Source organism: Weizmannia agrestimuris, from assembly GCF_943193165.1.
Classification (GTDB): domain Bacteria; phylum Bacillota; class Bacilli; order Bacillales; family Bacillaceae_C; genus Weizmannia; species Weizmannia faecalis.
Map to the genome: position 1 here is coordinate 57672 of NZ_CALPDC010000004.1, position 84671 is coordinate 142342.

Annotated in this window: 85 protein-coding genes, 1 tRNA gene, 2 pseudogenes and 2 other annotated features (1 of these 90 only partly in view); of the genes and pseudogenes, 79 read left to right on the top strand and 9 right to left on the bottom strand. The window is 48.9% G+C overall.

What is annotated here, in order from left to right; all coding sequences use genetic code 11:
• The 13 genes from sdhA to NFR98_RS03580 form a co-directional block, all read left to right on the top strand.
• Window positions 1–439 carry the end of a succinate dehydrogenase flavoprotein subunit gene (gene sdhA, locus NFR98_RS03520; protein ID WP_017553821.1) on the top strand. Its footprint begins 1313 nt before the window's first position, so only the last 439 of its 1752 coding nucleotides appear in the window; its start codon lies off the left edge, out of view; the stop codon is at window positions 437–439.
• A gap of 72 nt (window positions 440–511) precedes the next feature.
• On the top strand, window positions 512–1279 hold the full coding sequence (gene sdhB, locus NFR98_RS03525; protein ID WP_014097814.1) for a succinate dehydrogenase iron-sulfur subunit: 768 nt from the start codon (window positions 512–514) through the stop codon (window positions 1277–1279).
• A gap of 97 nt (window positions 1280–1376) precedes the next feature.
• Window positions 1377–1853, top strand: a complete 477-nt coding sequence (locus NFR98_RS03530; protein WP_014097815.1) for an acyl-CoA thioesterase — start codon at window positions 1377–1379, stop codon at window positions 1851–1853.
• Between the two features lie 359 nt (window positions 1854–2212).
• Complete coding sequence (locus NFR98_RS03535) at window positions 2213–2437, top strand: helix-turn-helix domain-containing protein (RefSeq protein ID WP_014097816.1); 225 nt, start codon at window positions 2213–2215, stop codon at window positions 2435–2437.
• 285 nt (window positions 2438–2722) lie between these two features.
• On the top strand, window positions 2723–2908 hold the full coding sequence (locus NFR98_RS03540) for a hypothetical protein (protein ID WP_035184465.1): 186 nt from the start codon (window positions 2723–2725) through the stop codon (window positions 2906–2908).
• A 266-nt stretch (window positions 2909–3174) separates the two neighbouring features.
• A complete protein-coding gene (locus NFR98_RS03545) occupies window positions 3175–3474 on the top strand; it encodes a DUF1648 domain-containing protein (RefSeq protein ID WP_026684041.1) in 300 nt (99 codons plus the stop codon).
• A gap of 12 nt (window positions 3475–3486) precedes the next feature.
• Window positions 3487–4575, top strand: coding sequence for a DUF2157 domain-containing protein (locus NFR98_RS03550; RefSeq protein ID WP_014097818.1), 1089 nt, complete (start codon window positions 3487–3489; stop codon window positions 4573–4575).
• Window positions 4568–5092 (top strand): GDYXXLXY domain-containing protein, encoded by a 525-nt coding sequence (locus tag NFR98_RS03555; protein ID WP_035184467.1) that lies wholly within the window; start codon window positions 4568–4570, stop codon window positions 5090–5092. The genes NFR98_RS03550 and NFR98_RS03555 overlap by 8 nt, the downstream gene beginning before the upstream one ends.
• Before the next feature lie 441 nt (window positions 5093–5533).
• Entirely contained in the window at window positions 5534–5986 is a 453-nt protein-coding gene (locus NFR98_RS03560) for a MarR family winged helix-turn-helix transcriptional regulator (RefSeq protein WP_035184469.1), read from the top strand.
• A gap of 10 nt (window positions 5987–5996) precedes the next feature.
• Window positions 5997–6806: a glutamate racemase gene (racE, locus tag NFR98_RS03565; protein WP_017551093.1), complete on the top strand. Its 810-nt coding sequence runs from the start codon at window positions 5997–5999 to the stop codon at window positions 6804–6806.
• 91 nt (window positions 6807–6897) lie between these two features.
• A complete protein-coding gene (locus NFR98_RS03570; protein ID WP_014097822.1) occupies window positions 6898–7113 on the top strand; it encodes a hypothetical protein in 216 nt (71 codons plus the stop codon).
• Window positions 7110–7478, top strand: a complete 369-nt coding sequence (locus tag NFR98_RS03575) for a spore coat protein (RefSeq protein ID WP_014097823.1) — start codon at window positions 7110–7112, stop codon at window positions 7476–7478. The genes NFR98_RS03570 and NFR98_RS03575 overlap by 4 nt, the downstream gene beginning before the upstream one ends.
• Window positions 7479–7487: 9 nt before the next feature.
• Window positions 7488–8624, top strand: coding sequence for a zinc-dependent alcohol dehydrogenase (locus tag NFR98_RS03580; RefSeq protein ID WP_017551092.1), 1137 nt, complete (start codon window positions 7488–7490; stop codon window positions 8622–8624).
• Between the two features lie 146 nt (window positions 8625–8770).
• Here the strand turns inward: NFR98_RS03580 and NFR98_RS03585 are convergent, their stop codons facing one another.
• Both NFR98_RS03585 and NFR98_RS03590 read right to left on the bottom strand, forming a co-directional pair.
• Window positions 8771–9073: a spore coat protein gene (locus tag NFR98_RS03585; protein WP_014097825.1), complete on the bottom strand. Its 303-nt coding sequence runs from the start codon at window positions 9071–9073 to the stop codon at window positions 8771–8773.
• Window positions 9070–9270: a hypothetical protein gene (locus NFR98_RS03590; protein ID WP_014097826.1), complete on the bottom strand. Its 201-nt coding sequence runs from the start codon at window positions 9268–9270 to the stop codon at window positions 9070–9072. The genes NFR98_RS03585 and NFR98_RS03590 overlap by 4 nt, the downstream gene beginning before the upstream one ends.
• A 143-nt stretch (window positions 9271–9413) precedes the next feature.
• Here NFR98_RS03590 and NFR98_RS03595 point away from each other — a divergent pair, with 143 nt between their 5' ends.
• From NFR98_RS03595 to NFR98_RS03610, 4 genes are all read left to right on the top strand, one after another.
• Window positions 9414–10454: a GerMN domain-containing protein gene (locus tag NFR98_RS03595; RefSeq protein ID WP_014097827.1), complete on the top strand. Its 1041-nt coding sequence runs from the start codon at window positions 9414–9416 to the stop codon at window positions 10452–10454.
• Window positions 10455–10561: 107 nt separating this feature from the next.
• The gene (locus NFR98_RS03600) at window positions 10562–11170 is read left to right on the top strand and encodes an XTP/dITP diphosphatase (RefSeq protein WP_014097828.1); all 609 of its coding nucleotides are present in this window, start codon (window positions 10562–10564) and stop codon (window positions 11168–11170) included.
• The gene (locus tag NFR98_RS03605) at window positions 11167–11676 is read left to right on the top strand and encodes a metallophosphoesterase (RefSeq protein WP_014097829.1); all 510 of its coding nucleotides are present in this window, start codon (window positions 11167–11169) and stop codon (window positions 11674–11676) included. The genes NFR98_RS03600 and NFR98_RS03605 overlap by 4 nt, the downstream gene beginning before the upstream one ends.
• Before the next feature lie 243 nt (window positions 11677–11919).
• A tRNA-Arg gene (locus tag NFR98_RS03610) sits at window positions 11920–11993 on the top strand.
• 221 nt (window positions 11994–12214) lie between these two features.
• Here the strand turns inward: NFR98_RS03610 and NFR98_RS03615 are convergent.
• The gene (locus tag NFR98_RS03615) at window positions 12215–12511 is read right to left on the bottom strand and encodes a hypothetical protein (RefSeq protein WP_251459706.1); all 297 of its coding nucleotides are present in this window, start codon (window positions 12509–12511) and stop codon (window positions 12215–12217) included.
• Window positions 12512–12645: 134 nt separating this feature from the next.
• Between NFR98_RS03615 and NFR98_RS03620 the strand changes: the two genes are divergently transcribed.
• The 7 genes from NFR98_RS03620 (at window position 12646) to yihA (ending at window position 22186) form a co-directional block, all read left to right on the top strand.
• Window positions 12646–13089: a YndM family protein gene (locus tag NFR98_RS03620; protein ID WP_014097832.1), complete on the top strand. Its 444-nt coding sequence runs from the start codon at window positions 12646–12648 to the stop codon at window positions 13087–13089.
• Between the two features lie 139 nt (window positions 13090–13228).
• On the top strand, window positions 13229–14221 hold the full coding sequence (locus tag NFR98_RS03625) for a tetratricopeptide repeat protein (protein ID WP_014097833.1): 993 nt from the start codon (window positions 13229–13231) through the stop codon (window positions 14219–14221).
• Window positions 14222–14384: 163 nt separating this feature from the next.
• Window positions 14385–15671, top strand: a complete 1287-nt coding sequence (gene tig, locus NFR98_RS03630) for a trigger factor (RefSeq protein WP_014097834.1) — start codon at window positions 14385–14387, stop codon at window positions 15669–15671.
• A gap of 368 nt (window positions 15672–16039) precedes the next feature.
• The gene (gene clpX / locus NFR98_RS03635) at window positions 16040–17308 is read left to right on the top strand and encodes an ATP-dependent protease ATP-binding subunit ClpX (protein WP_014097835.1); all 1269 of its coding nucleotides are present in this window, start codon (window positions 16040–16042) and stop codon (window positions 17306–17308) included.
• Window positions 17309–17599: 291 nt separating this feature from the next.
• Complete coding sequence (gene lonB / locus NFR98_RS03640; RefSeq protein ID WP_061565531.1) at window positions 17600–19237, top strand: ATP-dependent protease LonB; 1638 nt, start codon at window positions 17600–17602, stop codon at window positions 19235–19237.
• A 43-nt stretch (window positions 19238–19280) separates the two neighbouring features.
• Entirely contained in the window at window positions 19281–21605 is a 2325-nt protein-coding gene (lon, locus tag NFR98_RS03645) for an endopeptidase La (RefSeq protein WP_061565532.1), read from the top strand.
• Window positions 21602–22186 (top strand): ribosome biogenesis GTP-binding protein YihA/YsxC, encoded by a 585-nt coding sequence (yihA, locus tag NFR98_RS03650; protein ID WP_014097838.1) that lies wholly within the window; start codon window positions 21602–21604, stop codon window positions 22184–22186. Before lon ends, yihA begins: the two co-directional genes overlap by 4 nt.
• Window positions 22187–22362: 176 nt before the next feature.
• Here yihA and NFR98_RS03655 read toward each other — a convergent pair whose 3' ends face one another.
• Window positions 22363–22857 (bottom strand): LiaI-LiaF-like domain-containing protein, encoded by a 495-nt coding sequence (locus tag NFR98_RS03655; protein ID WP_014097839.1) that lies wholly within the window; start codon window positions 22855–22857, stop codon window positions 22363–22365.
• Between the two features lie 185 nt (window positions 22858–23042).
• On the opposite strand from NFR98_RS03655, the gene hemA reads away from it, so the two are divergent.
• The 8 genes from hemA (at window position 23043) to ysxE (ending at window position 32955) form a co-directional block, all read left to right on the top strand.
• The gene (gene hemA / locus NFR98_RS03660; RefSeq protein WP_014097840.1) at window positions 23043–24374 is read left to right on the top strand and encodes a glutamyl-tRNA reductase; all 1332 of its coding nucleotides are present in this window, start codon (window positions 23043–23045) and stop codon (window positions 24372–24374) included.
• A 15-nt stretch (window positions 24375–24389) separates the two neighbouring features.
• A complete protein-coding gene (gene ccsA, locus NFR98_RS03665) occupies window positions 24390–25214 on the top strand; it encodes a cytochrome c biogenesis protein CcsA (protein WP_014097841.1) in 825 nt (274 codons plus the stop codon).
• A gap of 12 nt (window positions 25215–25226) precedes the next feature.
• Complete coding sequence (gene hemC, locus NFR98_RS03670; RefSeq protein WP_014097842.1) at window positions 25227–26159, top strand: hydroxymethylbilane synthase; 933 nt, start codon at window positions 25227–25229, stop codon at window positions 26157–26159.
• Window positions 26156–26944, top strand: coding sequence for a uroporphyrinogen-III synthase (locus tag NFR98_RS03675; protein ID WP_017551081.1), 789 nt, complete (start codon window positions 26156–26158; stop codon window positions 26942–26944). The genes hemC and NFR98_RS03675 overlap by 4 nt, the downstream gene beginning before the upstream one ends.
• A gap of 236 nt (window positions 26945–27180) precedes the next feature.
• Window positions 27181–28158: a porphobilinogen synthase gene (hemB, locus tag NFR98_RS03680; RefSeq protein WP_014097844.1), complete on the top strand. Its 978-nt coding sequence runs from the start codon at window positions 27181–27183 to the stop codon at window positions 28156–28158.
• A 15-nt stretch (window positions 28159–28173) separates the two neighbouring features.
• On the top strand, window positions 28174–29463 hold the full coding sequence (hemL, locus tag NFR98_RS03685; RefSeq protein WP_014097845.1) for a glutamate-1-semialdehyde 2,1-aminomutase: 1290 nt from the start codon (window positions 28174–28176) through the stop codon (window positions 29461–29463).
• Window positions 29464–29847: 384 nt separating this feature from the next.
• A complete protein-coding gene (locus NFR98_RS03690) occupies window positions 29848–31740 on the top strand; it encodes a LysM peptidoglycan-binding domain-containing protein (RefSeq protein ID WP_251459708.1) in 1893 nt (630 codons plus the stop codon).
• A 198-nt stretch (window positions 31741–31938) separates the two neighbouring features.
• Window positions 31939–32955: a spore coat protein YsxE gene (ysxE, locus tag NFR98_RS03695; protein WP_251459710.1), complete on the top strand. Its 1017-nt coding sequence runs from the start codon at window positions 31939–31941 to the stop codon at window positions 32953–32955.
• A 16-nt stretch (window positions 32956–32971) separates the two neighbouring features.
• Here the strand turns inward: ysxE and NFR98_RS03700 are convergent, their stop codons facing one another.
• On the bottom strand, window positions 32972–33163 hold the full coding sequence (locus tag NFR98_RS03700; RefSeq protein WP_014097848.1) for a YszA family small membrane protein: 192 nt from the start codon (window positions 33161–33163) through the stop codon (window positions 32972–32974).
• 142 nt (window positions 33164–33305) lie between these two features.
• Window positions 33306–33534 (top strand) — a binding site (T-box leader).
• 55 nt (window positions 33535–33589) lie between these two features.
• Here NFR98_RS03700 and NFR98_RS03705 point away from each other — a divergent pair.
• The 33 genes from NFR98_RS03705 to pheA all read left to right on the top strand — a co-directional run bounded on the left by NFR98_RS03705 (window position 33590) and on the right by pheA (window position 66765).
• Window positions 33590–36235, top strand: coding sequence for a valine--tRNA ligase (locus NFR98_RS03705; RefSeq protein ID WP_251459712.1), 2646 nt, complete (start codon window positions 33590–33592; stop codon window positions 36233–36235).
• 62 nt (window positions 36236–36297) lie between these two features.
• Window positions 36298–37620: a bifunctional folylpolyglutamate synthase/dihydrofolate synthase gene (locus NFR98_RS03710; RefSeq protein ID WP_251459714.1), complete on the top strand. Its 1323-nt coding sequence runs from the start codon at window positions 36298–36300 to the stop codon at window positions 37618–37620.
• Window positions 37621–37737: 117 nt separating this feature from the next.
• Window positions 37738–38157 carry a prepilin-type N-terminal cleavage/methylation domain-containing protein gene (locus tag NFR98_RS03715; protein ID WP_013859827.1) on the top strand — a complete coding sequence of 140 codons (420 nt, stop codon included), beginning with the start codon at window positions 37738–37740 and terminating at the stop codon, window positions 38155–38157.
• Window positions 38154–38663 carry a type II secretion system protein gene (locus NFR98_RS03720; protein ID WP_251459716.1) on the top strand — a complete coding sequence of 170 codons (510 nt, stop codon included), beginning with the start codon at window positions 38154–38156 and terminating at the stop codon, window positions 38661–38663. The genes NFR98_RS03715 and NFR98_RS03720 overlap by 4 nt, the downstream gene beginning before the upstream one ends.
• Window positions 38663–40324, top strand: coding sequence for a bactofilin family protein (locus NFR98_RS03725; RefSeq protein ID WP_251459718.1), 1662 nt, complete (start codon window positions 38663–38665; stop codon window positions 40322–40324). The genes NFR98_RS03720 and NFR98_RS03725 overlap by 1 nt, the downstream gene beginning before the upstream one ends.
• Before the next feature lie 127 nt (window positions 40325–40451).
• Window positions 40452–42305: a hypothetical protein gene (locus NFR98_RS03730; RefSeq protein ID WP_251459720.1), complete on the top strand. Its 1854-nt coding sequence runs from the start codon at window positions 40452–40454 to the stop codon at window positions 42303–42305.
• Between the two features lie 26 nt (window positions 42306–42331).
• Window positions 42332–43060 (top strand): PRC-barrel domain-containing protein, encoded by a 729-nt coding sequence (locus tag NFR98_RS03735; protein ID WP_251459722.1) that lies wholly within the window; start codon window positions 42332–42334, stop codon window positions 43058–43060.
• Between the two features lie 16 nt (window positions 43061–43076).
• Entirely contained in the window at window positions 43077–44531 is a 1455-nt protein-coding gene (locus tag NFR98_RS03740) for a VanW family protein (protein ID WP_251459724.1), read from the top strand.
• Between the two features lie 45 nt (window positions 44532–44576).
• Window positions 44577–46238 carry a GspE/PulE family protein gene (locus tag NFR98_RS03745; protein WP_251459726.1) on the top strand — a complete coding sequence of 554 codons (1662 nt, stop codon included), beginning with the start codon at window positions 44577–44579 and terminating at the stop codon, window positions 46236–46238.
• A gap of 9 nt (window positions 46239–46247) precedes the next feature.
• A complete protein-coding gene (locus NFR98_RS03750; protein ID WP_251459728.1) occupies window positions 46248–47300 on the top strand; it encodes a type IV pilus twitching motility protein PilT in 1053 nt (350 codons plus the stop codon).
• Window positions 47287–48492, top strand: a complete 1206-nt coding sequence (locus NFR98_RS03755; RefSeq protein WP_251459730.1) for a type II secretion system F family protein — start codon at window positions 47287–47289, stop codon at window positions 48490–48492. The genes NFR98_RS03750 and NFR98_RS03755 overlap by 14 nt, the downstream gene beginning before the upstream one ends.
• Before the next feature lie 82 nt (window positions 48493–48574).
• Window positions 48575–49018, top strand: coding sequence for a prepilin-type N-terminal cleavage/methylation domain-containing protein (locus NFR98_RS03760; RefSeq protein WP_277613365.1), 444 nt, complete (start codon window positions 48575–48577; stop codon window positions 49016–49018).
• 117 nt (window positions 49019–49135) lie between these two features.
• Window positions 49136–50134, top strand: a complete 999-nt coding sequence (gene pilM, locus NFR98_RS03765; protein WP_251459732.1) for a type IV pilus biogenesis protein PilM — start codon at window positions 49136–49138, stop codon at window positions 50132–50134.
• Window positions 50135–51010 (top strand): PilN domain-containing protein, encoded by an 876-nt coding sequence (locus tag NFR98_RS03770; protein ID WP_251459734.1) that lies wholly within the window; start codon window positions 50135–50137, stop codon window positions 51008–51010.
• Window positions 51007–51711, top strand: a complete 705-nt coding sequence (locus NFR98_RS03775; RefSeq protein WP_251459736.1) for a type 4a pilus biogenesis protein PilO — start codon at window positions 51007–51009, stop codon at window positions 51709–51711. Before NFR98_RS03770 ends, NFR98_RS03775 begins: the two co-directional genes overlap by 4 nt.
• 105 nt (window positions 51712–51816) lie before the next feature.
• Window positions 51817–52578 (top strand): prepilin peptidase, encoded by a 762-nt coding sequence (locus NFR98_RS03780; protein WP_251459738.1) that lies wholly within the window; start codon window positions 51817–51819, stop codon window positions 52576–52578.
• Between the two features lie 109 nt (window positions 52579–52687).
• Entirely contained in the window at window positions 52688–53680 is a 993-nt protein-coding gene (locus NFR98_RS03785) for a hypothetical protein (protein ID WP_251459740.1), read from the top strand.
• A 199-nt stretch (window positions 53681–53879) separates the two neighbouring features.
• Window positions 53880–54563 carry a RadC family protein gene (radC, locus tag NFR98_RS03790; protein ID WP_277613366.1) on the top strand — a complete coding sequence of 228 codons (684 nt, stop codon included), beginning with the start codon at window positions 53880–53882 and terminating at the stop codon, window positions 54561–54563.
• Between the two features lie 173 nt (window positions 54564–54736).
• On the top strand, window positions 54737–55753 hold the full coding sequence (locus NFR98_RS03795; protein WP_017551063.1) for a rod shape-determining protein: 1017 nt from the start codon (window positions 54737–54739) through the stop codon (window positions 55751–55753).
• Window positions 55754–55859: 106 nt separating this feature from the next.
• On the top strand, window positions 55860–56726 hold the full coding sequence (gene mreC / locus NFR98_RS03800) for a rod shape-determining protein MreC (protein ID WP_014097865.1): 867 nt from the start codon (window positions 55860–55862) through the stop codon (window positions 56724–56726).
• Window positions 56726–57244, top strand: a complete 519-nt coding sequence (gene mreD, locus NFR98_RS03805; protein ID WP_017551061.1) for a rod shape-determining protein MreD — start codon at window positions 56726–56728, stop codon at window positions 57242–57244. Before mreC ends, mreD begins: the two co-directional genes overlap by 1 nt.
• A 224-nt stretch (window positions 57245–57468) precedes the next feature.
• Window positions 57469–58161 carry a septum site-determining protein MinC gene (minC, locus tag NFR98_RS03810; protein WP_014097867.1) on the top strand — a complete coding sequence of 231 codons (693 nt, stop codon included), beginning with the start codon at window positions 57469–57471 and terminating at the stop codon, window positions 58159–58161.
• Window positions 58154–58963: a septum site-determining protein MinD gene (gene minD, locus NFR98_RS03815; RefSeq protein WP_013859807.1), complete on the top strand. Its 810-nt coding sequence runs from the start codon at window positions 58154–58156 to the stop codon at window positions 58961–58963. The genes minC and minD overlap by 8 nt, the downstream gene beginning before the upstream one ends.
• Before the next feature lie 126 nt (window positions 58964–59089).
• On the top strand, window positions 59090–59842 hold the full coding sequence (locus NFR98_RS03820) for a M23 family metallopeptidase (RefSeq protein ID WP_017551058.1): 753 nt from the start codon (window positions 59090–59092) through the stop codon (window positions 59840–59842).
• Window positions 59835–60701 (top strand): M50 family metallopeptidase, encoded by an 867-nt coding sequence (locus tag NFR98_RS03825; RefSeq protein ID WP_014097868.1) that lies wholly within the window; start codon window positions 59835–59837, stop codon window positions 60699–60701. The genes NFR98_RS03820 and NFR98_RS03825 overlap by 8 nt, the downstream gene beginning before the upstream one ends.
• 51 nt (window positions 60702–60752) lie before the next feature.
• A complete protein-coding gene (locus tag NFR98_RS03830) occupies window positions 60753–62231 on the top strand; it encodes an Rne/Rng family ribonuclease (RefSeq protein ID WP_251459742.1) in 1479 nt (492 codons plus the stop codon).
• A 47-nt stretch (window positions 62232–62278) separates the two neighbouring features.
• Window positions 62279–62362 (top strand) — a sequence feature (ribosomal protein L21 leader region).
• Window positions 62363–62373: 11 nt separating this feature from the next.
• Window positions 62374–62682: a 50S ribosomal protein L21 gene (gene rplU / locus NFR98_RS03835; protein WP_013859803.1), complete on the top strand. Its 309-nt coding sequence runs from the start codon at window positions 62374–62376 to the stop codon at window positions 62680–62682.
• Between the two features lie 12 nt (window positions 62683–62694).
• Entirely contained in the window at window positions 62695–63024 is a 330-nt protein-coding gene (locus NFR98_RS03840) for a ribosomal-processing cysteine protease Prp (RefSeq protein ID WP_251459744.1), read from the top strand.
• A gap of 12 nt (window positions 63025–63036) precedes the next feature.
• A complete protein-coding gene (gene rpmA / locus NFR98_RS03845) occupies window positions 63037–63327 on the top strand; it encodes a 50S ribosomal protein L27 (RefSeq protein ID WP_013859801.1) in 291 nt (96 codons plus the stop codon).
• A 208-nt stretch (window positions 63328–63535) separates the two neighbouring features.
• Entirely contained in the window at window positions 63536–64066 is a 531-nt protein-coding gene (locus NFR98_RS03850; RefSeq protein ID WP_251459746.1) for a Spo0B C-terminal domain-containing protein, read from the top strand.
• A 34-nt stretch (window positions 64067–64100) separates the two neighbouring features.
• Window positions 64101–65393, top strand: a complete 1293-nt coding sequence (gene obgE, locus NFR98_RS03855) for a GTPase ObgE (protein ID WP_017551053.1) — start codon at window positions 64101–64103, stop codon at window positions 65391–65393.
• Window positions 65394–65441: 48 nt separating this feature from the next.
• Window positions 65442–65894: an ACT domain-containing protein gene (locus tag NFR98_RS03860; protein ID WP_014097873.1), complete on the top strand. Its 453-nt coding sequence runs from the start codon at window positions 65442–65444 to the stop codon at window positions 65892–65894.
• 25 nt (window positions 65895–65919) lie between these two features.
• Window positions 65920–66765 (top strand): prephenate dehydratase, encoded by an 846-nt coding sequence (gene pheA, locus NFR98_RS03865; protein WP_014097874.1) that lies wholly within the window; start codon window positions 65920–65922, stop codon window positions 66763–66765.
• Between the two features lie 127 nt (window positions 66766–66892).
• Here the strand turns inward: pheA and NFR98_RS03870 are convergent, their stop codons facing one another.
• Window positions 66893–67450: a transcription repressor NadR gene (locus tag NFR98_RS03870; protein ID WP_104851464.1), complete on the bottom strand. Its 558-nt coding sequence runs from the start codon at window positions 67448–67450 to the stop codon at window positions 66893–66895.
• Window positions 67451–67636: 186 nt separating this feature from the next.
• On the opposite strand from NFR98_RS03870, the pseudogene safA reads away from it, so the two are divergent.
• The 9 genes and pseudogenes from safA to yajC all read left to right on the top strand — a co-directional run.
• A pseudogene (gene safA, locus NFR98_RS15875) lies at window positions 67637–67784 on the top strand (SafA/ExsA family spore coat assembly protein); the annotation flags it as partial.
• Between the two features lie 1123 nt (window positions 67785–68907).
• Window positions 68908–69876 (top strand): aminoglycoside phosphotransferase family protein, encoded by a 969-nt coding sequence (locus NFR98_RS03880; protein ID WP_014097877.1) that lies wholly within the window; start codon window positions 68908–68910, stop codon window positions 69874–69876.
• 111 nt (window positions 69877–69987) lie between these two features.
• Entirely contained in the window at window positions 69988–70707 is a 720-nt protein-coding gene (locus NFR98_RS03885; RefSeq protein WP_035188238.1) for a YebC/PmpR family DNA-binding transcriptional regulator, read from the top strand.
• Between the two features lie 498 nt (window positions 70708–71205).
• Entirely contained in the window at window positions 71206–71808 is a 603-nt protein-coding gene (gene ruvA, locus NFR98_RS03890; RefSeq protein ID WP_046720699.1) for a Holliday junction branch migration protein RuvA, read from the top strand.
• 16 nt (window positions 71809–71824) lie between these two features.
• Window positions 71825–72823, top strand: a complete 999-nt coding sequence (gene ruvB / locus NFR98_RS03895; protein ID WP_014097880.1) for a Holliday junction branch migration DNA helicase RuvB — start codon at window positions 71825–71827, stop codon at window positions 72821–72823.
• The gene (locus NFR98_RS03900) at window positions 72820–73026 is read left to right on the top strand and encodes a DUF2905 domain-containing protein (protein ID WP_014097881.1); all 207 of its coding nucleotides are present in this window, start codon (window positions 72820–72822) and stop codon (window positions 73024–73026) included. Before ruvB ends, NFR98_RS03900 begins: the two co-directional genes overlap by 4 nt.
• Window positions 73027–73061: 35 nt before the next feature.
• Window positions 73062–74090 (top strand): tRNA preQ1(34) S-adenosylmethionine ribosyltransferase-isomerase QueA, encoded by a 1029-nt coding sequence (gene queA / locus NFR98_RS03905; protein ID WP_014097882.1) that lies wholly within the window; start codon window positions 73062–73064, stop codon window positions 74088–74090.
• Between the two features lie 17 nt (window positions 74091–74107).
• The gene (tgt, locus tag NFR98_RS03910) at window positions 74108–75247 is read left to right on the top strand and encodes a tRNA guanosine(34) transglycosylase Tgt (protein ID WP_014097883.1); all 1140 of its coding nucleotides are present in this window, start codon (window positions 74108–74110) and stop codon (window positions 75245–75247) included.
• A gap of 29 nt (window positions 75248–75276) precedes the next feature.
• Window positions 75277–75612, top strand: coding sequence for a preprotein translocase subunit YajC (gene yajC / locus NFR98_RS03915; RefSeq protein ID WP_014097884.1), 336 nt, complete (start codon window positions 75277–75279; stop codon window positions 75610–75612).
• Between the two features lie 30 nt (window positions 75613–75642).
• On the opposite strand, the gene NFR98_RS03920 is transcribed toward yajC, so the two are convergent.
• Window positions 75643–76038 (bottom strand): TIGR04086 family membrane protein, encoded by a 396-nt coding sequence (locus tag NFR98_RS03920; RefSeq protein WP_014097885.1) that lies wholly within the window; start codon window positions 76036–76038, stop codon window positions 75643–75645.
• A 146-nt stretch (window positions 76039–76184) separates the two neighbouring features.
• Here NFR98_RS03920 and NFR98_RS03925 point away from each other — a divergent pair, with 146 nt between their 5' ends.
• Window positions 76185–76838 (top strand): DUF421 domain-containing protein, encoded by a 654-nt coding sequence (locus tag NFR98_RS03925; RefSeq protein WP_014097886.1) that lies wholly within the window; start codon window positions 76185–76187, stop codon window positions 76836–76838.
• 33 nt (window positions 76839–76871) lie between these two features.
• Here NFR98_RS03925 and spoVB read toward each other — a convergent pair whose 3' ends face one another.
• The gene (gene spoVB, locus NFR98_RS03930) at window positions 76872–78416 is read right to left on the bottom strand and encodes a stage V sporulation protein B (protein ID WP_017551049.1); all 1545 of its coding nucleotides are present in this window, start codon (window positions 78414–78416) and stop codon (window positions 76872–76874) included.
• 103 nt (window positions 78417–78519) lie between these two features.
• On the opposite strand from spoVB, the gene NFR98_RS03935 reads away from it, so the two are divergent.
• The 4 genes from NFR98_RS03935 to NFR98_RS03950 all read left to right on the top strand — a co-directional run bounded on the left by NFR98_RS03935 (window position 78520) and on the right by NFR98_RS03950 (window position 84214).
• Complete coding sequence (locus NFR98_RS03935; RefSeq protein WP_017551048.1) at window positions 78520–78840, top strand: post-transcriptional regulator; 321 nt, start codon at window positions 78520–78522, stop codon at window positions 78838–78840.
• Window positions 78841–78985: 145 nt separating this feature from the next.
• Window positions 78986–81250 carry a protein translocase subunit SecDF gene (gene secDF, locus NFR98_RS03940; RefSeq protein WP_104851462.1) on the top strand — a complete coding sequence of 755 codons (2265 nt, stop codon included), beginning with the start codon at window positions 78986–78988 and terminating at the stop codon, window positions 81248–81250.
• Between the two features lie 88 nt (window positions 81251–81338).
• On the top strand, window positions 81339–83702 hold the full coding sequence (gene recJ, locus NFR98_RS03945; RefSeq protein WP_071451949.1) for a single-stranded-DNA-specific exonuclease RecJ: 2364 nt from the start codon (window positions 81339–81341) through the stop codon (window positions 83700–83702).
• Window positions 83693–84214, top strand: a complete 522-nt coding sequence (locus NFR98_RS03950) for an adenine phosphoribosyltransferase (RefSeq protein WP_014097892.1) — start codon at window positions 83693–83695, stop codon at window positions 84212–84214. The genes recJ and NFR98_RS03950 overlap by 10 nt, the downstream gene beginning before the upstream one ends.
• Window positions 84215–84387: 173 nt before the next feature.
• Here NFR98_RS03950 and NFR98_RS03955 read toward each other — a convergent pair.
• A pseudogene (locus tag NFR98_RS03955) lies at window positions 84388–84671 on the bottom strand (IS4 family transposase); the annotation flags it as partial.

An 84671-nucleotide genomic window follows, 5' to 3' on the forward strand; every position in this document is an offset into this window, starting at 1 on the left:
TATTTTGTCGCTTGACGGAACCGAAAATGCCTATGTGCTGCATAAAGAACTGGGCGAATGGATGACAGACAATGTGACGGTTGTCCGTTACAATGACCGTCTGAAGAAAACGGACGAAAAGATTCAGGAATTAATGGAAAGATGGAAAAATATTAATGTTGTAGATACATCGAAATGGAGCAACCAGGCGGCTTCGTTTACACGGCAGCTGTATAACATGCTGCAGCTGGCGCGCGTCATCACGATCGGCGCTCTGAACCGCAATGAAAGCCGCGGTGCCCACTATAAACCTGATTTTCCGGACCGCAACGACGAAGAATGGCTGAAAACGACGATGGCAAATTATGACCCTGTGAACAATGAACCGGTCTTCAGCTATGAAGATGTAGATGTATCGCTGATCAAACCGCGCGTACGCGACTACACGAAGAAGCACTGATTCGGATCGGGCAAAAACGGATTTTTTCCGGCTTTTGCCCGGGTGATTTCATAAGGAAAGAGGAGAATAAGGATGGGTGAACAAAAAACCGTTACATTTATCATACAACGCCAGGATAATCCGGAATCAGAACCATATGACGAAACGTTTGAAGTTCCGTACCGGCCGAATATGAATGTCATTTCGGCCCTGATGGAAATCCGCCGGAATCCGGTCAATGCCAAAGGGGAAAAAACAACACCTGTTGTTTGGGAAATGAACTGTTTGGAAGAAGTTTGCGGTGCCTGTTCCATGGTGATTAACGGCAAACCACGCCAGGCTTGTTCAGCGCTTGTGGACAAACTGCAGCAGCCGATCCGCCTTGCCCCAATGCGGACATTCCCGGTTGTCAGAGATTTGCAAATTGACCGCGGCCGCATGTTTGACTCGCTGAAAAAAGTGAAAGCTTGGATTCCGATTGACGGCACTTACGACTTAGGGGAAGGGCCGCGCATGCCGGAGAAAAAAAGGCAGTGGGCTTATGAACTGGCAAAATGCATGACTTGCGGCGTATGTTTGGAAGCCTGCCCGAATGTCAACAGCCGTTCAAACTTTATCGGGCCAGCGCCGCTTTCGCAAGTACGGTTATTTAATGCGCACCCGACCGGCCATATGAACCGCGATGAACGACTTGAAGCGATCATGGGTGACGGCGGTCTTGCCAATTGCGGCAACTCGCAAAACTGTGTACAAGCCTGCCCGAAAGGTATCCCGCTGACAACATCCATCGCAGCATTAAACCGTGAAACAACCATCTATATGTTTAAAAAATTCTTTGGCAGTGACCATACGGTTGACTAATGCCAAAAGTGCCACATCAAAGCGGAAACAGTAGATGTGGCACTTCTTTTCAAATAAAAAATGAATGGTTGTTCACTCATTAAAAGGAGGTATCCCATTGAAAAAGCACATCTCTTATATTGATGACTGGAACGCCTGGGAAGAAGGATTTTCCTATTATCTCCCGGTCACGGTCCGTTTTTCTGAAACCGATATGTTTGGTCACATGAACAATACGGTTCCGTTTATTTATTTTGAACAAGCGCGGATTGAATTTCTCCAGCAACTCGGGTTTATGGGCGACTGGGCAAAAAAAGGCACCGGCTCCATCCCGGTCGTGGCGGATTTGCAGTGTGATTTTTTACAACAGGTTTTTTTCAATGACAAACTCCGCATTTATGTAAAAGTTTCAAAAATCGGCAACTCGTCCGTCGACTTGCACTACATGGCGAAAAATGAAGCGAATGAAATCTGTTTTACCGGGCGCGGGACAATGGTGCAGATCTCGGTCACAACCGGAAAAGGAATACCGTGGACTGCGGAAGAAAGAGCGAGGTTCGCCGACCCGCAAGCCGCCGTCTCATCCGTCAACTGAATGAAAGTAACCCGCCATAAAAAATAAGCTTAAGTGTTTACGTTGAGGACTGTTTTTTAGCGGAGAAAAGAGCGGCAATACTTGGTATATTTTATTGCTTTTACAACACTTGTTTGCCTGTTTTGCCATCTCCGGCCAGGACATAAATAGAATCTATATCTGCCAGTTTACAATGCCGGATAATGTTTCGTTTGCCTTTCATACAGAAAGGGTTCCGGCATCCGCCCTTTTTTTCGGATTTGTGCTGTTCCTTGCCTCGTCAAGTCACTCCCGGCCGCGCAAGAACATAAGATATCGTGACAACCAAAATACCCATCCCCGCGGTTTAGAGCTGGCGAAGGCAAGGAGGGTTATCATAGTTGAAGGACAACGATTTCACACATAAACCGCTGCTGACAAAAAGAGAAAAAGAAGTATTCGAGCTGTTAGTACAAGACAAGACAACAAAAGAAATCGCGAGCGAATTGTTTATCAGCGAAAAAACAGTTCGAAATCATATTTCCAACGCCATGCAGAAATTGGGAGTCAAGGGGCGCTCGCAAGCTGTTGTTGAATTACTCCGCATGGGGGAATTAAAGCTTTGAAACAAAATCGGCTGCAATGTTGCAGTCGATTTTGTGGTTTAAAGAAGGGATAGAAACGGGATGATTTTTGGACAAAGCGTTTACCCTTTCTGATTCCGTTTTTTACATTGATTGCATATTTTTAGATGAACCTGGAAATCTGCCGGCGGTTTTAGTAAAATGACCACAAGTGCACGTAGCGGAATCGTTTTCAATGGACGTTTGAATGAAGTTCCGATCGAAAATGGATCATGTTAAAAAGGCGGGCCGTTTAAACGCTGGATACCGTATAAGGAAATCACGAGGATGGAGAAACAAATGATGTTTTTACAGGTTTCCGGATGTTATCTTTTTTACAAGCCCGCCTCAATGAGACAGTGTGAAGATTTCTCCAAAGATGCCGGACGATTTGGGCTAAAATCAAACGCCGCTGTGCCCAATTTGCAAATAGACGCCCATACCGCAATGGATGCGCCACAAGCAGAAGAATGAAAGCCAGCCGGCACATATTTTCAGGATATATAGTTGAACTAAACATTACTACTTCTTTATACGTTGCCAGAAGCAATGTCTGTCCTGAACGTCATTGATTTTGGCACGTTTTATGTAGATTAATAAATTTATAGCTGCAAGCATCGCAATTTAACATACGGGCGAATGATATTTTGCCGGCATTTTGTTTCCGGCTTTTCCCGCCTGGAAAAATGATATGAACATTCGCCAAAATACAGTACAATAGCATGAAAGGATGTGAGTTTATGCGGTTTTTTCTCAAAGTGACGGATCCGGCATTTTTGCTTATTTTGATACTGGTTGCCGCGCTTGTATCCCTGATCGGGTTTGCATTTGCACCGGCGATCATTCCGTTCCATTTTAACGGATATTTACGGCCGGACGGATTTATAAATAAGTGGGCCGGTTTTTCCATTTTGCCTGTCGTGATGTGGCTTATCTGGCTACTCTCAAGGAAAGGAGTGTCATACAAAGCGTCACTGTGCATTCTATTTTTATTTATCATCCATGTCTTGCTTGTTCTGTATGCGCTTTTTTCAAAATGAGGGGGAGTCAAAATGAAAAGAAAGATTGGCAGAAAAAACTATGCATGGATGAAAAGCGAGCTTGCTTTTTTTGAAGAAGAAGGGACCATTACGCATACGCAAAAAGACGAGATGCTTGCACAGTATGAGGTTTCCCGGGGGGTGAGCCTTGTCCGCATTCTTGTCATGGTCGGGGCCCTTTTGCTTGGGGCGGGCATTTTCAGCTTTATTGCCAGCAATTGGGTCTATCTTGGCAAAACGGTCAAATTTCTCATCATCCTTGCTGCGATTGCAGGCGTGAACGGAGCGGCTATCAAACTGGAGAACAGCCATCCGAAAACAGCACGCGGCTTGTACTTTCTTGGTGTCCTGTTTTTCGGGGCGGGCATTTTTCTCACCGGGCAAATTTTTAACCTTGGCGGCTCATTCGGCCAGGCATTTTTATGGTGGGGGATTGGATCGCTGCCAATGGCCTATGTGCTGAAAGACAAATGGCTCTCCATTTTTGCCACAGTGCTTTTCCTTTTGTATTTGGATGCTGAAAATACCGGCATCGGGTACTTCGCTGTTCTCATTACCGCACTTTTAGCAGGATTACTTTACTGGATAAATGAAAAAACGGTTGCTTCCCGCCTGCTTCTGTTTTTCGTAAACGCGCTTTCGATTGCCGTGCTGTCCGTATTTCTGTTTAAACTCAGTGCATTCTTTCCCGCATACGGACATTTGGCTGCCTTTCTGCTTCTCTTTGTTGCCGGCTTCGTGATGCTGCGATTGCCGGTTCAGGAAGCGTACAGAGAAGTGATGCGGCTGGAAGGCCATTTACTTCACGGTTTGATGGGCATCCTGCTTACTTTTTCGTCTGTTTGGGAAGGTACGGTTTTTGGCAGCCACTTCAATTTAGCATTTTCAGTTGTGTACTTTCTGCTTGTCCTGTATTTTATCAAAACCGGCAGCCTTACCAATATCTTCATTCTCTGCATTTTTGTGCTGCGTTTTTACCTTGACTTTTCCTACGACTTTTTGCCGAAATCCATTGTTTTCATCATTGGCGGCCTAATTTTTATCGGTTTTGGCTTTTATTTTGAAAAGCAGCGGAAAGAAGGGGGAAACGGCCATGCATGATCTGGTGAAAAGAGGGCTTGCTGCGTTTGTTCCGATTGCCATTTTACTCGGGATGATTGTTTTGCCGTTATATACGGTTGCGGTGGGGGAACCGGTCAAACTGCAAATGGAACCGGTGGACCCGACGGATGCCTTCAGGGGCGATTATATACAGGTGAATCTTGAAGCGGAAACGGTACCGGCCAGCCGTCTGGACCGCAGTGCCATCGAGTATTTTGCGGGCCATAAAGGCGGGGAACTGACCGTGTATGCCCTGCTTAAAAAAGATGAAAAGGGCATTTGCCATGTGAAAAGTGTATCCGCCGAAAATCCGCGGGGCGGAATATATTTAAAAGGGAAGGCTTACGAGTGGGAAGACGATGAGCAAAAAGTGTATATTGATTATCATCTTGATAAATTTTTTGTGCCTCAACATAGCGGGAAAGAAATCGAGCAGGCGGCAACAAAAGGGCGCGCTGCAGCAGTGGTAAAAATTTACCGCGGCCGTGCCGTTATCACGAATCTCGTAACTGAGTGACGGCCTACCCGACCGAATTTCTCTTGCACGTTTTTTCACGCATATAGAAATCCGGTTGGGAAATGCCGGGCAAAAAATCCCCCTGCATCCCGCACCCGGTGCACGTTCGCAACAGCGCCATATGGTTTGAAACGGTGTTGCTTATGCAAGTCTACACCCACATAAATGTCGTTCGCAACAGCGCCATATGGTTTGAAACCGCACCGGGCCGTTTTCTTTTTCAAAAAATAGCGGACCGGAAGCTTGTTCAATATGCAAATTTTACCCGGACAGTGTTTTCACAACCCTATACCGGGCCGCTTTTCCTTCCACAGCTTTACTTGGAAAGCAATGGAACGAAACTATGTAAAAATCTGTCTTGAAATTTCGGGTGAAAAGGGTCAAAATAGCTTATAGTAAAACAGTCATCACCGTATTTTTGAGAGAGGGGCCGCTTTGGACATGGAACAGCAACCATACATACATGATCCGGAAGTTGTAGCACAAATTGAAAAAGATTTGCGTTACATATCCGGCATTGTCAAGCAAAAGGGCCGTGAATTATTAAGCGATTATAAAATCACGCCGCCACAGTTTCTGGCGCTTCAATGGCTTTTTGAGGAAGGCGATATGACGATCGGGGAACTGTCGAACCGAATGTACCTGGCTTTCAGTACAACGACAGACCTGATTGACCGGATGGAAAAAAATGAACTCGTCAGGCGCGTAAAAGATCCGCATGACAGGCGGGTTGTCCGCATCCATTTACTGGAAAAGGGACGAGTATTGATCGACGAAGTGATCCGAAAACGGCAAGCTTACTTGCAGGGTGTGCTGAGCCATTTTTCACCGGATGAACTGGTCAAATTAAAAAACAACTTACTGCAATTGCATCAGGAAATGAAGACAGAATGAGGCGAGAAGTTTGAATGCACCAATTGGCGTGATTGATTCGGGGGTTGGCGGCCTGACCGTCGCAAAGGAAATGATGCGCCAGCTTCCGAATGAGACCATTTATTATGTGGGCGATACAGCACGATGCCCGTATGGACCGCGGCCGGTGGAAGAAGTCAAAAAATTCACTTGGCAGATGATCCGATTTCTGATGGACAAACAAATAAAAATGCTGGTCATCGCCTGCAATACGGCTACGGCAGTGATTTTGGACGAAGTCAGAGAAGAGCTGAAGATTCCGGTGCTCGGCGTCATTTATCCCGGCGCGCGGGCCGCTTTAAAACATACAAAAAATTTCCGGATCGGCGTGCTCGGCACGATCGGCACGATTAAAAGCCAGGCGTATGAACGGGCGTTAAAAAGCATCAATAAAAAAGTCAAGATTACGGCGCTTGCCTGCCCGAAATTTGTCCCGCTTGTGGAAAGCGGCCAGTACAACAGTCCGATTGCCAAAAAAATTGTTGCCGAAACTTTGTATCCAATCCAAAATTGCGGCATTGACACCGTCATTCTCGGATGTACCCATTATCCGCTCCTCGGGCCGATTATCCAAAACGTGATGGGCGCGGGCGTTTCGGTCATCAGTTCCGGGGAGGAAACCGCGCGAGAAGTAAGCACGCTTCTTTACTTCCATGACCTTTTTAATATGGAAGACACGCGGCAGAAGCACCGCTTTTACACTACCGGCTCGAGCAAAATATTTGCCGCACTTGCATCAGACTGGCTTGAACAGGATATTACTGGTGTGGAAACCATTCAATTGGGGGAGACGCTCTCCTGATTGGGTGGTTTTTTTGTTTTGCCTTCATCCAAGCCCGCATAGAAACGGCTGTGAATAGGCACAATAGCTTTTGAAAAACGGAGGTGGATATATGGAAAACAATGGTTTGGCTTACCACGAAACAAGGGAGCTCCATGAAATGCTCAATTTCAAAACCATTTGTTTATTAAAATCGAAAATGATGTCCGGCCTGGTATTCGACCAGGATTTGAAGGCATTGATGGAAAAAGATGTGCAGCAGGCAGAAGCAGCCATTCAAGAAATGAAAGCTTTATACAAGCTGAATCCGGGAGGGATGCTGCAATGATTCATGATTACTTGGAAATCGAAAACGCGGAAGGCATGCCAGAAATGGCGGATTCAGCGGTTGCACTTGAATTTTTGATGAGTATTAAAACCGGGATCCGGAATGCAGCGGCAGCCATTACGGAATCAAGAACGCCTGCGGTGAGGGCCGCATTCCAGAAACAGCTTGCAGAGGGCCTTTCCCTTCATGAAGAGGTTTCAAATTTCATGATGCAAAAAGGCTGGCTCCACCCGTATAACGTAGATGACCAGTACAAACTGGATATGAAATCCGCTGACATGGCGTTGATGATCGGCAAACTGAACCTGTTTCCCGGCAATACATCGCGCATGGGCATGATGGCGCAGATTGATGCGGACGAATAGGAGGAAAACATGAAAGCAGTCACTTTCCAGGGAATCAAAGATGTCAGAGTAAAAGATGTGCCGGAACCGAAAATAGAGAAAAAAGATGATATTATTGTGAAAATTACGTCATCGGCCATTTGCGGCTCCGATTTGCATCTCATCCACGGCATGATACCGAATTTTCCGGAAGACTATATCATCGGGCATGAGCCGCTCGGGATTGTCGAAGAAACCGGACCGGATGTCACGAAAGTCAAAAAAGGGGATAGGGTGATTATACCGTTCACTGTCGCCTGCGGGGAATGCTGGTATTGCACACACCATCTGGAAAGCCAGTGTGACAATGCGAATGCGAACGGCGAGATGGGCGGCTATTTTGGATATTCCCATCTGACAGGCGGCTATCCGGGGGGCCAGGCGGAATATTTACGCGTCCCGTATGCGAATTTTACACCGTTTAAAATTCCGGAAAACAGCGAAGTCAAAGATGAAGAACTCGTGTTGCTTTCAGATGCCGCTTCCACTGCGTTCTGGTCGGTGGACAATGCGGGTGTAAAAGACGGTGACACGGTTGTCGTGCTCGGCTGTGGACCGGTCGGCCTGCTTGCGCAAAAATTTGCATGGCTGAAAGGGGCGAAACGTGTCATTGCCGTTGATTATCTGGATTACCGGTTGCAGCATGCCAAGAAGTATAACAAAGTGGAAACCGTCAACTTTGAACAGCACGACAATACCGGCGAATATTTGAAAGAACTCACTAAAGGCGGTGCGGATGTTGTCATTGATGCAGTTGGCATGGACGGAAAAATGACACCGATGGAATATTTGACATCCGGGCTGAAACTCCAGGGCGGGGCGATGAGTGCGCTTGTCATCGCGTCACAGGCGGTGAGAAAAGGCGGCACCATCCAGGTAACAGGTGTTTACGGCGGCCGTTACAACGCATTTCCGCTCGGCGATATTTTCCAGCGCAATGTCAGCCTTCGCACGGGACAGGCGCCGGTCATTCATTATATGCCGTTTCTGTATGACCTTGTGGCGCAGGAAAAAGTCACACTCAGCGACATCGTGACGCATGTATTGCCGCTTGACCAGGCTGAAAAAGGATACGAAGTGTTTGATACAAGAACGGACAATTGCATAAAAGTGGTCCTCAAGCCGTAAAAAAAGCCCGGCGCTGCTTTTTTTAAAAGCAGGCCGGGTTTTTCGTGCCTGTCCTCTTCAAATGTGTAAAGCGAAAGCCAGCAGATAAGAGGGAGAAGGCCGGCTGCGCTTTAAACTGACGTAAAGTAAAGCAGTGGGTACGCCGTTTAATCGGGAAGGGGGATTTGTAAGGCGGTCCGGGCTGCCTGCATGTCGACATGCAACTGGTCCTCTATATGATAAGGGTGATAGTAACCCTTTTCAATCATAAAGTCCATGATCTTATCATGCATGTCAATGGCCGCCAGAAGCTGTGCGGAAAGAGCGGCTCTGGCTTCCGCTGTTGCCGCCTCGGTTACCGCAAACGCGAGCATCTTCACACCGGACTTTGTTGAAATGAGCAAGTCAGATGCAATGATGCTGTCTGACATGTCCCCCATCCCGATGATGTTTTGGAGAAAGCCGTTCATTTTTCTTCCCTCCCCAAAAGCGACATGAGTTGTTCGATATCCTGCTTCGCCTGCTTTGCATTCTGCCCGAGCAGTTCTTTTAAAGCCGGATCCTGTGCAATGGCCGACATGGTTGCGGATTTTGTTAAGCAGATGTTTTTAAACATTAATATTTCGTGCATATCAAGCGTTTCATGAACGCCCAGTGTCTGGTCCAAATCAATCCCTCCTGTTCAGCTGTATTTTTATTATGGAAAAGCGTGCCGTTTTTATTCTGCCCCGAAATTTTTGCATGTCCGGTCTAATTTTTCGGAATGCCAGTATACATAGTAGTACAAACAGTCTTCGGGAGGGGAAAGGGATGGTAAAAAAAGCAAAGGCAGCCGGCAAACTTGCCCTGGCGTTTGCGGCATGCAGCATCTGGATCTCGGGTTGCAGCCTGCTACCTGAGAAGCAGCCGGAAAAAATTGATCCACATCAAAGTGTTTCTGTAAAAGACGGAGCGAAACAAACCGCAAAAGCAAAGAAAGGGCAGGTGCTAACAGAGCTGTATTTGATTGATAAATACGGTTATGTCGTTCCACAAACGATCGCCTTGCCCGAAAGCAAAAGCATTGCAAAACAGGCACTGGAATACCTCGTGCAGGACGGCCCGGTTTCCAATTTGCTGCCGAACGGCTTCCGCGCGGTCCTTCCCGCGAATACGCAGTTGTCGGTAGATGTGAAAGACGGTTTGGCGACGGTCGACTTTTCGGGGGATTTCAAAGACTATCAAGCGCACGATGAACAAAAAATATTGGAATCGGTCACATGGACGCTGACCCAGTTCGACTCCATTCAAAAGGTCTCGCTTAAAATGAATGGCAAAAAACTGAAGGCGATGCCGGTTGCGGGGACACCCGTAAGCCCGGATGGTTTGACAAGGGAGGCAGGCATCAATACGGATACAAAGTATGTTGCCGATATTACAAATACCCATCCGGTCACCGTTTATTATTTGGCGGAAACAGGGGAGCAAAGCTATTATGTGCCGGTAACGAAGCGCGTTGCGGACAGTAACAAGGACGATGTCGCAGCAGCGGTTGAAGAACTGGTTAAAGGTCCTTCCCCGGGTTCCCATCTTGTGTCCGGATTCATGGACGATGTCAAACTGAAGAAACAGCCGGAAGTGGCAAACGGGAAAGTGACGGTTGATTTTAATAAAGAAATTTTAGGGAGCCTCGATAAAAAGATGATCTCAAACGAAGTGCTCGATCCGCTCGTCCTGACGCTGACCGAGCAAAAAGGGATTAAAAGCGTTGCAGTCGAAGTGGACGGCAGTACAAAGCTTGTTACAGAAGACGGAAAATCGGTTTCAGAACCGGTGACAAGGCCGGAAAAAGTCAACACGGGTAGTTTTTAGCGTGGTTTTTTTGTTATACTATAGAATATGGGACAAAAGGGGTAGCCAGACTACCTCTTATTTGTATCGTGCATACATAATACATTTCCTTTAAAAGGGGGAGAAAATTGGCGGCTGTTTTGATTGCAACAAAAAACAAAGGTAAAGCAAAAGAATTTGCAGCTTTATTTTCCCGGTTCGAGCTCGAGGTGAAAACGTTTTTGGATATGGAAGGCGCACCGGACGTAGAGGAAACGGGGAAAACGTTTGAAGAAAATGCGATTTTAAAAGCGGAAGCGGCGGCCAATGCATACGGCATGATGGCAATTGCCGATGATTCGGGGCTTATGATCGATGCGCTTGGCGGCAGGCCGGGGGTTTATTCTGCACGCTATGCAGGGAAAGAGAAAAATGATGAGGCAAACATCGATAAGGTGCTTTCCGAGCTTGAAGGGGTACCGGATGAAAAACGTACAGCTTCTTTTTATTGTGCACTTGCGGTTGCCCGCCCTGGAAAAGAAACATTTACGGTGTCCGGGACGCTTCAGGGAAGGATCACGCGGGAAAGGATCGGAGAGAACGGATTCGGGTACGATCCCATTTTTATGCTTCCGTCCGGCAAAACGCTTGCCCAGCTTTCTGCCGAAGAAAAAAATAAAATCAGCCACCGTGCCCATGCACTGGCAAAACTTTCGGATGCACTGTATTCGATTTTAGGGGAGGAAGGCAAAAAATGAAACTGCTGATTGCAAGTGACAGCCACGGACTTACGGAAGAGCTGATCGAGCTTAAACGGCGGTACGGCGGGGAAATGGACGCGATGATCCATTGCGGCGATTCGGAGTTGCGAGCGGACGAGGAGGCCATCCGGGACTTTTTAACCGTGCGCGGCAATTGCGATTATGAGCGGAAATTTCCGCTTGATATCACGAAAGAAATTGGGGACAGCAAAATATTTGTCACCCACGGCCACCATTATAATGTAAAAATGACCCTGTTGAATTTGTCTTATAAAGCAAAAGAAGTGGGGGCGGATTTTGTTTTTTTCGGGCACTCCCATATTCTCGGTGCCGAGCTGATTGAAAATACTCTTTTCCTGAATCCCGGCAGCCTTTTGATGCCAAGGGGCAGGACGGAACGGACGTATGCGGTTGTGGAGAAAAACGGAAATACGATCCGTGTTTCATTTTATACGGACAAGCACCGCGAACTTGAGGATTTACGCCAGGAATTCTCGTTATGACGCCGGGAACTCCGGCTGCAGAGCAAGGCGGGTACGAAGCCGGGCCAATCCGGTTGCGGAAACCGCTGCCTGCTGCTGCACCCGCCCGTTGCAGGAAAAAATCGTGTTTTTTTCAAATTCATGATTGACATTTGCCCGCCTGCTGATTAAAATGAAATATGTTCGTAACAAACCTTATAAGGTTTGTTTTCAAGTGATTTTTGATTGAAATGGAAAATATTTGACAACAAACCATTTTAAAGTGTCCCAGTAGCTCAGCAGGATAGAGCATCGGCCTTCTAAGCCGCAGGTCGGGGGTTCGAATCCCTCCTGGGACGTAGCGCATTTTGAAGATAAACCCTTGATATGAAAGGGTTTTGGACAGCTAAGGGATGCTAACGCAGATTAGAACACTGTGGCAGTATCCCTTTTTTATCCCTGCAATTTTCCTACTTTGATCGAATCCCTCCTGAGACGTAGCGTATAACCGCAAAAAGGCCGGGCAGCAGGGATTTTCCCTTGTTGCCCGGCCTTTTGTGTAAAATGGCGGAAAGAGCAGTTATGATTTTTGCCCTTCTTTTTCCAGTTCTTTCATTTCTTTATGGGTTTGCGGAAATCCGTTTGCGATCCATTCGGAACGGTATGTGGAGTCCAGCTGTGTAAGTCCTTTTTCTTCCGGCACTTTGTCTGCATCCACACTTTCCATCCGGTCGATTTTTTTGCTGTTTCTCATATCCGTGTCTTCCCAAGTTTCAGCCGAATCTTTTTGCCGTTTATTGCAAGCGGCCATGACCAGCACGGCTCCCCCGGCGGAAAGCAAAGTGCCTGAAATCAGATTCATCATTGACCTTTTCATCGAATCCCTCCGTCATGTGTAGACTTGTTATTCATTACCCCTTTTTTCTTCTTTTAAATCATCCCATCATGTTTCAATCCTTTTTCATTTGGACAAACTATAAGTAAAACTGCCTGTTTAAGGGAGGAATTGAAATGCGAAATGCAATCGTTTTACTGGCAAAATTTATCACGTGCATTGTCGCTTTTGCGGTTGCGCTTGATCTCTTTTTCGATGCGACGATCACAGACATTTTATCGTTCAGCCTGCTTGTCACAATAGTGTCTTATGTTGTTGGAGATGTGCTCCTTTTGCCACGCATTGGGAATTGGAAAGCAACCGTTGTTGATTTTTTGCTTGTTTATGCCAGTGTCTGGATTTTCGGGAACGTCGTGCTTGACAATTATTTGCAAATTGCATGGGGCAGCTTCATTGCCGCCTGCCTGATTTCGGCTGCGGAAGTGCTCGTGCACAGGTTTTTGCATCATGATGCCCCAAGCGCTGAAAACACGGCAAAAAGGCAAAATCAACGCCTTGCTTATGGCACGGAAATGGCTGAGGAAGAGGACATTCACGATATCAGACCGGACAAGAAATAAGCAAGCCGGACACGGAAGCTTTATGGCTTTCTGTGTTTGGCTTTTTTCATAATAGAAAGCCCCCTGGCAGTATAAACCCTTTGCAAAAAAACCGGTTCATGCTACACTAGTGACGATCTAAAAAAAGGCGGAATGGACAATGAAAAACGGAAAAAGCAATGTGGTGCCGTTCCCCCGTCTGAAAGAACGCCTCTTGGAGCGGGGACTCGAATCCATCAGCCAAAAAGAATATAAAGAAGCTGCCGCGCTGCTTCGCCAGGCACGCCGGCTTGACCATGACGATGGGGAAATCGGGACCGCCTACATGATTGCGCTCTATGAAGCCGGCGATTATGAAGGGGCGAAAGAACAAGGCAGACAAATGCTTCGTGAAGGAAACGGTGACTACTTCGAAATCCTCGATCTGTTTCTCATGATTCTTGTCCAGCTCGGTGAACATGAAGAAATCAGCAGTACCTTGCGCGCTCTGCTGGAAGAAAAAGAAGCCCCACCGGACAAGCTGGATCATTATGAAAAACTGCTCGCTTTCAGTGAAAAGCGGATGCAAATGCCAAAACCAGAACGGGAGCCCGAGCATACGGGCCGTAAGCTTTTTGAAACCGGGGACCAGGAAGAACAAATCTTGCGGGTTTCGCATCTTGTGCATGAAAATATCCGGCCGTATCTCGATGAAATCCGGGCATATATCCGGGATCCGGACAAACATCCGTTTATCCAGACCCTTTTGCTGAACGTTTTAAAAGAACAGGGGATCACGGATGAATTCGAGGTGCAAAAACTCGGCAAGGCTGGCGCCGTAAATCCCGCGCATCTTTTGCCGATTTTTGAAACGCAGCTGTATAATCTTTTGATTACGCGGCTTTCAAGGGATGTCGAACAAAAAAATCCGACACTTTTTGCTCAGATTAAAACGGTTTTGGACCGGCATTTTTTCCTGCTGTACCCGTTTGAACCGGAGCCGGAAGATCCCGCGCTGTGGACGGCTGCCTACTACAGCATGGGCCTGAAGCTTTTCGGGCAGGAAGCGTATTTTGATAAAATCGCGATGTACTATTCGGTGGAGCCGGATACCTTGCTTGAGGCCGTCCGCTATCTCGAAAGCCTTGAGGAAATTTCTTTGCCGAATCTGTAGGCTCATCATTGAAAGACAAAAAAGCTATGTTATAATTAAATGGTTGTAAACTGTCTTTTTTCAATCCGTATTTGAAAAAAGCAATAGACAAGGGAATCAGGAAACAGACCCGGTCTATTTCCTATTATTACATTATTATTTATAGATTGTTGGAGGGAAAGGTATGTCAGCAAAATGGGAAAAAACTGAAGGAAACCAGGGGATCCTGACAGTTGAAGTAGATGCTGAAACGGTTGATAAAAGTCTGGATAAAGCCTTCAAAAAAGTAGTGAAACAAATCAATGTCCCGGGTTTCCGGAAGGGCAAAATCCCGCGTCCTTTATTTGAAAAACGTTTCGGTGTAGAATCTCTTTACCAGGATGCACTGGATATGATCGTGCCTGGCGAATACGAAAAAGCGATCGAAGAAACCGGTATTGAACCGGTTGATACGCCGAATATCGATGTCGAACAAATGGAAAAAGGTAAACCGCTAATCTTTAAAGCGACTGTTACCGTGAAACCGGAAGTGAAACTTGGCGAATACAAAGGCCTTGAAGTCGAAAAACCGGATACAGACGTAACGGACGAAGACGTGGAAGAAGAATTGAAGAAATTGCAGGAACGCCTTGCCGAACTCGTGATCAAAGAAGACGGCGAAGCGGAAATGGGCGACACGGTTGTCATCGACTTCGAAGGATTCGTTGACGGCGAAGCGTTTGAAGGCGGATCTGCGGAAAACTATTCGCTTGAACTTGGTTCGGGCAACTTTATCCCAGGTTTTGAAGAACAATTAGCAGGCGTAAAAACCGGCGATGAAAAAGAAATTGAAGTTACTTTCCCGGAAGAATACCACGCTAGTGAACTTGCAGGCAAAAAAGCTACTTTCAAGGTGAAAGTCCATGAAATCAAAGCGAAACACCTGCCTGAACTGGACGATGAATTCGCGCAGGATGCGGATGACGAAGTGGAAACGCTGGATGCATTAAAAGAAAAAATCCAAAAAGATTTAAAAGAATCGAAAGAACATGCAGCAAAACACGCGGTTGAAGATGCAGTGGTCGAAAAAGCTGCGGAAAATGCAGAAATGGACATTCCAGAAGCGATGATCAATACGGAATTAAACCGCATGCTGCAAGAATTCGAACAAAACTTGAGTGCCCAGGGGCTGAACCTCGAACTTTACTATCAGTTCTCCGGCCAGAATGAAGAAGCGCTCCGCAATCAGATGAAAGAAGATGCGGAAAAACGCGTCCGCTTTAATCTGACGCTTGAAGCGATTGCCAATGCGGAAAACCTTGAAGTATCCGATGAAGAAGTGGATGAAGAACTGAAGCGCATGTCCGAAATGTACGGCATGTCCGTTGACGATATCAGGCGGGTGCTCGGTTCTACGGACGGCATTAAAGCCGATCTGAAAGCGCGCAAAGCGATCGATTTTCTTGTGCAAAACAGCAAAACTGTTGCATAATATAAATAGAAATACAAGGCACGGCACTGGCTCGTGTCTTGTTTTCTAACCTGCGGGCTGTGCCAAAAAATACATAGAAGCCCATACTGTAAGATAAGCGCACCAGAAACTTAGCCGATGCAATTTTTCAGGATGGAGAAGCATATTCGTCTGGTTTTTGGGAAAATCTGGAGTAGACAGGAATTTTACATATGCATGGAGAATGGTATAAGCAGTTTATTTCCTGCCGGCATCGTTTTGTGATACAATCCATATACAAATCACAGCAAAAGGGGTTTGTATAATGGTAAGCGGGAGTCATGAAGGGTCCCTGTTATTTCGGGAACTGCCAATGGAATGGAAGAAGTACAATATAAGGGGTGAATGGAATGTTCAAATTCAGCGATGAAAAACAGCAGTTAAAATGTTCTTTCTGCGGAAAATCGCAGGACCAGGTGCGAAAATTGGTCGCTGGTCCGGGTGTGTATATATGTGATGAATGTATTGAATTGTGCACGGAAATTGTTGAAGAAGAATTTGGCACAGAAGAAGAAGTAGAATTCAAAGACATTCCGAAGCCGCATGAAATCCGTGAAATTCTTGCGGAATACGTGATCGGCCAGGAACAGGCGAAAAAATCGCTTGCGGTTGCCGTATATAACCATTATAAACGGATTAATTCCAACAGCAAAATCGATGAAGTCGAACTGGCAAAAAGCAATATTTGCTTAATCGGGCCGACAGGGAGCGGGAAAACGCTGCTTGCGCAAACGCTGGCACGTATTTTAAATGTGCCGTTTGCGATTGCCGATGCCACATCGTTGACGGAAGCCGGTTATGTCGGGGAAGACGTCGAAAATATTTTGTTAAAGCTGATTCAAGCAGCTGATTATGATGTGGAAAAAGCGGAAAAAGGCATCATCTACATTGATGAGATTGATAAAATTGCCCGTAAATCGGAAAACCCTTCGATTACACGCGATGTTTCCGGCGAAGGCGTGCAGCAGGCGCTCCTGAAAATTCTGGAAGGCACGGTTGCGAGCGTTCCGCCTCAAGGAGGGCGCAAACATCCGCACCAGGAATTTATCCAGATTGACACAACCAATATTCTGTTTATTTGCGGCGGTGCGTTTGACGGCATCGACCAGATCATTAAACGCCGCCTCGGCAAAAAAGTGATCGGTTTCGGCACCGATTTAAAAAATGACGAACTCGATGAACAATCGCTCCTGAAGCACGTACTGCCGGAAGATTTGCTTTCTTTCGGGCTGATTCCGGAATTCATCGGCCGCCTTCCGGTCATTGCTACTTTGGAACAATTGGATGAAGAGGCATTGATTAAAATTTTGACCGAACCGAAAAATGCGCTGGTCAAGCAGTATAAAAAAATGCTGGAACTCGACCATGTAGAATTGGAATTTGAACAGGATGCGCTGAAGGAAATCGCGAAAAAAGCGATCGAAAGAAAAACGGGTGCACGCGGCTTGCGTTCCATTATTGAAGGCATTATGCTCGATGTCATGTTTGACTTGCCGTCCCGGGAAGATATTGAAAAATGTATTGTTACAAAAGAATCCGTCCTGGACAAAGAATTCCCGAGGCTCGTGCTGAAAGACGGCACAGTCATTGAAGGCAGCGACCAGACAAAATCGGCATAAATAAGCGGAGCCGGGCTGCCCGCCGGCAATCCGGCGTGAACATTCTTTTTTGAACAGGAACCGGTCTAAGGCAGCAGGGCTAAATTCCTGGTATTGGCACAGCGCCGGAAAAATGAGAGGCGAAGCAGAATAAAGAAGCAATGGGCGAGCGGTGCGCTTGCCCTTTTTTCTTCCGCCCAGCCGTTCCTGGTTTTCAGAAATCCCCGTTTATTCCCTCCGGCAGCCGGAGATACTAGGTAAATAAGGAAGCGGCATGATCAGGCTGCAACTGAAATGCTTGGAGGGAACAGGATGAATTGGACGGGGATTGCCTTATTGATCCAGCTATTTTTCGGGATCATTATCGGGCTTTACTTTTGGAACTTGCTAAAAAGCCAAAAAACACAAAAAATTACGATAGACCGCGAATCAAAAAAAGAAATGGAACAGTTGCGGAAACTACGGGAAATTTCTTTATCTGTGCCGCTTTCGGAACGCGTCCGCCCGGCAGCATTCGCGGATATTGTGGGCCAGGAAGACGGCATTAAAGCACTGCGGGCGGCACTTTGCGGCCCAAACCCGCAGCACTGTATCATTTACGGGCCGCCCGGTGTCGGCAAAACGGCAGCGGCCCGGCTTGTGCTTGAGGAAGCTAAAAAAAATCCGAAATCCCCTTTTCAACGTGACGCTGTTTTTGTTGAACTGGATGCCACAACAGCCCGCTTTGATGAGAGGGGCATTGCCGATCCTTTAATCGGTTCCGTGCACGACCCGATCTACCAGGGGGCGGGCGCCATGGGGCAGGCCGGCATCCCGCAGCCGAAACAGGGTGCGGTCACCTCTGCCCACGGCGGCGTCTTGTTTATTGATGAAATCGGGGAATTGCATCCGATCCAAATGAATAAATTATTGAAAGTACTAGAAGACAGGAAAGTTTTTTTGGAAAGTGCGTATTACAATCCCGAAAACCGGGAAATTCCACATCATATCCATGATATTTTTCAAAATGGACTACCTGCAGATTTCCGGCTGATCGGCGCAACGACCAGAACGCCGAAAGAAATTCCGGCTGCCATCCGTTCGCGCTGCATGGAAGTGTTTTTTCGCGAACTTGACCGCGGTGAAATTAAACAGGTTGCAAAAAAAGCAGCTGATAAAATCCATATGGCAATCAGCGAAAACGGGCTGGACATTTTGGCGCAATATACGCAAAATGGCAGGGAAGCGGTCAATATGGTGCAAATTGCTGCAGGGCTTGCAATCCAGGAAGGACAGGATTTTATCCGGGAGGAGGACCTGGAATGGGTGGCAACAGCCAGCCAGTTGTCGCCGCGCTATGAGAAAAAGGCCCCTGAACAGCCGGCTGCAGGGCTTGTTAACGGGCTTGCCGTAACCGGTCCGAACACAGGGATGCTGCTTGAAATTGAAGTAGCGGCCATTCCGGCAAAAGAAAGGGGCAGCGTCAACATTACCGGGATTGTGGACGAAGAGAGTATTGGCGGCGAAGGGAAATCGGTCCGCAGAAAAAGCATGGCAAGAGGTTCCGCCGAAAACGTCATTACTGTTTTACGGACGATGGGTGTCCCCGCTGACCAGTATGACCTCCATGTCAATTTTCCGGGCGGGATTCCGATTGACGGCCCTTCCGCCGGGATTGCGATGGCATGCGGCATTTATTCCGCCATTTATAAAATTCCTGTTGACCAGACAGTAGCCATGACAGGGGAAATCAGCCTGCACGGCAAGGTCAAACCGGTCGGCGGCGTGTATGCCAAAATAAAAGCAGCAAAACAGGCAGGAGCCAAAACGGTGATCATTCCTGCCGAAAACATGCAGGCCACGTTCAAGGAAATCACAGGCATTGCGATCGTTCCGGTCCGGCAGCTGGAAGAAGTCCTGGATATCGCATTAAAGAAACATTTTAACGACAATGCGCTCATAGGGGGTTAATGGACAGGCCCCCTAAAAGACGTATCAAGATAGGGGTGCTGAGATGACAACACAATCCGCATACACAATTCCTTTGCTTCCTTTACGGGGGATTCTTGTGTATCCATCGATGGTTTTGCACTTGGACGTCGGCCGGGACTACTCTGTCCAGGCCCTTGAAAACGCCATGATGCATGGCAGCGAAGTTTTCATGACGACACAAAAAGACGTTTCCATCGAAGAACCAAAACAGGAAGATTTATACCAAACCGGAACGCTCACAAAAGTGAACCAGATGATGAAACTGCAGAACGGGACGATCCGGGTGCTCGTGGAAGGCGTGCGGCGCGCAAAAATCGTCTCTTTTGAAGATGAAGGCACCTTTTATTCCGTCGAAGTCGAAACATTTGATGAGCAGTTTCGGCCGGATGCTGAAACGGAAGCGTTGATGCGCACGATGCTCGAATTTTTCGATCAGTACATCAGCCAGTCGAAAAAAATTTCGGGTGAAACCTTCCAGGCGGTCTCCGATATGGAAGACGGGGGCAAGGCGGCCGATATTATCGCATCCCATTTGCCGCTCCGCCTTCCGCAAAAGCAGGACATTCTCGAAACGATTGATATAAAAGAAAGAATACGAAAGCTGATCGGGCTGATCAAAAATGAACAGGAAATTTTGCAGCTTGAAAAAGAAATCAGCCAACAAGTGAAAAAGTCGATGGAGCGGACGCAAAAAGAATATTATTTGCGGGAACAAATGAAAGCCATCCAGAAAGAACTCGGGGATAAAGAAGGCAAAACGGCGGAAGTGCATGAGCTGCGCGAAAAAATTTTAAATGCCGGCATGCCCGAGCATGTGGGCAATTCCGCATTCAAAGAATTGGACCGGTATGAAAAAATCCCGGCCGCTTCGTCTGAAAGCGCGGTGATCCGTAACTATTTGGACTGGCTCATCACACTCCCGTGGTCGAACGCCACAGAAGATGATCTCAACGTCGCGAAAGCGGAAAAGATTTTGAACGAAGACCACTACGGCCTTGAAAAAGTAAAGGAGCGCGTCCTTGAATACTTGGCGGTGCAGCAGCTGACCCGGTCGATCAAGGGGCCGATCCTTTGCCTTGCCGGGCCTCCGGGTGTCGGGAAAACGAGCCTGGCACGGTCAATCGCAAAATCTTTGGGCAGAAAATTTGTCCGCGTTTCGCTCGGCGGTGTAAGGGACGAATCGGAAATCCGTGGCCACCGGAGAACGTATGTCGGCGCGATGCCGGGGCGGATCATCCAGGGCATGAAAAAAGCCGGCACGATAAATCCGGTTTTTTTGCTCGATGAAATCGATAAAATGGCCAGCGACTTTCGCGGCGACCCCTCAGCCGCAATGCTTGAGGTGCTCGATCCGGAACAGAACCATGCGTTCAGCGACCATTTTATTGAAGAGCCGTATGATTTGTCGAAAGTGATGTTTATTGCAACGGCCAACGATCTGTCTGGGGTTCCCGGCCCTTTGCGCGACCGGATGGAAATCATTTCGATCTCCGGATATACGGAATTGGAAAAAATTGAAATTGCCAAGACCCATCTGCTCCCTAAGCAAATAAAAGAAAACGGGCTTGCTCGCAATCAGCTGAGGATGGATGCGGAAGCCCTCCGCCTGATCGTGCGCCGCTATACACGCGAAGCAGGCGTGCGCGGCCTGGAACGGAGATTGGCCGAAATTTGCAGGAAAACGGCGAAAATCATAGTATCAGGGAAAAGGAAACGGGTCACGGTCTCAGCAAAAAATATCGTTGACTTTCTCGGGAAGCCGCTTTTCCATTACGGGCAGGCCGAGATGGAAGACCAGATTGGCGTAGCGACCGGGCTTGCCTACACGACCGTCGGTGGCGATACGCTTCAGATCGAAGTGTCGCTTTCACCGGGGAAAGGAAAGCTGGTCCTGACCGGAAAACTCGGTGATGTGATGAAAGAGTCCGCTCAGACCGCCTTCAGTTTTGTCCGCTCCAAAGCGGAAGCACTCGGGCTTGCGCCTGATTTCCATGAAAAGTATGATATTCATATCCACGTTCCGGAAGGCGCTGTGCCGAAAGACGGCCCTTCTGCCGGGATCACGATTGCGACCGCCCTGATTTCCGCACTGACGAAGCATGCCGTGCATAAGGAAGTCGGGATGACAGGCGAAATCACCCTGCGCGGCAGAGTACTCCCGATCGGCGGATTGAAGGAAAAGTCGCTCGGCGCACATAGAGCGGGGCTGAAGAAAATTATTATTCCGAAAGAAAATGAGAGAGATTTGGATGACATTCCGGAAAGCGTGCGTGGGGATCTCCATTTTTACCCGGTCACGCATATGGATGAAGTCATTGAAATTGCCATTGCAGGTGAGGAGAAATGAAAGTAACGGAGGCAGAACTGGTCATCAGCGCGGTGCGGCAGGAGCAATATCCGGAAGGGCATTTGCCGGAAATTGCGCTTGCCGGACGGTCAAATGTGGGAAAGTCTTCCTTTATCAATAAAATGATCAACCGTAAAGCCCTTGCCAGAACCTCTTCCAAGCCGGGGAAAACCCAGACGCTGAACTTTTACAAAATCGAAAACAAATTATACTTTGTCGACGTTCCCGGCTACGGGTTTGCGAAGGTGTCGAAAAAAGAACGGGAAAAATGGGGCCGGATGATTGAGACGTACATGACGTCAAGAAAACAGCTGAAGACGGTCGTGCTCATTGTCGATGTCCGGCATCCGCCGACAAACGATGACTGTTTGATGTACAATTTTTTAAAGTACTATAAAATCCCGTGTATCGTCGTTGCCACAAAAGCTGACAAAATCCCGAAAGGCAAATGGGCATCTCATTTGAAAACAGCAAAAGAAACGCTGAATCTGGAAAAAGAAGACGAAATCATTTTATTTTCATCTGAAACAGGAGAGGGAAAGGACAAAGTGTGGGCTTCCCTGATGGAAAGAATTAAGTGAATAAAGCCCGGGGCCAGCATGCGGGCACCGGGCTTTTCTGCAGGATCCGGATCTAAAATCGTATTTTTTAGCGGTCCGGCCCCGGAAAATGCCGGTAATGAGCGCCTGGTTGTTTTTTTGGGCGCGCGGGGCTGTTTGGGTACTTGGCTTTTCATGCCGGACTGCACGGGCGGGTGTTATTTCCGCCCCCTTCTTTTCGCAAACAGCAGGTAGACGCCGATTACGACAAGCACGGCCGGCCAGAAATTGATCAGGGAAGAAACATTGTTTTCGACAAGGCCGAACCATCCCATTACTTTATCGGAAAACAGGAGCAATATGGATAGCACGAGAAACAACAGCCCGTAAAACGTGCCGTCCCCGGTTTTTTGCGAACGGAGCAAAAAGCCGATGGCAATAATGAGAACAAAGACCCCGATATTATCCGGCCAAATGGCGATTTTGCCGGCAAGGTGGAAGTGGAGGCCGAACCCGACGAGAATGACCCCCGGCAAAATTGATTCCCCGTCTCGGCCCCAGTAGCCTTCGCCTAAAAAAGCGAGCCCGACAATGATCAACAGCGTCGGCCATGTAAAGTAGTCCTTCATGCCGGTGAGGTCAAAACGCTGCAAATAAAAATACAGCCCGAACCCGATCAGGATAATCGCGGAAAAAATTTTGCGGCTTTTCAATGGGACACACTTCTTTCCTTCAATCTAGATGCTTGAAACCATCGCCTGTTTCTGCTATTTTACAGGTAGGAATGGTATTATTTCAAAAGAGAAAAACGAGCTTTTTTCTTCTATTCATCTTAACATAGATCAACATTCAATCCTATGCATTTGGCAAGATAAAATGGGGGTGCCGGAGGGCAACAATGAGAATACTTACTGTCGGATTAAATTATAAATCTGCGCCGGTTGAAATCCGCGAACAGCTGTCGTTTGATGAGGCGGAACTCGCGGATGCGATGGCGGCGCTGCAAAAGAAAAAGAGCATTTTGGAAAATGTCATCGTGTCTACATGCAATCGTACGGAAATTTATGCGGTTGCCGACCAGGCACACACCGGGCGTTATTATATTAAAGATTTTCTGTCAGAATGGTTCGGAATAGATAAGGAAGCATTTGCCCCCTATCTGTTTATTTACGAAGACAACGAAGCCATTGCGCATTTGTTTAAAGTGATTTGCGGGCTTGACTCGATGGTGCTCGGTGAAACGCAAATTCTCGGGCAGGTGAGGGACAGTTTTCTGCTGGCCCAAGCATCCGGTTCAACCGGCACCATTTTTAACCGCCTGTTCAAAGATGCGGTCACACTAGCGAAAAAAGCCCATACGGAAACGGAAATTGCTTCCAATGCTGTTTCGGTCAGTTATGCGGCTGTGGAGCTTGCGAAGAAAATTTTTGGCGATATGGCTGATAAAAAAGTGGTCATCATCGGCGCCGGCAAGATGGGCGAACTGGCTGCGGAAAACATTCACGGCAGCGGTGCCACCCGGATTACCGTCATCAACCGGACGCCGGAAAAAGCCGGGCTTCTTGCCGCACGCTTCGATGGCGAGGCACTCGGGCTGGCATCTTTGGAAACGGCGCTTTTGGATGCGGATATCGCGATTACCTCCACTTCGGCAAAAGGGTACATCCTTACAGCAGACAAGTTAAAACCCATTGAAAAGAAACGGAACGGGCGCCCACTGCTGCTTGTCGATATTGCCGTGCCGCGCGATATTGATCCGGAAGCCGCGTCCCTTGAATCCGTTTTCTTGTATGATATTGACGACCTGGAAGGCATCGTGGAAGCCAACTTGAAAGAACGCGAAAAAGCCGCCCGGCAGATTGCGGACATGATTTCCGATGCCGTTTGCGCATTCAATGAATGGGTCCATACACTCGGGGTGGTGCCGGTGATCACGGCGCTCAGGGAAAAAGCGCTCGCGATCCAGGCGGAAACGATGAAAAGCATTGAACGGAAGCTGCCGGACTTAACAGAACGCGAACGGAAAGTCATCAGCAAACATACAAAAAGCATTATTAACCAGATGCTGAAAGATCCGATTCTGCAGGCAAAAGAAATGGCGGGTTCGCCGGATGCAGCCCGGAATCTAGAACTGTTCCGCCAAATTTTTAATTTAGAAACAGAAACGGGACAAGCGGAACCGGCAGCCGAAATGGCGCGGCATGCAGTCCGCCCGTCCTATTCGGGTTAACCGGGGAGCCCGGCAATGTATGCCGTATGGACGGACAGACTGCATGAAGGCATGATTTTGCTTTATGCAGCCAGTATTTTGCTTTATTTTCTTGACTTTCTCCACCGGAACCGGAAGGCTAACAAGGCTGCCTTCCGTTTTCTTTCCGTTGTCTGGGCATTGCAGACGGTTATATTTATTTTGTACATGGCTCACACCAGACGGTTCCCGGTCTTGACATTGTCTGAGGGGCTTTATTTTTATGCATGGGCATTGCTGACGCTGTCTCTGGCCCTGAACCGCCTGCTGCGCGTTGACTTTACCGTGTTTTTTACAAATGTCATCGGCTTTTTTATCATGACGGTCCACGCTTTTGCCCCGGAGAAGGTCTCACAAGGGGCAGGAAGAATGGTATCGGAACTTTTGCTCATGCATATTACGATGACGCTGATTGCTTATGTGCTGTTTTCCCTGTCCTTTGTCTTTTCCGTTCTGTATTTATTACAATATAAGTGGCTGAAGGAAAAGAAATGGAGCCACAGAATCTGGCGCCTGAATGACCTTGCAAAACTGGAGCGGCTTTCGAAATGGATGAATGCCATTGCGGTCCCGGTCCTTTTGCTCGGGCTGATTCTCGGGCTATGGTGGGCATACTTGCGGCTTCCGGCCATTCACTGGCTTGATCCGAAAATTGTCGGGTCGTTTGTCGTGCTGCTTGTATACAGTTTTCTCCTGTATGGGGGCGAACGCCGCCACATGTTCGGAAAAACACTGGCTTATTGGAATATGGCTGCTTTTTTAATCATTTTGATTAACTTTTTTCTAATTACAGGATTATCGGATTTTCATTTGTATTATTAGGAGGATTGCCGGATGAGAACAATTGTCGTAGGGTCGAGGCGGAGCAAACTTGCCCTGACGCAGACGAAATGGGTGGTGGCGAAGCTTGAACAGCTCGGACTGCCTTTTCGTTTTGAAATCAGGGAAATCACCACAAAAGGCGATAAAGTGCTCGATGTCACCCTGTCCAAAGTCGGCGGGAAAGGCCTGTTTGTGAAAGAAATTGAAGATGCCATGTTGAATCATGAAATTGACATGGCTGTACATAGCATGAAGGACGTGCCGGCTGTGCTTCCGGACGGGCTTGTGATCGGCTGCATTCCGGAACGTGAAGATGTCCGGGATGCCTTGATTTCCAAAAACGGCACCCCTTTTTCCAGCCTTAAGGAAGGGGCGGTTGTCGGGACAAGCAGCCTCCGCCGCGGCGCCCAGCTGCTTGCTGTAAGAAGCGATATCCGCATTAAGTCTGTTCGCGGCAATATTGATACAAGGCTGGAAAAATTAAAAAACGGGGATTACGATGCGATCGTCCTCGCGGCAGCCGGTTTAAAACGGATGGGCTGGAGTGCGGATACCGTCACCGAATTTTTTGATCCGGATATTTGCCTGCCTGCAATCGGGCAGGGCGCGCTCGCTGTCGAATGCCGCGCCGATGACGGGGAACTGCTCGATGCGCTCCGGAAGCTCGACAGCGCAGAAACGGCGGAAACGGTAAAGGCGGAGCGCGTCTTCCTTGATAAAATGGAAGGCGGCTGCCAGGTACCGATTGCCGGCCTTGCGAAGAAAACGGCAGAAGGCATTTCCCTCACTGCCCTTGTCGCTTCCCCTGATGGCAAAACGGTATATAAAGAAACGGTTGTCTCCCACAACCCGGTAACGGCCGGAGAAAAGGCGGCAGATATTTTAAGCCGGCAAGGGGCAAAGGCGCTGATTGAACAAGTGAAAGCGGAGCTCGGGCAGTCATGACGGCAAATGGGCCTTTAAGCGGGAAAAATATCCTGATCACAAGAGGCGGAAAAGACGGCGAAAAGCTCGCCGCACAAATTGAAGCGCTCGGCGGCACCCCTTTTGTCGTCCCGATGGTTTCCTTCCGTGCATATGCCGACCTGTCCGCATCTGTATTTTTGCGAAAACTCTCGGCATACGACTGGGTTGTGTTTACAAGCAAAAACGGGGTCCGTTATTTTTTGGAAGCATGCAGCCGTGCGGGTATAGCATGTGAGCATTTGAACATAAACTGGGCAGCTGTGGGAAAAAAGACGGCTGCCTGTATGGAACAGTCCGGTTTAAAGGTTTCTTTTGCGCCCCGGAAGTTTACGGCAAAAGATTTTGCCCGGGAATTTTTGCGGAGCGGACACCGGGCAAGCCGCGTCCTTCTCCCGAAAGGAAACATGGCCGGGACAGAAATTGCGGATTTTCTAAGAAAAAGCGGTATAATAGCAGAGGAATGGATTGTCTATGAGACGTATATGCCGGAGGGGGCAAAAGAAAAGCTTACCCGTTTGCTCGGGCGGGAGCACATCGATTTTGCTCTGTTTTTAAGCCCGTCCGCCTTCCGCCATTTTAAAGGCGCGCTTGAAGAAAGCGGCATGGATATCGCTGGGCTTTCAACCCGGATCGCAGTCATCGGCCCTTCAACCAGGCAGGCAGTGGAAAAAGCCGGCAGCCGTGCAGCGGTTTGCCCGGATGAATACACCGTCGAGGCCATGCTTGGGGCATTATGCGATTTTGTCCGTTTAGAAGAAAAATAGATAGAAACCGGCACGAACCCGGGATTGAAGCGGCCGGCCTAACAAACCGGCTGCCATGTACGGTTTTCTCCGAGAGATTACCAGCCGGGCGATGTTCGACACGAAGAAAACAAAATAGAAAAAGCGGGATTTGCCCGCGACCGTCGCAATCATTCCCAACAAGCCGGCAGCTGTGCATACTTCCCGGATAAATATGCAATACATTGCGGCATTCTACCAGTTTAGGAGGAAATAAAATGAAAGATTTACAGTTTGCCCGTCACCGTAGACTTCGCCAAAGTGCCAATATGCGGGCTTTGGTGCGCGAAACGAATTTAACAGTGAACGACTTGATTTATCCGATTTTTGCAGTTGAAGGCGAAAATATTAAAAATGAAATTGCTTCGATGCCGGGTGTGTATCACTGGTCGCTGGACCGGCTCCATGAAATCATGGATGAAGTCGTTTCCCTTGGCATTAAATCCGTCATTTTATTCGGCGTACCGAACCATAAAGATGCAACCGGAACGGAAGCGTACCACGATCACGGCATCGTTCAGGAAGCCATCCGTTTCATCAAGAAAAATTACCCGGATATCATTGTGATCGCGGATACCTGCCTGTGCGAGTACACTGATCACGGCCATTGCGGCGTTGTGGAAGATGGGAAAATTTTAAACGACCCAAGCCTTGACCTGCTTGCGAAAACGGCGGTCAGCCAGGCAAAAGCAGGCGCTGATATCATTGCTCCTTCGAATATGATGGACGGGTTTGTCACCGCGATTCGCAAAGGGCTTGATGAAGCAGGCTTTGAAGATGTGCCGATCATGAGTTATGCGGTCAAATATGCATCCGCGTTTTACGGTCCGTTCCGCGAAGCTGCTGACAGCACACCCGCTTTCGGGGACCGGAAAACGTACCAGATGGATCCGGCCAACCGGCTCGAAGCATTGCGTGAAGCACAGTCGGATGTGGAAGAAGGGGCAGATTTTCTAATCGTAAAACCGACGCTTTCTTATCTTGATATCGTCCGTGATGTGCGCAATGAATTCCGCCTCCCGGTTGTCGGGTATAATGTGAGCGGGGAGTATTCCATGGTAAAAGGCGCCGCACAAAACGGCTGGATTGATGAAAAGGCGATTGTTCTTGAAATGATCACAAGCATGAAGCGTGCCGGCTGCGATCTCATCATTACCTATTTTTCACTCGATATTGCTCGCTGGCTTGCGGAATAAACGGGAGGTTGAAAGATGCGCTCATATGAAAATTCAATCGAAGCATACAAAGAAGCGGTCACATTAATGCCGGGCGGGGTGAACAGCCCTGTCCGTGCCTTTAAAGCGGTCGGCATGAACCCGATTTTTATGGACCACGGCAAAGGCGCAAAAATTTATGATATTGACGGAAACGAATATATTGATTACGTGCTGTCATGGGGGCCGCTCATCCTTGGCCATGCCAATCCTGGGGTCGTGGATGCGCTGAAAAAAACGGCCGAAAAAGGGACGAGTTTCGGCACGCCGACGATCATGGAAAATAAACTGGCGTCACTCGTGAAAGAACGCGTACCGTCGATTGAAATCGTCCGCATGGTCTCATCCGGCACGGAAGCCACAATGAGTGCTCTGCGCCTAGCAAGAGGTTATACAGGCCGGAATAAAATTTTAAAATTCGAAGGCAGCTACCACGGCCATGGCGATTCGCTCCTGATCAAAGCAGGGTCGGGCGTTGCCACACTCGGTCTGCCGGATAGCCCCGGCGTGCCACTCGGAATCGCGCAAAATACCATTGCCGTCCCGTACAATGATCTGGAAGCCGTCCGATCGGCATTCGAGCAGTACGGAGAAGATATTGCCTGCATCATCGTCGAACCGGTTGCCGGCAATATGGGCGTTGTTCCGCCGAAGCCCGGCTTTTTGCAAGGGTTGCGCGAAGTCACATCAGCATACGGCGCCCTCCTGATCTTTGATGAAGTGATGACCGGTTTCCGTGTCGACTATCACTGTGCACAAGGCTACTTTGATGTAACGCCTGATTTGACCTGCCTCGGCAAAGTAATCGGCGGCGGCCTTCCTGTCGGCGCATTTGGCGGACGGGCCGACATTATGGAAAAAATCGCACCGACCGGCCCTGTTTACCAGGCAGGAACTTTGTCCGGCAATCCGCTTGCGATGACGGCCGGATATGAAACATTGCGGCAGTTAACACCTGAAACGTATGCGGAATTCAGGCGAAAAGCCGACCGCCTCGAACAAGGTTTTCATGAGGCAGCGGTGAAATACGATATCCCGCATACCATTAACCGGGCAGGATCGATGATTGGCATCTTTTTCACCAATGAAGAAGTCAATAATTTTGCATCAGCAAGCACTTCGGATTTGGATCTGTTTGCCCGCTACTACCGCGGCATGGCGGAAAACGGCATTTTCCTCCCGCCGTCCCAATTCGAAGGCATCTTCTTGTCCGCCGCGCATACGGACGAGGATATTGACCGTACCGTTGAAGCAGCAGAAAAAACATTTAAGGCAATCCGCGGGTAATCCTGCGGCTATGAACCGGCAAGTCCAAAAATGGATGAGCCGGTTTTTTTTGCATTCTGTCCGCTGCGGGCGAGAGAGAAGTAGCAGTAGGGAAAATTTCACGCTCTGTGGGTGGCCCGATGGTTTTTGAACGGATCACTCCGAAAACGGATGGCCGAATCAGTTCGCCTAGCTCGACCAAATCTAAGTTTTTGAACGGGTAACCTGAAAACAGATGAGCCGGTTTTTATCGATTTCTCTCCCCATCCAATATTGCAGCGAAAAAGCTATTCAAGTGATTTACGGATGCTACGGTTTTTTTGCGATCATAAAAACCCCGATTGCTTCATACAGTGTAAATGACATATTCATTGGATTTGGAGGAATTGAAGGGAGGAACCCGCTTTGCCGCAAAATCAATCGTCCATACGATTTTCATTAGAAGAATTGATTTGGTTTAAAAAAGGACAGGAAGTTGAAGAACTTTTATCAATATCATTGGATCCCCATATCACCATACAGGAATTGGAGCAGTATGTCGTGATCAAAGGCAATCTCTATTTGGCTGGGGAGTATATCGGTTGCGGGGAAGAAGAAGGGGAAGATGTGCTGTTCAGGAAGTATGTGCAGGCGGTCCAGTACCGGGAAGAAGACGGCATATTTGAATTTTACCAATCTTTCCCGGTAGATGTGACCATTCCGAAGACGAGAATTGCGGATATTGAGGATCTGGACGTCAATATAGAAGGCTTTGACTATCAATTTCACGGAACCGATTGTTTAAAAATCAATGCGGATATTGCGATTGAGGGAATATTGCAAGACAGGGATGAGGAAGAGGACGAAGCCGAAACAGCGCCATACCCGGATTTGAACGGCCGGAAACCCTATTTGGATGAGCCGGACGCAACATATCAGGCGCCTTTTAGCCATTCCGAATGGAGTTTATCAGAACAAGAAGAAGAGAGCGCCGAACCGCCCCGCCATTTTATGGAAGAAGCGGAAAGCTTTGAAGAAGTGCCTTTGCGTGCAGATGAGGAAAAAGAAGAAGAGGATGAATCTCACGCTGACCCGGAATTGTATACACCTTTTACGATCGAATCGCGCGTGGTGCCGGAAGAATCGGTTGCTCAGCCGGAACCGTACACAAACGAACTGAATGTGCTAGCACCGGTCGAACTGCCGGAAGAAGAAGAGGAGAGTCTCTTGCCGGAAGCAGGCGGAAAAGGGCCGGAAAGTGCTTCATGGCAGGCGGAAACAGCCGCGCCGGTACGGGATGAATGGCATGCGGAACCGGAGTTTTCCGGAAAAAATGAGTCTGCATCGTTGGCAGAAAGCGAACTGGTACAGAATGAGTGGCATCCTGGGCCGGAGTTTCCAGGAAAAAATGAGTCTGCATCGTTGGCGGAGAGCGGAGTGGTGCAGAACGAATGGCATGCTGAAGCGGATCTTTCAGGCAAAAATGAGTCTGCATCCATAGCGGAAAGTGAACCGGTGCGGGATGAGTGGCACGCTGAACCGGGGTTTTCCGGCAAAAACGAATCCGCATCATTGGCGGAGAGCGGAGCGGTGCAGAACGAATGGCATGCTGAAGCGGATCTTCCTGGCAAAAACGAATCGGCATCCATAGTGGAAAGTGAACAGGTGCAGAACGAATGGCAGGCCGGTCCGGAGTTTCCTGGTAAAAACGAATCCGCCTCAATAGCGGAAAGCGAACCGGTGCGGAATGAATGGCAGGCTGACCCGGTGCGGGATGAAGGGCATCCTGAACAGGAGTTGTCCGGAAAAACCGCATCCGCGTTCCGGACGGAGAGCAAAACGGCTCTGAACGAAGAATCTCTTAAGCCGGATGACGCCGGGAAGACGGAGCCCGTTTTCCGGATCGAGAGCAAGGCAATGGAAGATGAATCTTCTGCTTATCTCAAGCAAGAATCGCCTGAAAAAGATGAATCTTCTTCTGTGGCGAGCAGCGAAACGATTGCGGAAGAGTCGCCGGAAAGCGGGGAGAAAATAGAGGAAGTGCCGGAAGAAAAGGATTCGGCTGCCAAGAAGAAAAAGAAGCAAAAATACGAATCTATTTCACTTGCCGACTTTTTTGCCCGGAGAGATGAAGAAAAGCCTGCCAAGTTAAAGGTTTGCATCGTCCAAAGCGGGGAGACGCTCGACCAGCTTGCTGAAAAATACAATATCAATGTCCAGCAGATTTTAAGGATGAACCATTTGGAAGTGAACCAGGATGTATATGAGGGGCAAGTGCTGTACGTTCCCGCCAACGCGCGCGCCGAAAAAAATCACTGAACCGGAGCATTCACAGGCACGGGCGTCCAGGTGAAGGATGCATCTGAAATTCAGGGGCTAAGCGCCTGCGTAAGGAAGCGTGTAAAACGAGCTATTCTTAACCTAGATTGCGCCTATGTTCAAGCCGCGGCGAATGCGGCGCAGCGGGGGAATGAAAATGAGCAAGCGCCTATTTTTCAGGAGAAGCGCTCTAAGAAGGTGAAACGGGTGACTGACCTTTCGCAGCAGGACATCAATCGGATTGTAAAGCATTACGGCCTGAACGCTGAATATGTCGGGCGGTACGGAAAAGTGTATAAAATTTATACCGGCCAGGGCATCTTTGCTTTAAAAAAAATTGCACCACAAAACGGGATGGGGTTTATCCGGCATGTCCAGTCTCTGTATCAGCGGGGATACAACCGTATTGTCCCGGTCTATCCCGCGTTGGACGGCCGTTACGGGGTGCTGTATAACGGGGCATTATACTATTTAATGCCCTGGCTGCCAAATGAAGAAAAAGAAGCACGCGGCGAGAAACATCAAAAAATGTTCAGGGAACTCGCACGCCTGCACAGCTTGTCCGTCAAAGATACGGAGATCTCAATAGAAAAACGGCGGGAATACTATGAAGAAACCCTTTCCCGCTGGTACGGGCAGCAGGATTTTTTGGAAGAGTTCCTTGAACGGTGTGAAGAGCAGGTCTATATGTCCCCGTTTGCCCTGTTGTACTGCACCTTTTACAATGAAACGAACCAGGCGCTCAAATTCTCGATCCGGCAGCTGGAAAACTGGTATGAACAATCGAAAGAGATGGAGAAAGCGAGAACGGTGACCATCCACGGAAAAATTTCAACGGAGCATTTTTTGTACGATGAACGCGGGCTCGGGTACTTCACCAATTTCGAACTGGCGAAAAACGCTGCGCCATTTTATGACTTGCTTCCCTTCTTGTCGCGGACGCTCGATTCCTATCCGCGCCGGTTTGACGACTGCGTGGACTGGGTGAAGACCTATTTTAGCTATTTTCCGCTGAAAGAAGATGAAAAAAGCTTATTTTTCAGCTATCTCGCTTATCCCGCACCGATCATCCAAACCGTGGAGGAATACTTTGCAAATGAAGGAAAACGCCATGAAGCGAGAGCAGTCGCGAAACTGCAGGAAAAGTACTGGCGAATGAAAAATACCGAGTATGTCGTCATGCAGTTGTCACAAGGGGCCGCCCCCGCGTCATGAAAAGCAGGAACGGCCACTAAAACCATTCATACTGAAACCCGAGATAAATAAGAATAAATATGGCAAGCAGCAGAACGTCAAACGTGGTCGGAAAAATAATCGTACGGATGGCCTGAAAGACGGAGAACGGAAGAATCAGCTGCTTGCACACTTTTTTTGCATTCCGCGCCCATGTACGGACGGCCTGTTTGTCAATTTTTTTCTTCATCATCATCCACCTATCCCTCAAAAATAATGTATGAAAAGCGGGCGGATCAGTGCATCCGCCGCATATTTTTTCTAAAAATGGGCAATGCTATTGACGATTTTCAAAAAAACCGATACCATAAACTATAGTCAATTTCAAAAATCAAAGTACAATGAACGGGAAGAGTACAGATTTTGTTTCCATGCAGAGAGGGAAATCAGCTGCTGAAAGATTTCCTATGCGAAACAGGCTGGAAGGTCGCCCGGGAGTAGCTTTTGTGAAACCGAAAGTAGCAAAAGCCGGCGAAGTGCCGTTACTGACCCGAGAGTGCCGGGCATCCGTTTGCCCGTGAAAAAAGGTGGTACCGCGAACAGACTCCTTTCGTCCTTTTATGGCGAAGGGAGTTTTTGTGTTTATCCGTAAAAGACGCAGAAAGGAATGATGCAAATGGAACAGCAGGACATCAGCATGCCGACCAAATATGATCCGCAGACTGTTGAAAAAGGGCGCTATGAATGGTGGGTGAACGGCAAATTTTTCGAAGCAAAAGGCGATCCGGAAAAGAAACCGTACACGATTGTGATTCCGCCGCCGAACGTAACCGGGAAGCTCCACCTCGGCCATGCCTGGGATACGGCTTTACAGGATATTTTAACTCGGATGAAACGGATGCAAGGCTATGATGTGCTCTGGCTGCCGGGGATGGACCACGCCGGGATTGCAACACAGGCAAAGGTGGAAGCCAAACTGCGTGAAGAAGGCAAATCCCGCTATGACCTCGGCCGCGAAAAGTTTACGGAAGAAGCATGGAAGTGGAAAGCGGAATACGCTCAATTTATCCGCAAACAATGGGCAAAACTTGGCCTTGGGCTCGATTATTCGCGCGAACGTTTTACGCTCGATGAAGGGCTGTCAAAAGCTGTAAAAGAAGTATTTGTTTCGCTTTATAAAAAAGGCTTGATTTACCGTGGCGAGTACATCATCAACTGGGACCCGGAAACGAAAACGGCGCTTTCCGATATTGAAGTCGTCTACAAAGAGGTGCAGGGCGCATTTTACCATCTGGCATACCCGTTAAGCGACGGTTCCGGCACGATCGAAATCGCAACAACGCGCCCGGAAACGATGCTCGGTGATACGGCGGTCGCTGTCCATCCGGATGATGAACGCTACAAACATTTAATCGGGAAAACGATTGTATTGCCGATCGTCGGCCGCGAAATTCCGATTATCGCAGACGAGTATGTGGACATGACATTTGGTTCTGGTGCCGTAAAAATTACGCCGGCCCATGACCCGAACGACTTTGAAGTCGGGAACCGCCACAATCTCGAACGCATCCTTGTGATGAACGAGGACGGCACAATGAATGAAAATGCCGGAAAATACAAAGGGATGGATCGGTTTGAATGCCGCAAACAGATTGTGGAGGACTTAAAAGCACTCGGCGTTCTTGTCAAAGTGGAAGACCATCTCCATTCGGTCGGCCATTCCGAACGGAGCGGCGCGGTTGTCGAACCGTATTTGTCGACGCAATGGTTTGTGAAAATGCAGCCGCTCGCTGATGCCGCGGTAAAACTGCAGGCGTCGGAAGGAAAAGTCCATTTTGTGCCGGAACGCTTTGAAAAAACATACTTGCACTGGATGGAAAATATCCGCGACTGGTGCATTTCGCGCCAGCTCTGGTGGGGCCACCGGATTCCGGCCTGGTACCATAAAGAAACCGGCGAAGTGTATGTTGACACTGAGCCGCCTCGCGACATTGAAAACTGGGAACAGGATCCGGACGTGCTCGATACGTGGTTCAGCTCGGCGCTCTGGCCGTTTTCGACAATGGGCTGGCCGGATGAAGAAGCGAAAGACTACAAGCGTTATTATCCGACCGATACGCTTGTGACCGGCTATGACATCATTTTCTTCTGGGTATCGCGGATGATTTTCCAGGGGCTTGAGTTTACCGGCAAGCGCCCGTTCAAAGATGTCCTGATCCACGGCCTTGTCCGCGATGAGCAGGGGCGGAAAATGAGCAAATCGCTCGGCAACGGCGTCGACCCGATGGAAGTCATTGACAAATACGGTGCGGACTCGCTCCGCTATTTCCTTACCACCGGCAGCGCACCGGGCCAGGATTTGCGTTTCAGTTACGAAAAAGTCGAAGCGGTCTGGAATTTCGCCAATAAAATTTGGAACGCCTCCCGTTTTGCACTCATGAACATGAATGGGCTGAAATACGAAGAAATGGATCTGTCCGGTGAAAAATCAGTCGCTGACAAATGGATTTTAACGCGTTTGAACGAAACGATCGAAACCGTTACAAAACTGGCGGACAAATACGAATTTGGCGAAGCCGGGCGCGCACTTTACAATTTTATCTGGGACGATTTCTGCGACTGGTACATCGAAATGGCAAAACTGCCGCTCTACAGCGAAGATGAAGCAGCGAAGAAAACAACACGCTCGGTCCTTGCGAATGTGCTTGACAATACGATGCGGCTTTTGCACCCGTTCATGCCATTTATTACCGAGGAAATTTGGCAAAACCTTCCGCATCAGGGGGAATCGATCACAACAGCCGCGTGGCCGGAAGTGGACGAAAGCCTTACAGATGCAGCGGCCAGTGAAGAAATGAAACTGCTTGTCGACATCATCCGTTCCGTCCGCAATATCCGCGCGGAAGTGAATACGCCGTTAAGCAAAAAAATCAAACTGCATTTGAAAGCGAAAGACGAAATGGTCTTAGCGACTTTAAAACGAAACGAAGCGTACATTACCCGTTTCTGCAACCCGGATGAATTGAAAATGGGGCTTGACCTCGAGGCACCGGACAAAGCCATGACTGCAGTCGTTTCCGGCGTCGAACTGTTCCTGCCGCTTGAAGGGCTTATTAATTTTGAAGAAGAACTGGCTCGGCTCCGGAAAGAGTTGGCAAAATGGAATAAAGAAGTCGAACGCGTCCAGAAAAAACTGTCCAATGAAGGGTTCCTGAAAAAAGCGCCGGAAAATGTCGTTGCCGAAGAACGGGCAAAAGAAAAAGACTATCTTGAAAAACGAAGCACCGTCGAAGCGCGCATCAAAGAACTTGAAAACCAGTAATACAAGGGTGGAAGGCGAATTCTTTACGGATTCGTCTTCCTTGCATACGGGAGGAAAGGCATATGTTTGAAACCTATGAAGAAGCGGTTGGCTGGATCCGGTCCCGCTCGAAATTCGGGATGAAACCGGGGCTTGAACGGATGCAGTGGCTGATGGAAAAATTGCACCACCCGGAACAAAAAATCCGGACGGTTCACGTGGCCGGGACGAACGGAAAAGGGTCGACCGTCACCTTTTTGCGGAATATTTTAGAGCAGGCGGGATATACGGTCGGCACCTTTACTTCCCCGTATATTGAGCAGTTTAACGAAAGGATCAGCATAAACGGATCGCCGGTGTCAGATGAAGACCTCGTCCGGCTTACAAACGCAATCCGCCTGCTTGCAGAAGAGCTGGAGCACACAGCATTCGGTGCACCGACAGAGTTTGAAGTCATTACAGCGATGTCACTTTTGTATTTTGCCGACATCCGGCCGGTGGATATCGTTATTTATGAAGTCGGCCTTGGCGGCAGGCTTGATTCCACAAACGTCATCACACCGCTTGTCAGCCTGATTACCAATATCGGCCATGACCATATGAATGTGCTTGGCCATACGATTGCGGAGATTGCATTTGAAAAAGCGGGCATCATCAAACACGGGGTGCCGGTTGCAACAACAGCAATGCTGCCTGATGCGCTAGCGGTGATTGAAGAAAAAGCGGCAAAAGAAAAGGCACCGCTCTTCCGTGCCGGAAAGGAATTTTCTTTTGCGGAGATTGGTGGGGATTTAACCGGTGAACATTTCCGTTTTGCTTCCCCGTACGGCGCCTATGACCGCTTGTCAATCACCATGATGGGGCGCCATCAGATTTACAATGCCGCGCTTGCCGTTATGGGGGCGGAACTGTTACAGCGTATCCACCATTTCCGCATCCAGCAGCATGCACTGGAAAAAGGCCTTCTCCTCAGCAAGTGGATCGGCCGATTTGAAAAACTGCTGGATGACCCGCTCGTTATCATCGACGGCGCCCACAACCCGGAAGGCATTGACAGCCTAATCGAAACGATGGACACCCATCTGCGCGGGAAAAAAATCCGCATGATTTTTTCCGCACTCGGCGACAAAGACCTGGATCACATGATTCCAAAACTCGATCACAAAACAGACGAAATCATTTTCACAACTTTTGATTTTCCAAGAGCGATTCCGGCAGAGATGTTGTATAAGATAAGCCGTCATCAAAATAAATCATTTTCGGCCGATTGGAAAGAAACCGTACTTGCTAAAATAAAAGAAATGAAAGGCTCAAGAGATGTTTTAGTCATTACGGGGTCTTTATACTTTATTTCGAAAGTCCGGAAATACATTTTGGGCCAATCAGAAAGGAACGGGCAGAGCTGAAAAAGTTCTGCTCTTTTTTTATTTGTTCTATTTGTTGAATTACTTTCCCGGCGCTTTTTGATAAAATAAGTTTTATAGGAAATAAGACGCAGGACAAAATGCTTAGCGGAGGTTGTTATGAAAAAACCCCTTTTTAAAAACAACCGGGGATTTACACTTGTCGAAGTGCTCGCTTCGATTACGATTTTAGCGATTGTGATGCTCACAGTGGGTTCCATTTTGGCCAATAATGCGGGCGTGACAAAGAAAGCGGATGACTCGCTGTCTGCATTGCAAATTGCAACCGGGATATTAAGAGCTTACCAGAAAAAAAACTTTAATGAAGTGCAGCAGATGGCGAACACCACACAACAGGCTGATATTCAATCGGTTTTAGGGCTTGATAGTGCTGCGGAAATTTCCGGTTATAAGGCATATGTGTCCGTTTCCCTTCCGGCGGATTCTTCCCTATCTGACCGCCTCCTGCTGGTCAAAGTAAAAGTCGACAGTGGAAATCATCTAAAACCGGTTGAAGTGAAAGGGTATGTGAAAAGATGAAATGCCGGGATGAAAAAGGGCTCACTTTAGTAGAATTACTGGCGGCTGTTACCATTTCATTTATGATCATCGGGGTCATTTATGCCGTTTTAAATACGGTGATCACCCAATCCAAAAGCGACATGGCACGTAAAAATTTTGTCAAAGAACAAACGGCTATTTTGCAATACATGAACAGTGCAATGGAAAATGTGGACGACATTGAACCTGATGACGAAAATGATGACGGGACTTTTACCCGTTTCAAAGCAGTGGATGTCAATATAAATGTTGGAAGTGACGGCACCTACCAGGAAAGTTCAACTGACAAGACAATCACTGTATCAGACGGGAACTTGTCGGTAGGAGGCACGATTGTAAACAGCGATGGAATTTCACTTGACGGGACAACTTTTACGGTTGAGAATGGCAGCCTGATATGCCATTTTGTAATGAAAGACACACAAAATCATTTTGAGAAAAAGATCTATGCCGCTTATAAACTGGGCGAAGAGGGGAATCCATGATGCATGTTTTAAGAGAAGAGAAGGGATATACGCTTGTGACCGTCCTTCTCATTTTCGCAGTCGCGGCGATTATCACCGTTTCGCTCGTATCCGCATCCGTCAGCACTTTTAAAACAGTAAAAGTATCTGAAACGGGCACACAGGATAAATTAAATGCGGAAATGGTAGCGGATGAAGCGACTGCTTTAATTGAGAAACAAGTTGACAGCATCAATAGTACCATTGCGAACGGTACTGTCATGCCAAGCCAGCTGATCAGCATGCTTCAGGCAGCCATAACGGGCATACAGCAACAGAAAAACGGCAAATGCAGCATCGCATATAAAACATTGAAAGACGGGACAGCACCCGACGGCATTGTTTTGGGCAAAGTCACCATAACAGTGCCAATCGGAAAGTCCGGAAAAACGTTAACAAAGGTGATGACGCTTTCCACTGTCTCGGATGTTTTTCAATATACAGCCGTGACACCGTCGAATATGTACTTGTACGGGTCTTCTTATATTATCGGGGATGTGAATATTGGGGGGAATCTGTATGTTTCAAACTACGGGAACTATGTTGAGGGGTACACGAAATATATTCGAACTTACTATCCAGCGATCAATGGGACGTTAACAGTGAAGGGAAGATATTTTGAGGCCGAACAGCAGCCGGTAGGAACAGGAACATCGGCGCCGGTTTACAACTTTTATTCATGGAAGCCATTTGGACCTGAAAGCTTCAGCCGCTACTTTTCTGTTGCTCCGGTTGTGAAAAATCGTCAGTTAACGGTTGATAAAATAAATGTAGGCGATATGATTACAGCCAAGGCGCTGGAATGGCCGGGAAATTTAAAAATAAATTCTTACGATTCTTATAATATAGACAAGTATGGGAATGCTTTTGGCTATGATGTAACAGTCAGCCAGGTTGGCAGTCAACCAATAAAAGGAAACTTGTACGTCGGCGATGATTTAACCGTTGGGGAAAACAAAAGCCTGACTGTAAATGGGGATCTTTATGTAAAAGATGATTTGACTGTCAAAGGGAATTTAACAGTAAAAGGCAAAATTTATGTAGGCGGTGGCGCTAATTTAAACGGAGTGCTGTCGACAGGGGAAAATCAGTATATTTATATTGCCGGGAATGCGACATTGAGTGAGGTTTCAGCATTGAATTTAAACGGGGTGATGTATGTCAATGGGTCCCTTACAAGCAGCGGGGATGTCAATACAAACGGCAGCATTTATGTACGAGGAGACGCAGATGTCGAAAATTTCTCGAACAGTAGCGGCACGCTTATTTTACTTTGTGATGGAAATATTAAGTTGGCCAACAATAATTTGTATGAAGACCGTCCAAAAGTGATTGATGCTTATCTCTACTCAAATCGTGACTTGTTTGTATATGGCATCGGATCAAACTTGAAAATTAATGGGGGTATCTATGGGAATACGATTAGTTTAAGTGCATCAAGGGGATGGACGATAAATAAGTTAATCTATGAATGGTTAATTTTCAAAAGATATGAATTGGAATTTCAAAACCCCCAGCCTGCGGATCCTGCAAAGTCCAGACTCACCGTTAATTTTAAAAAAGATATGATTTTAAACCCGCCGAAAGGGATCCCGACAGTGAATAAAGTGACTTTGAAAGAAATCAATACATCAGTCCAGTAAGAGACAGGTAAAAAGATGCAGTACAATCTTCCCATTCGCCGAGATTTATAATAAAATAGTCTTAGTTGATTTTCGATAATTGGTTTTTCTGGGAATTTTGTACTCTGATAGAAACAGAGGTGGGATGATGGATCTTCTCACTGCGGCGTTTGCCGTAATTGGATTTTTATGCGTAATGGCATTTTTTGTCTTTTTTTCTTTCGGCTTTCCCAAAAAAGGGGTGGTTGTGCTGGCCGGCACCGCTTTTTTGCTGGCGCTTTTCGGCATTTTGGCGGGCAGTGTGGTTCCGCTATGGGAGAGTGGTTTAATTACTTTTTTGCTCGTAATTTGTGTGGCCTATCTGTTCGAAAAAAAGTTGGCATTTTTGTTCGCTGGACAGGATAACGATGCAGACGAATTTCCAGTATGGGATGAGCAGGAAGAGATGGCGGTTGCACGGGGAAATCGGCCGGCAGCACTGGTCTCGCCTGACGTAAATGCCGCTGTTCTTCCGGCTGAAAAAAGTGCTCCGGCCCCTGAAACGGAAGAGATTTTGCCGGAGAAAAACGGGCCGGGACCTGAAACAGAAGGGACACTGCCAAAACGGGAAGAAAAGGATGAACCCGAATGGGAAGAACTGGAGGATGCTGCGGCCGGAAACGAAACGGAAACCGCTCTTCCGGCAAACGAACAGGCGGCAGAACGCTCCGGGGAAGAAGAAATTGATTTTCTTGAAAACCGTCTGGAAATGTTTGAAGAAGCAAATGAAGAAAATAAGGCGGATCATTTGCCGGAAATGTACGAAGTTGAAGAATGGGTTGCGGAAGCGGGGAGCCCGGATATCAAACCTTTGGACGTGGCAGATGCAAAAGAGGCGGATGACCAGGATTTTGAAGCTGGTGCTGCAACCGGGCCGGTAACGTCATCCGATGTTCAATATGTTGAACAAGAAGAGATCCCGCTCCTTTCTTTTGAAAAGAAAACAGAAGCACCTGCTGAACTTTCCGGGACAGACATGCCTGACTTGGACGGACTGGAAGAAATTGGTTTAATACCTGTCCAAGAAACAACTCATACCGGGCAATCTGAAAAGTTGCGTCCGGATACGATAGATGAAGCAGCTGGCACGCCTAAGGATGAAGAAAAGGACGAACCAGAAGAAATCGGTTTAATGCCTGCCCGCGAAACCGACGATGCCGGGCAACCCGAAAAACTGCCATCAGATGCGGAAAATGAAACAGTTGGCGGCGCGAAAGGTGAAGACAGAGACGAGCTGGAAGAAATCAGTTTGGTGCCTGTCCAAGAAGCTAATCCAACTAAACAATCCGTAAATTTGGATCTGGATGCGGAGGATGAAGCAGCCAGCGGGTCTAAGGGTGAAAGCACAGACGAACTGAAAGAAATAGATGTAATACCTTTGCACGAAACCGATCGTGCCGGGCAACCCGAAAAACTGCATGCGGAAATTGAAACAGTTGGCGGTGCGAAAGGTGAAGACACAGACGAGCTGGAAGAAATCGATGTGATGCCTGACAAGGAAACCGGCCAGGCGGCAAAGCCCGAAAAGCTCTATTCGGAAGCAGGCCAGGGACGGGAACTACAAGATGAAAACGGCGCAGGTACGGGCGAAACCGTTGCCGCAAACGAAGCGGAACCGGCAGGCAACCCTGCCGTTGAGGAAGCACCGGAAACTTTAGCATCCGTGCCAAACGTGACAACGCCTATTCAAAAGCAATTGCTTGGGGTACTAGTGGAACAACTGAACCTTTACCGTCTTACGCAGCCGGCTGACGCGTATGAACAGCTAGTGAAAGCGCATTTGCACCCGCAGCTTGCACCGGAAGATTATTTCACCTTTGCAAGCCTTCTGATCGACCATTACATAGCTGAACAACAATTTGGCAAGCTGCAAGCCCTGCTGAAAGACTTGGCGGAAACCTATGCGGAATACCCGGTCATCCGCGAAGAAATCGATTTTTTAAGGACAAAATACGGTCAATAATCCATGAAGAAACAGGTGTGAGGTAGATGAAAAAAAGCACGCAAATTTTGGGCCAGCCGATCATCAGCATTTCTGAAGGCGCTGAAATCGGAAAAGTAAAGTCTTTTGTCATTAACCCGGACAAAGGATCCGTCGATTTTTTAACGATCGAACACGAAGACTGGCAAGTAAGCGTAAAAGCAATTCCGTTCAAAAAAGTGGTCGGAATCGGCGAGTATGCGGTCACCGTCGAAAGCGACAGGGCTGTCATCGATTTAAACGAAATTCCGATCGCAGACCAGCTCGTCAACAAAAAAATTCGCATTGTCGGGGCTAAAGTGATGACCCGAAAAGGGGAGCTGGTTGGCGAAGTAAAAGAATTTTACGCAGATGAAAATACGGGCAAAATTTTAGGGATTGTTTTGCAAACAGGCGAGTCGGAAACGATCCTTTCTGCTGATTTTGTGATGACGTACGGAAGAGATATTGTTGTTGTGAAAGAGGAAGCACCCGGCCATTTTCTTGACGATCCTGAAAAACTGCTGACAAAAGAAGTAGAAGAAGAGCTTGAACAACCGGGCGAAGAGGGAATGGAGGCGCTCCGGGCAAAACAAGTGGAACTTTTAAAAGGAAAGAAAGCGGTAAAAGACATTTACGCGGGAAACGGGGAACAGGTTATCGCGGCAGGAACGGTTTTGTCTGAAGAAGACATTAAGCGGGCACAGGAGGCCGGTCCGGGTGTTTTTGTCGAGTTGTCCATGCATGTTGATGAATGAAAGGCGGCGCTGAAGTGTGGGAAACAAGCGGTTTTTAAAAGTTTTTACGATCTTATTGATCAGCACAGCATTTATATTCAGTTTCTCACATTTTGGGGCTTTGGCCATTGCGAACGGATTCGGACATAAAGAAAAATATGCGCAGGGCACTGCAGCCGGAGGAATACAGCTGTCGGGACTGACGGAAGAGCAGGCCCAGCAAAAATTATCATCTGCCGTTCAGAAATGGAAGGCGTCCAATCCGGTAGAAATCGTCTATTTGGCAAAAACGGTGAAGCTTCCGGCTGAACAGCTGCATTTTTCAGTCACAGAAAGCATGCTTCGGGTAAAAAACGGGCAGGCCTCGCCGCTTGTTGTCACGCTTGACCATAATGGGCTTCGGGAACTGGTCTCAAAGTCTTTTCCCGACGTCAGCCCGGATGATGTGGATATTGCCCGGCTCGACATGGCCATATGCCACGCCGCCGCCCGGCTTGAGACTGCCAATCTTTCCTTTGATTTGTCCGGTTATGCCCTGGATGGGAATGAAAAAGAAACGACAGTATCAAAAGGTTCAGTAGCAAATGTTTCGCTTGCGGAAGCAACAGAACTCGAAAATTGGGCAAAGCAGTTTCCAAAAATCAACATTCCTGCGCACGGGATGTTTTCCTTATTCAAAACAGCGGAAAAAACAGGCGCTTCGTTTTCAAATGAAGCACTCAGCATGATTGCAACCGCCATATACGGGGCGGTGCTGCCGACCAATTTCGAAATCATTGAACGCAATACGGGAAACGAACTGCCGTATTATGCAGCGCTTGGAAAAGAAGCAAAAGTGGTGAAAGGTAAGCTGGATTTCTCTTTTGTCAACCCGAACCCAACCGCTTATCAGCTGAAATTCACGGCTCGAAACGGTACTTTTTCCGTATCTGTGGCAGGCCGGCCTTTTCTCGAAAACTATAAAATGGTGCTGAAAGATCAAAAAACGATCGACCCCGAAACAACCGTGCAATATCATCCTGCTTTAAAAGCAGATCAGTCTGTTGTCTTGCAAGCCGGAAAAGCGGGTTATTATGCCAAGGTGTTCCGCAATATTTACAGCCAGAATCACGGCCTGCTGAAATCCGTGCTGTTGGCGGAAGATTTTTATCCGCCGGTGGCACAAATCGTTGCAAAAGGCATTCCGGCACAAGCGGAAAATACGGAGGACTCATCGGAAACAGAGGATGAGTCCGGTCATGAACCGAACACGTCAACAACCGGCAGCAGTTCAAAAGGCAGCGAAAAAAGTGCCGGCACGGAGACTTCAAAAAGCAAAAAAAGTGCCGGTACAGAGGCTTCAAAAAAGAGCGGAAAAAGTACCAGTACAAAAGCTGAGACTTCAAAGGATCGCGAAAACTCTACCAGTACAAAAGCTGAGACTTCAAATGACAGCAAAGACAGCACCGGTACGGATGATAGCAAGGATAACGGGGCAGACAGCAAAAGCTGACATAAGAAAGACCCGGGACATGACAGATAAAGCGGGGGAATTCGGATGAAACAAGTGCGAAAAAGGCTTGGCGATTTATTGGTCGATGCAGGATTAATTACAGCAGAACAGCTGGAACAGGTGCTGAAGGAAAAAGGAGCGGGCCAAAAGCTGGGCGATGCGCTTCTTCAGCGCGGGCTCATTACCGAGCAGCAGCTCATTGAAGCACTCGAATTCCAGCTTGGCATTCCGCACATCAGCCTTTTCCGCTATCCTTTTGATCAGAGCATCATGAATCTTGTGCCGAAAGAAATGGCGAAACGAAATCTTATCATTCCGCTCAAAAAAGACGGGGATAAACTGTTTGTCGCAATGGCGGACCCGATGGATTTTAATGCGATCGATGACTTGCGCCTTTCGACCGGCTTCCGGATCGAACCGGCGATTGCCTCCAAAGACGATATTTTGCGGGCGATCCATAAGTATTACGACCTGGATGACAATATGGAAGAACTGCTGGACGGCATCGCTGAAAAGGAAGAGGCGACCGAAACCGCCTCCGGGGAAGAAGATTCACCCGTCGTCCAGCTCGTCAATCAGCTTTTGCAAAATGCCGTCCAAATGCGGGCAAGCGATATCCATCTGGACCCGCAGGAAACAAAATACATCGTCCGTTACCGTGTGGACGGAATTTTGCGGACGGAACGGGTGCTGCCGAAATCGATGCAAAGCGTGCTTGTGGCGCGCATTAAAATTATGGCAAATCTCGATATTACCGAACACCGCATCCCGCAGGACGGGCGCATTAAAATTGACGTCGATTTCCATCCCGTTGATATCCGGGTATCGACGCTGCCAACCGTATTCGGGGAAAAAATCGTGCTCCGGATTTTGGATCTGTCAACAGCCATCCACGATATCCGCCAGCTCGATTTTAACAAGCTGAATCTCAAGCGTTTTACGCAGTTGATCCACCGCCCGAACGGCATCATTTTGATCACAGGTCCGACCGGTTCCGGGAAGTCATCGACTTTATATGCGGCCCTAAACCATCTCAATGATGAACAGGTGAATATCATTACGGTGGAAGACCCGGTAGAGTACCAGATTGAAGGCGTCAACCAAATTCAGGTCAATCCGGCGGTCGGCATGACGTTTGGCAAAGGGTTGCGCGCGATTTTGCGGCAGGACCCGAATATTATCATGGTCGGGGAAATCCGCGACAAGGAAACGGCTGAAATTGCCATCCGCGCTTCCCTCACCGGCCATCTCGTCTTAAGTACGCTGCATACCAATGATGCGCTCGGCACGATTACGAGATTAATAGACATGGGCGTTGAGCCGTTTCTCGTTGCCACCTCACTCAGCGGTGTCGTGTCGCAGCGGCTCGTGCGCAAAGTGTGCCGCGACTGCGCAGAAGAACAGGCGCCAACAAAAAGGGAAATAGAAATTTTTAAAAAACGCGGCATCAAAATTGAGAAAATCATTCGCGGCCGCGGATGCGGAAACTGCAATATGACCGGATACAAAGGGCGGATGGCGATCCAGGAACTGTTGATGATCAATGAAAACATCCGGCGCGGGATTATGAACGGGGAACCTTTATCCAAGTTAAGGGAATATGCGATCCAAAATAAAACGATTTTTCTGCTCGACGACGGATTACTAAAGGTAAAGCAGGGGCTGACAACGACTGAAGAAGTGTTGCGCGTCGCCCTACCGGAGTAGGTGAAAGGAATGAAGGAAAAAATTGAATACTTGCTTCGCTCAGCATTTGAACTGAAAGCATCGGATCTTCACTTATCCGTTGGTGTGCCGCCGATTCTGCGTTTAAACGGCCAGCTGAAACGTTACGGAAAAGAAGTGATGACGCCGCAATTGACGGAAGGAATGGCAAAAGCGATCATTTCCGATACCATGTGGCCGGTTTTTCAGGAACGCGGGGAGCTTGATTTTTCTTACGGCATCCCGGGCGTATCCCGTTTCCGGATCAATGTGTACCGGCAGCGCAACTGCGTGTCGCTGGCGATCCGCGTAGTCCCGACTGCGATCCCGACAGTTGAAGAGCTGCATTTGCCGCCTGTATTGTATGCGTTCACGGAAAAACCGCACGGCTTAGTGCTGGTGACAGGGCCGACCGGAAGCGGGAAGTCGACGACGCTTGCCGCCATGATCGATCATATGAACAAAACGCTGCACAAACATATTATTACGCTTGAAGACCCGATTGAGTATTTACATAAACACCAAAAATGCATCATTGACCAGCGTGAAGTCGGGTTTGACACGCAAAACTTTTCGAACGGCCTGCGCGCGGCACTCAGGCAGGACCCGGACGTGATTTTAGTCGGGGAAATGCGCGATCTTGAAACGATCCATACAGCGATTACGGCAGCGGAAACCGGGCATCTTGTCCTTGGCACGCTACACACATCGGGCGCGCCGTCGACAATTGACCGGATCATTGACGTTTTTCCGCCGTCCCAGCAGGCGCAAATCCGCATCCAGCTGGCAAATGTTTTAGTTGGGATTATTTCGCAGCGTCTCTTTCCGACAGCCGACAATAAAGGGCGGAGGGCTGCAACGGAAGTGCTCGTCAACAACGCGGCCATTGCCAATCTGATCCGCAATGAAAAAGTTCACCAGATCGTGAATGTGCTGCAGACGAGCCGCGCACTCGGGATGCACACGCTTGAAACCGATGTGAAGGAATTGCTTGCAGCGGGCGCGATTTCTAAAGAAGCGGCGGAACCTTATTTACAGGAGATTGTCCAAAATGCCACGATTTAAGTATGAGGGAAGGACAAAAGCCGGGAAGAAAAACGGCGTCGTCACGGCCGAATCGAAACGGGAGGCGCTGGTCAAGCTGCGCAGTCAGGGCGTCCGTGTGCTCCAAATCAACGAGCTGCCGGAAACGTTAATGACGATGGAAATTAGCCTCGGCGGCAGGGTGAAACTGCAGGATTTTGTCATTTTCCTCCGCCAGTTTTCAACACTGCTGAAAGCCGGCGTAACCGTCGTCGATTCCACAAGCATACTCGCCAGCCAGACGAGCAGCAAAACATTAAAGAAAACGCTTTTGGCCGTCGAGGAAGATTTGCGCAGCGGGATTCCGCTTTCCCAGGCGGCCGCAAAACATAAAAAAGTGTTTACCCCGATGTTCATTAATATGGTTTACGCCGGTGAAGCGGGCGGCAATCTTGACGGTACATTGGAAAGGCTCGCAACCTACTACGAAAAGCAGCACCGCACAAGGCAAAAGGTAAGGTCGGCGCTGACGTATCCGGCTTTTGTCGGGGTGATGGCGATTGTTGTCGTTATTTTTATGCTTGTAAAAATCGTCCCGACCTTTGTGTCAATGCTCAAAAACTATAACGCCAGCCTGCCTGCGGTTACGCGCCTTGTCTTGTCTGCAAGCGGGTTTATGCAGCACTACTGGTGGCTCGTCGTGCTGATTTTGATCGGGGTGTACGTGCTGCTGGTCGTTTTGCGCAAAAACAAAACGAGTAAATTTTATTTGGACTATGCGATGCTCAAATTCCCGATTTTCGGCAAACTCGTCCAAAAATCGATCATTGCCCGGATGACGCGGACATTGAGCTCGTTGTTTTCCAGTTCCGTGCCGATTTTACAGGCATTGTCGATCGTGGAGGCAATCGTCGAAAACGAAGTGATGACAAAAGTGCTCCGCCAGGCCCGCGATGCGCTGGAAAAAGGGCAGTCGATGACAGAACCGATGCGGCGCCACTGGGTCTTTCCGCCGCTTGTCACGCAGATGATTGCGATTGGTGAGGAAACCGGTGCGCTGGACGCCATGCTTGGCAAAGTCGCCGACTTTTACGAAGCAGAAGTGGAAGCCGCTACCGACCAGATCAAAGCGCTGATTGAGCCGTTTATGATCGTTATCCTGGCAGCCGTTGTCGGCACGATCATTGCCGCAATTATGATACCAATGTTCGAAATTTATAATAATGTTCAATAAATTGATCAAAAAAAGGTAGGATTATGCAACACAACCATGTATAATATAGGTAAAAAGTTCTAGGACATTAGGAGGAGAAACGATGTTACACAAGAAAAGAAAGTTATTGAAAAATCAAAAGGGCTTTACGTTGATTGAACTGCTGGCGGTTATTGTCATTTTGGCTATTATTGCAGCGATCGCGATCCCGGCGATTAACACCATCATCAAGCACTCAAAAATCAGTGCCATTAAATCGGATGCTGTCCAAGTAATCAATGCTGCGAAACTCTATGTATCTTCGAATAGTGTTCCCACAGGTGGAGTAATACAAAAAGCGGACATAGACAAATACTTAGATGATGAAGTGAATCTTTCAACATACACAGTAACAGTAAAAGAAGAAAACGGAAAAATGGTTTATAAATTAACTGGTACGGGTGAAGATGATGGGGTAACAGTAACATTTACAAATGCTACAATTAAAGATATAAACGATAAGGACAGCAAATATAGCACAACAGTTGGAACTGCAAAAACGGAATAATAGTCTTTTTGTCTGCCAAATTGATTCAACGAATATCTTAATATTAACCTAAGGTTCACTCGTTTCATAAAGGTGTGCCTTAGGTTAATTTTCAAATGATAGTAAGGAGCCATCATGATGCCACGCTCATTTTTTCCATCATCGAAAAAAACCGGAAATTTCATTATCAAAGACCATGTCATTCGTTTTCTCGAATTGAGGCAGACTGACCCGCCTGTTGTTGCAAAAATGGGCGAGCGGTATTTGCCGGAAGGGCTGATCCGCGGCGGGAAAATTGCTGATGCCGAGACGCTTGCGATGATCGCTGAAGAATGTCTTGATGATTGGGGGCTTAAGGGGAAACACCCGGTCCGTTTTGCTGTGCCCGACAATTTTGTTGTCGTGCGCCAAATTGCTGTTCCGGATGAGATTGCCATGGATGAAATGGAAGGTTATATTACCCTTGAGCTCGGTTCCACCATTCATTTGCCGTTTGATGATCCTGTATTTGATTTTGCGCTCCTTGGTGAGTCAAATCAGGAAAAGCAGGTGTTGTTATTTGCTGCGCCCCGGGATGTCGTCGAAGATTATGCCGGTTTTTTTAACGGTATCCGCCTGAGCCCGGTTGCTGCTGATATTTCCCCGCTATGTGCCTACCGGTCTTTTTATCATTTGAATACACTGCATGCGATGGACCATCTGCTCCTTCTCCAGTTTGATTTATCCATGGTCAATGCGACCATTTTCCACCGGCATTTCCCGCTGCTTGCCAGGGAGCTTGAAGTCGATATTCCGCTTTCCAAATGGGAGACGGAGACCAATGCTTTTGGCGAAAAAAAGTACCGCTGGCCGGAAGACGATCCGCTGCTCCGCTACCAGACGGAAAATATTTATAAAGAGCTGGACAGAATCATGAATTATTACCAGTTTTCGATCCGGAAAGGGCAGGATGCGGTCAATCAAATTTTGCTGAACGGCGATTATCCGTATTTGCCCGAGGTTGCGGACAATCTTGCGGAGCAGTTTGGCCTGTCGGTCAAGATGATCGAAACGGAAAAAGTATCTTCCACAACCGGGCAGCCGTTTCCCGCCCGCTTTGCGCCTGTTTTGGGCCTTGCACTGAAAGAGGTGAAATAAATGCTCGTCGAGATTAATCTGCTGCCGAAAAAAGAACCGAAAAATATCGCACTGCTCTTTTGGGGCGGGATACTGGCCGGTGCATCCGCCATTTTTGTCATCATCTTCTTTATCGCGCTCCATCAGACAAAACAGGATCTTGCTGCCGTTAATCAGCAAATCAAACAGACGGAAGCGCTCCAGGCTGCTGAACAGGCAGCACAAAAAAGCAATGCGGACATACAGGATTTTAAAAAGCTCTCGTCCGCCGTTAAATGGGCAAGCGATACGCCGGTCAAGACGGTGCCGGTACTGGACAAGCTTACTAAACTTTTGCCGGAATACGGCTATATTACGGACTTTTCCTGCAGCAGCACGGGCGCGAATGTGACCGTCCAGTTTGATGCGTCCGATGAAGCGGTTTACTTCTTAAAACGGCTGAATGACAGCCCGTATTTCAGCGGCGCCGTCTTAAACAGCATCAAAATGAATACGGAAACGGCCAGCGCTTCTTCAAGCGGCACATCCGGCGCTACAGCTGGTTCATCTTCGGGAACGGGCACATCCAGCACATCCGCCGGTTCCTCTTCTGGATCCGGCACTTCCAAAACGGCAAGCAGCACATCTTCCGGATCAGATGCGTCCAAAACGGCCGGCGGATCTTCTCCGGACACGTCTAAAACCGGTTCCTCTTCCACATCCGGTGCATCCAAAACAGCCGGTGGTAACGGCGAGGGCGGTTCCTTTTCCTCCCCGGCGCCAACGGGTGGCACAGCCGGCGCGGATACTGCAGCAACCGGTGAAGCAGAGGGTGTAACGGTCTATGAAGCGACATATACGATCCAGCTCAATCAAACTGTACTCAATGCCGCTAGCAAAAAGGAGGAACAGCAATGAACCTCCGTTTAAACCGGAAACAGCTTTTTATCATGCTTGCTCTCTTGGCCGTTTGCCTTGCCGGCGCATTCGGTTTGTACTGGTTTGTGCTGGCGCCGGCTAAGTCCGAGCTGGCCGGACAAAAAGCTGCGTTGAAATCGGAACAGCAGGTGCTATCCAGCCTGCAGTCAAAAAAACAGCAAAGCCCGGAACTGCAGCTTGGCAATGTCGTCAGCCTGATGCGGAAAATCCCGGCAAAACCGCTTGCGGAACAAGTGCTGCTTCAGTTCAGGATGGCAGAGGCCCTTTCCGGCAGCCGGATTACAGAAACAGACGCCCAGCAGGACTCCGCCGGTACGTCCGGGAGCGAGGAGGCTACACAAAGCACAACGAGCGGCACCTCATCCGGCACACAGCAAAAAACAGACGTGCTGCCTGCCGGTGTCAAAAAACTGTCGTATACTTTAAAAGTGGAGTCAGACAGCTACAAGAGCATGAAAACATTTTTACAGACGATTGAAAACTTGCCGCGCATTACAGTGATCGAAAGCCTCAATTTCAGTCCGGGGGAAGGAGCGCCTGGATCGAGTGGATTGCAGTACACCGTCACGGTTTCCACTTTTTATTACCCGGCGTTAAGCCGGTATTCGGACTATTTGCCGGAAATCGACGTGCCGGCAGCGGGACATAAAAGTGACCCGGTCGCAATAAAGGGGCAATAAGTTTTCGGCATGTTCATCCTTGCCATTACATATGCTTAATATCGCCCGTTCCTTGCCGGTAGCGAACCAAAAATACCATATGCTGAAATATTAGAGGGATCAAACATGCATGGATTGTGGACTGCTTATTTTGCGGCACTGGGAATGGTGTTCGGCTCGTTTTATAATGTCATCGGGCTACGCGTGCCGAATCATGAATCGATTATCCGTCCCGGGTCGCATTGCCCAAAGTGTGGGCACTCGTTAAGCTGGTATGAAAATATACCGGTATTGTCTTTTCTTGCTTTACGGGGCAGATGCAGAAGCTGCCGCGCGCCGATCTCCCCGGTCTATCCGGTATTTGAGGCGCTGACCGGGGGCTTGTTTGCCTATTCTTTTTACCGGTTCGGGTGGAGTCCCGAATTTTTGCTTGCCGTTTTTTTTATTTCGCTGCTTGTCATCATTACCGTTTCCGATTTGGCGTATATGCTCATTCCCGATAAAGTGCTGTTTCCTTTTGCAGCCGCCATTGCCGCCGTCCGGCTTTTTCATCCGGCGTCACCGTGGTGGTCCGCCTGGCTCGGGGCGGTTTTCGGCTTTTGCCTCCTCTATCTCATTGCCTTTTTCACAAAAGGCGCGATGGGTGGCGGGGACATTAAATTGTTTTTTGTCATCGGGCTTGTGCTCGGCATAGAGAAAACCTTTCTGGCCTTTTTTCTAGCCTGCTTTTTTGGCGCGCTTTACGGCGTTGGTTTGATGGCTGCCGGCAAATTTAAAAAACGAAAACCGGTGCCGTTCGGGCCGTTTATCGCCATCGGTGCGCTGACCGCCTATTTTTTCGGAAACAGCCTTATCGGGATGTATTTGCGCTTCTCCGGTCTTGAATAAAATTTGCATAAAATGCCGGAAATCGGCGAATGGTTTTCGGACAAGACGACAAAAGTCTTGTTCTTTTTTTTGCCGGTTATGGTAGCATGAAGCAAATCGGGCAGGAGAGGTGAAAACATTGGACAAGGCGAAAAAAAAGGCGAAAATTACAGTCAAAGTGGGCGGAAAAAAGGTGCAGCCGGAAGAAAGCGTGAAAGTCCATGACTGGAAAGCGGCCGAAGAAACGGCTGCCGCACAGGAAGACAGTGTAAAAGAAGAGGAGTCATTTGAATGGGTGCTGCCCGAACTTGATGCGGATCAGATTGAAGAATTCCGGCCGATCCATTACACACCCGCGCCCAAAAAGAAAAGCATATTCCCGAAAAAAGCGGTTGCGAAAAGGGCTGCGCCGGCGATTTTGTTTTCTGTCGTGTCCGCGGTGGTGTTCGGGGCGCTGCTCGGGTTTGTTGTATTAAAATTCATTGCGTACGGCGATCATCAAACAAAACTCCCGAAACAGCAGGCTGAAGGCGCTGCAGCGGGCACAGCGCAGCAAGAGGCCCAGCTTCCGGCGTTAAGCATCGGCATCATCCAGGCAGGGGTGTTCAGCACGGAAGGCGCCGCCTCTAAAGTGTCACGCGAACTTGCCTCGAAAAAGGTCCCGTCAATGCAGCTTTCGATGGACGGGCAGCGCTATATTTTTGCAGGTGTGGCCGACAGCCTCGGCACAGCCAAAAAAATGGAAACTGCCTGGAAAGATAAAGGCGTCGAACTGTATGCAAAAGAGATCAGTTTTTCCAGCAAAAAGGTCCAAACGACGACAAAGGATGAGCAAATTTTTGTCCGGGAAACGGTTCCGCTTTTTCAAAAACTGGCAAAAGAAACGGCCGCCGCTGTCCAGAACGGGCGGGTTTCACCGGACGGCATGAAGACAGCCGAAACAGCAGCCGGAAACGTCAAAAAGCTGGCAAAAGTCAGGCAGGAAACGCTCGGCCGGCTGAAAAAATACGAAACGGCCGCGTATGAATCGCTCGTTGCTTATCAAAAAAGCGGCAATCGGCAGGATTTAACGAATGCCGAACAAAACCTGCTGGACTACGTAAAGGTCTACAGTGGGCATTGAAACCAAATGCGGGCTTCCGGCTGAAAGGCTGTGATGCCGGACAAAGGCATGCGCCCGCATGGCATTATTTTTCGTCTGAAAAGGTTGAATTTGCAGTTGTTTCACGGCCCGTTTTTTGGTACGATACAATTGTATCTCCCATACCAAAGACCATTGGTTTGATTCCCCCGCCTCCTGCACCAGAAAAGGAGGAATTTATTTGGAAAAAATGCTGATCAAAGATTTTCCTGCAGAAGACCGCCCACGTGAACGGCTGATCCGCACAGGAGCGGAGAGCCTCTCCAATCAGGAACTGCTTGCCATTTTACTCCGTACCGGCACGAAAGAAGAATCGGTGCTCGAGCTTGCCAACAGGCTGATCCGCCATTTTGAAGGCTTGCGGTTTTTAAAAGACGCTTCCCTTGAGGAAATGACGGCCATTAAAGGCATCGGCACAGCAAAAGCGGTTCAGATTCTGGCCGCGATTGAACTCGGCAGAAGGATCGCCAATTTGCAGCACGATGCGCGTTATGTAATCCGCACGCCGCAAGACGGGGCCAATTATGTCATGAATGATATGCGTTTTTTGTCCCAGGAGCATTTTGTCTGCCTCTATTTAAATATTAAAAACCAGGTGATCCACCAGCAGACGATTTTCATCGGAAGCTTAAATGCCTCGATCGTCCATCCACGCGAAGTGTTCAAAGAAGCGCTCAGGCGTTCAGCTGCTTCCATTATTTGTTTCCATAACCATCCATCCGGGGACCCTTCTCCTTCCAAAGAAGATATCGCAGTTACCAAACGGCTTGCCGAATGTGGTAAAATAATGGGGATTGAGATTCTTGACCATTTGATCATCGGTGAGAAAAAATTTGTGAGTCTGAGACAAAAAGGGTATTTGTAAGGCTTTGAATTTTTTTATGGTTACGATATAATAAATCGTATGATTTTTACGGCCGGCACTGCGCCGGAAATACCTGAATTCCGGATGTAGATTTAAAGTGACATCCATAAATAAGCAAAAGTATGGCACCAACTGGTGATGAAAATTTATCGTGTAGAAAGGGAGATACATCCATGTTCGGAAGTAAAGACCTGGGGATTGATCTTGGGACAGCCAATACATTGGTTTTTATAAAAGGGAAAGGAATTGTGGTGCGGGAACCTTCCGTTGTGGCCATCCAGACGGATACGAAACAGATTGTCGCAGTCGGGGATGCCGCGAAAAAAATGATCGGCAGGACGCCGGGAAACATCGTGGCAACGCGGCCGATGAAAGACGGCGTGATTGCGGATTATGAAACGACGGCGGCGATGATGAAATATTATATTCAGCAGGCCACAAATAAAAAAGGCTTTTTTTCAAAAAATCCGTATGTCATGGTCTGCGTCCCTTCCGGCATTACTGCGGTGGAAGAGCGCGCGGTGATTGATGCAACCCGCCAGGCCGGGGCACGGGATGCTTTTACGATTGAAGAGCCTTTTGCGGCTGCGATCGGTGCCGGGCTGCCTGTCTGGGAGCCGACCGGAAGCATGGTTGTTGATATCGGCGGCGGCACAACGGAAGTGGCGATTATTTCGCTGGGCGGAATTGTGACAAGCCAGTCGATCCGGGTGGCCGGGGATGAAATGGACGAAGCGATCATCAGTTATATCCGCAAAAATTATAATCTTTTAATCGGGGACCGGACCGCAGAACAAATTAAAATGGAAATTGGTTCAGCAGGCGAGCCGGAGGGGATCGAACCGATGGATATCAGGGGCCGGGATTTGCTGACCGGTTTGCCGAAGACGATCACGATTACCGCGGATGAGGTGGCCGATGCGCTCCACGATACGGTGTATGCCATTGTCGATGCGGTCAAATACACGCTTGAGCAGACACCGCCTGAACTGGCAGCCGATATTATGGATCGCGGCATCGTCCTGACAGGTGGGGGCGCCCTGTTGCGCAACCTCGACCATGTCATCAGCAAAGAAACCGAAATGCCGGTGCTGATTGCTGAAAACCCGCTCGACTGCGTAGCAATCGGAACAGGCAGCGCGCTCGAAAATATCGAACTGTTTAAAAACAAAGCAAAAAATTCTAAATAGGGCATGCTAGTGTCCTGTTCACGCATTCTCCTGCCGGCTTTTCCTGGCGGGAGAATGGTTTTCAATCCGGGAATGGCCGGAACAAAGTGTTATAGGAGTGGATTTTATGCCACAGTTTTTTTTGAATAAACGATTGATCGTCCTTTTAATCAGTGTCATTCTGCTTGTCGCCATGATCGGATTTTCCATTAGGGAACGCGACCGGATTTCAAAACCGGAACAGTTTGTGCGCGATATCGTCGGGCTCGGCCAGTCCGTCATTGCCAAACCCGCCAATGCCCTTGCCGGTTTTTTTGACAATATCGAGGACTTAAAAAATACATATACCGAAAACAAAAAACTGAAATCCCATTTGGAACAGCTGACAAGCTTGGAAGCGCAAAATCATGAACTGAAAAAAGAAAATGAAAATTTGAGATCTATTATAAAGGAAAAAAACAGTCTTGGAGATTCAGAGTCCATTCAGGCCCAGGTCATTGCACGCAACCCGGATAATTGGTACGAGCAAGTGGTGATTGATAAAGGCGAAGTCAACGGCGTTACCAAAAACATGGCTGTCGTCACTTCAGGTGGTTTCCTCGGAAAAGTTACGCAGGTCGACAAATTTTATTCAACCGTCGAACTTTTGAGCTCGCCCGATGAAACGAACCGCGTATCCGCCAAAGTGCAAAATGCCAAAAAAGACGCTTACGGTTTAATCGAAGGATACGACAAAAAAGCAAAAATGCTGCTTTTGAAACAGCTTGATTTTAATATCAAAGTCAAAAAAGGCGATCATGTCGTAACATCCGGTTTAAGCGGCATGTTTCCGAGCGGGCTTCTGATTGGTGACATTGAAAAAGTGACCCCGGATGAAAACGGGCTGACGCAAACCGCTTATGTGAAGCCGGCAGCCAATTTTTATGATGTCCGCGAAGTGCTCGTCATCAACCGGAAAGCAGTGAACCTAGGCAGCGCAGGAGGAGAGCAGTGATGAAACGGATCGTGCTCCCTCTGATTTTAAGCCTGTGCTATATTGCTGAAAGTTTATTTGCCCAATTTTTTGCTGCCCGTTCTTTTGGCGGAAAATTTACCATTGTTCCCCATTTTCTGCTTGTTATGCTGATTTTAATGGGGATGCATTACCGAAAAAGGCTCTCCATCATTTATGCCTTTGTATTCGGCATGCTGTTTGATGCTTTTTATACGGGCATTCTGGGCGTTTATCTGTTTTTCTATCCGCTTGCGGTTTACCTGACAGAAAAAATGGACAGGATCCTCCAATCCAATATTTTCACCGGCACGCTTGTGGCAGTCTTGAACATGGCGATTGTCGAATTTTTGGTCTATGGCATCAATGCTTTAATTAATCCGCAGGTGATGGGATTTGACGATTTTCTCTTGCTCAGGCTTTGGCCGACTTTGATTTTAAATGCCGCTTTTTTTATTTTGGCATGGTATCCGATGGGGAATTTTTTAAAGCGGCGTGCAAGGGAAGAAGAAAAGGAATAACCGGCGGGGAGAAAATCTGTTAAAATGGGAAAGAAGGATTTTCCGCCTTTTTGTCGAATGATCCGGACAAGGGGGAATGGAAAAAGCAAAAGGGTTTGCGGGCCGAAACCAGCCGGAACCGCACGCACGGAGGCTTATTCCTGCGTGCCGGGCCGCAAAACGCCGTCTGAAAGCCATTTCGGATGTGTCGTTATTTATTGAGCCGTTGAGGTGAGCAGTTTGAAATGAAGAAAACGCAAAATGTAACCATAAAAGGGACGAAAGACGGAATTGTGCTGCATTTAAACGACCAATGCTCCTATCAAGCTTTAAAGGCGGAATTAGAACAAAAATTACTGGCCCAGGCTGTCGATGAGGAGGAAAACAGCCCGATCCTTGCCGTCAAAATTCAGCTTGGCAACCGCTATTTGACGCCAGCGCAGGAAGAAGAGATCAAAAGCCTTGTGCGTGCCCGGCGGAACCTTGTTGTCGATGAAATCATCAGCAATGTCATCACAAAAGAAGCGGCTGCGCGCGAAAAAGTGGAAAATGAAATTGTGCCTGTTACCACCATCGTCCGGTCCGGTCAGGTGTTAAAGGCGGAAGGCGATCTTTTGCTTGTCGGCAATGTCAATCCGGGCGGAACCGTGATTGCAAACGGCAATATTTTTATCATGGGAAACCTCCGCGGCATTGCGCACGCCGGCTACAGCGGGAGAAGGGACGCCGTTGTTGTCGCTTCCAATATGGTTCCGTCCCAAATCCGGATTGCCGATTGCCTGAACCGGGCACCTGATGATTACGGGGAAGAAGACCGGCATGAGATGGAATGTGCTTACATAGATGAATCGGACCATATTATCATTGATAAATTGCAAGTGTTGAAAACTTTGCGGCCGAATATGACAAGATTAAAAGGAGGGTTCTCATATGGGTGAAGCGATTGTCATTACATCCGGAAAAGGCGGCGTCGGCAAAACGACGACATCGGCAAACCTCGGGACTGCGCTCGCGCTTCTCGGAAAGAAAGTCTGTCTTGTCGATACAGACATCGGGCTCCGCAATCTTGACGTCCTGTTGGGGCTTGAAAACCGGATTATCTACGATCTAGTCGATGTCGTAGAAGGCCGCTGTAAAATCCACCAGGCAATCGTAAAGGACAAGCGTTTCGATGACAAGCTCTTTTTGCTGCCGGCTGCCCAGACAAGCGACAAATCCGCCGTCACGCCGGAACAGATGAAACAATTGATCCACGGGTTAAAACAGGATTACGATTATATTCTGATTGACTGCCCGGCCGGCATTGAACAGGGATATAAAAATGCAGTGGCGGGCGCTGACCAGGCGATTGTTGTGACAACACCGGAAATCTCGGCGGTAAGGGATGCCGACCGGATCATCGGGCTTTTGGAAAAGGAAGAACATATCGAGCCGCCGAAACTGATCATCAACCGGATCCGGAGCCATATGATGAAAAGCGGGGACATGCTGGACATCGATGAAGTGACAAGCCATTTATCAATCGATTTGATCGGGATTGTAGCCGATGATGAAGAAGTGATCCGCGCTTCGAACCAGGGTGAACCGATTGCGCTCCATCCGACGAACCGCGCCTCCCTTGCCTACCGGAATATTGCCCGCCGGATTTTGGGGGAAACGGTGCCTTTAATGCCGCTTGAAGACCAGAAACCCGGCATGTTTGCGCGCTTTAAAAAATTATTCAGTTCGAAATCTTCTTAATAGCAGAGCCGTTTCTGAACGTTTTTCCAAACGATCAGGGCGGCTTGTTTTGTTCCCGGTTCTAACCGCTTTGGACAGGTCATACATTGGTAATAAACGAATGCCTGTACAGAAGGGGTGAATCGATTGGGAAACCGCGCCGATGAAATCCGGAGACAAATGGCGAAGCGGAGAAAAACGATCAAGCAGGCTTATAACGGCAAAGAAACGGTCTATGCGAGCCTGATCAAAGATGAGGGCACACATGTATATGAACCGCCGGGCAAAACGCCGCATCCGCTTTTTAAAAAAGAAACGATGCTGTTTAAAATTCTGGCTTCTGCCTGTCTTGTCCTCGTTGTGGCGATTCTGTTTAAATCGGAACGTCCGGAATTTGACAAACCGAAAGCCGCCGTCAAACAGGTAATGGCGTCCGAATTTCAATTTGCAAAAGCAGCCGCCTGGTATGAAAAAAAGTTTGGCAAGCCGGTTGCGCTCTTCCCGGAAAAATCGTCAAAAACGGAAACCGCTGCTTCCAATGAAGATTCGCAATATGCCATGCCGGTATCGGGAAAAATTCTGACCCGTTTTTCTGCTGATGGAAGAGGGGTTACGATTGAAACAAAGCCGGGCGCAAGCGTGAAAGCGATGAGCGGCGGGACGGTCATTTTTGCCGGGAAAAAGCCAAAACTCGGCAATACCGTTATTATCCAGCATGCCGATTCAACGGAAACATGGTACGCAAACCTCAGCAAAATCGATGTGGGCCAGTATGACAGCCTCAAGATGGGCGAAAAGGTCGGCACGGCGCGAAGCAGCGGGGAAAAAGGGGAATTTTATTTTGCGCTTAAAAAAGACGGCGGTTTTATCGATCCGATCCAGGTGATTAAATTTGAGTGAGCGGTTTTGGCTTCTGAAAAAAATCAAAATCCATCCCCTTTTCTGGCTCGTGGCTGCCATTGCTGCTGTTACCGCCCGTTTCCAAGATCTCATCCTGCTGTTTGCGATCATTTTCATTCACGAAATGGGGCACGCGGTTGCGGCGCAATATTTTTCATGGCGGGTTAAAAAAATCGCCATTTTGCCGTTTGGCGGCGTCGCTGAAACAGAGGAACACGGAAACCGCCCGCTGAAAGAAGAACTGATCGTGACACTCTCAGGCCCCCTCCAGCATGTTTGGATCGCCGTTTTCGCGTATTTGTTGTTCCGCTTCGATGTCTTGCCCGGACAGATGTATACGCAAATCGGGGAGTGGAACCGGGCCATTCTTTTTTTTAATTTGCTCCCGATTTGGCCGCTTGACGGCGGGAAATTGCTGAATATGGCGTTTTCCACGGTTTATCCTTTTTTGCGCGCATTCCGGATGACGATTTGCTGTTCGTTTATCGTGCTGCTCCTTTTTCATGCGGCCGCCCTGCTGAATGCGCCGGCAAATTTGAACGTCTGGGCGATCGCCGTTTATTTATATGCCGCCCTTTGGAAAGAATGGAAACAGCTTTACTTTGTTTTTATCCGTTTCCTGCTTGAACGGTATTACGGAAAAAGGGATCCGCTCCGTCATCTGGAAACGATCGAGGTGGATGCGGGCGCATACTTGTATGAAGTGCTCGAAAGCTTTAAACGGGGACGCAAACATCCGCTCATTGTCCTTAAAAACGGGGTGGAAGTCGGGAAGCTTGATGAAAATGAACTCCTTCATGCCTTTTTTTCCGAGAAGCAAACCAATGCGAAAGTAAGCGATATCCTGTATAGTTATTGATGGAAGCCGCAATTAAAGCGGCTGAAAGCGAAGACAGTGTGGTGGAATTTTTTGGACAGATCAATCATCATCAATGTGAAAACAAGGGAAAAACGATATGCGGTCATCGAAAACGGCAAAGTATCTGCCATCCGCATCCGGCAGCCGGGCGATGCAGCAAAAGTCGGGAATATTTATCTCGGCAAGGTGGCAGACGTCAAACCCGGAATCAATGCCGCGTTTATTGATATCGGCGGCATCCGGCACGGTTACTTGCATATCAGCCGGCTCCCTGCTTTTGCGAACAGCAAAAATTCGAATCCAACGATTTCAGCTTATCTTTCGCCCGGGCAGACGGTCATGGTCCAGGTGAAAAAAGATGAAACAGGGCAAAAAGGGCCGCTTTTGACCGGCATCATTGAGCTTTCAGGAGAACAGATTGTGTATCTGCCAGAAGGAAAGTACACGGCTGTTTCCAAAAAAGCGGATGATGCAGACCGAAACAGGTGGCGGAAAAGGGTCCGCAAAGCGCTTGAACCGCAGGAAGGGATCATTGTCCGGACCGCAGCCATCCATGCCGGTGGGGACGGGTGGCGCGATGAACTAAAATGCCTCAGGCTTCGGTACAAATGCCTGCTCGAAAAGGCGGCACAACTGAAAGCGCCGGCTGTTCTGCACGAAAAAAGCACGGTGGAAGCGGAAATTTTCCGCGAACTTGTCCGCTTAAAAAGCGGCACGGTGATCGTGGATGATGCGGAGGCACTTGCCCGCCTGAAAGCATTGCTTGCGGGCCGGCCGGAACTGGACTGGTCGTTTGAGCTCTACAGCGGAAAACAGAATATTTTTACCCGCTACCGTATCGACCGGACGCTTGAGGATGCCTTGAAAAGAGTGGTCTGGCTTGAAAACGGCGCCTATCTTGTCATCGACGAAACAGAAGCGCTCACCATTATTGATGTGAATACCGGAAAATATACGGGCACAACGGATCAGGCCGAAACGGTGCTGAAAACGAATCTGCTTGCGGCGAAAGAAATCGGCCGCCAGCTGAAACTGCGCGATTACGGCGGCATCATTCTCGTCGATTTTATCGATATGCAGCGCGATGAACAGCGCGCACAAGTGAGGGCGGTGCTTGAAAAAGAACTGGAAAATGACGAGAAACAAACCCGCATCACCGGTTTTACGGAGCTTGGCATTTTACAAATGACGCGCAAGAAAACGCGCAAATCGCTTCCCGAGGCACTGCTTTCCGTTTGCCCGGTCTGCGGGGGCAGCGGCAAAATCGAAAGCCCCGAGACGCTTGCTTTCCGCCTCGAACGCGAGCTGTGGGAAGCGCCGTACGCGGATTACGAAGCCGTCTTGATTGAATGCACGCAAGATGTGAAGGACTGTTTTTGCGGGGAAACGGACGTACACTTAAAGCGGCTGGAAAACCTGCTCGGCATGAAACTCATTTTTCACATCACTCGCGATCCGCATCCATTTTATGCCATCCGGCAGTTCGGAACGGCAGCCGGCCTTGCCGCAAAAGGCAAAGATCCCAATTGACAAAGGAAAAAGTGTGTGTTACCATCAGTATGTTATGTTTGTAGCGCCCTGTGCTACAACCGCTCAGGAACAGGCTTTGCAAGTTTTTACATTTCGTAAAACGCCTGTCTTTGGCGAGTCTGAGTCTTAAGGAGGTGCAGTGATGTACGCAATTATTGAAACCGGCGGGAAACAAATCAAAGTAGAAGAAGGCCAAGCTGTATATATTGAAAAACTCGATGCAGCAGAAGGCGAATCGGTTACATTTGACCGCGTTCTTTTTGTCGGCGGCGAATCGGTAAAAGTCGGCAGCCCTGTTGTTGAAGGCGCTACGGTTACGGGTAAAGTGGAAAAACACGGCCGTGCGAAAAAAATCGTTGTGTTCAAATATAAAGCGAAGAAAAATTACCACAAAAAACAAGGCCACCGTCAGCCGTACACAAAAGTGGTCATTGAAAAAATCAATGCGTAAGGTGCACGCGGCATGATCCGGGTCCGCATCAAACGCAAAAAGAATGGGAACATCTCGTCTTTTGAAATGAGCGGCCATGCCGAATTTGCCGAATACGGCCAGGACATTGTCTGTGCCGGCGCTTCCGCTGTTTCTTTCGGGACGGTGAACGCCATTATGGAAGTGGCGGGGGTTGAACCCGAAATCCGCCAGTCCGAAAGCGGCCTTTTGAAATGTAAAATCCCTTCGCATCTTTCGGAAGAACAGGCGACAAAAGTGCAGATTCTGCTTGAAGGCATGGTTGTATCCCTCGAGACGATAGAACGGGAATACGGCGAATTTATCCATATAACCTTTGAATAGGAGGTGAGCATCATGTTGAAATTAGATCTTCAGTTTTTCGCTTCCAAAAAAGGGGTCGGCTCCACAAAAAACGGTCGTGACTCGATCGCAAAACGCCTCGGTGCAAAACGTGCGGACGGTCAGTTCGTAACAGGCGGCTCGATCCTTTACCGCCAGCGCGGGACGAAAGTCTTTCCGGGCGAAAACGTCGGCCGCGGGGGTGACGACACTTTGTTTGCGAAAGTTGACGGCGTTGTGCGTTTTGAACGACTCGGCCGCGACAAGAAAAAAGTGAGCGTATATCCGGTGGCACAAGAAGCCTAACCCATTAAGCCCCGGGCTGCGATATTCGCGGCCCGGGGCTTTTGCATTTTCCGATACACCTCTCCCGTTCTGAAAAACGTACAAACGTGTGGCCGCTTTCTTCTGGCGAGTGCCGGGCACATGCCGCTATCATTCGCGTCCCGTGCAACGTGAGGCAATTTTTGCTATACTTAAACATAACCTATTTCGGAGAACGGGAGCTATGAAAATGCGGGAATGGACGACGGTTGACGTGCTTCGCCACGCCAGGCATGACTGGCTGAACAAGGTGCAGCTGATCAAAGGATACGCCAGCTTGAACAAAATGGAAAAGGTCAAAAATATTGTGGAAGACATTATCCGGGAAGCGCAGCAGGAGTCAAAATTATCAAATTTGCATCTGCCGGAATTTGCCGAGCTTTTGCTTACATATAACTGGGAAGGGCACACGGTGCAGATTGCATACGAAATATTGGATGTGGACCGGAATGTGCTACCGGACGACGGGGAGCTGACCGGCTGGATGAAGAATTTTTTCGCTATCGTTGAAGAAGCAGTCGATCCAAACGGAGACAACCGGTTATCTTTGTCGGTCAGCACTTTGCCATCCGGCGCCCGTTTCTTTTTCGAGTTTAGCGGTACAATAAAAAAGTACGGACTGCTTGCCGGGTTTCTGGAAAACGATTGTCCGGGGATGAACGTGATCCACGCATACCCGGCATCCGCTTTCCCGGTTGAAATCATTTTTCCGAAAGCCTAACGATACAGCAATTGCAAAGGTGGTTTTATCTTTTATGTTTGTGGACCAGGTGAAAATTTATGTGAAAGGCGGGGACGGCGGCAACGGGATGGTCGCATTCCGCCGCGAGAAATATGTGCCGATGGGCGGCCCTGCCGGCGGGGACGGCGGCCGCGGTGGCGATGTCATTTTTGAAGTCGATGAAGGGTTGCGGACGCTCATGGATTTCCGCTACAAGCGCCATTTTAAAGCGGACCATGGCGAAAACGGCATGAGCAAAGGAAAACACGGCCGCGGGGCGAAAGACATGATTGTCAAGGTGCCGCCGGGAACGGTCGTCATTGATGATGATACAAAACAAACGATTGCCGATTTAACGCGCCACGGGGAACGGGCAGTGATTGCCAAAGGCGGGCGCGGCGGCAGGGGCAATATCCGCTTTGCGACACCGGCCAATCCCGCTCCGGAAATTGCCGAAAACGGCGAACCGGGCCAGGAACGTTATATTGTTCTTGAATTAAAACTGCTTGCTGATGTCGGCCTTGTTGGTTTTCCGAGCGTCGGGAAATCAACCTTGCTTTCCGTTATCTCTTCGGCACGCCCGAAAATTGCGGAATACCATTTTACGACGCTTGTGCCGAATCTCGGTGTAGTCGAAACGGAGGACGGCAGAAGTTTTGTCATGGCCGATCTGCCGGGGCTGATCGAAGGCGCGCACGAAGGCGTCGGGCTCGGCCACCAGTTTTTGCGCCATATCGAACGGACGCGGTTGATCGTCCACGTCATTGACATGGCGGCGGTGGAAGGGCGCGACCCGTATGAAGATTATTTGACGATCAACAAAGAACTGAAAGCTTATCATGAACGCCTTTCTGAGCGCCCGCAGCTCATTATTGCCAATAAAATGGACCTTCCGGGCGCGGAAGAAAATCTGGCGGCGTTTAAAGAGAAGCTGGGCGATGTCGCACGCGTCTTCCCGATTTCCGCGGTGACGCGCAAAGGATTAAGGGATGTTTTGTTTGCGATTGCCGATCTGCTCGATGAAACACCTGCCTTCCCGCTTCATGCTGGCGAAGAACCGGATGCGGAACCGTCCCGTGTATTGTACAAGCATGAAAAAGAAAAGGCCGATTTTACCATTACACGCGATCCGGACGGCAGCTTCGTCATCCACGGGGAAAAAGTCGAGAAGCTGTTTAAAATGACAAATTTCAGCCATGACGAGTCTGTCCGGAGATTTGCCCGCCAGCTGCGCGGAATGGGCATTGATGACGCGCTCCGTGCACGCGGCGCGAAAAACGGCGATACCGTCCGCCTTTTGGATTTTGAGTTTGAATTTGTAGATTAACCGTGCTGGGCCGGGGAATCCCGGCTCCCGAGTGGAGGAAAGGGCACTTTGGAAAAGAAAGCAGAGCATAAGTTTATCTTGGTGCGTGAGGATGTTTTGCCGGAAGCGATGATCAAAACACTTCAGGCGAAAGAACTGCTGGAAAGGGGACAAGCGGTATCGGTCGGGGACGCGGCGAAAAAAGCGGGCTTAAGCCGCAGCGCTTTTTATAAATACCGCGATACCGTTTTTCCGTTCCATTCGGTTGTAAAAGAAAAAATTGTGACCTTGTTTTTTTATTTGGAAGACCGGTCCGGGACATTATCCGAAATTTTAAGGATTATTGCATCTTACTCATGCAATATTTTAACGATTCACCAGACGATTCCGATACAGGGGCGGGCAAATGTCACTGTTTCGCTGAATGTGTCCGGGATCAACAGGAGTTTAAATGATCTGCTGGAAGAACTGCAGGCATTTGAGTTTGTCAATAAAGTAGAAATATTAGGGTCCGGAGCCTAGAACTCCGGCCGGCGGGGGAGAGGAAATGAAAGCAGCTTTTTTCGGGCCGGAAGCGACGTTTACCGATATCGCGGTCCAGTCAGTGTTCCCGGAGGCCAGCCGGGTTGCGTATCGGACGATTCCGGAATGTCTAGAAGCCGTGAAGACAAAACAGGTGGATATGGCGGTTGTTCCGCTTGAAAACGCCCTGGAAGGTTCGGTAAATTTAACGGTCGATTACTTGTATCATGAAGAACTGCCGCCGATACGCGCGGAAATCATTGTGCCGATCGAGCAGCATTTTATGGTTCATCCTGCAAATGCCGGCGCCTGGCGGGAAACGGAAAAAATCATTTCCCATTCCCATGCGCTTGCGCAGTGCCACCAGTTTCTGCGCCGGGAATTCCGGCATGCGGAAGTGGAAGCAATGGGCTCTACGGCCGCTGCTGCGAAATATGTAAGCGAACACCCGGAACTGAAATGGGGGGCGATCGCCAACGAAATGGCAGCGGAACTGTACGGTCTTGAAATTGTCAGGCGTGCAATCCATGATTATCCGTTTAACCATACGAGATTCATTGTCCTTTCAAATGAGGAGCTTCATATCGAAAAAACGCCTGATTTCCTGAAATCGACGATCATGGTCACATTGCCGACGGACAAGGCCGGATCACTGCACCAGGTGTTGTCTGCCTTTGCCTGGCGAAAGATTAACTTGAGCAAGCTTGAATCGCGGCCGTTAAAGACGGGGCTTGGAAACTACTTTTTTATGATTGACCTGAACCACTCCTTAGAAGAAAAGCTCGTCCGCTTTTCGCTTGAGGAAATCCACGCGCTCGGCTGCACCGTGAAAGAACTCGGGACCTATTATAGGTATATGGCGGATAAATGATGATCGCTTCTTCAAGAATGTTAGGATAAGCCCGGCTGGAACCCGGGCTTATTTTTTTTTTGCAAAACAAGCTTTAAACCCAGGTTTTTAGGCCGGATGGGTGATGAAAAAGAGCTGTCCTTTATGTTTAGGGCAGCTCTTTTTCATTTTCTGCAAATAAAATGCCAGCTTCTTTCAGCGCCTGTTCCGCTTCTTCAACCTGCCGCCCGCTTGCGGCTTCCACCGTATGCAAGTGGATGCCGCCTGTTAATTCGGATAAGTAGCTGGCATTTGTTTCTTCAATTTGGCGGATAAACCGGGCCACTTCTGCGCGGGTGGAGACCATGATCGAGGCGGTCAGATCGCCGTATACCGGATGCTCCACCTTGACATCTTTTACGGTCACCCCGTGGTCCACGAGCAAATTCAGCTCATCTGTGACCTGTTCGCGACTATGCATACAAACAAGCGTTTTCTCCACTTTGTTTTCCGCACCGGCGGGGTGTATGTACAAATATCCCTGGCTCGTTGCCAGGATCGGTTCGTTTTTCGCTTTCAGGAGCGTAATATCATTTACTATAATCTGTCGGCTCACATTTGTCCTTTTTGCCAGTTCCCCGCCCGTAATCGGCTCCCGGCTATTCTGCAGCCATTCGAGGATCAAATGCCGCCTTTCATCCCCAAGAATTTTTTTCTTCTCTGCCAACAGCGTTTCCCCCCATTCATTCGGCCTCATTCGGATTTTATCATACGAAGGCGCCGGGATGAAAGAATCAACCCTTTAAAGGGCATAAAGGACGCGGGACGTTCATAAGTTTTTATGTAAAATCAATCGCATTTTGCCCGGCACCACATAGAATGTATGGACTTAAGCCTTGAGGAGGGGAAATGTGTGAAAATCCATATCGTGCAAAAAGGCGATACGCTCTGGAAAATCGCCAAAAAATACGGCGCCGATTTTGACGAATTGAAAAAATTGAATGCGCAATTATCCAATCCGGAAATGATTATGCCCGGCATGAAAATTAAAGTTCCGACAACGGGCGGCATGGTAAAAAAAGAGACACATACAGGCCATGCAGGTTATACGGGCCACGCGGGTGCAAAAGAAATGCCGCTCGTGACCCATCCGTACGAGCAAATGCCTGAGGCCAAGATGCCCGTCGCAAAAGAAATGCCGGTACCAAAAGAGGTGCCAAAAGCGCCAGCACCGAAAGAAACACAGGTGAAAGAAAAAGTGGTTGAAAAAAAAGAAACGATTTATAAGCCGGTGATGCCGCAACCGGTCATTCCTGAAATTGACATCCATAATTACTATGTGACCAATATGGCTGAAATCGAAACCCATACAGCTGCACCGCCGCCGAAGCACCATGAAAGCGAATCGTCGGAAAGCGTGCACTACACCATGCCGGTAAAGGAAGAGTGCCCGGAAATGTATGTACCGTATAATCCGTGTCCGCCCGTGATGCCGGTATACGATTGCGGCTGCGGGGGAGGGGACATGCACGCCGGATTTTTCCCGCCTCCTTACAGCATGCCATATCCGCAAGTCCCATATCCGATGCCGTACCCAATGGCCTATCCGCAAATGCCGGCGATGGCCGCGCCAACAGGGTTCACGCAAATACCGGCGATGGCCGCGCCGGCAGGGTTTATGCCGCAGCAGCAGCCGGCATGGCATGAGGGGCAGCAAGTGATGCCAGGTTATGAATGGGAAGAAGAATCCTCTTCGTCTTCTCCTTATCCGTATGGCCCCGGTATGCAGGCGGGGGTTTCTGCGCAACATCCTGCCGCCGCGCCGCAATGGGGAGCGCAGCAGGCTCCTTTATACGGCGCTGCTTCAGAAAGCTCCGCCTATATGCCGCAGTACATGCCGCCGCAAACGATGCCGCAGTACGCCCCGTATCCGCCGCACCAGCAGCCATGCGGGTGCCAGGAGCAACCTTACGGCGGCGTGCAGGAACCGTACGGGATGGCGCCGCAACCGTACGGCATGCAGGAACCATTTGGTGGCATGCCGCAACCGCCATACGGGATGTCGCAACCACCATACGACATGCAGGAACCGTACGGGATGCAGGCCCCGTTCGGATATGACCGGGGCGAAAAAACGGACCAGCCGCAGGAAAAACGGGATCCTTCCGGCGAAGAAGAAAAATAATGGGCGGCCGGAGACAAGAGGGAGACGAAACCAAACGTCTCCTTCTTTATGCGGAAAACAGACTGCAGGAACCGATTGTTGACTGGCGCAGGTTGCGTGACCGGGTATGGCTTATCGGAACAAAGACAAAGAAAGTGATCATGAAGCAATATGGTTCCGATACGCGCCTTAAACGGCAAATGCTGCTTACATCGGAACTGCGGAAAAGCGGTTTCACCCAAACTTGCCGTTTTCTGGAAGATGACAACGACAGCCCCTTTCAAGGCAAAGCTTTTGGGTTTATGGCATACATTGAAGAAGACCCGGCCGGTTTTACCTTCGGGACGGAAGCAGACATCCACGCCGCTTTCCGCCTGTTAAAACAGTATCACGAAAAGACCGCGCACTTTCCGCAAGCCGTAAAAATGGAATTTCCGCGCTTTTTCCAGCTGAGAAAATGGCAGGCGCGGTACCGGACATTTCTGGAAAACAAAGAACAAATTGTCCGGTATTTGCCGGAAACGTATTTTGCCGCGTACGAAAGATGGGCAGCCGAGGCGTTAAACCGGCTTGAGAAAAAACAGCATTTGCTTCACCGTCCGCCGTATTGCATCACGCACGGTGATGTTGCCCACCATAATTTTTTGCGTGCGAAAAACGGGGAACTGTATTTGATTGATTTTGACCTTGCCCGCCTTGCCCCGGCCTGGACCGATGATCTCCAGTTTTGCAACCGGGTTTTGCCCGCTGCTTCATGGTCGCTTGCTGCTCTTGAAAAGTGGGGAATGCTGGACGGTGCGCCGGACAGGGAAACTTTTCTTGAGGCGCTCCTTTACCCGACGGATGTTTTAAGAGAGTGGAACCGGTTTGTTGGAAGCGGCAAAAAAGAAAAAGAGCAGTACTGGCCGCATCTTTCCCTGCTTTCCATCGGGCAATTCGGGGAACGCGCCCGCTTTCAAAAAGAAGTAAAAAGGCGTTTGCAAGCATAACGGAAAAACCTGGACGCTTACGGCCAGCATAATGCTTTTCATCCTCCTTTCGGGCGAGTATGGTATAGTAATAGGGGACTGTATCAGCGCTGTCAGAAAGGAGTGATGGCCATGTCCGGCCATTCCAAATGGAAAAATATTCAAGGCAGAAAAAATGCGCAAGATGCAAAGCGCGGAAAAATCTTTCAAAAACTGGCAAAGGAAATTTATGTAGCGGCGAAAAACGGGCCTGACCCGGAAGCGAACTCAAGCCTCCGCCTAGTCATTGAAAAGGCAAAGGCCGCCAATATGCCGAATGACAATATTAAACGCGCCATCGAGAAAGCAAGCGGCAGCCAAAACGCCGAACATTACGAGGAAATCACATATGAAGGGTACGGGCCGGGCGGCGTTGCCGTCATGGTCACGGCTTTAACCGATAATAAAAACCGGACCGCTTCCAATGTCCGTGTTGCGTTTTCGCGCAACGGCGGAAATCTCGGCGAAAACGGATGCGTGTCTTTCCTGTTTGACCGCAAAGGCTATCTTGTCATTGAGCGGGAAGGGCTCGAGATAGATGAAGACGGAATGCTGCTTGCCGCGATTGAAGCAGGCGCCGAGGAAATGGAAACGAGCGATGAAGTGTTTGAAATTTATACAGATCCGGAGCAATTCATGGATGTGAAGAAGAACCTCGAGGAACAAGGCTTTACGTTTGCCCGAGCAGAAATTACCATGGTGCCGCAAAACACAATTGCTTTGGATGAAGCGCAAAAAGAAAAGATGGAGCGATTGCTGGACAGGCTGGAAGACGATGACGATGTCCAGGAAGTTTACCATAACGCCGAATGATAATGTCCCAGTCACTTTCCGCACCCGGTCCGGCCGGGTGCGGAAAGTGACTTTTTTGCAGCAAAGCCGGTTAGCCCTGTATCCAACCGGTTACACTGTGGAGAGGGCCCTTGCTGTTTTTAAACCGGCGCACTACGAGAGAGGACCATGCTGTTTTAGACCGGTGCACTGCGGAAAGGGGACCATGCCGTTTTTAAACCGGCTGCACTGTGGCTAAAGAATCGTGCCGTTAAAACCCGGACGATGGTTTCGGCTGGAAATCCGGGAAGGTCGTTAAGAGGCAGCGAGTATTCGAAAAAAAGTGAGCCCGGTATGCCACACGGACACGGATCTGTCTCCGGATGCAGGCGTTTCCTTTCGCCATGGAAACAGGAAAAGCGCCCAGCCTTAGGAATCATCCGGCCGGAAAAAAAGGAGGGACCGGACATTCGTTCCCAAAACGGTTGCATTCTGTGGTACAATATGGGATAGCAAGTTTTTGAGGAGCGTGTGGGAAGGTTGTACGAATATATTAAAGGCATCATTGATTCCGTGAGCCCGGATTACATTGTCGTGGAAAACGGGGGGATCGGCTACCGGCTGCTGGCGCCGAACCCGTATATTTTTTCAAAAAGCATCGGACAAGAACGAAAAATTTTTACATACCAGCATGTGCGCGAAGATCTGATCGCGCTTTACGGTTTTGAAACGGCGGAAGAACGGGCGCTGTTTCAAAAGCTGCTCAATGTTTCCGGCATCGGGCCAAAAGGGGCGCTTGCCATTCTTGCGTACGGGCAGCCGCAGCAGGTTGTTGACGCCATTGAGAATGAAAATGAATCTTTCCTTGTCAAATTCCCCGGTGTCGGCAAAAAAACGGCAAGGCAGATGATTCTTGATCTGAAAGGAAAGCTGCAAGGCCTCGTGCCGGAGATGCCGGACGAGGCAGGCGGGGAAAAAGCGGTGCCTGCATCCACCAACCAAAACCTCGAAGAAGCGATGCTCGCTTTGGCGGCGCTCGGCTATTCGGAAAAAGAAATCGCGAAAGTGGTGCCCAAACTTCCGGAAGAAGTGCTTTCTGCGGATGAATATATTAAACTCGCTTTAAAAGCAATGGTAAAATAATGGAGGAGGGGAGAGCATGGAAGACCGCGTAGTTTCCGGCGAGGCAAATGAACAGGAAGTTTCCTTTGAAATGAGCCTCAGGCCGCAAACCCTTGCGCAATATATCGGCCAGGATGAAGTGAAGCATAATTTAGCCGTGTTTATTGAAGCGGCGAAAGGGCGGCGCGAAACACTTGACCACGTGCTGCTTTATGGTCCGCCGGGGCTTGGCAAAACGACGCTTGCCACCGTGATCGCAAACGAAATGGGCGCGAACATCCGGACGACTTCAGGGCCTGCCATCGAGCGGCCGGGCGATCTTGCCAGCGTGTTAACCGCGCTTGAGCCGGGGGAAGTACTGTTTATTGACGAAATCCACCGCCTGCCGAAAGCGATTGAAGAAGTGCTGTACCCGGCAATGGAAGACTTTTGCCTTGATATCGTGATCGGCAAAGGATCGGGTGCCCGCTCCATCCGCCTTGACCTGCCCCCATTTACCTTGATCGGGGCGACGACGAGGGCCGGTTCGGTTTCAGCACCGCTGCGCGACCGGTTCGGGGTGATCAGCCGGCTCGAATATTATAACGAAGCGCAACTGGCGGAAATTGTGCTGCGGACAGCCGGCATCCTCGAGACGGCGATTGAGCCTGAGGGGGCAGCGGAAATTGCAAGGCGTTCGCGGGGCACGCCGCGGATTGCGAACCGGCTGTTAAGAAGGGTGCGCGACTTTGCCCAGGTCAAAGGAGACGGAAAGGTCACCCTTGAGATCGCCAATTATGCCCTTGAACTTTTGCAAGTTGACAAACGCGGGCTTGACCATATTGATCATAAGCTGTTAAAAGCGATCATAGAGCGCTTCCGGGGCGGTCCTGTCGGGCTCGACACGATTGCGGCCAGCATCGGGGAAGAAAGGGAAACGATTGAAGATGTATATGAGCCGTATTTGCTGCAAATTGGCTTTTTGCAGCGCACGCCGCGCGGCAGGGTAGCGACCCCGCTTTGCTACGCACATTTTCATATGGAGGTACCGGAATGAGCGGATTTGGAAAAGTGCTGATGACGATCGCCGTGATTCTTTTTGCTATCGGCCTGTTGATGCAGTTTACGAAAATCGGCCGGCTGCCGGGCGATATCCTCATTAAAAAAGGGAACACAACCTTTTATTTTCCAATCGCAACATCGATCCTTTTAAGCGTGATCTTAAGTGTGTTATTATATATCATTGGACGGTTCAAATAACCGCAAATGGGATTCAAAATGAAGGGGAAACAACAATGAAACTCGATTTATTTGATTATGAACTGCCGGAAGAACTGATTGCCCAAACGCCTTTAAAAAATCGTTCGGACAGTCGGCTGATGGTACTGGATAAAAAAACAGGAGAAATTGAACACAGCGTATTTAAAAACATTACACAATACTTGCGCCCGGGGGACTGCCTTGTCTTAAACAACACAAAAGTGCTGCCGGCAAGGCTTTTCGGCATAAAAGACGAAACAGGCGCAAAAATTGAAGTGCTGCTTTTAAAACAGCTCGAAGGAGACCGCTGGGAAACGCTTGTCAAACCGGCAAAACGTGTGAAAACAGGGACGGTTGTCCGGTTCGGCGACGGGCAGCTTTCCGCCGTTTGTGCGGAGGAGCTGGACCATGGCGGCCGGGTAATGGATTTCCAGTACGAAGGAATTTTTTACGAAGTGCTGAATGAACTCGGAAAAATGCCGCTGCCACCCTATATTAAAGAACAACTCGAGGACCAGGACCGCTATCAGACGGTGTATGCAAAAGAGCCGGGTTCTGCCGCAGCGCCGACTGCCGGGCTCCATTTTACGGAAGCGTTATTGAAAGAAATTGAGGCAATGGGCGTGAAAATTGTCTATATTACGCTCCATGTCGGCCTTGGCACTTTCCGCCCCGTCAATGAGGAAAATATTGAAAACCACGATATGCATGCGGAATTTTATCAGGTATCAGAAGAAGCGGCCCGCACGATTACGGAAGTAAAAGAAAACGGCGGCCGTGTGGTCTCTGTTGGCACCACCTCCACCCGCACACTTGAAACGGTGGCAAGCGCCCATGACGGAAAAATCGTCGCCTCAAGCGGTTGGACGGATATTTTCATTTATCCGGGCTATCAATATAAAGCAATTGATGCCCTGATCACCAATTTCCACCTGCCGAAGTCGACGCTTATTATGATGGTAAGCGCATTGGCGGGAAGGGAAAATATTTTGCATGCCTACGAGACGGCGGTAAAAGAAAAATACCGTTTCTTCAGTTTCGGGGATGCGATGCTGATTAAATAGTGGAAGGAGCGCATCACTTGGCTGCCATTACTTATGAACTGATCAAAACGGAAAAGCATACGGGCGCCCGCCTTGGAAAACTCCATACGCCGCATGGCACCTATGATACCCCAATGTTCATGCCGGTCGGAACGCTCGCCACGGTGAAGACGATGTCGCCGGAAGAATTAAAAACAATGGGGGCCGGCACCATTTTGAGCAATACATATCATTTGTGGCTGCGCCCCGGGCATGATATTGTTAAAGAAGCAGGCGGGCTGCACAAATTTATGAACTGGGACCAGGCGATCCTGACCGATTCGGGCGGATTCCAGGTCTTCAGCCTGAGCAAGATCCGTGATATTACGGAAGAGGGCGTCCATTTTCGGAACCATTTAAACGGGGACAAGCTGTTTTTGTCGCCGGAAAAATCAATGGAAATCCAGAATGCACTTGGTTCTGATATCATGATGGCATTCGATGAGTGCCCGCCGTACCCTGCTTCTTATGAATATATGAAGCAGTCGGTGGAAAGGACATCGCGCTGGGCGGAACGCTGTCTTCGTGCGCATCGGCGTCCGGATGTGCAAGGATTATTCGGGATCGTACAGGGCGGAGCGTATGAAGATTTGCGGCTTGAAAGCGCAAATGCCCTTGTTTCGCTTGGGTTTCCGGGCTATGCGATCGGCGGCCTGTCCGTTGGCGAGCCGAAGGACGTGATGAACCGGATGCTCGAATTTACAACACCGCTACTTCCGGCGGACAAGCCACGTTACTTGATGGGGGTCGGTTCGCCCGATTCTTTGATTGACGGCGCCATCCGCGGCATTGACATGTTTGACTGTGTGCTGCCAACCCGGATTGCAAGAAACGGCACGGTGATGACATCAGCCGGCCGGCTCGTTGTCAAAAACGCGCAGTACGCCCGCGATTTCCGCCCGCTTGATGAGCATTGCAACTGTTATACATGTCGGCACTATTCACGCGCTTACATCCGGCATTTGATTAAATGTGGCGAAACTTTCGGAATTCGTCTGACCACTTACCATAATTTATATTTTTTGTTAAAATTAATGGAAAATGTAAGGCAGGCGATCCGCGAAGACCGGCTGCTTGATTTCAGGGAAGAATTTTTTGAGCAATACGGATTTAACCGTCCGGATGCAAAAAATTTCTAATACAAGCAACTAAAGAAGGGAGGATTCAGATGGCGTGGGCTCAGTTACTGCCTTTGGTGATTCTGTTTGTCCTGTTTTATTTCCTGCTCATCAGGCCACAGCAAAAGAGGCAGAAAAACATCCAGCAGATGCAGAGCAATCTGGCGAAAGGGGACAAAATTGTCACCATCGGCGGCTTGCATGCAACCGTGGATTCGATTGATGAAAATAAAGTCGTCTTAAGATGCGATAACGGCACGCGGCTGACGTTTGACCGCTCGGCGATCCGTGAAGTAACGGAATCCGTTGCAGCGAAAAAAGCAAAAGTCGAAAGCCAGAAAGCAGACAAAACAGTGGCAGAAAAAAATGCCGGAGAAACGAAATAAAAAAAGCGCCGTGTAATGCGGCGCTTTTTTTCAGGATTCCCGTGACCTTCCTGAGAAGAGGTTGACCCCTAAAATGCCCCCCATTGCGGCGACAACAATATAGCAAGCATGGTAAATGGCTTGTTTCACCGTAAAGAGTTCATCATAACCAAGGTACTGGACGAGAAAAACAATCGCTGTGTAGAGGATCCCCGTCAAACTGCCGAGGAGCCACCCTTTCTTTTTTCCTTTTCCGCCGCCGACGAGCCCCCCGAGAAATAAACTGAAAAAAGAAATCATCGTGACCGCCGTATGCAAAGCATGCTCCGTCATATCCGAAAACCGCAGAATCAGTGAAATCACGAGGCTTGATATGGCAAGCAGGACAAAAATGACGCCCAGCCCGTAAACAAGGCCGATACTGTATTTTTGCGCTCCGATTTTCATTCTCCCCCTTTGACAAGCTTTTTCCTCAGTACAAGCATATGCCTGGAAACAGCAAAAAGAACCGGGCAAAAGATTTTTAGAAAGTTTTTTCGCAGGCTGAGCATACTAAACATGATTTTGACCTTGACCGAACGGGGGGATTGGCGTTGGAAAATTTATTGATTATTTTTTTTCGGACACTGCTCATGTATGTTGCCATTCTTGTTATTTTCCGGTTAATGGGAAAAAGGGAGATTGGCGAACTAAACGTTTTGGATCTTGTTGTGTTCATCATGATCGGGGAAATGGCGGTCGTCGCCATTGAAAATCACAGTGAGCCCGTTGTAAATACCCTTTTGCCAATGGTTGTCCTGCTCGGCATCCAAATCGCGCTGGCACTTTTCTCGCTCCGCAGCAGCCGGATCCGCAAACTGATTGACGGCAAGCCGAGCATTCTCATCAATAAAGGAAAAATCGATGAAAAGGAAATGCGCAGGCAGCGTTACAATTTTGACGACCTTTTAATGCAGCTCCGTTCAAAAGATATTGATAATATTGCGGATGTGGAATTTGCGATTTTGGAAACTTCCGGGCAGCTGTCGGTGGTGAAAAAAAACAAAAATAAAAACAAACCGGCATCCTATACGGAACCGCTCATTGTCGGAGGGAAGATCCAGCAAAGCAATTTAAAGAAAAGCAACAAAACCGAAGCGTGGCTGCGCAGCGAGCTGCAAAAAAGAGGGTACGGGGATATCGCCCGGATTTCGTTTTGCAGTTATCAGGATGGCGCGTTTTATATTGATCTGGATGATGTGCAATAAGCCCGGCCGGAACATGCAGGGCCTATTGCTTTTTTATAACCATTTTTTGAGGATCGGAATATACATGAGATCGGACCGGCGGATCAATTTTGTCATTATAAGCAGCAGCGTATAGACGGCCACGGTCAAACAAATGCCCGCTAAAAGCCGCAGGAAAGATGCGTCTTGTGCCATCATACCGGTGAACCACCAGTGCCCGACCGCGCCGGAAACGACCGAAACGGCCAGAAGCTTGGCCCAGTCATGGACATACAGGGTAAACTGGATTTTTTTCAAAACGGTTGCAAAATGAAGAAATGTTACAAGCACCATTCCCGCCATGATGCCGATCGCGGCGCCGTTGATCCCGAACTCCGGGCGGGAAGCAAGGACAAAAATGGTGCCCAGTTTCACGACAGCCCCGATGATGCTGTTGATCATCGCCGCTTTTGCCAGATCCATTGCCTGCAGTGCAGCCTGGAGCGGCGCCTGGCATGCCTGGAAAATAAAAAACGGCGCCATGATTTTGATAAACTGTGACCCGTTTGCCGTCCCGTACATCGCCTGCATGAGCGGTTCTGCAAAGACATACAGGATGACAACCGAGATGCCGCCAGTTAAAAGGGAAAAACGCAATGCCTGCTGGAGCCTGTGTTCAACAAGTCTGGCATTTTTCCGGGAATTTGCTTCGCTGATCGCGGGCACAAGGGCGGTTGACAAGGAAACCGTGACAAAAGACGGGAGCATCAACAACGGCATCGCAAAGCCGGTTAAAGAACCGTACTGTTTTGTCGCAAGATGTGAAGCGACACCGGCAAGAGCAAGGCAGTGGGAGACGACAATCGGCTCGAGGAACCAGGAGAGATTGCCGATCAGCCGGCTCCAGACGGTCGGAACCGCCACGCGCATCAGTTCGTAAAACGTGTCTTTCCCCGATTTTACGGCTTTGAAAAAATGTTTGCGGACGCGAATCTGCTTTTTCAGTTTAAACATCGTAAACATATAAAGAAGGGATGACAGTTCTCCCAATATCGATGCAAACATCACCCCTGCTGCCGCATATTCAATCCCGTACGGCAGAAGCAAATTGGCAAAAAATGCGATCAGCATAATCCGCACACTTTGCTCGATGACCTGCGAGACGGCATAAGGCTTCATGTTTTGCTTCCCCTGGAAATAGCCGCGCAATACAGCGGAAACCGCCACAATCGGGATAATCGGCGTGATGGCGGCAAGCGGGTAATAGACGCGCGGATCTGTGAATAAATGATCAGCCAGATACGGCGCGAGTAAAATCAGCCCGGGCGTAAAAATGGCCGATAGCGAAATGGTAACCGTTAGGGAGATGACAAGAATTTTTTTAATTTTCGCCCTGTCCCCGACGGCGTCTGCTTCGGCAATACATTTCGAGATCGCGACCGGCAGTCCGAGCTGGGTTACCGTAATGACGAGCATTAAGGTCGGAAAAGCCATCTGATGGAGCCCGACACCCGTTTCCCCGAGCGACCGGGCAATGACAATCCGGTTGATAAAACCAAGCACCCTTGTTACAAAGCCTGCGGCGAGCAATATAATCGTTCCCCTTAAAAACTTGGACATTCTGTTAACCTGCCTTCTCAAATCCGCAATTTTCCTATACAATGATGTATATGCACGGTAATGGACAAGAATACATCAATGCCTAAGGAAAGGGGCAGAGCGTGTGAAGGACCGCCATCCTTATGAAAAATACTATAAAAAACTTGAACCTGCCGTAAAAAGCAAGGCGGAAGAACTGGCCGTCTTTGGCTACGGCGCGATTGAAGCGAGGGATGTCTGGGAATATTTAATCCGGAAAGTGTGGAAAAATCCGGATCCGGCGCATGTCCGTATGTATGCGCTTGTTTCCGACGTTTTATCGGTTAAGCCCGGCGATTTGATGAGTTTTAAAACCGTGGAAGCTTACCGTTCGCCAAACTGGTTTGCAGAGCTGGACGAAAAGGAGCTGGATGCGCTTTTTAACGGGGACAAGACGGAAGAATAAGCGGGCAAATAAGCAAAACCGGCTGCATACGGAATAATAAGAAAAATTGACACGCTTTTTGCCCTGCATCATAATAGAAATGATTCACGGGCGCATGCATTTTTTGGCATGTGATATGTTTTGATTCGCTAGGAGGCTGTACATAATGGTGAAAAGGAGCCGCATCGTTGCCTTCTTTCTCATTGTCCTGCTGTTTGCGGGATTAATAGGGGGAACGACGGATAAAATTGTCAAAAAAATTAACCTTGGCCTTGATTTACGGGGCGGGTTTGAAGTGCTTTACAAAGTGGAACCGGCCAAAAAAGGGCAGAAGATCGATAAAGCCGCGCTTGCGGATACGGCTGCCGCATTGGACCGGCGGATCAATGCGCTTGGCGTCAGCGAACCGCAGATCTCGGTCGAAGGCAATAACCGGATCCGCGTCCAGCTTGCCGGCGTGAAAGACCAGAACGAAGCGAGAAAGATGCTTTCGACAACTGCCAATCTGACATTCCGTGACGTCAATGACAAAGTGATGATGGACGGGACAGACCTTGTGCAGGGAAAAGCGAAACAGTCATTTGACCAGAACGGCAAACCGGATGTTGTCCTGCAGTTAAAGAGCCGGAAAAAGTTTGCCGACGTCACGAAAAAAATTCTGGCGATGGCACCAAATAACCAGCTTGTCATCTGGATGGACTTTCAAAAAGGCGATTCCTATAAAAAAGAAGTGGCGAAGAAGAATCCAAAATTTTTGTCCAATCCGAGTGTGAATTCTGTTTTAAACACAGACCAGGTTGAAATTACCGGGAACTTTACGGTAAAAGAAGCGTCCAATCTTGCAGACCTCTTGAATGCAGGAGCGCTTCCGGTGAAGCTGCACGAAATCTATTCGACCTCTGTCGGCGCATCTTTCGGGCAGGAAGCGCTGCATGACACGATTCTTGCCGGGATAATCGGCGTTGCAGCCATTTTTCTCTTTATGATCGGCTACTACCGTTTTCCTGGTTTTATCGCATGTATTACGCTGTCCGTTTATATTTTCCTGATTTTGCTCATTTACCGTTTAATGGGCGCGGTTCTGACGCTTCCCGGGATTGCTGCGCTTGTTCTCGGGGTCGGGATGGCGGTCGATGCCAATATTATTACCTACGAGCGGATTAAAGAGGAACTGCGCGTCGGAAAAAGCGTGAAATCCGCGTTCCGGGCAGGGAACAAGTCATCGTTCGTGGCCATTTTTGATTCCAACTTAACGACGATTCTTGCGGCGGTCATCCTCTTTTATTTCGGGACAAGCTCGATCAGAGGCTTTGCAACAACATTGATTATCAGTATTCTGCTCAGCTTCCTGACGGCGGTTTACGGCTCGAGATGGCTGCTCGGCCTCTGGGTGAACAGCAATTTTCTGAAAAAGCGGCCGCACTGGTTCGGCGTGAAAAAATCGGCGATCCACAATATTGCTGAAAACATTGATACGCATGATTTGAAAACGAAATTTGACTGGTACGACTTTGTCAAGCACCGCAACATTTTCTTTACGATTTCAGCTGTGCTGATCATTGGCGGGTTTATTCTCCTGTCTATTTTCAAATTGAATCTGAGCATTGATTTTTCGAGTGGGACGCGCATTGAAGTCAGTTCAAATCAAGCACTCAGCCAGCAGGAGATTCAGCGCGACCTTGACCATCTGCATTTGAAATCGGAAGATATTGTGATGCAGGGGACCAACCGGCATCATGCCGTGATCCGGGTGAAAGGCTCGTTCAGCGATAAAGAGAAGAGCACGCAAATCAACCAGTATTTTACAGAAAAATACGGGAAGAGCCCGAGCATCAGCTCCGTTTCGCCGACAGTCGGGAAAGAGTTGGCCTTAAGCGCCGTGTATTCTTTGCTGTTGGCGGCAGTCGGCATCATTATTTACGTGGCCTTCCGGTTTGAATGGAGAATGGGGGTTGCCTCCATCGTCGCACTCTTCCATGACGCCTTTTTCATGATCGCCTTTTTCAGCATCACAAGGCTTGAGGTCGATGTCACATTCATTGCGGCGGTCCTGACGATTGTCGGTTATTCCATCAACGACTCGATTGTCACATTCGACCGGATCCGCGACAATTTAAACCGGCGGCGGAAAATTAAAACCGCGAAGGAAATTCATGATATTGTCAATGCCGGGATCCGCCAGACACTGGCCCGGTCGGTCAATACCGTTTTGACCGTGCTGATGACGTCCGTGGCCCTGGCCATTTTCGGCAGCGAATCGATCCGCAATTTCTCGATCGCGCTGATTGTCGGGTTGATTACCGGGACATACTCGTCTATTTTCATTGCCGCACAAATCTGGTTTGTACTGAAAAAACGGCAGCTGAAAAAACATGGCGCCATCGTCATTCAAAAAGCGCGGCGTACCCGCGCGGATGAACCGCAAGTATAAGAAAAATGCAGGCGAAATGCCTGCATTTTTTGTAATGACAGTTTTCCGCCGAAACGTTATAATAAAGTATTGTGAAAGAGGTGGAGATATGCTGCAGTCAAGAACAAGATGGCGGGTGCCGGAAATGGAACCAAAAGCAGCCGCAACGATCTCGCAACAATTGAACGTTTCGCCACTTGTTTCAAAATTGCTTGTAAACCGCGGCATAACGGATGTTGAAGAAGCGCGGTCTTTTTTATTCCATGAAGGGCTAGCGTATTATGATCCGTTTTTGCTGCATGATATGGAAAAAGCAGCGGCCCGCATCCGCGAAGCGATTAAAAGAGAAGAACCGGTTCTCGTCTTCGGCGATTACGATGCGGACGGCGTAACGAGCACTGCCATCATGATGGCCGTTTTAAACGATCTTGGCGCCCATGCTGAATTTTACATCCCGGACCGGTTTAAAGAAGGGTACGGGCCAAATGAAGCGGCTTTCCGGCGGGCGGCTGAAGAGGGTTTTCAGCTGATCATTACCGTTGATACCGGTATTGCCGCTGTCCACGAAGCGGAAGTGGCCCGCGAACTCGGGATCACGCTCATTATTACGGACCATCACGAACCTGGGCCGGTATTGCCGGAAGCTTTTGCCATCGTCCATCCGAAGCATCCGGAAAGTACATACCCGTTCCGGGAACTGTCGGGCGCAGGCGTCGCTTTTAAAGTCGCCCATGCGCTGTACGGCAAAGTGCCGGAACAGCTTGAAGATTTGGCCGCTATCGGGACGGTCGCGGATCTTGTGCCGCTTCTAAACGAAAACCGGCTGATTGCCATAAACGGCATCAAACGGCTGAGAACGACAAAGCGGGCGGGGCTAGTGGCGCTGTGCCGGTGTGCGGATATCCGCCAGGAAGAGATCAATGAAGAAACCATCGGCTTTGTGCTCGCCCCCCGCTTAAATGCGGCCGGGCGCCTGCAACATGCGGCACCGGCAGCGGAACTGCTAATGACCGAAGACACAGAAGAAGCCGGGATGCTCGCTGAAACGATTGACGGCCTCAATAAAGAACGGCAAAAAATCGTAAACGACATGACAAATGAAGCAATCGAACTGGTGGAAGAAGAAGTGGAAAAGGGGGCGCGTGTCCTTGTTGTCGGGAAAGAAGGCTGGAATGCCGGCGTAATCGGCATTGCCGCCTCGCGCCTTACAGAACGCTTTTACCGGCCTGCGATTGTGCTCAGCTTTGACCCGGAAACAGGGCTGGCAAAAGGATCGGCGCGCAGCATTGACGGCTTCCATATGTTTAACGAATTATCGAAATGCAGGGATATTTTGCCGCATTTTGGCGGGCATCCGATGGCGGCGGGGATGACGCTTTCTTTATCCGATGTGGAGGAACTGCGGCGCCGGCTGAACGAACAGGCCGCGGCATTGCCGGACGAGATGTTTGTGCCGGTTACGAACATCAGCGCTGAAATTTCCATAGAAGAAGCGGGGATGGAAGCGATCCGCGAAATGGCATTGCTCTCGCCGTTTGGCACGGCGAATCCGAAGCCGCTTCTGTTGCTGGACGGGGCCGAATGCCCGCAAATCCGGGCGATCGGCGCAGACGGGAAACATTTGAAATTGACGCTTTCTAAAAACGGCACAACGCTCGATGGGATCGGCTTCGGGCTCGGGAATCTTGCCCCGCATATTTCCCCTTCTGCCTGCATATCGGTTGTCGGGGAGCTGTCCATCAACGAATGGAACAATATCCGTAAGCCGCAAATGATGGTGAAGGATATCAAAATCACAAACTGGCAATTGTTTGATTTCAGGGGCAACAGGCCTTTAAAGCAATGGGCACGGTACGTCCCGGAAGAAGACCAGGCTTTTGTTGTCTTCCAAAAAGAAACATTGCGGAACCTGCCGCTGCCGGATTTTTCCGTCCGCCTTGTGTCGGTTGCGACAATGGAAGAGGCAAGGGCATTTGATCCTTCAAATAAAAACATTGTGTTTCTGGATCTTCCGAAAGGCCCGCGGATGATGGCGGCACTGCTTGAGGGCGGTTCGCCGGCCAGGATTTATGCGTATTTTTACCATGCCGGGAACCACTTTTTCAGCACGTTCCCGACACGCGAACATTTTAAATGGTTTTACGCTTTTCTTGCAAAAAGGAAAACGTTCAACCTAAAGCAGCACGGGGATGAGCTGGCGGCTTATCGCGGCTGGTCGAGAAATACCATCGATTTTATTTCGCAGGTGTTTTTTGAACTTGATTTTGTTACAATAAAGGATGGATTTATTTCCCTGAAAGCAGCCAAACAAAAACGCGATTTAAAGGAATCTCTTACGTATCAAAAAAAACTAGCACAATATCAAATGGAAAAGGACCTGCTGTACTCATCTTTCCAGGAGCTGAAGATGTGGTTTGACCAAATGATCAAGCCTGCTGTACAGTATGAGGAGGAAACAGCAAAATGGATTTAAAACAATATATTGCACTCGTCCCGGACTGGCCTAAAAAAGGCGTGATGTTTAAGGATGTGACGCCTTTGATGAATAACGGGGATGCGTTTAAATATGCGACGGACCAGATCGTCCAGTATGCGAAAGACAAACAGATTGATCTCGTGGTCGGCCCTGAGGCGCGCGGCTTTATTATCGGCTGCCCGGTCGCATACGAACTTGGCGTCGGCTTTGCCCCGGTCCGCAAAGAAGGCAAACTGCCGCGGGAAACGATCCGTGCGGAATATGATCTCGAATACGGAAAAGCGGTGCTCACGATCCATAAAGATGCGATCAGGCCGGGCCAGCGCGTTTTGGTTACGGACGATCTTTTGGCAACAGGCGGCACGATGGAAGCAACCGTCCGGCTCGTTGAAGAACTGGGCGGGGTTGTAGCCGGCCTTGCTTTTTTAATTGAATTGAATTATTTGCACGGCCGAGATAAACTGAAGGGCTATGATATCCTCACCCTGATGGAATACGAGAATGAATAAATTGTAAGGAAATCGGCAAAATTGTCGGTTTCTTTATTTATCCTTCATCCGGATGAAATGACGGGCCGGTTTTGTCCGTACTGGGAAAAACCGGCTGTTTTCGCCAAATTTCTTCCATTCTGTGTCATTTACTTTACAATCTTCTTTTTTTTCATGATAATAATGTCAATATCTCAACTTTCGCAGACTGAAACAGGTAGGTATACCTTGATATAATTCGGCAGACCCGCAATCCATTGTTGTAGTTGACTTTTGATCAGTTGTTGAATTTTCTTATTACTTTTATCCAGAGTATCTTCAAGAATCTCGACTAACTGCTGCAATGCAACAGCCCAATCAAGGTCATCTATTTCATCACATAATTCATAAAACATGCCACTTAATGTTCTGTCATCTACACTGCAACGGTTTTGCCATGACAAGACAATATACCTTGCAAACACAATGGTCGTGTGGC

Excerpts from the sequence above, each read along its gene's own strand:
- sdhB (WP_014097814.1), top strand. The coding sequence starts at position 512 with ATGGGTGAACAAAAAACCGTTACATTTATCATACAACGCCAGGATAAT.
- NFR98_RS03540 (WP_035184465.1), top strand. The coding sequence starts at position 2,723 with ATGGAGAAACAAATGATGTTTTTACAGGTTTCCGGATGTTATCTTTTT.
- NFR98_RS03545 (WP_026684041.1), top strand. The coding sequence starts at position 3,175 with ATGCGGTTTTTTCTCAAAGTGACGGATCCGGCATTTTTGCTTATTTTG.
- NFR98_RS03550 (WP_014097818.1), top strand. The coding sequence starts at position 3,487 with ATGAAAAGAAAGATTGGCAGAAAAAACTATGCATGGATGAAAAGCGAG.
- NFR98_RS03555 (WP_035184467.1), top strand. The coding sequence starts at position 4,568 with ATGCATGATCTGGTGAAAAGAGGGCTTGCTGCGTTTGTTCCGATTGCC.
- NFR98_RS03560 (WP_035184469.1), top strand. The coding sequence starts at position 5,534 with ATGGAACAGCAACCATACATACATGATCCGGAAGTTGTAGCACAAATT.
- NFR98_RS03570 (WP_014097822.1), top strand. The coding sequence starts at position 6,898 with ATGGAAAACAATGGTTTGGCTTACCACGAAACAAGGGAGCTCCATGAA.
- NFR98_RS03575 (WP_014097823.1), top strand. The coding sequence starts at position 7,110 with ATGATTCATGATTACTTGGAAATCGAAAACGCGGAAGGCATGCCAGAA.
- NFR98_RS03580 (WP_017551092.1), top strand. The coding sequence starts at position 7,488 with ATGAAAGCAGTCACTTTCCAGGGAATCAAAGATGTCAGAGTAAAAGAT.
- NFR98_RS03585 (WP_014097825.1), bottom strand. The coding sequence starts at position 9,073 with ATGAACGGCTTTCTCCAAAACATCATCGGGATGGGGGACATGTCAGAC.
- NFR98_RS03595 (WP_014097827.1), top strand. The coding sequence starts at position 9,414 with ATGGTAAAAAAAGCAAAGGCAGCCGGCAAACTTGCCCTGGCGTTTGCG.
- NFR98_RS03605 (WP_014097829.1), top strand. The coding sequence starts at position 11,167 with ATGAAACTGCTGATTGCAAGTGACAGCCACGGACTTACGGAAGAGCTG.
- NFR98_RS03615 (WP_251459706.1), bottom strand. The coding sequence starts at position 12,511 with ATGAAAAGGTCAATGATGAATCTGATTTCAGGCACTTTGCTTTCCGCC.
- NFR98_RS03620 (WP_014097832.1), top strand. The coding sequence starts at position 12,646 with ATGCGAAATGCAATCGTTTTACTGGCAAAATTTATCACGTGCATTGTC.
- NFR98_RS03625 (WP_014097833.1), top strand. The coding sequence starts at position 13,229 with ATGAAAAACGGAAAAAGCAATGTGGTGCCGTTCCCCCGTCTGAAAGAA.
- tig (WP_014097834.1), top strand. The coding sequence starts at position 14,385 with ATGTCAGCAAAATGGGAAAAAACTGAAGGAAACCAGGGGATCCTGACA.
- clpX (WP_014097835.1), top strand. The coding sequence starts at position 16,040 with ATGTTCAAATTCAGCGATGAAAAACAGCAGTTAAAATGTTCTTTCTGC.
- lonB (WP_061565531.1), top strand. The coding sequence starts at position 17,600 with ATGAATTGGACGGGGATTGCCTTATTGATCCAGCTATTTTTCGGGATC.
- lon (WP_061565532.1), top strand. The coding sequence starts at position 19,281 with ATGACAACACAATCCGCATACACAATTCCTTTGCTTCCTTTACGGGGG.
- yihA (WP_014097838.1), top strand. The coding sequence starts at position 21,602 with ATGAAAGTAACGGAGGCAGAACTGGTCATCAGCGCGGTGCGGCAGGAG.
- hemA (WP_014097840.1), top strand. The coding sequence starts at position 23,043 with ATGAGAATACTTACTGTCGGATTAAATTATAAATCTGCGCCGGTTGAA.
- ccsA (WP_014097841.1), top strand. The coding sequence starts at position 24,390 with ATGTATGCCGTATGGACGGACAGACTGCATGAAGGCATGATTTTGCTT.
- hemC (WP_014097842.1), top strand. The coding sequence starts at position 25,227 with ATGAGAACAATTGTCGTAGGGTCGAGGCGGAGCAAACTTGCCCTGACG.
- NFR98_RS03675 (WP_017551081.1), top strand. The coding sequence starts at position 26,156 with ATGACGGCAAATGGGCCTTTAAGCGGGAAAAATATCCTGATCACAAGA.
- hemB (WP_014097844.1), top strand. The coding sequence starts at position 27,181 with ATGAAAGATTTACAGTTTGCCCGTCACCGTAGACTTCGCCAAAGTGCC.
- hemL (WP_014097845.1), top strand. The coding sequence starts at position 28,174 with ATGCGCTCATATGAAAATTCAATCGAAGCATACAAAGAAGCGGTCACA.
- NFR98_RS03700 (WP_014097848.1), bottom strand. The coding sequence starts at position 33,163 with ATGAAGAAAAAAATTGACAAACAGGCCGTCCGTACATGGGCGCGGAAT.
- NFR98_RS03705 (WP_251459712.1), top strand. The coding sequence starts at position 33,590 with ATGGAACAGCAGGACATCAGCATGCCGACCAAATATGATCCGCAGACT.
- NFR98_RS03710 (WP_251459714.1), top strand. The coding sequence starts at position 36,298 with ATGTTTGAAACCTATGAAGAAGCGGTTGGCTGGATCCGGTCCCGCTCG.
- NFR98_RS03715 (WP_013859827.1), top strand. The coding sequence starts at position 37,738 with ATGAAAAAACCCCTTTTTAAAAACAACCGGGGATTTACACTTGTCGAA.
- NFR98_RS03720 (WP_251459716.1), top strand. The coding sequence starts at position 38,154 with ATGAAATGCCGGGATGAAAAAGGGCTCACTTTAGTAGAATTACTGGCG.
- NFR98_RS03725 (WP_251459718.1), top strand. The coding sequence starts at position 38,663 with ATGCATGTTTTAAGAGAAGAGAAGGGATATACGCTTGTGACCGTCCTT.
- NFR98_RS03730 (WP_251459720.1), top strand. The coding sequence starts at position 40,452 with ATGGATCTTCTCACTGCGGCGTTTGCCGTAATTGGATTTTTATGCGTA.
- NFR98_RS03735 (WP_251459722.1), top strand. The coding sequence starts at position 42,332 with ATGAAAAAAAGCACGCAAATTTTGGGCCAGCCGATCATCAGCATTTCT.
- NFR98_RS03745 (WP_251459726.1), top strand. The coding sequence starts at position 44,577 with ATGAAACAAGTGCGAAAAAGGCTTGGCGATTTATTGGTCGATGCAGGA.
- NFR98_RS03750 (WP_251459728.1), top strand. The coding sequence starts at position 46,248 with ATGAAGGAAAAAATTGAATACTTGCTTCGCTCAGCATTTGAACTGAAA.
- NFR98_RS03755 (WP_251459730.1), top strand. The coding sequence starts at position 47,287 with ATGCCACGATTTAAGTATGAGGGAAGGACAAAAGCCGGGAAGAAAAAC.
- NFR98_RS03760 (WP_277613365.1), top strand. The coding sequence starts at position 48,575 with ATGTTACACAAGAAAAGAAAGTTATTGAAAAATCAAAAGGGCTTTACG.
- pilM (WP_251459732.1), top strand. The coding sequence starts at position 49,136 with ATGCCACGCTCATTTTTTCCATCATCGAAAAAAACCGGAAATTTCATT.
- NFR98_RS03770 (WP_251459734.1), top strand. The coding sequence starts at position 50,135 with ATGCTCGTCGAGATTAATCTGCTGCCGAAAAAAGAACCGAAAAATATC.
- NFR98_RS03775 (WP_251459736.1), top strand. The coding sequence starts at position 51,007 with ATGAACCTCCGTTTAAACCGGAAACAGCTTTTTATCATGCTTGCTCTC.
- NFR98_RS03780 (WP_251459738.1), top strand. The coding sequence starts at position 51,817 with ATGCATGGATTGTGGACTGCTTATTTTGCGGCACTGGGAATGGTGTTC.
- NFR98_RS03795 (WP_017551063.1), top strand. The coding sequence starts at position 54,737 with ATGTTCGGAAGTAAAGACCTGGGGATTGATCTTGGGACAGCCAATACA.
- mreC (WP_014097865.1), top strand. The coding sequence starts at position 55,860 with ATGCCACAGTTTTTTTTGAATAAACGATTGATCGTCCTTTTAATCAGT.
- mreD (WP_017551061.1), top strand. The coding sequence starts at position 56,726 with ATGAAACGGATCGTGCTCCCTCTGATTTTAAGCCTGTGCTATATTGCT.
- minC (WP_014097867.1), top strand. The coding sequence starts at position 57,469 with ATGAAGAAAACGCAAAATGTAACCATAAAAGGGACGAAAGACGGAATT.
- minD (WP_013859807.1), top strand. The coding sequence starts at position 58,154 with ATGGGTGAAGCGATTGTCATTACATCCGGAAAAGGCGGCGTCGGCAAA.
- rplU (WP_013859803.1), top strand. The coding sequence starts at position 62,374 with ATGTACGCAATTATTGAAACCGGCGGGAAACAAATCAAAGTAGAAGAA.
- NFR98_RS03840 (WP_251459744.1), top strand. The coding sequence starts at position 62,695 with ATGATCCGGGTCCGCATCAAACGCAAAAAGAATGGGAACATCTCGTCT.
- rpmA (WP_013859801.1), top strand. The coding sequence starts at position 63,037 with ATGTTGAAATTAGATCTTCAGTTTTTCGCTTCCAAAAAAGGGGTCGGC.
- NFR98_RS03850 (WP_251459746.1), top strand. The coding sequence starts at position 63,536 with ATGCGGGAATGGACGACGGTTGACGTGCTTCGCCACGCCAGGCATGAC.
- obgE (WP_017551053.1), top strand. The coding sequence starts at position 64,101 with ATGTTTGTGGACCAGGTGAAAATTTATGTGAAAGGCGGGGACGGCGGC.
- pheA (WP_014097874.1), top strand. The coding sequence starts at position 65,920 with ATGAAAGCAGCTTTTTTCGGGCCGGAAGCGACGTTTACCGATATCGCG.
- NFR98_RS03880 (WP_014097877.1), top strand. The coding sequence starts at position 68,908 with ATGGGCGGCCGGAGACAAGAGGGAGACGAAACCAAACGTCTCCTTCTT.
- NFR98_RS03885 (WP_035188238.1), top strand. The coding sequence starts at position 69,988 with ATGTCCGGCCATTCCAAATGGAAAAATATTCAAGGCAGAAAAAATGCG.
- ruvB (WP_014097880.1), top strand. The coding sequence starts at position 71,825 with ATGGAAGACCGCGTAGTTTCCGGCGAGGCAAATGAACAGGAAGTTTCC.
- NFR98_RS03900 (WP_014097881.1), top strand. The coding sequence starts at position 72,820 with ATGAGCGGATTTGGAAAAGTGCTGATGACGATCGCCGTGATTCTTTTT.
- queA (WP_014097882.1), top strand. The coding sequence starts at position 73,062 with ATGAAACTCGATTTATTTGATTATGAACTGCCGGAAGAACTGATTGCC.
- yajC (WP_014097884.1), top strand. The coding sequence starts at position 75,277 with ATGGCGTGGGCTCAGTTACTGCCTTTGGTGATTCTGTTTGTCCTGTTT.
- NFR98_RS03920 (WP_014097885.1), bottom strand. The coding sequence starts at position 76,038 with ATGAAAATCGGAGCGCAAAAATACAGTATCGGCCTTGTTTACGGGCTG.
- spoVB (WP_017551049.1), bottom strand. The coding sequence starts at position 78,416 with ATGTCCAAGTTTTTAAGGGGAACGATTATATTGCTCGCCGCAGGCTTT.
- secDF (WP_104851462.1), top strand. The coding sequence starts at position 78,986 with ATGGTGAAAAGGAGCCGCATCGTTGCCTTCTTTCTCATTGTCCTGCTG.
- recJ (WP_071451949.1), top strand. The coding sequence starts at position 81,339 with ATGCTGCAGTCAAGAACAAGATGGCGGGTGCCGGAAATGGAACCAAAA.
- NFR98_RS03950 (WP_014097892.1), top strand. The coding sequence starts at position 83,693 with ATGGATTTAAAACAATATATTGCACTCGTCCCGGACTGGCCTAAAAAA.